The organism is Pseudomonas sp. NFACC16-2, assembly GCF_900119205.1.
Classification (GTDB): Bacteria; Pseudomonadota; Gammaproteobacteria; order Pseudomonadales; family Pseudomonadaceae; genus Aquipseudomonas; species Aquipseudomonas fluorescens_Q.
In genome coordinates this window covers 1-93,133 of record NZ_FPIX01000025.1, presented here as the reverse complement: position 1 = coordinate 93,133, position 93,133 = coordinate 1, and the positions used below count along the sequence as shown (strand labels likewise).

General features: G+C 61.2%; 88 protein-coding genes, 4 tRNA genes and 2 riboswitches. Of the genes, 30 read left to right on the top strand and 62 right to left on the bottom strand.

Going from position 1 to position 93,133, the window contains the following annotated elements; translation table 11 throughout:
• Positions 1-280, top strand: a 280-nt coding sequence (locus BT116_RS19785; RefSeq protein ID WP_139271897.1) for a transposase, incomplete at its 5' end; no start/stop codon positions are given.
• Positions 281-357: 77 nt separating this feature from the next.
• Here the strand turns inward: BT116_RS19785 and BT116_RS19780 are convergent.
• Genes BT116_RS19780 through cobO form a run of 10 tightly spaced genes read right to left on the bottom strand, consistent with a single transcriptional unit; the run spans position 358 to position 9,204 of the window.
• The gene (locus tag BT116_RS19780; protein ID WP_072346520.1) at positions 358-1,089 is read right to left on the bottom strand and encodes an adenosylcobinamide-GDP ribazoletransferase; all 732 of its coding nucleotides are present in this window, start codon (positions 1,087-1,089) and stop codon (positions 358-360) included.
• 2 nt (positions 1,090-1,091) lie between these two features.
• On the bottom strand, positions 1,092-1,667 hold the full coding sequence (cobC, locus tag BT116_RS19775; RefSeq protein WP_072346518.1) for an alpha-ribazole phosphatase family protein: 576 nt from the start codon (positions 1,665-1,667) through the stop codon (positions 1,092-1,094).
• Positions 1,664-2,719 carry a nicotinate-nucleotide--dimethylbenzimidazole phosphoribosyltransferase gene (gene cobT / locus BT116_RS19770; protein WP_072346516.1) on the bottom strand — a complete coding sequence of 352 codons (1,056 nt, stop codon included), beginning with the start codon at positions 2,717-2,719 and terminating at the stop codon, positions 1,664-1,666. Before cobT ends, cobC begins: the two co-directional genes overlap by 4 nt.
• Positions 2,716-3,237: a bifunctional adenosylcobinamide kinase/adenosylcobinamide-phosphate guanylyltransferase gene (gene cobU, locus BT116_RS19765; protein WP_072346514.1), complete on the bottom strand. Its 522-nt coding sequence runs from the start codon at positions 3,235-3,237 to the stop codon at positions 2,716-2,718. Before cobU ends, cobT begins: the two co-directional genes overlap by 4 nt.
• 42 nt (positions 3,238-3,279) lie before the next feature.
• Positions 3,280-4,731, bottom strand: coding sequence for a cobyric acid synthase (locus tag BT116_RS19760; RefSeq protein WP_072346512.1), 1,452 nt, complete (start codon positions 4,729-4,731; stop codon positions 3,280-3,282).
• Positions 4,728-5,720: a threonine-phosphate decarboxylase CobD gene (gene cobD / locus BT116_RS19755; RefSeq protein WP_072346511.1), complete on the bottom strand. Its 993-nt coding sequence runs from the start codon at positions 5,718-5,720 to the stop codon at positions 4,728-4,730. The genes BT116_RS19760 and cobD overlap by 4 nt, the downstream gene beginning before the upstream one ends.
• The gene (gene cbiB, locus BT116_RS19750) at positions 5,713-6,621 is read right to left on the bottom strand and encodes an adenosylcobinamide-phosphate synthase CbiB (RefSeq protein ID WP_072346509.1); all 909 of its coding nucleotides are present in this window, start codon (positions 6,619-6,621) and stop codon (positions 5,713-5,715) included. The genes cobD and cbiB overlap by 8 nt, the downstream gene beginning before the upstream one ends.
• Positions 6,618-7,268, bottom strand: coding sequence for a 5,6-dimethylbenzimidazole synthase (gene bluB, locus BT116_RS19745; RefSeq protein WP_072346507.1), 651 nt, complete (start codon positions 7,266-7,268; stop codon positions 6,618-6,620). The genes cbiB and bluB overlap by 4 nt, the downstream gene beginning before the upstream one ends.
• Positions 7,265-8,581 carry a cobyrinic acid a,c-diamide synthase CobB gene (locus BT116_RS19740; protein ID WP_072346522.1) on the bottom strand — a complete coding sequence of 439 codons (1,317 nt, stop codon included), beginning with the start codon at positions 8,579-8,581 and terminating at the stop codon, positions 7,265-7,267. Before BT116_RS19740 ends, bluB begins: the two co-directional genes overlap by 4 nt.
• Before the next feature lie 11 nt (positions 8,582-8,592).
• Positions 8,593-9,204 carry a cob(I)yrinic acid a,c-diamide adenosyltransferase gene (cobO, locus tag BT116_RS19735; RefSeq protein WP_072346504.1) on the bottom strand — a complete coding sequence of 204 codons (612 nt, stop codon included), beginning with the start codon at positions 9,202-9,204 and terminating at the stop codon, positions 8,593-8,595.
• A gap of 79 nt (positions 9,205-9,283) precedes the next feature.
• A riboswitch (cobalamin riboswitch) is annotated at positions 9,284-9,494 on the bottom strand.
• A gap of 158 nt (positions 9,495-9,652) precedes the next feature.
• Here cobO and BT116_RS19730 point away from each other — a divergent pair.
• Together BT116_RS19730 and BT116_RS19725 are read left to right on the top strand one after the other, a co-directional pair.
• Entirely contained in the window at positions 9,653-10,237 is a 585-nt protein-coding gene (locus BT116_RS19730; protein WP_072346502.1) for a hypothetical protein, read from the top strand.
• Positions 10,238-10,303: 66 nt separating this feature from the next.
• Positions 10,304-11,614, top strand: coding sequence for a PQQ-dependent sugar dehydrogenase (locus BT116_RS19725; RefSeq protein ID WP_072346500.1), 1,311 nt, complete (start codon positions 10,304-10,306; stop codon positions 11,612-11,614).
• 183 nt (positions 11,615-11,797) lie between these two features.
• Here the strand turns inward: BT116_RS19725 and BT116_RS19720 are convergent, their stop codons facing one another.
• From BT116_RS19720 to BT116_RS19700, 5 genes are all read right to left on the bottom strand, one after another.
• Positions 11,798-12,331, bottom strand: coding sequence for a C40 family peptidase (locus BT116_RS19720; RefSeq protein WP_063324756.1), 534 nt, complete (start codon positions 12,329-12,331; stop codon positions 11,798-11,800).
• Between the two features lie 165 nt (positions 12,332-12,496).
• Positions 12,497-13,123, bottom strand: a complete 627-nt coding sequence (locus tag BT116_RS19715) for a C40 family peptidase (protein WP_003204649.1) — start codon at positions 13,121-13,123, stop codon at positions 12,497-12,499.
• 212 nt (positions 13,124-13,335) lie between these two features.
• Positions 13,336-14,040: a DnaA regulatory inactivator Hda gene (hda, locus tag BT116_RS19710; protein WP_003178999.1), complete on the bottom strand. Its 705-nt coding sequence runs from the start codon at positions 14,038-14,040 to the stop codon at positions 13,336-13,338.
• Between the two features lie 169 nt (positions 14,041-14,209).
• A complete protein-coding gene (locus BT116_RS19705; RefSeq protein ID WP_072346498.1) occupies positions 14,210-15,283 on the bottom strand; it encodes an AI-2E family transporter in 1,074 nt (357 codons plus the stop codon).
• Positions 15,284-15,315: 32 nt separating this feature from the next.
• The gene (locus tag BT116_RS19700) at positions 15,316-16,374 is read right to left on the bottom strand and encodes a DUF2066 domain-containing protein (protein WP_072346496.1); all 1,059 of its coding nucleotides are present in this window, start codon (positions 16,372-16,374) and stop codon (positions 15,316-15,318) included.
• A gap of 364 nt (positions 16,375-16,738) precedes the next feature.
• Here BT116_RS19700 and purM point away from each other — a divergent pair, with 364 nt between their 5' ends.
• The 4 genes from purM (at position 16,739) to BT116_RS19680 (ending at position 19,744) form a co-directional block, all read left to right on the top strand.
• Entirely contained in the window at positions 16,739-17,797 is a 1,059-nt protein-coding gene (gene purM, locus BT116_RS19695; RefSeq protein WP_003204658.1) for a phosphoribosylformylglycinamidine cyclo-ligase, read from the top strand.
• Complete coding sequence (purN, locus tag BT116_RS19690) at positions 17,797-18,447, top strand: phosphoribosylglycinamide formyltransferase (RefSeq protein ID WP_072346494.1); 651 nt, start codon at positions 17,797-17,799, stop codon at positions 18,445-18,447. The genes purM and purN overlap by 1 nt, the downstream gene beginning before the upstream one ends.
• Before the next feature lie 8 nt (positions 18,448-18,455).
• On the top strand, positions 18,456-19,169 hold the full coding sequence (locus tag BT116_RS19685; RefSeq protein WP_014339751.1) for a DUF3108 domain-containing protein: 714 nt from the start codon (positions 18,456-18,458) through the stop codon (positions 19,167-19,169).
• A gap of 380 nt (positions 19,170-19,549) precedes the next feature.
• Positions 19,550-19,744, top strand: coding sequence for a hypothetical protein (locus tag BT116_RS19680; protein WP_025215049.1), 195 nt, complete (start codon positions 19,550-19,552; stop codon positions 19,742-19,744).
• 130 nt (positions 19,745-19,874) lie between these two features.
• Here the strand turns inward: BT116_RS19680 and BT116_RS19675 are convergent, their stop codons facing one another.
• The 6 genes from BT116_RS19675 to BT116_RS19650 all read right to left on the bottom strand — a co-directional run bounded on the left by BT116_RS19675 (position 19,875) and on the right by BT116_RS19650 (position 26,711).
• A complete protein-coding gene (locus tag BT116_RS19675; RefSeq protein WP_072346492.1) occupies positions 19,875-20,414 on the bottom strand; it encodes a DUF2058 domain-containing protein in 540 nt (179 codons plus the stop codon).
• A 26-nt stretch (positions 20,415-20,440) separates the two neighbouring features.
• A complete protein-coding gene (gene mazG / locus BT116_RS19670) occupies positions 20,441-21,274 on the bottom strand; it encodes a nucleoside triphosphate pyrophosphohydrolase (protein WP_072346490.1) in 834 nt (277 codons plus the stop codon).
• A gap of 129 nt (positions 21,275-21,403) precedes the next feature.
• Positions 21,404-23,650: a GTP diphosphokinase gene (gene relA, locus BT116_RS19665; RefSeq protein ID WP_072346488.1), complete on the bottom strand. Its 2,247-nt coding sequence runs from the start codon at positions 23,648-23,650 to the stop codon at positions 21,404-21,406.
• Between the two features lie 101 nt (positions 23,651-23,751).
• On the bottom strand, positions 23,752-25,122 hold the full coding sequence (gene rlmD, locus BT116_RS19660; RefSeq protein WP_072346486.1) for a 23S rRNA (uracil(1939)-C(5))-methyltransferase RlmD: 1,371 nt from the start codon (positions 25,120-25,122) through the stop codon (positions 23,752-23,754).
• Positions 25,122-26,024: a cysteine synthase CysM gene (gene cysM / locus BT116_RS19655; RefSeq protein WP_063324750.1), complete on the bottom strand. Its 903-nt coding sequence runs from the start codon at positions 26,022-26,024 to the stop codon at positions 25,122-25,124. The genes rlmD and cysM overlap by 1 nt, the downstream gene beginning before the upstream one ends.
• Before the next feature lie 294 nt (positions 26,025-26,318).
• The gene (locus BT116_RS19650; RefSeq protein ID WP_072346484.1) at positions 26,319-26,711 is read right to left on the bottom strand and encodes a hypothetical protein; all 393 of its coding nucleotides are present in this window, start codon (positions 26,709-26,711) and stop codon (positions 26,319-26,321) included.
• Between the two features lie 287 nt (positions 26,712-26,998).
• On the opposite strand from BT116_RS19650, the gene BT116_RS19645 reads away from it, so the two are divergent.
• From BT116_RS19645 to BT116_RS19630, 4 genes are all read left to right on the top strand, one after another.
• Entirely contained in the window at positions 26,999-29,749 is a 2,751-nt protein-coding gene (locus BT116_RS19645) for a response regulator (RefSeq protein ID WP_063325240.1), read from the top strand.
• A 66-nt stretch (positions 29,750-29,815) separates the two neighbouring features.
• Complete coding sequence (locus tag BT116_RS19640) at positions 29,816-30,805, top strand: 2-hydroxyacid dehydrogenase (RefSeq protein ID WP_063324748.1); 990 nt, start codon at positions 29,816-29,818, stop codon at positions 30,803-30,805.
• Positions 30,806-31,018: 213 nt separating this feature from the next.
• Complete coding sequence (locus BT116_RS19635; RefSeq protein ID WP_072346482.1) at positions 31,019-31,453, top strand: hypothetical protein; 435 nt, start codon at positions 31,019-31,021, stop codon at positions 31,451-31,453.
• The gene (locus tag BT116_RS19630; protein ID WP_072346480.1) at positions 31,453-31,857 is read left to right on the top strand and encodes an META domain-containing protein; all 405 of its coding nucleotides are present in this window, start codon (positions 31,453-31,455) and stop codon (positions 31,855-31,857) included. The genes BT116_RS19635 and BT116_RS19630 overlap by 1 nt, the downstream gene beginning before the upstream one ends.
• A gap of 190 nt (positions 31,858-32,047) precedes the next feature.
• Here the strand turns inward: BT116_RS19630 and BT116_RS19625 are convergent, their stop codons facing one another.
• Positions 32,048-32,515, bottom strand: a complete 468-nt coding sequence (locus tag BT116_RS19625; protein ID WP_063324746.1) for a TlpA disulfide reductase family protein — start codon at positions 32,513-32,515, stop codon at positions 32,048-32,050.
• 114 nt (positions 32,516-32,629) lie between these two features.
• On the opposite strand from BT116_RS19625, the gene arsC reads away from it, so the two are divergent.
• The 3 genes from arsC to BT116_RS19610 are packed head-to-tail and all read left to right on the top strand — an operon-like array spanning position 32,630 to position 34,003.
• Entirely contained in the window at positions 32,630-32,983 is a 354-nt protein-coding gene (gene arsC / locus BT116_RS19620; RefSeq protein ID WP_072346478.1) for an arsenate reductase (glutaredoxin), read from the top strand.
• Entirely contained in the window at positions 32,980-33,585 is a 606-nt protein-coding gene (wrbA, locus tag BT116_RS19615) for an NAD(P)H:quinone oxidoreductase (protein ID WP_072346476.1), read from the top strand. Before arsC ends, wrbA begins: the two co-directional genes overlap by 4 nt.
• Positions 33,578-34,003, top strand: a complete 426-nt coding sequence (locus BT116_RS19610; RefSeq protein ID WP_072346474.1) for a DUF2069 domain-containing protein — start codon at positions 33,578-33,580, stop codon at positions 34,001-34,003. The genes wrbA and BT116_RS19610 overlap by 8 nt, the downstream gene beginning before the upstream one ends.
• 87 nt (positions 34,004-34,090) lie before the next feature.
• Here the strand turns inward: BT116_RS19610 and BT116_RS19605 are convergent, their stop codons facing one another.
• Together BT116_RS19605 and ttcA are read right to left on the bottom strand one after the other, a co-directional pair.
• On the bottom strand, positions 34,091-34,765 hold the full coding sequence (locus tag BT116_RS19605) for a DNA-3-methyladenine glycosylase I (RefSeq protein ID WP_072346472.1): 675 nt from the start codon (positions 34,763-34,765) through the stop codon (positions 34,091-34,093).
• A gap of 66 nt (positions 34,766-34,831) precedes the next feature.
• Positions 34,832-35,656: a tRNA 2-thiocytidine(32) synthetase TtcA gene (ttcA, locus tag BT116_RS19600; RefSeq protein WP_063324743.1), complete on the bottom strand. Its 825-nt coding sequence runs from the start codon at positions 35,654-35,656 to the stop codon at positions 34,832-34,834.
• A gap of 392 nt (positions 35,657-36,048) precedes the next feature.
• Between ttcA and BT116_RS19595 the strand changes: the two genes are divergently transcribed.
• The gene (locus BT116_RS19595) at positions 36,049-36,651 is read left to right on the top strand and encodes a Yip1 family protein (protein ID WP_058542562.1); all 603 of its coding nucleotides are present in this window, start codon (positions 36,049-36,051) and stop codon (positions 36,649-36,651) included.
• A 172-nt stretch (positions 36,652-36,823) separates the two neighbouring features.
• Positions 36,824-37,318, top strand: a complete 495-nt coding sequence (locus tag BT116_RS19590) for a SprT family zinc-dependent metalloprotease (RefSeq protein ID WP_003204703.1) — start codon at positions 36,824-36,826, stop codon at positions 37,316-37,318.
• A gap of 49 nt (positions 37,319-37,367) precedes the next feature.
• On the opposite strand, the gene BT116_RS19585 is transcribed toward BT116_RS19590, so the two are convergent.
• Both BT116_RS19585 and BT116_RS19580 read right to left on the bottom strand, forming a co-directional pair.
• Positions 37,368-38,549 (bottom strand): CaiB/BaiF CoA transferase family protein, encoded by a 1,182-nt coding sequence (locus BT116_RS19585; RefSeq protein ID WP_072346470.1) that lies wholly within the window; start codon positions 38,547-38,549, stop codon positions 37,368-37,370.
• A gap of 312 nt (positions 38,550-38,861) precedes the next feature.
• Positions 38,862-40,214 carry a dicarboxylate/amino acid:cation symporter gene (locus tag BT116_RS19580; RefSeq protein WP_072346468.1) on the bottom strand — a complete coding sequence of 451 codons (1,353 nt, stop codon included), beginning with the start codon at positions 40,212-40,214 and terminating at the stop codon, positions 38,862-38,864.
• Between the two features lie 333 nt (positions 40,215-40,547).
• On the opposite strand from BT116_RS19580, the gene BT116_RS19575 reads away from it, so the two are divergent.
• Complete coding sequence (locus tag BT116_RS19575; protein ID WP_072346466.1) at positions 40,548-41,546, top strand: AraC family transcriptional regulator; 999 nt, start codon at positions 40,548-40,550, stop codon at positions 41,544-41,546.
• Positions 41,547-41,597: 51 nt separating this feature from the next.
• Here the strand turns inward: BT116_RS19575 and BT116_RS19570 are convergent, their stop codons facing one another.
• The 3 genes from BT116_RS19570 to BT116_RS19560 form a co-directional block, all read right to left on the bottom strand.
• Positions 41,598-42,944, bottom strand: coding sequence for an ATP-binding protein (locus BT116_RS19570; protein WP_072346464.1), 1,347 nt, complete (start codon positions 42,942-42,944; stop codon positions 41,598-41,600).
• Positions 42,941-43,618, bottom strand: coding sequence for a response regulator (locus BT116_RS19565; RefSeq protein WP_014339772.1), 678 nt, complete (start codon positions 43,616-43,618; stop codon positions 42,941-42,943). The genes BT116_RS19570 and BT116_RS19565 overlap by 4 nt, the downstream gene beginning before the upstream one ends.
• 105 nt (positions 43,619-43,723) lie before the next feature.
• The gene (locus BT116_RS19560) at positions 43,724-44,323 is read right to left on the bottom strand and encodes a hypothetical protein (protein WP_072346462.1); all 600 of its coding nucleotides are present in this window, start codon (positions 44,321-44,323) and stop codon (positions 43,724-43,726) included.
• Positions 44,324-44,470: 147 nt separating this feature from the next.
• On the opposite strand from BT116_RS19560, the gene BT116_RS19555 reads away from it, so the two are divergent.
• Both BT116_RS19555 and BT116_RS19550 read left to right on the top strand, forming a co-directional pair.
• Positions 44,471-45,262 (top strand): dienelactone hydrolase family protein, encoded by a 792-nt coding sequence (locus tag BT116_RS19555; protein WP_072346460.1) that lies wholly within the window; start codon positions 44,471-44,473, stop codon positions 45,260-45,262.
• Between the two features lie 221 nt (positions 45,263-45,483).
• Entirely contained in the window at positions 45,484-46,209 is a 726-nt protein-coding gene (locus BT116_RS19550; protein ID WP_072346458.1) for a 4'-phosphopantetheinyl transferase family protein, read from the top strand.
• Positions 46,210-46,324: 115 nt separating this feature from the next.
• Here BT116_RS19550 and BT116_RS19545 read toward each other — a convergent pair whose 3' ends face one another.
• Positions 46,325-47,935: an ATP-binding protein gene (locus BT116_RS19545; RefSeq protein WP_072346456.1), complete on the bottom strand. Its 1,611-nt coding sequence runs from the start codon at positions 47,933-47,935 to the stop codon at positions 46,325-46,327.
• Positions 47,932-48,654 carry a response regulator gene (locus BT116_RS19540; RefSeq protein WP_072346454.1) on the bottom strand — a complete coding sequence of 241 codons (723 nt, stop codon included), beginning with the start codon at positions 48,652-48,654 and terminating at the stop codon, positions 47,932-47,934. Before BT116_RS19540 ends, BT116_RS19545 begins: the two co-directional genes overlap by 4 nt.
• A gap of 886 nt (positions 48,655-49,540) precedes the next feature.
• On the opposite strand from BT116_RS19540, the gene BT116_RS19535 reads away from it, so the two are divergent.
• Positions 49,541-52,432: a ribonucleoside-diphosphate reductase subunit alpha gene (locus BT116_RS19535; RefSeq protein ID WP_063324733.1), complete on the top strand. Its 2,892-nt coding sequence runs from the start codon at positions 49,541-49,543 to the stop codon at positions 52,430-52,432.
• Between the two features lie 366 nt (positions 52,433-52,798).
• Here BT116_RS19535 and flgE read toward each other — a convergent pair whose 3' ends face one another.
• The 6 genes from flgE to BT116_RS19500 form a co-directional block, all read right to left on the bottom strand.
• Positions 52,799-54,124: a flagellar hook protein FlgE gene (flgE, locus tag BT116_RS19530; RefSeq protein ID WP_072346452.1), complete on the bottom strand. Its 1,326-nt coding sequence runs from the start codon at positions 54,122-54,124 to the stop codon at positions 52,799-52,801.
• Positions 54,125-54,152: 28 nt separating this feature from the next.
• The gene (gene flgD / locus BT116_RS19525) at positions 54,153-54,875 is read right to left on the bottom strand and encodes a flagellar hook assembly protein FlgD (RefSeq protein WP_072346450.1); all 723 of its coding nucleotides are present in this window, start codon (positions 54,873-54,875) and stop codon (positions 54,153-54,155) included.
• Between the two features lie 15 nt (positions 54,876-54,890).
• Positions 54,891-55,334 (bottom strand): flagellar basal body rod protein FlgC, encoded by a 444-nt coding sequence (gene flgC / locus BT116_RS19520; RefSeq protein ID WP_003204730.1) that lies wholly within the window; start codon positions 55,332-55,334, stop codon positions 54,891-54,893.
• A gap of 3 nt (positions 55,335-55,337) precedes the next feature.
• Positions 55,338-55,745: a flagellar basal body rod protein FlgB gene (gene flgB, locus BT116_RS19515; RefSeq protein ID WP_072346448.1), complete on the bottom strand. Its 408-nt coding sequence runs from the start codon at positions 55,743-55,745 to the stop codon at positions 55,338-55,340.
• Positions 55,746-56,046: 301 nt separating this feature from the next.
• On the bottom strand, positions 56,047-56,874 hold the full coding sequence (gene cheR / locus BT116_RS19505) for a protein-glutamate O-methyltransferase CheR (protein ID WP_063324730.1): 828 nt from the start codon (positions 56,872-56,874) through the stop codon (positions 56,047-56,049).
• A 58-nt stretch (positions 56,875-56,932) separates the two neighbouring features.
• On the bottom strand, positions 56,933-57,859 hold the full coding sequence (locus tag BT116_RS19500) for a chemotaxis protein CheV (RefSeq protein WP_072346438.1): 927 nt from the start codon (positions 57,857-57,859) through the stop codon (positions 56,933-56,935).
• 78 nt (positions 57,860-57,937) lie between these two features.
• Here BT116_RS19500 and flgA point away from each other — a divergent pair, with 78 nt between their 5' ends.
• From flgA to BT116_RS19480, 4 genes are all read left to right on the top strand, one after another.
• Positions 57,938-58,702, top strand: coding sequence for a flagellar basal body P-ring formation chaperone FlgA (gene flgA, locus BT116_RS19495; RefSeq protein WP_063324729.1), 765 nt, complete (start codon positions 57,938-57,940; stop codon positions 58,700-58,702).
• A gap of 172 nt (positions 58,703-58,874) precedes the next feature.
• Positions 58,875-59,192 carry a flagellar biosynthesis anti-sigma factor FlgM gene (gene flgM, locus BT116_RS19490; protein WP_063324728.1) on the top strand — a complete coding sequence of 106 codons (318 nt, stop codon included), beginning with the start codon at positions 58,875-58,877 and terminating at the stop codon, positions 59,190-59,192.
• A gap of 47 nt (positions 59,193-59,239) precedes the next feature.
• Entirely contained in the window at positions 59,240-59,707 is a 468-nt protein-coding gene (locus BT116_RS19485; protein WP_072346436.1) for a flagella synthesis protein FlgN, read from the top strand.
• 92 nt (positions 59,708-59,799) lie between these two features.
• On the top strand, positions 59,800-60,546 hold the full coding sequence (locus tag BT116_RS19480; protein WP_003204744.1) for a flagellar brake protein: 747 nt from the start codon (positions 59,800-59,802) through the stop codon (positions 60,544-60,546).
• A 62-nt stretch (positions 60,547-60,608) separates the two neighbouring features.
• Here BT116_RS19480 and BT116_RS19475 read toward each other — a convergent pair whose 3' ends face one another.
• The 5 genes from BT116_RS19475 to BT116_RS19455 all read right to left on the bottom strand — a co-directional run bounded on the left by BT116_RS19475 (position 60,609) and on the right by BT116_RS19455 (position 66,342).
• Complete coding sequence (locus tag BT116_RS19475; protein WP_063324725.1) at positions 60,609-61,976, bottom strand: MFS transporter; 1,368 nt, start codon at positions 61,974-61,976, stop codon at positions 60,609-60,611.
• A 70-nt stretch (positions 61,977-62,046) separates the two neighbouring features.
• Positions 62,047-63,288 carry a glutamine synthetase family protein gene (locus BT116_RS19470; RefSeq protein WP_162471107.1) on the bottom strand — a complete coding sequence of 414 codons (1,242 nt, stop codon included), beginning with the start codon at positions 63,286-63,288 and terminating at the stop codon, positions 62,047-62,049.
• A 261-nt stretch (positions 63,289-63,549) separates the two neighbouring features.
• Positions 63,550-64,242 (bottom strand): sensor histidine kinase, encoded by a 693-nt coding sequence (locus tag BT116_RS19465; RefSeq protein WP_072346434.1) that lies wholly within the window; start codon positions 64,240-64,242, stop codon positions 63,550-63,552.
• On the bottom strand, positions 64,235-65,842 hold the full coding sequence (locus BT116_RS19460; RefSeq protein ID WP_063324722.1) for a tetratricopeptide repeat-containing response regulator: 1,608 nt from the start codon (positions 65,840-65,842) through the stop codon (positions 64,235-64,237). The genes BT116_RS19465 and BT116_RS19460 overlap by 8 nt, the downstream gene beginning before the upstream one ends.
• Positions 65,843-66,265: 423 nt before the next feature.
• Positions 66,266-66,342 (bottom strand) — tRNA-Arg (locus BT116_RS19455).
• Between the two features lie 525 nt (positions 66,343-66,867).
• On the opposite strand from BT116_RS19455, the gene BT116_RS19450 reads away from it, so the two are divergent.
• From BT116_RS19450 to BT116_RS19440, 3 genes are all read left to right on the top strand, one after another.
• Positions 66,868-67,194 carry an Arc family DNA-binding protein gene (locus tag BT116_RS19450; protein WP_003204761.1) on the top strand — a complete coding sequence of 109 codons (327 nt, stop codon included), beginning with the start codon at positions 66,868-66,870 and terminating at the stop codon, positions 67,192-67,194.
• Positions 67,195-67,360: 166 nt separating this feature from the next.
• Positions 67,361-68,173, top strand: a complete 813-nt coding sequence (locus BT116_RS19445) for an AraC family transcriptional regulator (protein WP_083569166.1) — start codon at positions 67,361-67,363, stop codon at positions 68,171-68,173.
• A 79-nt stretch (positions 68,174-68,252) separates the two neighbouring features.
• A complete protein-coding gene (locus tag BT116_RS19440; protein WP_072346430.1) occupies positions 68,253-68,867 on the top strand; it encodes a LysE family translocator in 615 nt (204 codons plus the stop codon).
• A 113-nt stretch (positions 68,868-68,980) separates the two neighbouring features.
• Here the strand turns inward: BT116_RS19440 and mgtE are convergent, their stop codons facing one another.
• Complete coding sequence (gene mgtE / locus BT116_RS19435; RefSeq protein ID WP_072346428.1) at positions 68,981-70,423, bottom strand: magnesium transporter; 1,443 nt, start codon at positions 70,421-70,423, stop codon at positions 68,981-68,983.
• Between the two features lie 322 nt (positions 70,424-70,745).
• On the opposite strand from mgtE, the gene BT116_RS19430 reads away from it, so the two are divergent.
• The gene (locus BT116_RS19430) at positions 70,746-71,252 is read left to right on the top strand and encodes a cell envelope protein SmpA (RefSeq protein ID WP_072346426.1); all 507 of its coding nucleotides are present in this window, start codon (positions 70,746-70,748) and stop codon (positions 71,250-71,252) included.
• A gap of 40 nt (positions 71,253-71,292) precedes the next feature.
• On the opposite strand, the gene BT116_RS19425 is transcribed toward BT116_RS19430, so the two are convergent.
• The 7 genes from BT116_RS19425 to ltaE all read right to left on the bottom strand — a co-directional run bounded on the left by BT116_RS19425 (position 71,293) and on the right by ltaE (position 77,258).
• Positions 71,293-71,369 (bottom strand) — tRNA-Arg (locus tag BT116_RS19425).
• A gap of 72 nt (positions 71,370-71,441) precedes the next feature.
• A tRNA-Arg gene (locus BT116_RS19420) sits at positions 71,442-71,518 on the bottom strand.
• A 107-nt stretch (positions 71,519-71,625) separates the two neighbouring features.
• A tRNA-Ser gene (locus BT116_RS19415) sits at positions 71,626-71,716 on the bottom strand.
• A gap of 62 nt (positions 71,717-71,778) precedes the next feature.
• The gene (gene csrA, locus BT116_RS19410; protein WP_003178872.1) at positions 71,779-71,967 is read right to left on the bottom strand and encodes a carbon storage regulator CsrA; all 189 of its coding nucleotides are present in this window, start codon (positions 71,965-71,967) and stop codon (positions 71,779-71,781) included.
• Between the two features lie 184 nt (positions 71,968-72,151).
• On the bottom strand, positions 72,152-73,393 hold the full coding sequence (locus BT116_RS19405; protein WP_060741016.1) for an aspartate kinase: 1,242 nt from the start codon (positions 73,391-73,393) through the stop codon (positions 72,152-72,154).
• A 92-nt stretch (positions 73,394-73,485) separates the two neighbouring features.
• On the bottom strand, positions 73,486-76,107 hold the full coding sequence (gene alaS, locus BT116_RS19400; RefSeq protein ID WP_072346424.1) for an alanine--tRNA ligase: 2,622 nt from the start codon (positions 76,105-76,107) through the stop codon (positions 73,486-73,488).
• Between the two features lie 146 nt (positions 76,108-76,253).
• Positions 76,254-77,258: a low-specificity L-threonine aldolase gene (gene ltaE, locus BT116_RS19395; protein ID WP_072346422.1), complete on the bottom strand. Its 1,005-nt coding sequence runs from the start codon at positions 77,256-77,258 to the stop codon at positions 76,254-76,256.
• 253 nt (positions 77,259-77,511) lie between these two features.
• Positions 77,512-77,680, top strand: a riboswitch (FMN riboswitch).
• Positions 77,681-77,780: 100 nt separating this feature from the next.
• On the opposite strand from ltaE, the gene BT116_RS19390 reads away from it, so the two are divergent.
• Complete coding sequence (locus tag BT116_RS19390; RefSeq protein ID WP_024618891.1) at positions 77,781-78,290, top strand: 6,7-dimethyl-8-ribityllumazine synthase; 510 nt, start codon at positions 77,781-77,783, stop codon at positions 78,288-78,290.
• Positions 78,291-78,412: 122 nt separating this feature from the next.
• On the opposite strand, the gene astE is transcribed toward BT116_RS19390, so the two are convergent.
• From astE to BT116_RS19330, 12 genes are all read right to left on the bottom strand, one after another.
• Complete coding sequence (gene astE / locus BT116_RS19385; RefSeq protein ID WP_003204782.1) at positions 78,413-79,420, bottom strand: succinylglutamate desuccinylase; 1,008 nt, start codon at positions 79,418-79,420, stop codon at positions 78,413-78,415.
• Positions 79,421-79,432: 12 nt separating this feature from the next.
• Positions 79,433-79,720 (bottom strand): hypothetical protein, encoded by a 288-nt coding sequence (locus BT116_RS19380; RefSeq protein ID WP_003178862.1) that lies wholly within the window; start codon positions 79,718-79,720, stop codon positions 79,433-79,435.
• A 69-nt stretch (positions 79,721-79,789) separates the two neighbouring features.
• The gene (gene astB, locus BT116_RS19375) at positions 79,790-81,136 is read right to left on the bottom strand and encodes an N-succinylarginine dihydrolase (protein ID WP_072346419.1); all 1,347 of its coding nucleotides are present in this window, start codon (positions 81,134-81,136) and stop codon (positions 79,790-79,792) included.
• A gap of 103 nt (positions 81,137-81,239) precedes the next feature.
• Positions 81,240-82,709, bottom strand: coding sequence for a succinylglutamate-semialdehyde dehydrogenase (gene astD / locus BT116_RS19370; protein WP_170845964.1), 1,470 nt, complete (start codon positions 82,707-82,709; stop codon positions 81,240-81,242).
• Positions 82,706-83,731 (bottom strand): arginine N-succinyltransferase, encoded by a 1,026-nt coding sequence (gene astA / locus BT116_RS19365; RefSeq protein ID WP_003204788.1) that lies wholly within the window; start codon positions 83,729-83,731, stop codon positions 82,706-82,708. The genes astD and astA overlap by 4 nt, the downstream gene beginning before the upstream one ends.
• 54 nt (positions 83,732-83,785) lie before the next feature.
• A complete protein-coding gene (aruF, locus tag BT116_RS19360; protein ID WP_072346415.1) occupies positions 83,786-84,805 on the bottom strand; it encodes an arginine/ornithine succinyltransferase subunit alpha in 1,020 nt (339 codons plus the stop codon).
• Between the two features lie 251 nt (positions 84,806-85,056).
• Positions 85,057-86,277 carry an aspartate aminotransferase family protein gene (locus BT116_RS19355; RefSeq protein WP_072346413.1) on the bottom strand — a complete coding sequence of 407 codons (1,221 nt, stop codon included), beginning with the start codon at positions 86,275-86,277 and terminating at the stop codon, positions 85,057-85,059.
• A gap of 446 nt (positions 86,278-86,723) precedes the next feature.
• Positions 86,724-87,704 carry a transcriptional regulator ArgR gene (gene argR, locus BT116_RS19350; protein WP_072346412.1) on the bottom strand — a complete coding sequence of 327 codons (981 nt, stop codon included), beginning with the start codon at positions 87,702-87,704 and terminating at the stop codon, positions 86,724-86,726.
• A 113-nt stretch (positions 87,705-87,817) separates the two neighbouring features.
• Positions 87,818-88,582 carry an ABC transporter ATP-binding protein gene (locus tag BT116_RS19345; protein WP_063324708.1) on the bottom strand — a complete coding sequence of 255 codons (765 nt, stop codon included), beginning with the start codon at positions 88,580-88,582 and terminating at the stop codon, positions 87,818-87,820.
• Positions 88,583-88,638: 56 nt separating this feature from the next.
• The gene (locus BT116_RS19340) at positions 88,639-89,337 is read right to left on the bottom strand and encodes an ABC transporter permease (protein ID WP_072346411.1); all 699 of its coding nucleotides are present in this window, start codon (positions 89,335-89,337) and stop codon (positions 88,639-88,641) included.
• Complete coding sequence (locus BT116_RS19335; protein WP_003204800.1) at positions 89,334-90,023, bottom strand: ABC transporter permease; 690 nt, start codon at positions 90,021-90,023, stop codon at positions 89,334-89,336. The genes BT116_RS19340 and BT116_RS19335 overlap by 4 nt, the downstream gene beginning before the upstream one ends.
• A 90-nt stretch (positions 90,024-90,113) precedes the next feature.
• Positions 90,114-90,887, bottom strand: a complete 774-nt coding sequence (locus BT116_RS19330; protein ID WP_063324706.1) for an ABC transporter substrate-binding protein — start codon at positions 90,885-90,887, stop codon at positions 90,114-90,116.
• Positions 90,888-91,836: 949 nt separating this feature from the next.
• On the opposite strand from BT116_RS19330, the gene BT116_RS19325 reads away from it, so the two are divergent.
• On the top strand, positions 91,837-93,105 hold the full coding sequence (locus BT116_RS19325) for an IS110 family RNA-guided transposase (protein ID WP_072346410.1): 1,269 nt from the start codon (positions 91,837-91,839) through the stop codon (positions 93,103-93,105).
• Positions 93,106-93,133: the final 28 nt, after the last annotated feature.

Below are 93,133 nucleotides of genomic sequence, written 5' to 3'. Positions count from 1 at the left end.
GTCGTGGCGCAAAAACTGGGCGAGAGTCATCCCTCTGTTCGATTATCCACCGGAGATCCGGAGGGTGATTTACACCACCAACGCCATCGAGTCGATCAACATGAGTCTGCGCAAGGTCACCAAAAGCAGGGCCTCATTCCCGACCGATGATGCGGTAATGAAGCTCTTTTATCTGGCGCTGAATAACATCAGCAAGAAGTGGACGATGCCAATCAGGGACTGGGCGGGGGCTCTAAACAGGTTCAGCATCCAGTTCGAAGACAGGCTTTTGCAGGATTAACAGCAACCCCGTTTACACAAAATTCAGTACACCCCCCTCAAATCCCGAAACGGCCCACCATCGCGTTTCCCGTCAACTCAGACCCACCCCAACCCCACCAACACCGCTATTTCAAGCAACTCCAGCAACGCCCCGGCTGTATCCCCGGTGCAGCCCCCGAGCCTGCGCAGCATCATCCGCCGCAAGCCAACGAACACCGCGAAAGCAATGGCCAATGCCCAAACACCGGGCCACCCCGCCACCAGCACACAGCCCAACGCACACACCAACAACACCCATCCACCTGCGCGCCGGGGCAAATGATCGGCAAGCGCTTGGCCCAACCCGCCGGCGCGCACGTAAGGTGTGCTGAGAAACAGGCCAAGCAACGCCGCACGCCCCAGCACCGGCACGATGATCAAGACCAACGCTTGCCCCTGCTCGATCAACGCCAGCAGCGCGGCGAACTTGAGCAGCAGCACCAACACCAAGGTGATCACCGCAATGGGTCCGCTGCGCGGATCCTTCATGATCAGCAGCGTGCGTTCGCGGTCACCAAAACCGCCCAGCCAGGCGTCGGCGCTGTCGGCCAGGCCATCGAGGTGCAGGCCGCCGCTGAGCAACACCCAAGCGGTCAGCAACAGCGCGGCGTGCAGCAGCGGCGGCGCGCCTGTCAGCCACGCATTGAGCAGCCACAGCAAGCCGCCGAACAACAGGCCCACCAGCGGGTAGAACAACAGCGAACGGCCCAGTTGCCCGGGCTCGGGCATGCCCGGCAGGCGAACCGGCAGGCTGCTGAGAAATTGCAGGGCGATCCAGAATGGCAGCATCTTCAGCCAACCTCTGACAGCACGGCGTCGGACGACACTTGCAGAGAAAACAACGCGCCGTGGCCGACTTCGACATTGAGCAGTTGCTCCCGAGGCAGACCCCGGGCCTGGGCCAGCAGCAAGCGCATCACGCCGCCATGGCTGACCAGCAAGACCCGCTGGCCGGCATAGGCGCTATGCAGGCGTTCGACCGCCGCCAAAACCCGCTCGGAAAACGCCAGCACTGGCTCGCCATCGGGTGGCGTGAAGCTGTAGGGATCGGCCCAGAACCGCCCCAGTGCTTCAGCGTCAGTCTCCATCAACGCCGCCGCGCTGCGACCTTCCCAAGCGCCGAAATGCAGCTCTTGCAGATCCTTGTCCAAGTGCACCGGCAGGCCGAGTCGGGCGCCGAGTTGTTCGGCGAAACGGGCGCAACGCTGCAACGGCGAACTGACCAGCCGATCCCAGGGCCCGCCTTCTATGACTGCCGCGTGCATCTGCTCCCAGCCCTTGGCGGTCAAGGCGTCGTCGAGGCTGCCGCGCAGTCCGCCGCCCAGCTCGGTTTCGCCGTGACGCAGCAGGTCCAGGCGCAAGGTCATGCCGGGCGATCCGCCACGGCGGCTTCGGCAAACGTCGCCATCTGCCCGTGAAGGTCACAGGCCAGGCGCAACAGTGGCACCGCCAACGCCGCGCCACTGCCCTCGCCCAGGCGCAGGCCGAGGTCCAGCAGCGGTTCGGCGCCGAGGGTTTCCAGCACGTGACGATGGCCCGGTTCGGCGCCGCGATGGCCGAACAGCAACCATGGCCGGCATCCGGGATTGAGGCGCACCGCCACCAGGGCCGCGACGCTGCAGATGAACCCGTCCACCAGTACGGCGACGCCTTGCTGGGCACAGGCCAGGTACGCGCCGGCCAACGCGGCGATTTCAAAACCGCCGAAGTTGAACAGGGTCTGCAACGGGTCGTCGCGTTGGGCTGCGTGCAGCGCCAGGGCCCGTTCGATCACTTGGGCCTTGTGGCTGACACCCGCCGCGTCCAGGCCGGTGCCCGGGCCGACCAGATGCGCCACCGGGCAATCGAGCAAGGCACAGGCCAGGGCGCTGGCTGCCGTGGTGTTGCCGATGCCCATCTCGCCGCCGATGAACAAGTGCGTTCCGGTTGCAACGGCACGCAGCACACTGTCGCGGCCGGCTTGCAGGGCTTGCTCGCCCTGGGCCACGGTCATCGCCGGGCCGTGGACGAAATTCGCCGTGCCGGGGCCGACGCGCAGATGCCGCACGCCGGGCAGGTCCAGCGCAGGCGTCACGGTGCCCAGGTCCACCACTTCCAGCGAAGCGCCCAGTTGCCGCGCCAGGACGCTGATGGCCGCGCCGCCGCTGACGAAGTTGAGCAGCATCTGCCCGGTCACTTCCTGGGGAAAGGCTGAGACGCCCTCCGCCACCACGCCATGGTCGCCGGCAAAAATCGCGATCCAGACGTGATCCAGACTCGGCTTGACCTGCCCTTGCAGCCCCGCCAGTTGCACCGCCACCGACTCCAGCCGCCCGAGGGAGCCAGCCGGTTTGGTCAGTTGTTGCTGACGGGCCGTGGCCTGTTCGAGGGCCTGGGTATCGAGGGGCTTGCACAGGTCCAGCCACCAACGGTGATTCATAACGCAGTACCTTTGAGAGTCAGGGGCAGGCCGGCGACGGTCAGCACGACGCGCTGACACCGTTCGGCCAAGGCTTGATGCAGCCAACCGGCTTCATCGACATAACGGCGAGTCAACTCGCCCAGGGGCACGACACCCATGCCGGTCTCGTTGCTGACAAAAATGATCTCCCCGGGCAGCGCGGCGAGGCAGTCCAGCAGCGCTTCGCGTTCTGCTTTCAGCCGCTCGGGGTCGTCGAGCATCAGCAGGTTGGTCAGCCACAGGGTCAGGCAATCCACCAGCAGGCAGTGGCCGGGGGCGGCGTTTTCTTGCAGCACCCGGGCCAGGGCCAAGGGTTCTTCCACCAGCGCCCACTCGGCCGGGCGACGGGCGCGGTGCTGGGCGACCCGTGCGTTCATCTCGCCGTCCAGGGGTTGGCTGGTGGCGATGTAGGTCACGGGTAATTGAGTGTCCGTGGCGAGTTTTTCCGCCAGGCGACTCTTGCCGGAGCGGGCGCCGCCGAGGATCAGTTGCAGCATGTGTTTTACCTTTCAAATGGCGATGAGGCCATTACAGCCAACCTAAATCCCACAGAGTTCACGCAACAACCCAGTGTCCAAATGCCGCTCCACCAGATCCGCCAACCGCTCGATGTCCCGCTCGCGCAAGCCGTGGTAATCCACCGCCTGCACATCCTGCAACCCAGCCCAGCGCAACAACGCGCTGCTGCTCTGGGAAGATTCGAACAGCCCGTGCAGGTAGGTGCCGAAAATCTGCCCATCGAGACTTTGCGCGCCGTCGCAACGGCCGTCTTCCAAGTACACCGCTGCGTGTTCCAGTGCCGGGCCGGTGGTCACCCCGGCGTGAATCTCATAGCCGCTGACCTCAGCCTCTTCCAAGGCCAATCGCCCGCGGACATTGCGCAGTTGTTTCTCGTGTTCCAGCGTCGTTTCGAAATCCAGCAGGCCCAGGCCGGCACTGGAGCCCGCTGCGCCTTCCAGCCCCAGCGGGTCGTGGACCTGCTGGCCGAGCATCTGCAAGCCGCCGCAGATGCCCAGCAGCTTGCCGCCGTAGCGCAGGTGCCGTTGGAGGGCGCTTTCCCAACCGTTGGCACGCAGGTAGGCCAGGTCACTGCGCACGCTTTTCGAACCGGGCAGGATGATCAGATCGGCCGGTGGGATGGCCTGGCCGGGGCCGATGAATTGCAGGTCGACCTGCGGGTGCAGGCGCAACGGATCGAAATCGGTGTGGTTGCTGATGCGCGGCAGCACCGGCACCACCACCTTGAGCACCTGTTCGGCCTTGTCGGCCTGGCGCTGGTCGAGGCCGTCCTCGGCTTCCAGGTGCAGGTCCATCACGTAGGGCAACACGCCCACCACCGGTTTGCCGGTGCGCGCCTCCAGCCAATCCAGGCCCGGTTGCAACAAGGCGATGTCACCGCGAAAACGGTTGATGACGAAACCCTTGACCCGCGCCTGCTCACTGGGGGAAAGCAACTCCAGCGTACCGACCAGATGGGCGAATACTCCGCCGCGATTGATGTCGGCGATCAGCAGCACCGGGCAGTCCACCGCCTCGGCAAAGCCCATGTTGGCAATGTCGCCAGCACGCAGGTTGATCTCCGCTGGCGAGCCCGCGCCCTCCACCATCACTACCGGATAGGTCGCGCTCAAGCGCGCGTGGGAGGCCAGCACCGCTTGCATCGCGATGGCTTTGTAATCGTGATAGGCCACGGCGTTCATGGTGGTCACGGCGCGACCGTGGATGATCACCTGGGCGCCCGTGTCGCTGTTAGGCTTGAGCAGCACCGGGTTCATGTCGGTATGCGGTTCGAGGCCGGCGGCCTGGGCCTGCACCGCCTGGGCGCGGCCGATTTCGCCGCCGTCAGCGGTCACGGCGCTGTTGAGCGCCATGTTCTGCGGCTTGAACGGCACCACGCTGACACCCTGGCGGCGGACCCAGCGGCACAACGCCGTGACCAAGGTACTTTTGCCGGCATCGGACGTGGTGCCTTGCACCATCACAGTGGTCATCGAATGTCCTTGGTGTAGGCCTCGAAAGCCTGTTCGAGGCGCAGGAATTCGCTGTCGTCGGCTGGCAGTCCGAAGCGCAGGCTGCTGGTGTTGGTAAACAAGCGCAGGAGAATGCCGCGATGGGCCATGAAATCATGAAGCCCCAGGGCGTGTTCGGTGACCAGCCATTGGAACAACCCGCAGCCGCCCTGCGGCTTGAAGCCGTGGCGTTCGAGCATCAGCGCCAGGCGTTGGCTGGTGGCTTCGCAGCGTTGGCGCTGGTAGGCGTGGGCATCAGTGTCCAGCAAGCACGCCTGCCCCAGCACCCGGGTCGGCCCGCTGACCACCCACGGCCCGACCTGTTCGGCGAGCAACTTGAGCAAGCGGCGCTCGGCCAGTACAAACCCCAGGCGAACCCCGGCCAGGCCAAAGAACTTGCCAAACGAGCGCAGCACGATCAACCCGACCAGATGGGTGTGCGCTGCCAGACTCCGCGTCGGCGTGACGTCCATGAAGGCTTCATCCACCACCAGCCAGCCACCGCGCTGGGCCAGGCGCGCATGCCAGTCCAGCAAGCGCTCGGGTGCAAGGCTCCGGCCCGTGGGATTGTTCGGATTGACCACCACCAGCACGTCGAGGCTGTCGAGAAAGAAATCCACCTCCGACTCCAGCACTTCGCGCACGATGTAGCCGCTGCGGCGCCAGGCTTCGGCGTGCTCGGCGTAACACGGCGAGAGCACGCCGACCTTGCCGGCCCGGCGCAGGCGCGGCAACAGCTGGATGGCCATTTGCGAACCGGCCACCGGCAACACATCCAACGCACCGTAGTAGTCGCAGGCGGCCTGTTCCAGGCCGTCATCGGTTTCCGGCAGGCGCGCCCAGGCCCGCAGGGGAATCGCCGGAACTTCGAACGGCCAAGGCGCCAGGCCGCTGGACAAATCCAGCCAGTTAGCCTCGGCGATCCCGTATTGCCGGGCTGCGTTACGCAAGCGCCCACCGTGCTCAAGCATAAAACTCAGCTCCCAGGCAGAGAATCAGCAGCCATAACCATACCCCGCGCTGGACCAATTGCCAGCCGCGATCAATGGAATCCGCGCTCGCCGGCACGCCTTCGCCCAGCGGCGGACGTTGGTGCAGTTCACCGTGATAAACCGCCGCCCCGCCCAACTCCACACCCAGCGCACCGGCACCGGCGGCCATCACCGGCCCGGCATTGGGGCTGTCCCAGGTCGGGCCCTGGCTGCGCCAGCATTTGAGTGCCAGGCGGGTCTTGCCGAGCAGCGCGTAGGTCAACGCCACCAGGCGCGCCGGAATGTAGTTGAGTACATCGTCGATCTTTGCCGCCGCCCAGCCGAAGCGCTCGAAGCGCTCGTTGCGATAGCCCCACATGGCATCGAGGGTATTGCTCAGGCGGTACAACACCACGCCAGGCGCACCGGCCACGGCGAACCAGAACAGCGCGGCGAACACCGCGTCGCTGCCGTTCTCCAGCACCGACTCGGTGGCGGCGCGAGCCACGGCGGTTTCATCCAATTCCCGAGTTTCGCGGCTGACTAGGTAGCCCACCCGCTGGCGCGCGGCGTCCAGATCGCCACTGCGCAGCGCCTGGGCCACCGGCTCGACATGTTCGCCGAGGCTGCGCAGGCCGAGGGCGCAGTACAGCGCAAGGATGTCCACCAGCCAGCCAACCATGGGCGCCCAGGACAGGGCCGTGGCGAGCAAGGTCAAGGGCACCACGGCGATGATCCACGCCGTCACCCCATGGCTGCGCCAACCGCGCCCACCGGAGTTGAAACGTTGTTCGATCCGCGAGGCAAAACCGCCGAACGCCACCAGCGGATGCCAACGCCGGGGCTCGCCCAGCAGCGCATCCAGCGCCACCGCGGCGACCGTGAGCAAGGCCACGCTCATGGGCGCACGCCCCACTGGTTTTCATAGAGCAGTTCATTCAGCGAACGCGGTTGCGCCCAGCCTTCCAGGGCGAGCATCGGCGCCGGGTAAAAAGCCTCGACCGGCCCCAGGCAGAGTATCGCCAACGGCTTGGCGCCCGCTGGCAGGCCCAGCATATCGGCCAAAGCCTGGGGGTCGAACAACGACACCCAGCCCATCCCCAGGCCTTCGGCGCGGGCCGCCAGCCACAGGTTCTGGATCGCACAGGACAGCGAGGCCAGGTCCATTTCCGGCAAGGTCCGGCGACCGAAGATGTGCCGCTCGCGATCCTCCATCAACGCCGCCACCAGCACTTCGGCGCAGTCATTGATGCCTTCGACCTTGAGTTTCATGAACTCATCGCTGCGCTCGCCGAGGGCCTCGGCGGTGCGGATGCGTTCTTCTTCCACCAATTGCTGGATGTTCCCGCGCAAGGCGCGGTCGCTGATGCGGATGAACCGCCACGGCTGCATCAGGCCGACGCTGGGCGCCTGGTGCGCGGCTTCCAGTAGGCGGCGCAGCAAGGCCGGTTCGACCGTGCCGCCGCTGAAGTGGCGCATGTCACGGCGCTCGGCGATGGCGCGGTAGACCGCATCGCGTTCGGCCTGGGAGAAAGCGTTGTCGGTCATGGCCTTTTCGCGGCCTCAAGGTCAGGCGCAAACAGCGCGGCAATCGCCCTCGGATTCGACGGAAAATAAAAATGAACATAGGAAGCCGTCATCCGCCCTTGCCGGAACACCGCTTCTGCCCCACGCCCGCCGTTGGGGCTATGGCCACGGGCAATCGGTTCAAGTTCGGTGCTGGTCAGCGAATGATGATAGGTATGCCCACGCAAGATGCCTTCCGGCAAGTCTACTGATTGCAGCGCCAGGGCCGCCAGGCGCGTTTGCATCTGCGCCTCACCCGCCAGCAAACCCAGCAGCTCGGCGCGCACGCCTTCGACATCGGTCAATGAATCGAGCAGATACAACATGCCGCCACATTCGGCGAGCAACGGCTTACCAGCTGCGTGGTGGGCACGGATCGCCGCCAGCATCGGCGTATTCCGGGCCAACGCAACGTGGTGCAGCTCTGGATAACCGCCGGGCAGATACAGGCTGTCCGCCTCGGGCAATTCGCTGTCATGAATCGGCGAAAAAAAGCTCAACTGCGCGCCCATGGCCCGCAACAGATCCAGGCTCGCGCCATAGGTGAAGGCAAACGCTTCGTCCCGGGCCACGGCGATGCGCACACCGTCGAGCCATGGCTGCGGGTCGATCACCTCAGGCGCGGCGAACTCGACCGCCGGCGGCAGCGCCACTTCGCAACTTCCGGCCAAGGCCTCTGCTGCCGCGTCGAGGCGCAGGTCGAGGTCATTCAACTCGCTGGCCTGGACCAGCCCGAGGTGGCGGCTGGGCAACTCGATGCCGGTTTCCCGGGACAGCGCGCCGTACCAGCGCAGGCCTTCGGTCAGGCTGCCTTCGAGCAACTGCGCGTGGCGCAAGGTGCCAACCCGGTTAGCCAATACGCCAGCGAACGGCAAGTCCGCTTGATAACGCGCCAGGCCCAGGGCCAGGGCGCCGAAGGTCTGGGCCATGGCCGTGCCATCGATCACCGCCAGCACCGGTACACCAAAATGTCGCGCCAGGTCGGCGCTGGACGGGGTGCCGTCGAACAGCCCCATCACCCCTTCGATCAGGATCAGGTCCGCTTCGGCGGCGGCTTCCCACAACAACCGGCGACTTTCCTGCTCGCCGACCATCCACATGTCCAACTGATAGACCGGCGCGCCGCTGGCCCGCTCAAGGATCATCGGGTCGAGAAAGTCCGGACCACACTTGAAGACGCGCACCTTGCGCCCCTGGTTGCGATGCAAACGGGCCAGGGCAGCGGTGACGGTGGTCTTGCCTTGACCCGAAGCCGGAGCGGCGATCAGCACCGCCGGGCAATGGCGACTCGTCATGGACGTGTCACTCACAGCTCGACGCCTTTCTGCGCCTTGATGCCGGCCTGGAACGCGTGCTTGACCATGCCCATCTCGGTGACGGTGTCGGCCAGTTCGATCATTTCCGGCTTGGCGCCACGACCGGTCACCACCACGTGTTGCATCGGCGGGCGGGCCTGGAGGTCGCTGAGCACCTGATCGAGGTCGAGGTAACCGTGCTTGAGGGCGATGTTGAGTTCATCGAGCACCACCAGGCCAACGGAAGGATCGCCGAGCAACTGGCGCGATACCGCCCAGGCCGCTTCGGCGGCGGCGATGTCGCGCTGGCGGTCCTGGGTTTCCCAAGTGAAGCCTTCGCCCATGACATGAAAACGCACCTGCTCCGGGAAGCGGCGGAAAAACAATTCTTCGCCCGTGCTGTTGCGCCCCTTGATGAACTGCACCACGCCGCACTGCATGCCGTGGCCCATGGCCCGGGCGAGCATGCCGAACGCCGAACTGCTCTTGCCCTTGCCGTTGCCGGTCAGCACCAGCAGCAGGCCACACTCGTTCGGCGAATTGGCGATACGCTCGTCGATCACGGCTTTCTTGCGCAGCATGCGCGCCAGGTGGCGTTCGTCGCGATCCGGGGTGTCGGTCATGGGGGAGCTCTCCGTTGGGCTTGGATAACGGCGGGCGGGCACAAAAAAGACGGCAACAAGCCTGGCATCGCCCACCGTGATGCCGTTGGATGAATCAGGCCGGTCTCCGGGCTCATGAGCGGCGTGATGCCGGGCTGCGCGCCTTCCCATGTCCATGGACACAGTGGCCTGTAGGCAACCTTGACTCATTTACCGTTGCGGGGGCAGCGCCGGGTTCGTGTGCACTCACCGGCTTCCCTGTTTCACTCTGTCGGCCACGGCCACAGAGCACCTGAAACAAGCGGCGAAGGTTAGAGGGTTGGGGGTGGAGCGTCAATTAAAGCCGCCACGGGTCCAGCGCTGTTTATTGGCAGAGATCAAAGAAATGACGTCAATCTTGTGTCACGCCGAGGGAAGTGATATCAAAGCGGCATCACGACCCGATATCACAAGAACAAGAGGGCAATGTATGCAAGGCATGATCATCAGCAATCCAAAACTGGAATTCCTGCGTCCGGTGCTGGAACGTTGGTTTGACTGTATCGACCGCTACAACGCCGTGCGCGGCGATAACGACACGCCTTACTGGTTCGATGAACGGGCCAACCTGGGCCTGCTGTCGGCCGCGGCCTGGATGGCCGAGATGGTCACGCTGCAGAATGCCCCGACCCGCAAGCAGAATGAAGAAGGCGAACGCAATGTCAGCGCCGATCTGTTTATCGCCAGTACCGAGGAGCGCGCCTTCATCCAGGCCACCCAACGCTGGCCCAAGGTCAACAACCTGAACCTGACCCAGCCGCTGCAGGAGGCCGCCAGCGATGCCAAGCGCATCAGCTATGCCAGCGACCTGAAGTTGGGTTGCCTGTTCGTCTCGCCGCAAAAAGCCCAGCAGAGCGCCACGCCCGAAGAATTGCAGGACATGATCGACGACCTGCAAAAGGAAAACACCTGCGCCGTGGCCTGGTACTTCCCCTACGCCTACCGCAAGTTGCGCAATGAAGCCGGCTTCTATCACCCCGGCATCGCCGTGCTATTCAAACAGGCCCACGGCTGACCGGTTGAACCATCGCGCGTCTACGCTTCTCTATGAATAACCACATGCATTCATAGGGAAGCCAGCATGCTCAAGCCACCTCATCTCCTGATCGTCGCCCTTGCCGCCGGGCTTGTCGCTTGTGGCGAGTCGTCCACCCTGCAAGTGTCCGACGGCACCGGTCCCGCGCCGAAACTGCCTGAACCGAACAAGACCCTGGTGCCTACCGTCAACATCGCCGAAGCCGTCGGCTGGGCCAGCGGCGCCAAACCCACCCCGGCCCCAGGCCTGCAAGTGGTCGCCTTCGCCGAAGGACTGGACCATCCGCGCTGGCTCTATGTGTTGCCCAACGGCGATGTGCTGGTGGCCGAAACCAACGCCCCACCCAAACCGGACGATTCCAAGGGCATCCGCGGCTGGGTGATGAAAAAGGTCATGGGCCGCGCCGGTGCCGGCGTGCCCAGCCCCAATCGCATCACGCTGCTACGCGACGCCAATCACGACGGCGTTGCCGAAACCCGTACGGTGTTCCTGGAAAACCTCAACTCGCCGTTCGGCATGACCCTGGTGGGCAATGACCTGTACGTGGCCGACACCGACCGGCTGATCCGCTTCCCCTACAAGGACGGTGACACGCAGATCAAGGCACAACCGACCAAAGTCGTCGATTTGCCGGGCGGCACGCTCAATCATCACTGGACCAAAAACGTGATCGCCAGCCGGGACGGCAGCAAGCTGTACGTCACCACTGGCTCGAACAGCAACGTCGCGGAAAACGGCATGGAGGCCGAGGAAGGTCGCGCCGCCATCTGGGAAGTGGACCGAGCCAGCGGCAATCACCGCATATTTGCCTCGGGCCTGCGCAACCCCAACGGCCTGACCTGGGAACCCCGCAGCGGTGCCCTGTGGACGGCCGTGAACGAGCGGGATGAAATCGGCAGCGACCTGGTGCCGGACTACATCACTTCGGTCAAGGACGGCGCGTTCTATGGCTGGCCCTACAGCTATTACGGGCAGCATGTCGATACCCGGGTCGAACCGCAGAACCCGGACCTGGTGGCCAAGGCCATCGCCCCGGACTATGCCGTCGGCCCTCACACCGCATCGCTAGGCCTGACCTTCGCCGAAGGCAGCCGCTTGCCGGCACCGTTCACCGAAGGGGCGTTCATCGGGCAGCACGGTTCCTGGAACCGTAAGCCCCACAGTGGTTATAAAGTGATTTTTGTACCGTTCACTGGCGGCAAACCCGTGGGCCAACCCGTGGATGTGCTCACCGGTTTCCTGAACGCCGACGAAAAAGCCCAGGGCCGGCCGGTGGGCGTGGTGATCGATCAACAGGGCGGGTTGCTGGTGGCTGATGATGTGGGGAACAAGGTTTGGCGGGTGTCGAGTCAATAGTACCGGTCACACCCATATCCTTGTGGCGAGGGGATTTATCCCCGCTGGGCTGCGAAGCAGCCCCAAAAAGCGGTTTGGATGCGATCGGCCTGAAGATTCGGGATTTCAGGCTTTAGGGCTGCTGCGCAGCCCAGCGGGGATAAATCCCCTCGCCACAGATTTGCGCTGGCCTGAACCTTCGCATCAGGGATTGCGCGCCAGATGCTCCGACTGCAGCACCCGCTTGGCGCCCAGGTAAGCCTTCTGCCAATAGGCCTTGGACAAGCTGTCGAGCTTGACCGTGCCACCGGTGGCCGGTGCATGGACGAAACGGCCCTCGCCCACATAGATCCCGGCATGGCTGACCTGGGAGCCGCCGTTGGTGGCGAAGAAAATCAAATCACCTGTCTGCAAGGCCTCCTTGCCCACATCCGGAGCGCGCATGCCGATCATCTCGCGGGTAGAACGCGGTAGGGATATGCCGGCGGCATCGCGGTAGACGTAACCAATCAAGCCGCTGCAATCGAAACCCGAATCCGGCGTATTACCGCCCCAGCGATACGGCGTCCCCACCAAACCCAATGCCCGGAACAGCACATCTTCGGCAGCCGGGGAAAAGGTTTGCGAGGGGGCAAAGACCACTGGAGCCCGCACGGGAGCTGGCGGTGGAGTGCGGCTGGCGCAGGCGCTGAGTAGCGCGGCGAGGAACATGAGAGCGAGGCGGGCCGACGTCGACATATGCAGAACAATCCTGATCTGGATGCGGCTTTTCTGCCGTGGGCATGAAAACAAATCCGCCTGCGGAGTACGCAGGCGGATTGCCATCAATCAATGATCAAGGATTCTAGCGGCTATGCAGCAAACTTCAAGTAAGACTTTAAGTTTGCCTTACAAACTGTGTGCTTACTTGCGGGCAGTGACCACAGTCGGTGCCATGGCAAGGGCGCGCTTGGCTTCGATGAAGGTCTTGCTCCAGTAGCTGTCGCCCAGGCTGTCGATGCGCACGCCACCGCTGCGGCGGCTGCTGGAATGGATGAACTGGTTGTCGCCCAGGTAGATACCGGCGTGGCTGACGCGACCGCGGCGACCGTTGGTGCTGAAGAACAGCAGGTCACCGGGCTCCAGTTGGTTGCGCGCAACCAGTGGGGCATTCACGTTGATCATTTCGCGGGTGGAGCGCGGCAGGTTCATGCCGGCCTCTTCGCGGAACAGATAACCGATGAAACCGCTGCAATCGAAGCCAGCTTCAGAGGTGCCGCCAAAACGGTAGCGGGTACCGATCAACGACATCCCACGTTCCAGGATGCTGTCAGCCAATACTGGAAGCTGGTAAGGCTTGCTGCCGGCGAAAGCTGCGAGCTCTTTGTCGGAGGCCATTTCTTCCTGGAACGCAACGGAGGAAGACTGGGCGGTAACGGAGTTCTTGACCTGTGGTTGTTGCTCTTGCTGGGACACTGGGGAGTGGGCAGCGCAACCAAACAACAGGGTAACGAGTGCGAGAGGCACGAGGGGTGCGAAGCGATTTAGCATGGGCACGACCGTGGCTGAAGTAGTAAAGATGGCGAGACTATGCCTTCTATCAACCTCATTTGCAAATTCAATCGATGCAAATGTGACTTCTCGGTTTTACGTTTACATCTAAGCGCTTAAGCCCATTTTTAACGTCACGTGGCCTGCAGCCCAGCAGGACCGCGGGTTTCGCCGCGCCCAGAGCAGGCGAAGAGCCACTACTTGCAACGGTTCTACCAGCCCAAAGTTTCTTTCAAAAAAGGAATGGTCAGCTTGCGCTGGGCCTGGAGGGAGGCCTGGTCGAGGCGCTCGAGCAGTTCGAACAACGCGCTCATGCTGCGGGTGCCACGGGTGAGGATGAAATGCCCCACTTCGTCGGTCAGGTGCAGGCCACGCCGGGACGCGCGCAGCTGCAAGGCACGAAGTTTGTCTTCGTCGGAAAGCGGACGCATCTGGAAAATCAGCGCCAGGGTAAGACGGGACTTGAGGTCCGCCAGCTTCACCGGCAGCTCCCGTGGCGACGTCGACGCGGCGATCAACAAGCGCCGACCGCTGTCGCGCAACCGATTGAACAGATGAAACAGCGCCTCTTCCCAATCAGCCTTGCCAGCCACGGCCTGGAGATCGTCCAGGCAGACCAGTTCGTATTGCTCAAGGTTGTCGAGGATCTCAACACCGCGGTCAAGCAATTCGGCCAACGGCAGGTACACCGCAGGTTCGCCCAATTGTTCGAACCGCAGGCACGCGGCCTGCAACAGATGCGTGCGCCCTACCCCGTCCTTGCCCCACAGGTAGATCAGGCTTTCGGTCCAGCCGGCGTCGGCTTCGCAAAGCCGCTCGACATAGCCGAGTGCAGCGGCATTGGCGCCTGGGTAGTAATTGATAAAGGTGGCGTCATCACGCAGACGCACACCTAGGGGCAGCTGAATCGGTTTCATGCTGACTGAACAGTTCCAAAGGAACCGTTAGTGGCCTCTGTGTAAAGTTCGCAAAGTTTATACCCGTGACACGGACCGCACAATGCGCCGGACCACGAGCAAAATCAAAGGTTTGCAGCGGCAAGAGAACAGAGCGTCGGTTTCCCTGACGCTCCGCCAACGATTTGCCCTACAAGTCGGGGTCTTCAGCGCCGCTATAAATGTCCGAATCCTTGTACAAATCATGCATATGGCGCACCAGCACCATGATCACCGCTGCCACCGGCAGCGCCAACAGAATCCCGGTGAAGCCGAACAACTCTCCCCCAGCCAGGATCGCGAAGATCACCGCTACCGGATGCAGGCCAATACGATCGCCCACCAGCAGCGGCGTCAGCACCATGCCCTCCAGCGCCTGACCGACCATGAACACCGCGACGATGCCCACCATCGGGTACAGGTCGCCGCCGAACTGGAACAACCCGGCGATCAATGCCGCGCCAATACCAATCACAAACCCCATGTACGGCACGATGGCGGCCAGGCCGGCGATCAGGCCAATCAACAGGCCCAGTTCCAGTCCTACCAGCATCAGCCCTGCGGCATAGATGAAACCCAGGGCCACCATCACCAGCAGTTGCCCGCGCACGAACGCCCCCAGCACTTCGTGGCATTCGAAGGTCAAGGTCATGATGCGTTCTTCACGGTGACGCGGCAGCAGGCTGCGGATCTTGGCCATCATCAAGTCCCAATCCCGCAGCAGATAAAAGGCCACCACCGGAATCAGCACCAGGTTCGCCAGCCAGCCGATCAACGCCAGGCCCGAGGCCGTGGCCTGGCTCAACACCACGCCAACGATGTCGGTGGTCTGGCCCATGTGCTCGCTGATGGCCGCCTTGACCTTGTCGAACTTCCAGAAACCGTCCGCCAACCCCAGCTTCGATTGCACCCACGGCATCGCGCTGTGCTGCAACCAATCGAGCATCTGCGGCGCCAATTCGTACAGGCGCAACAGTTGCTTGGCGAGCATCGGTATCAGCACCAGCAACAACGCGCTCACAATCAAGGTGAACAGTGCAAATACCGCCACCACGCCCCATGTGCGCGACAGGCCGAGTTTTTCCAGGCGATCCACCACCGGATCGAACAGATAGGCCAGCAGCAGCGCAACCAGGAACGGCGTCAGGATCGGATGCAGCAAATAGATAAGGGCGAACAGCAGGGCAACCCCACCCAACCAGAACCAACGCCGCGTATCGCCCATGAACCACTCCTAGCTATATAAAGAAAGAAAACCTACCAGCGGAACCGCAGATTGGCTGCCGGCGCCGGCACAGGTGCTGCAACCGGGGCCGAGCCATCGGCGGCGGGAGGCGCCACTGGCACTGGCGCGACGGCCTCGCCGGACGGAATCTCCTGAAGTTTCGCCAGGGCCAGTTGCGCCTTCAATTGCTCGGCGCTGCCATTGACTCGATAGACGATCCGATCGCCCTCAACCTGCTGCAACTGCCCACCAAATGGTTCGAGCAAACGCCCAAGCGCCGCATACCGCTCAAGGTTCATGCCCTGCACCTCCAGCAACTGTTCAGTCGCCACGCCCGGCTTGGCGACGAAGCGCGGCGCCAGGCGCTGGTTCACCGCCAACATCACCGCGTCAGCCAATGCGGCCGGATCGGCGCCCTGGGCTGTGCCCTGCTCACGCTGATCGCCCAGCCACAGGCGCCAGGCCCCATGCCACTGCCCGCCCTCCTCCTTGGCGTGGACCGCCAGCAAGGCGTCTGTCGCGTAGCGCTCCGAGGCGTCGCGCAAAGGCGCCGGGTCGCTGCCTTCCAGGTTTGGTGCGGTGGCAACAATCTGCTCGCTCAAGTCCGCCAGCGGCAGGTGCAATGCCAGCCCCCGATGCTGGGCGGCACGTCGCAATGGCGTGGCGCTGGCCTGGCCATCGCCCACCAGGCTGGAGCCCTCGGCTGAATCGTTCAGCCACCAACCCAGGATCGACGGGCGATTGGCGCCCCACAACGACAAGCCTGCCGAGCGCAATGCCCGGTCGGTACTCGCCGGGTCGAAGTCCACCTTGAGGCTTTCCGGCGGGCCGGCGTCGTAGCCATATTGAAGAATGATCTGTTGCGGGTCCTTGCGGATCGCCGCCAGGCCAGGATTCTGGGCAGCCTTGGCGTCGCCGGTCAGGCGCAGCACCAACGTGTCCAGCGCACGCAGAGTCGCCTGGTTACGCTCTTCCGGGGTCTGGCTGCTAACCGGTTCGAGCACTTGATACAGGCCATTGACGGTTTCGGCATGGCTCGCCAGGCTGATCAGCGCCAGGCAGCCCATAGACAAGAATTTGAACAAACGCATGGAAGATTCCCGGACATAACGGCTGGAACAGGCCGTGTGAAGAAGATTGAGCATGGCTGTGACCACAACACCCGGCAAAACATTCACACGCCCGATGGAAGTTTCGCATGGTCATCACCATAGCCGGTTACCGCTACACCTTATACAGACGCGCTACGCAGTACCAATATAAGAAATATCGGTTTTTTTCCGTGGATATGTCCCTGCCCGTCGGCGCGAGGATGGCCGCTGCCCCTCAAGCCTGATAAAATCGCGCGCCTTCGCAGACCGGCAATGGCTGGGCTCCCGGAATAATTCGTACAACGGTTATTCGATGGCCCCGGCGTCGGTCGTTACCCAGAAATCCCCCCTAAAGGCCTGGATCATGAGCAAGCAACCCTCCCTGAGCTACAAGGACGCCGGTGTAGACATCGACGCCGGTGAAGCATTGGTCGAACGCATCAAGAGCGTCGCCAAGCGCACTGCGCGTCCGGAAGTCATGGGCGGCCTGGGCGGTTTCGGCGCCCTCTGCGAGATCCCGGCCGGCTACAAGCAACCGGTCCTGGTCTCGGGCACCGACGGTGTCGGCACCAAGCTGCGCCTGGCCCTGAACCTGAACAAGCACGACAGCATCGGCATCGACCTGGTGGCCATGTGCGTGAACGACCTGGTGGTCTGCGGCGCCGAGCCGCTGTTCTTCCTCGACTACTACGCCACCGGCAAACTGAACGTCGATACCGCCGCTCAGGTGGTGACCGGCATCGGTGCCGGCTGTGAACTGTCCGGCTGCTCCCTGGTCGGTGGCGAAACCGCTGAAATGCCTGGCATGTACGAAGGCGAAGACTACGACCTGGCCGGCTTCTGCGTCGGCGTGGTAGAGAAAGCCGAGATCATCGACGGCTCGAAAGTCGCCGCTGGCGATGCCCTGCTCGCCCTGCCGTCCTCCGGCCCGCACTCCAACGGCTACTCGCTGATCCGCAAGATCATCGAAGTCTCCGGTGCCGACATCGAAAACACCCAGCTCGACGGCAAGCCACTGGCCGACCTGCTGATGGCCCCGACTCGCATCTACGTCAAGCCACTGCTCAAGTTGATCAAGGACACCGGCGCCGTCAAGGCCATGGCCCACATCACCGGTGGTGGCTTGCTGGACAACATCCCGCGCGTGTTGCCAAAAGGCGCCCAGGCCGTGGTCGACGTGGCGAGCTGGACCCGCCCGGCGGTGTTCGACTGGCTGCAAGAGAAAGGCAATGTCGATGAAACCGAAATGCACCGCGTGCTGAACTGCGGCGTGGGCATGGTCATCTGCGTGGCCCAGGAGCACGTCGAGACAGCCCTGAACGTATTGCGTGAAGCTGGCGAGCAGCCTTGGGTCATCGGCCAGATCGCTACCGCGGCCGAAGGCGCTGCACAGGTCGAGCTGAAAAACCTTAAGGCGCATTGATGTCCGCAACCTGTGACGTGGTGGTGCTGCTGTCCGGCACCGGCAGTAATTTGCAGGCCCTGATCGACAGCACCCGGACCGGCGACAGCCCGGTCCGTATCCGCGCGGTAATCTCCAACCGCGCCGATGCCTATGGCCTGCAACGCGCCAAGGACGCGGGGATCGACACCCGCATCCTGGATCACAAGGCGTTCGAGGGCCGCGAAGCCTTCGACGCCGCGTTGATCGAACAGATCGACACCTTCAATCCGCAACTGGTGGTCCTCGCTGGCTTCATGCGCATCCTCAGCGCCGGCTTCGTGCGTCACTACCAGGGCCGCCTATTCAATATCCATCCTTCGCTGCTACCCAAATACAAAGGGTTACACACTCACCAGCGGGCGCTGGAGGCCGGAGACACGGAGCATGGCTGCTCGGTGCACTTTGTCACCGAGGAACTCGATGGCGGACCACTGGTCGTACAGGCAGTAATACCGGTAGAGTTGCACGACACGCCGCACAGCCTGGCGCAACGGGTTCACGCCCGCGAGCACCAGATCTACCCGATGGCCGTGCGTTGGTTTGCCGAAGGAAGGCTGACCCTCGACGATCGCGGAGCCTCACTGGACGGCCAGTTGCTCGCCGCCAGCGGCCATTTGATTCGATACTAGGAGATTTTATGCGTCGCGCCCTGCTCTTCGCTTGCGCTCTGCTTGCCCTGCCCCTGGCACAGGCTGCGGAACTACAACCGTTCTCCGCCAGCTATACCGCCGATTGGAAACAATTGCCCATGAGCGGCACCGCCGAGCGCAGCCTGACCAAGGAAGCCAACGGCACCTGGAAGCTGAGCTTCAAGGCTTCGATGATGATCGCCAGCCTGACCGAAGAAAGCACCCTGACCCTGGACAAGGACACGCTGCTGCCACAGTCCTACCACTTCGAACGCGGTGGCCTGGGCAAAGCCAAGAAGGCCGACCTGGACTTCGATTGGAACACCAAGATGGTCACCGGCACCGATCGCGGCGACGCGGTCAAGCTACCGCTCAACCGTGGCATGGTCGATAAATCCACCTATCAACTGGCCCTGCAGCACGACGTGGCGGCCGGCAAGAAAAGCATGAGCTATCAGGTCGTCGATGATGGCGAGGTCGATACTTATGACTTCCGCGTGCTGGGCTCGGAAAAAGTCGACACCAAGGCCGGCCAGATCGACGCGATCAAGGTCGAGCGCGTGCGCGACCCGACGCAAAGCAAGCGCATCACCGTGCTCTGGTTCGCCAAGGACTGGGACTACCTGCTGGTGCGCCTGCAACAGGTCGAGACCGACGGCAAGGAGTACAACATCATGCTCCTGGACGGTACGGTCAACGGCAAGGCTGTGAAAGGCAGCTGATCGAGGCGAACACCGAGAAGCCCCGCAAATGCGGGGCTTTTTAATACCCGGATTTCAAGCCCACCACATACCCTCTGTGGGAGCGAGCTTGCTCGCGATAGCGGTGTGTCAGTCAGCATTTTTATCGCGGATAAACCGCCATCGCGAGCAAGCTCGCTCCCACAAGGTTTGTGTTCATGGAGGATTACCACTGCAACATGAAATCTTCTTCATGAAAAACACCTGCGACCGAATGCCGCGCACCACCTGGCCTGCAGGATTATTGCGCTTTCCGTGAAAACTTCTTAACGAACCGGGGCATTTACTTAGCACGCTATCCAAATCTATAACAAAGTCCTGCACACGCCTTGCTGCAGATAACAGAGATTGGAGCTTGCAAGATGACTGTGAAAGTAACTGAACGCGACGACGCCCACATGTCCCACGAAGGCATTGCCGCCGGTATCCGGATCTGGGATGTGCATCAACAGGATTTGCTGGTGGGGATGTTCCATTCGGAGACGGACGCCCATAGCTACAAGGCTGAGCTGGAGCGCGAGGAACGGCTGCGCTCGCGAGAAATGGCGGAATCCTGAACGACACGGGGACCCTGTGGCGAGGGAGCTTGCTCCCGCTGGGCTGCGTAGCAGCCCTTTCTTGTGAGCGCTTCGCACTCAAGCGGGAGCAAGCGCCCTCGCCACGGGTCGTTTTTTCAGGTTGCCGGCTTTACCACATCAAATCATCCGGAATCTGATACGCCGCGTACGGATCATCGGCATCCACTTCTTCGGTCTGGGTGTTGAGCTGGACGATGCGCTTGGGATCGCGTTCCTGGATCTTCAGGGCCGCCTCGCGCGGGATCACTTCGTAGCTGCCGGCATGGTGGACGATCGCCAGCGAGCCACTGCTCAGCTTGTTGCGCATCAGGGTGTTGACCGAGATGCGCTTGACCTTCTTGTCGTCGACGAAGTTGTAGTAATCCTCGGTGGTCAGCTTCGGCAGGCGCGAGACTTCGATCAATTGCTTGATCTGCGCGGCCCGGGCCTTCTGCTCGGCCTTTTCCTGCTGCTGCCGGTTGAGTTCCTGGTCGCGCTTGACCTTCTCGGCCATGGCCTCCTGGGCGGCACGCTGCTGGGAATCATCCAGTTCGATCTGGCCTTTGTGGGCCAGGCGTTGCTGCTTCTGTTTCTCTTTGCCGACCTGCTTGGCCTGCTTTTGGTTGACCAGCCCTGCTTTGAGCAACTGGTCGCGAAGGGAAAGGCTCATGGTGCTTACTCACTTAGGCAACGGCCTCAGCCACAGCTGGGCAAATTCTTTTCCTGACGTTTGGCTTCGCCCCATAAGGCGTCCAACTCTTCGAGGGTGCAATCTTCCATGGGACGGTGGGTGTCGCGCAATGCCTGTTCGATAAATCGGAACCGCCGCTCGAACTTTCCATTGGCGCCACGCAGGGCGATTTCCGGGTCGACCTTGAGGTGGCGAGCCAGGTTCACCACGCTGAACAGCAGGTCGCCGATCTCGTCGCTGATAGCCACCGGATCGTTGTCGGCCATGGCTTCAAGCACTTCGTCCAGCTCCTCCCGGACTTTGTCGAGCACCGGCAACGGGCCTGGCCAGTCGAAACCGACCTGCGCCGCGCGCTTTTGCAACTTCGCCGAACGGGACAACGCCGGCAGCGCCCCCGGCACATCGTCGAGCAACGACAACTGTTCGGGCGCCGCTGCTTTCTCGGCCCTCTCCTCTGCCTTGATCTCTTCCCAGCGCTGCTTGACCTGCTCTTCACTCAGGCGCGGGATGTCCACTGGCGCGTAAAGGTCCCCGGTAGGAAACACATGGGGATGGCGGCGGATCAGCTTGCGGGTGATGCTGTCGACCACGCCGGCAAATTCGAAGCGGTTCTCTTCCCGAGCCAGTTGGCTGTAATACACCACTTGGAACAACAGATCGCCCAGCTCGCCCTGCAAATGATCGAAGTCGCCGCGCTCGATTGCATCGGCCACTTCGTAGGCTTCTTCCAGGGTATGGGGGACGATGGTCGCGTAGGTTTGCTGGATGTCCCACGGGCAGCCGTACTGCGGGTCCCGCAGGCGGTTCATCAGGTGGAGCAGGTCTTCGAGGCTATACATCAATCCATCTCATCACAAAATAACCCTGTGGGAGCGAGCTTGCTCGCGATTGCGGGACATCAATCAACATTTCTGTCACTGATAGACCGCTATCGCGAGCAAGCTTGCTCCCACATGTTTGGACTGCGCTTAACCCGGCGTCCGGTTACGCCGAGTCTCGATGATGTTCGGCAACTGGGAAATCCGCCCCAGCAACCGCCCCAGCGCATCCAGCCCCGGGATTTCGATGGTCAGCGACATCAGCGCGGTGTTGTCTTCCTTGTTCGAACGGGTGTTGACCGCCAGCACGTTGATCCGCTCGTTCAGCAACACCTGGGACACGTCGCGCAGCAGGCCGGAGCGGTCGTAGGCGCGGATGACGATGTCCACCGGGTAGGTGAGCACCGGCACCGGCCCCCAACTGACCTGGATGATCCGCTCCGGTTCGCGTCCGGCCAGTTGCAGCACCGAGGCGCAGTCCTGGCGGTGAATGCTCACGCCACGGCCCTGGGTGATGTAGCCGACGATCGCATCCCCCGGCAACGGCTGGCAGCAGCCGGCCATCTGGGTCATCAGGTTGCCCACGCCCTGGATCTGGATATCGCCGCGCTTGCCGGGCTTGTAGCCAGTGGCCTTGCGCGGGATCAGTTCCAGCTGTTCGTTGCCGCGTTCCGGCTCCACCAGTTGCTGGGCCAGGTTGACCAGTTGCGCCAAGCGCAGATCGCCGGCGCCGAGGGCGGCGAACATGTCCTCGGCGGTCTTCATGTTGGCCCGTTCGGCCAGCTTGTCGAAGTCCACCTGCGGCAGGCCCAGGCGACTAAGCTCGCGCTCGATCAAGGTCTTGCCAGCGGCGACGTTCTGGTCGCGGGCCTGCAACTTGAACCAGTGGACGATTTTCGCCCGCGCCCGCGACGTGGTGATGTAGCCCAGGTTCGGGTTCAACCAGTCGCGGCTCGGCGTACCGTGCTTGCTGGTGATGATCTCGACCTGTTCACCGGTCTGCAGGCTGTAGTTGAGCGGCACGATCCGCCCGTTGATCTTGGCGCCACGGCAGTTGTGGCCGATCTCGGTGTGGACCCGGTAGGCGAAGTCCAGCGGCGTCGCGCCCTTGGGCAGGTCGATGGCGTGGCCGTCGGGGGTGAAGATATAGACCCGGTCCGGCTCGATATCGACCCGCAGCTGTTCGGCCAGGCCGCCGATGTCACCCAGTTCCTCATGCCACTCGAGCACCTGACGCAGCCAGGAGATTTTCTCTTCGTAGTGATTAGACCCGGACTTGACGTCAGTGCCCTTGTATTTCCAGTGGGCGCAGACGCCCAGCTCGGCCTCCTCGTGCATCGCATGGGTGCGAATCTGCACTTCCAGTACCTTGCCCTCGGGGCCGATCACTGCGGTGTGCAACGAGCGATAGCCGTTTTCCTTGGGGTTGGCGATGTAGTCGTCGAACTCCTTCGGAATGTGCCGCCACAAGGTGTGGACGATCCCCAGCGCGGTGTAGCAGTCGCGCATTTCCGGGACCAGGACGCGAACGGCGCGAACGTCGTAGATCTGGCTGAATTCCAGGCCCTTGCGCTGCATTTTTCGCCAGATCGAATAGATGTGCTTGGCCCGACCACTGATGTCCGCTTCGACGCCGGTGGCCTGCAACTCTTCGCGCAACTGGGTCATCACATCGGTGATAAAACGCTCGCGATCCAGGCGCCGCTCATGCAACAGCTTGGCGATCTGTTTGTATTGATCCGGCTCCAGGTAGCGGAAGGACAGGTCCTCCAGCTCCCACTTGATGTGACCGATACCGAGACGATGGGCCAGGGGGGCATAGATGTCGAACACCTCCCGGGCGACGCGATTGCGTTTTTCGTCATCGGCGGACTTCACGGCGCGGATGGCGCAGGTACGTTCGGCCAGCTTGATCAGCGCGACGCGCACGTCGTCAACCATCGCCACCAGCATCTTGCGCAGGTTTTCCACCTGGCCCTGGGTGCCCAGCACCATGGACTGGCGCGGGCTGAGGCTGGCGCTGATAGCGGCCATGCGCAGCACGCCGTCGATCAGCTTGGCGACCACGGTGCCGAAGCGCTGGCTGACCACCGGTAGCTGGATCTGCCCTTCGCGCACGCCGCGGTACAACACCGCCGCCACCAGGGAGTCCTGGTCGAGCTTGAGATCAGCGAGAATTTCGGCGATCTCCAGGCCCGTCTGGAAACTCGAGGTGCCTTCGGACCACAGGTTCTTCGCTGCGTTATGTTGCTGCTCCGCCTCACGAGCGAACTCGCAGGCGGCCTTCAAGGCTTCGCGATCCAGAGCCATGTCGACGCTGACCGCATGATCGAGCCAAGCCTCGAGATTGATACTGCCGTCGGTGTTGATCGGCTGGTGTGCTCTCACCTGTACCATCTTTACTTACCTTCCCTACGACGCAGATTCAATGCGTCAACTTCGCTGACCTTCGCTGCCCGTGTTTCCGCCCAGGGCTGTGGCGGGTTGGCACGAACGGGTCAGTCGGACAAGCCATCCTGGCTCGCTTCAAATAACGCCATGGCCTCGACATGCGCCGTTTGAGGAAACATATCGAGAATCCCGGCACGTTTTAACCGGTAGCCCTGCTTGATCAGTTCGACCGTATCCCGGGCCAAAGTTGCCGGGTTGCACGATACATAGACCAACCGTTTGGCACCCAGGGACGACAGTTTGCGCACCACCTCGAAAGCACCGTCACGGGGTGGGTCCAAGAGTACCGCAGAAAAGCCTTCGCCGATCCATTGGGCATCAGCCAGAGGCTGGGATAAATCGGCCTGAAAAAAGGCCGTGTTATTCAAATTGTTACTGACGGCATTGGCCGCCGCACGATCCACCATGGTCTGCACGCCTTCGACAGCCACCACCTGGCGCACGCTTTTGGCCAGCGGCAAGGCAAAGTTACCCAGGCCGCAGAACAGATCCAGCACCCGTTCCTCGGCTCGCGGTGCCAGCCATTGCAGGGCCTGGGCGATCATCGCCTCGTTGACCCCGGCGTTCACCTGGATGAAATCCCCCGGTCGGTAAGCCAGCTCAAGGTCCCAGGCATCCAGGCGAAACCCTAGAGCTTGCCCGGGCTCGACCGGTTGCGGCTCACCTTCACCGTGCAGCCACAACTGGGCTTCATGGAACGCGCAGAAGTCCTTGAGGATCGTCAGGTCGGCCTCCGACAGCGGCGCCATGTGGCGCAGCAATACCGCGAGGGACGAACCGGCGAACAATTCCACATGCCCCAACGCCTGGGGTTTGCTCAAGCGACGCAGCATCTCCGGCAGGCGGCTCATGATCGGCTGCAAGGGCTGTACCAGCACCGGGCAATCACCGATGGCGACGATGTCCTGGCTGCCGACGGCGCGGAAACCGACTTCGAGTTTTTTCGCCTTCTGGTCCCAACGCACCGCCACGCGGGCGCGACGCCGGTAACCGAATTCCGGCCCGCTCAAGGGCGCGGCCCATTCCTCTGGCACCACCCCGGCCACCCGCGACAACTGCTCGGCGAGCATGCGCTGTTTCAGGGCGAGTTGTTCGTCATGGGGCAAATGTTGGACGCTGCAACCGCCGCAGCGACCAGCATGGACGCACGGCGCCGCACGTCGCAGTTCACTGGGCAGGAACACGCGCTCGGTACGGGCCTCGACCACTTTGCCATGGGCACCGAGCACCCGCGCCTCGACTTCTTCGCCGGCCAGGGCGCCTATGACAAACCAGGTGCGCCCTTCAATAAAGGCGATGCCCCGACCGTCGTTGGCCAGGCGCTCGATGGTCAAGCGCTGCTTCTTGCCGGTGGGCACTTGCGGGGCCCGGCTTCCGCCGCTGGGCTGGAAGCGCAGGCCTCTCTCTTGCTTGGCCATCAGTTGGGCGCGTCGAAAATGCCGGTCGACAGGTAACGGTCGCCACGGTCACAGATGATCGCGACGATCACCGCGTTTTCAACTTCCTTGGACAGGCGCAGCATCCCCGCCACGGCACCGCCCGAAGACACGCCGCAGAAGATGCCCTCCTCGCGCGCCAGGCGACGGGTGGTGTCCTCGGCTTCGCTCTGGGCCATGTCGATGATGCGATCAACGCGGTCGGCCTGGTAGATCTTCGGCAGATATTCCTCGGGCCAGCGACGAATGCCGGGGATGGCCGAGCCTTCCATCGGTTGCAGGCCAATGATCTGCACGTTCGGGTTCTGTTCTTTCAGGTAGCGCGAGGTGCCCATGATGGTGCCGGTGGTGCCCATCGAGCTGACGAAATGGGTGATGGTGCCGTCTGTCTGGCGCCAGATCTCAGGGCCGGTGGAGGTGTAGTGGGCCTCTGGATTGTCGCCGTTGGCGAACTGGTCCAGCACTTTGCCACGACCCTCGGCCTGCATGCGCTCGGCCAGGTCCCGGGCGCCTTCCATGCCCTGCTCCTGAGTCACCAGGATCAACTCGGCACCGTAGGCTGTCATCGCTGCCTTGCGCTCGGCGCTGGAGTTGTCGGGCATGATCAGGATCATCTTGTAGCCCTTGATCGCCGCCGCCATCGCCAGGGCAATACCGGTGTTGCCGGAGGTCGCCTCGATCAGCGTATCGCCAGGCCGGATCTGCCCGCGCAATTCGCCACGGGTGATCATCGACAGCGCCGGCCGGTCCTTGACCGAACCCGCCGGGTTATTCCCTTCGAGCTTGAGCAAAAGCGTATTAGTGGTCACGCCGGGCAAGCGTTGCAAACGGACCAGCGGAGTGTTGCCGACGCAATCGGCGATGGTTGGGTACTGCAGAGTCATGGCGTATTCGCAATCCGGACTGCGGGGGCGCCTATCATACCGGCAAACCTGGCGCGGCCATATCACGCAAAGTAAGGGGGTTATGGCTTATGGGAATAAGCGAGCCAAGATGTGACGAGTGAGCTTGCTTCCGCCTGCCGGCGTAGCGGCCTCAAGCTATTTTCTGAGTGGCAGGGGCGAGGAGGCTGCACATCGGCTGAAACTCATCGCTAACGTCGCGAACATGAACAGTGAACGAAGTCTGATGGGGGGACCTTACACATGGAGGCGCCCCCCTACCCTCAACATCCAAACCTATACCCTCTGGACGTCAAATATCCCATCGACTTTTTGGTGATCCGAGGTCTTCACATCAAAATGACCTCTGTACTTGCTTTTCGTCTCGATGGTGTCAAGGGTCAAGGCTCCGGTTGCCGCCTCCCCCTGGAAACCGTAGAACGACATATATATCCAGATACCATGTTCCTTGATCTCATAGGTACCAGGTGCTGTCAGTGAGCTGAACTGCACGATGACAATACCCTCCCCTATGAGCCCCACAATGGAGTGACCGGGTTGATCCAGGATATGAACATCCTCGGTTTTCGTAACCTGTCCATTAAGCGAGATAGTTATTGAGCCTTTCGCATCAAGTCGGGGTGCAATCTTTACAGCTTTCAATCTTTCTTCTGCATGCTTGGTATTCATGTTGTTCTCCCGTTGTTTCTATGCAGTTCAACGAGACCGAGCTTAAACAGAAGAACAAAAACAACACCTGTCAACGTTGACAGGCCCGACCGAAGGTCCGATGGGCGAGTCTGAGCGGACACAGGCCCGGAGGTTGCTTGCCAGGTCATTACAGGACTGGCAGTACGGATGCGCGGGCAGGCATGATTTTTACGAAGATTGCCCGCCCGCAAATCGCTACACTGCGCAGGTATTGCATGCCGGATGCGTGCAAGTTCAATCAAACCCGCTGGATGCAGGAGACAAGTGTGCTCAAGAAACTGGGAATCAAAGGCCGTGTGCTGTTGCTGACCCTGTTGCCGACCAGCCTGATGGCGCTGGTCCTGGGCGGCTATTTCACCTGGATGCAGCAATCGGAGCTGCATGCCCAGTTGTTGCAACGCGGTGAAATGATTGCCGAACAACTTGCTCCGCTGGTCGCCCCAGCCATGAGCCGCCAGGACATCGATCTACTGGAGCGCATCGCCACCCAGTCCCTCGAACAGGCGGACGTGCGCGCCGTCACCTTCCTCGCCCCCGACCGCGTACCACTGGCCCACGCCGGCCCGACCATGCTCAACCGGGCGCCGGAGGGCAACAGCACGCAGCTACTGCAACGCACTGGCAACGACGCCACGCGCTACTTGCTGCCGGTATTCGGCAAGCACCGCAACCTGGCGGGCGAACTGATTCCCGAAGAAGCCGACCGCCTGTTGGGCTGGGTCGAGTTGGAGTTGTCCCACAGCGGTATGTTGCTGCGCGGCTATCGCAGCCTGTTCGCCAGCCTGCTGCTGATCGCCGCAGGCCTGTGCCTGACCGGCTTGCTGGCCCTGCGCATGGGCCGCACGATCAACCGCCCACTGAGCCAGATCAAGCAGGCCGTGGCACAACTCAAGGACGGTCACCTGGAAACCCGCCTGCCGCCGCTGGGCAGCCAGGAGCTGGACGAACTGGCCTCGGGCATCAACCGCATGGCCAGTACCTTGCAGAACGCCCAGGAAGAATTGCAGCACAGCATCGACCAGGCCACCGAGGACGTGCGCCAGAACCTGGAAACCATCGAGATCCAGAACATCGAGCTGGACCTGGCCCGCAAGGAAGCCCTGGAAGCGAGCCGGATCAAATCCGAGTTCCTGGCGAACATGAGCCATGAAATCCGCACGCCGCTCAACGGTATCCTCGGCTTTACCCACCTGTTGCAGAAAAGCGAACTGACCCCGCGCCAGCTCGACTACCTGGGCACCATTGAAAAATCCGCCGACAGCCTGCTGGGGATCATCAACGAGATCCTCGACTTTTCGAAGATCGAGGCCGGCAAGCTGGTGCTCGACAGCATTCCGTTCAACTTGCGCGACCTGCTGCAGGACACCCTGACCATCCTCGCCCCCGCCGCCCATGCCAAGCAGTTGGAACTGGTGAGCCTGGTCTACCGGGACACGCCACTGTCGCTGGTGGGCGATCCACTGCGCCTCAAGCAGATCCTCACCAACCTGGTGAGCAACGCCATCAAGTTCACCCGCGAGGGCACCATCGTCGCCCGGGCCATGCTCGAAGACGAGCACGAAGACAGCGTGCAGTTGCGCATCAGCATCCAGGACACCGGCATCGGCCTGTCCAACCAGGATGTGCGGGCGCTGTTCCAGGCGTTCAGCCAGGCTGACAACTCGCTGTCGCGGCAACCGGGGGGCACCGGCTTGGGCCTGGTGATTTCCAAGCGCCTGGTGGAACAGATGGGCGGGGAAATCGGCGTCGACAGCACACCGGGCGAAGGCTCGGAGTTCTGGATCAGCCTGCGCCTGCCCAAGACCCGTGACGATGCCGAGGACCTGCCCGGCCCACCGCTGCTGGGCCGGCGTGTAGCGGTGCTGGAGAATCACGAACTGGCCCGCCAGGCCTTGCAGCACCAGCTCGAAGACTGTGGCCTGCAAGTGACGCCGTTCAACACCCTGGAAAGCTTGACCAACGGCATCACCATCGCCCACCAGACCGATCAGGCGATCGACCTGGCCGTGCTGGGCATCACCAGCAACGACATGCCACCGGAGCGCCTCAACCAACACATCTGGGACCTTGAGCACCTGGGCTGCAAAGTACTCGTGCTGTGCCCCACCACCGAACAGACCCTGTACCACCTCTCGGTGCCCAACCCTCACAGCCAGCTCCAGGCCAAGCCGGCCTGCACCCGCAAGTTGCGCCGCGCGCTTTCCGACCTGGTCAACCCGCGCCCGACCCGCAGCGACCCCCACGAACCGGTTTCCAGCCGCGCCCCGAAAGTGCTGTGCGTGGACGACAACCCGGCCAACCTGCTGCTGGTGCAGACCCTGCTCGAAGACATGGGCGCCAAGGTGCTGGCCGTGGAAAGCGGTTATGCGGCGGTCAAGGCCGTGCAGAAGGAAACCTTCGATCTGGTCTTGATGGACGTGCAGATGCCCGGCATGGACGGTCGCCAGAGCACCGAGGCGGTCCGCCAGTGGGAAAGCGAGCGGCACTGTACGCCGCTGCCGATCGTCGCCCTCACCGCCCACGCCATGGCCAACGAAAAGCGCGCCCTGCTGCAAAGTGGCATGGATGATTACCTGACCAAACCCATCAGCGAGCGGCAACTGGCCCAGGTGGTGCTCAAATGGACTGGCCTGGCCCTGCGCAACCAGTCACCGGAGCGCAGCGGCGATGCCCCGGGCGGCAGCGAACTGTTGGTGCTCGATCACGAAGAAGGCCTTCGCCTGGCCGCCGGCAAGGCTGACCTGGCGGCGGACATGCTGGCGATGCTGCTGGCCTCCCTGGAAGCCGACCGCGAAGCGATCCGCCAGGCCATCGAGGCCAACGATCACAACGCACTGATCGAACGCGTCCACCGCCTGCACGGCGCCACCCGCTACTGCGGCGTACCGCAATTGCGGGCGGCCTGCCAGCGCAGCGAAACCCTGCTCAAGCAACAGGATCCCAAGGCCGCCGACGCCCTGGAAGAATTGGAGCGGGCCATCAACCGCCTGGCCAGCGAGGCGCGTATCAGCGCCTGATCCAGGGCAATGGCGACCGGAGCGATGGCGGTTAAGCTGGGTCTATTCCAATGCCAGGAGGCCGCCATGCGCGTGATTTTTTTCAGCAGCCAGACCTACGACCGCGACAGTTTCACCAAGGCCCCGACGCCCGCGGGCCTTCAATTGCAATTCCAGCCCGCCCGCCTGAACCTCGACACCGTGGCCCTGGCCGAACGGCATGAAGTGGTGTGTGCCTTCATCAACGATGACCTCAGCGCCCCGGTGCTGGAGCAACTGGCCGAAGGCGGCACGCGGCTGATTGCCCTGCGCTCGGCCGGCTACAACCATGTCGACCTGCTCGCCGCCCAGCGCCTGGGCTTGAGCATCGTCCGGGTGCCGGCCTACTCGCCCCACGCCGTGGCCGAACATGCCGTGGCATTGATCATGGCCCTCAATCGCTGCCTGCACCGCGCTTACAACCGCACCCGGGACGGCAATTTCAGCCTTCATGGGCTGACCGGGTTCGATCTGGTGGGCAAGACCGTGGGCGTGATCGGCACCGGGCAGATCGGCGCGACGTTCGCACGGATCATGGCAGGCTTCGGCTGCCAGTTGCTGGCCTACGACCCCTACCCCAACCCGCAGGTCGAAGCCTTGGGCGCCCGCTACCTGCCCTTGGCCGAGCTGCTCGCGCAGGCGCAGATCATCAGCCTGCATTGCCCGCTCAATGAACAAAGCCGACACCTGATCAATGCCCAATCGCTTGCTGCGATGCAACGCGGCGCCATGCTGATCAATACCGGGCGCGGCGGCCTGGTGGACACACCGGCCTTGATCGAGGCGTTGAAAAGCGGCCAGTTGGGCTATCTGGGCCTGGATGTCTACGAGGAAGAAGCCCAGCTGTTTTTCAAGGACCGCTCCGACCTGCCCTTGCAGGACGACGTGCTGGCCCGGCTGTTGACCTTCCCCAACGTGATCGTCACCGCCCACCAGGCATTCCTGACCCATGAAGCCTTGGCGGCGATTGCCATGACCACCCTGGACAACATCGCCGCCTGGGCAGCCGGCACGCCGCAAAACCTGGTGGATGGCTGATCCGCTCTAGCCAGTCCCCCCCTGTAGGAGCTCGCTCCCACAGGGACTTTGGTCGAGCTCCAATTTCGGCTTCACACAAACCCAATGTGGGTTGTCTGGGCTGACGCCATCGCGAGCTCGCTCCCACAGGGATGGAGTTTCGTCGGTCAGATCCCTTATGGAGCATCCAAAGCCATGCCCCGTGCTAGCATGTCGCGCCTATTTGGAGGACCCATGGCCGAACACGATTTCCGCTACACCCTGATGAACCCGCAGCACACCTTGACCGAAGTCCGCGCACTGGCGCCGGGCCGCTACCAGGTCACCGGCAATGGCGGTTCGATCCAGGCCAACGATGTGTTGCTCGTCACGCTCAAGGGCAGCAAGGACTTGTCCATGCGCCTGACCGTGGACACCGTGCGGCACCTGCTCAAGCCCATGGGCCAATGGACCGCCATGACCACCGGCCCGGTGTTCGGTGAACTGGCGATCCACACCTGGCAGGTCAACTGCGACGGCTGCGCCAAGGAACTGAGCTTCGAATTCGCCGTCGATGCCAAGCTCGGCGTCAAGGCCGAAAAACCGGCCGCCACTGCACGGATCGCCGAACTGGGCTGGATCACCGTGGGTGAAAAACACCTGTGCCCGAAATGCCAGGAAGCCGCCTGATGAAACGTTTGGCCCTGTCCGCGTTGATCGGCATGAGCCTGATGGGCTGTGCCGCTGAACCTGTACAGCTGCAACATAACCGCAGCTACATCCTGGAGTGGATCGGCGAACGGCCATTGATGGACTACAGCCACCTAACCATCACCCTTGGGGATGACGGTCGCGCCTATGGCAATGGCGGCTGCAACCACTGGTTCGCGCCCTATACCCTGGAAGGCCATCGTCTGAGCTTCGGCAAGATCGGCAGCACGCGCAAACTCTGCGCCCCGGCACTGATGGAGCAGGAGAAGCGCTTCTTGCAGGCGCTGGAGAAGGTCGAACGCTGGGACATCTCGCCCATCGAGCAAATACGCTTCTGGCCGGCCCAGGGCAAGCCGCTGCGGTGGTGGTTGGAAGAGGGCTGAGGCCTCCAGGGAAAGATCCTGAATCTGGCATGGATCCCCTGTGGCGAGGGGATTCATCCCCGCTGGGCTGCGCAGCAGCCCCCTGCGTCCCGTCTGACAAACTGCAGCAGCAAATAGATCTGGGGCCGCTTCGCAGCCCAACGGGGATGAATCCCCTCGCCACAAGGGATCCCACCGGTCAAAACAAGGGTTATTTGAACGCCTGCAACGCTTCAAGCTTGGCCATCACCCCCGCCGCCGTCTGCTCCCCCAGCAACTGCTCGCGCACCTTGCCCTTGTTATCGATGATGTACGTCACCGGTAGCCCTTCGCTGCGAGGAAGGTCGAAGATCTCGGCTGGATCCCGGGCCAGCACCGTGAAGCGAATCCCCATCTTGTCGCTGGCGCTCTTGAGTTCTTCGCCCTGCACCTGGTCGAAGTTGACCCCGAATACACCGACGTTGCGCCCCTTGAGCTGTTCGGCCAAGGCATTGAATTCCGGGATTTCGGTACGGCACGGCGCACACCATTCGGCCCAGTAGTTGAGCACCACCCATTGTTTGTCCAGCCGCTGCGAGGCGATGGCCTGGCCGTTCTGGTCCACGCCGTAGTCGTTCCCGCAGCCGGCGAGCAACAAAATGCCGATAAATGTCAGTGCCGCCGTCAATCGCCTTGCCATGTGCCAATCCTTGTCTGAATGTGAACGCTGCTGCGACCCGTCGCCTCTCTCAGGTGCTAGGGGCTTCGCGGCACAGTAGAATAGCCGCCACCTTACGCAAGATGCGACCCACTCATGACCGATCTGACGCTTTATCACAACCCGCGCTGCTCGAAATCCCGCGGTGCGCTGGAACTGTTGGAGGCCCGTGGCCTGACGCCCACCGTGGTCCGCTACCTGGAAACCCCACTCGACGCCACCCAGCTTGAACGCCTGCTGGGCAAGCTCGGCACCACCGCCCGGCAATTGCTGCGCACCGGCGAGGACGAATACAAAGACTTGAACCTGGCCGACGAAAGCCTGAGCCAGGCCCAGTTGATCGCAGCCATCGCCGCGCACCCGAAACTCATGGAACGGCCGATTCTGGAAGCCGGGGAAAAGGCCGTGATCGGCCGTCCGCCGGAGAAGATCCTGGAGATCCTGCCGTGACCACGCCGTACATCCTGGTGTTGTATTACAGCCGCAGTGGCGCCACCAACGAAATGGCCCGGCAAATCGCCCGTGGTGTCGAGCAAGCCGGGCTGGAAGCCAGGCTGCGTACGGTGCCGGCCATTTCCGCCGAGTGCGAAGCGGTTTCGCCAGACATTCCAGAACAAGGCCCGCTCTACGCCAGCCTCGATGACCTGAAGAACTGCGCTGGCCTGGCCTTGGGCAGCCCGACCCGTTTCGGCAACATGGCCGCGCCGCTCAAGTACTTTCTCGACGGCACCAGCAACCTGTGGCTGACCGGCGCGCTGGTGGGCAAACCGGCCGGGGTGTTCACCTCCACCGCGAGCCTGCACGGTGGCCAGGAAACCACCCTGCTGTCGATGATGCTGCCGCTGCTGCACCACGGCATGCTGATCACCGGCCTGCCCTACAGCGAATCGGCCCTGATCGACACCCAGGGCGGTGGCACGCCCTACGGCCCGAGCCATCACGCCGGAGCCGACGGTAAAAGCGGCTTGAACGAACATGAGATTGCCCTGTGCCGCGCCTTGGGTTTGCGCCTGGCGAAAACCGCCCTGTTGCTGGAGAACGGCCGTGGCTAAGAAGCCGAAGATCCTGCCTTCGATCCAATGGCTGGAACCGCGCGTACGCCTGGCTCGCGTTCTCAGCCTGCTGTGCTTTTTCGTCCTGGTGGGGCTGCTCAGCGCCTACTACCTGCTGATCGCCGACCTGCACGGCGCGCGGCCCTGGGTGATTCTGCTGATCGAACTGGTACCGCTGCTGATACTCGCCCCCGGCATGCTCACTGGCAGCGCCCGCGGACACTCGTGGATGTGCTTCGTGGTGAACCTGTATTTCATCAAGGGCGCACTGGCAGCCTATGACCCGAACCGGCAACTGTTCGGCGTGCTGGAAATGGCGGCGAGCGTGGCGGTGTTCTGCTCGGCGTTGTTGTATGTGCGCTGGCGGTTCCAGTTGAACCGACGGTTGGCTGGCGAGGGAGATGTCTCCGTCGCCTGATAAACCGCTATCGCGAGCAAGCTCGCTCCCACAGGGTGCCATCGAGTCCCTGTGGGCGAGCTTGCTCGCGATGGCCGCAATACGGTCTCAATGATTCACGGTATACGCCAGCATCATCGATATCTGGCTCATGGGCCTTCCCCCGCTCTCTTCATGCCACTGGTTGAAGGCATTCTGCACCGTCGCCAGGTCCCGCTGGCTGGTGGGGACTTTGTCGATGATCTTCTGGGCATTGAGCGCCGCCACGACGTCATAACTGGACGTGAAGGTGTCCTTGCCCATCATCCGCAGGTAGCGCGGCGCTGAATGGCCGCCCAACTGATGGCCGTGTTTCTTCAGGTAGGTCCACAGCCCGACGATGTCAGTCACCGGCCAGTCGGCGACCAGCGCGCCGAAGCTGCCCTTTTCATGGGCCACATCCAAGATCATTTGCGCATTGCGTGGCACGCTCTTGAGCTTGCCCAGGTGGCGGATAATCCGCGTGTCCTGCATCAGTCGCTCCAGATGTTCTGCGCCCATCAGCACGACTTTTTCCGGGTCGAACTTGAAGAATACTTCCTCGAACGCTGGCCACTTGGCATCCACCAGGCTGTGCTTGAGCCCGGCGCGGAAGACTCGCAGCGCCATGGTCGAGAGGTAGCGGTCGTCGCTGATCTTGCGCAATTGCGCCGGGGTATTGGGAACCGGCAGATGGGCTTCCAGTTCAGCCGCCGAACCGAAGCGATTCAGACAGTACTCGTGCAGCCACTTGTAGTCGCGCATGCCCTCTCCTGGGGTTGGAACTGAAAACGGCGCCCGCGAGCGCCGTGAATAAAAACCCTGCCCTCGTCAGAGGTTCACCACATTGACGAACCGCGGCGTGGCGTTTTCATCGATACGCAGGTTGGTGAAGTCGAACAGGTTGCGGTCCGCCAGTTGCGACGGGATGACGTTCTGCAGGCCACGGAAAATGCTCTCGGTACGGCCCGGAGTCTTGCGTTCCCATTCCTGGAGCATCTCCTTGACCACCTGGCGTTGCAGGTTTTCCTGGGAGCCGCACAGGTTGCAGGGGATGATCGGGAATTGCTTGAAATCCGAATAGGCCTGGATGTCTTTCTCGCTGCAATAGGCCAATGGCCGGATCACCACGTTGCGCCCGTCATCGGCCCGCAGCTTGGGCGGCATGGCCTTGAGCGAGCCGTTGTAGAACATGTTCAGGAAAAAGGTCTCGACGATGTCGTCGCGGTGGTGCCCCAGGGCCATCTTGGTTGCGCCGATCTCGTCGGCGAAGGTGTAGAGCGTTCCGCGCCGCAGGCGTGAGCACAGCGAACAGGTGGTCTTGCCTTCGGGAATCAGTTCCTTGACCACCGAATAGGTGTCTTTCTCGACGATGTGATATTCCACACCCAGCGACTCAAGGTAGGCCGGCAGCACATGCTCGGGGAACCCGGGCTGCTTCTGGTCCATGTTTACCGCGACGATGTCGAACTTGATCGGCGCAACCTTCTGCAGATGCATCAGCACATCGAGCAAGGTATAGCTGTCCTTGCCGCCAGACAGGCAGACCATGACCTTGTCGCCGTCCTCGATCATGTTGAAATCGGCGACCGCCTCACCGGCCAGGCGGCGCAGGCGCTTTTGCAGTTTGTTCTGGTTGACCGTAAGAGTGCCCATGACGCGAAATCCGTGAGGTGTGACGAAAGGGCGGCATTTTACGCAAAAAACCCACTTTCGGCGAAGGCTCATGACGAACCCTATTGTGGCGAGGGGATTTATCCCCGTTGGGCTGCGCAGCAGCCCCTTCATCAGGGCTGACCTACTGGGAACCAATGGATTGGGGGCGCTTCGCGCCCCAACGGGGATAAATCCCCTCGCCACAGACTTATCGGCGATTAACGTTCCCTTCTACAGCGCGATTTGCTCTAAGCCCCCCATCCCCCTTGGGGTGACTCCTTTCTATACTGCGACATAAGGTCGCACACACTTACAGACCTTTACTTACCCGGCCATTTGGCCCGTAGGCGCTCCGTTGGGGGGCGATGGCAATAACAAAGGAGTGACTGACTATGATCCATCACGTCGTGGGGCTCTTTACCCACCCTGATCAAGAATGGAAAGAAATCCGTGGCGATCAGGAGGAAAGCATCAGCCACATGTACCTCACCCACACGCTGATCCTGGCGGCCATTCCCGCGGTATCGGCATTCATCGGCACCACGCAGGTGGGATGGGTCATCGGCAATCGTGCACCGGTCATGCTTACCCAGGAAAGTGCGCTGTGGATGACCGTCATGTCGTACCTGGCCATGTTGGGCGGTGTTGCAGTGATGGGCGCCTTCATCCACTGGATGGCCCGAACCTATGACGCCAACCCGAGCCTGGCCCGTTGCGTCGCGTTCGCCACCTACACCGCGACACCGTTGTTCATCGGCGGCCTGGCGGCGCTCTACCCGCACATGTGGCTGGGGATGATCGTCGGCACGGCGGCGATCTGCTACACGGTCTACCTGCTGTATGTGGGCTTGCCGACGTTCATGAACATTCCCCAGGACGAAGGTTTTCTGTTTTCCAGTTCGGTGCTTGCCGTAGGCCTGGTGGTGCTGGTAGCCATCATGGCGTTCACGGTGATTGTCTGGGGGCTCGGCGTCGGCCCGGTCTATACCAATTGAAGGATTGAAACGGTCCCGATAGTACCCTCCAATAAAAACAGGATCTGCCGACACAGGCCGCCGCAAGGCGGCCTTCCTGTGTTTGAGCCGCTCGAAACGACCGCTGGGCGCCTGGACGATTCGCAACGGTCGACGCTTGCGGCATACTCGGGCTTCTGGAGACCCGTAAAGCATGCTCGAGCAACTCAATACCCGCGTCGAAGAGTGTTACCAACAAGCCGAATCCTTTTTCAAACGTCCTTTCAAACGCCCGGTGGTCAGCTTCAAATTGCGTGGCCAGAAGGCCGGCGTTGCGCACCTGCATGAGAATCTGCTGCGCTTCAATCCACAGTTGTACCGGGAAAACGCCGAAGACTTCCTCAAGCAGACCGTCGCCCATGAAGTCGCGCACCTGATCGCCCATCAACTGTTTGGCGAACGCATCCAGCCCCATGGCGAAGAATGGCAACTGATCATGCGTGGGGTGTACGAACTGCCGCCCAACCGCTGCCACACCTACGAAATCAAACGCCGCAGCGTGACCCGCTACATCTACAAATGCCCCTGCGACGGCAGCGACTTCCCGTTCTCGGCCCAGCGCCACAGCCTGGTGCGCCAGGGGCGGCGGTATTTGTGCCGTAGCTGTCGCAATACCTTGGTGTTCAGTGGAGAAACCCGGGTCGAGTAGTCAAGCTTCGTGGTGTCTGGGCTTGCTCGCGAAGAGGCCCTAAAGGGCACTACAAAATCACCTTGGCATCTCGCAATTGAGCGATCCGCTGCGCACTAAACCCCAACTCCCCCAACACCTGATCCGTATGCGCCCCCAGCCTCGCGCCAATATGCCGAGGCTCGGGCAACCCTTCGGAAAATCTCAACGGACACGCCATCTGCGCCTGGCTCGAACCATCGCCCCGGGGCACCTGCATCACCAGCTCCCGAGCCTGTAACTGCGGATGCCGAACAGCTTCCTCCAGGCTCAGGACCGGCTCGACGCAGGCATCGATTCCTGCAAACAGGCTGCACAGTTCGGCAAAATCGTGTTTTTCAAACTCGGCTTGCAGCGCCTGCTTAAGAGCGTGTTGCTGTTCAGGCTTGGGCGACAACCCCAGGGCCGCCAGTTCCGGCCGTCCCAAGGCCTCGCACAACGCCTGCATGAACACCGGTTCCAGGCTACCCACCGACATCCAGCGACCATCGCGGGTGCGGTAATAGTCATAGAAGCTGCCGCCGTTGAGCATCTGTTTTTCCCGCCCCGGCTCGACACCGCAGGCCAGGTAACCGGCACCGGCCATGGCGTTGAGGCTGAACACACAGTCAGTCATGCTCACGTCAAGATGCTGCCCCTGACCGGTTTGCTGGCGGGCGATGACCGCCGCCAACAGCCCGATCACCCCATGCAACGAACCTCCGGCGATGTCCGCCGCCTGGATCCCCAGCGGCAACGGACCGCTGTCGGCGCGGCCGGTGTGGCTGGCGAGCCCCGCCAGGGCCAGGTAATTGATGTCGTGACCAGCGCGATCCTTATAAGGGCCGGTCTGGCCGTAGCCGGTGATCGACACGTAGATCAGCCGCGGATTGATGGCTTTCAAGGCGTCGTATCCCAGGCCCAGTCGCTCCATCACGCCGGGGCGGAACTGTTCCAGCAGGATGTCGTAGTCCTCCAGCAATTGCGTGACCACCGCCAACGCTTCCGGTTGTTTGAGGTCCAGGGCCAGGCTGCGCTTGTTGCGGTTGAGGTAGGCGTGGCTGGCCGAGGTGCCCTGATCGTGGGGCGGCAGCACCCGCAGCAGGTCCTGGCGGGTCGGCGACTCGATTCGCAACACCTCGGCCCCCATGTCCGCCAGCAACAGCGAGGCGAACGGGCCAGGCAGCAGGGTCGAGAAGTCCAGAACCTTGAGCGATGCCAATGGGCCTTGCATAGCGATCTCCGGTGGGTGATGGACTCAAGACTAGGCAGGGGTTGGTGGTAGGGCAATTACCGCAGGTGTCACTGGGGATGACCATTGCGCTCACGGCTGGCACTGATCCCTTTGTGGCGAGGGGATTTATCCCTGTGGGGCTGCGCGGCAACCCTCTTCGTCCCGCCCGAAAAACCCACAGGCAGATAATCCTGGAGGCTGCTGCGCAGCCTATCGGGGATAAATCCCCTCGCCACAAAAACAGATTCTTTCCTGAATAATTCAGCTCAATAAAAAACCCGCCGAAGCGGGTTTTTCATTACAGCCTGAAGATTACTTCACAGTGACTGGAGCAGAGGACTCAGCCGCTGCAATCTGCGCCGCCGCGATCTGCTCGTCATCTTCACGGACATCGGCGATACCACGACCACCGGAAGCCAGCTCGGTGTGCAACTGATCTTCGTCCAGTTCCTTGACCCACTTGGCCACCACGATGGTGGCGACGGCGTTGCCCACCAAGTTGGTCAGGGCGCGGGCTTCGGACATGAAGCGGTCGATGCCCAGGATCAGCGCCAGGCCGGCCACCGGCAGGTGACCTACGGCCGACAGGGTGGCCGCCAGTACGATGAAGCCGCTACCGGTCACGCCGGCCGCGCCTTTGGACGACAGCAACAGCACCAGCAGCAGGGTGATCTGGTGAGTCAGGTCCATCGGGGTATCGGTGGCCTGGGCGATGAACACCGCCGCCATGGTCAGGTAGATCGAAGTACCGTCGAGGTTGAACGAGTAGCCCGTCGGGATCACCAGGCCTACGACAGATTTCTTGGCGCCCAGGCGCTCCATCTTGATCAGCATGCGTGGCAGGGCCGATTCCGAGGAGGAAGTACCCAGCACGATCAGCAGTTCTTCACGGATGTAGCGGATCAGCTTGATCACGCTGAAGCCGTGGGCGCGGCAGATGGCGCCCAGCACCACCAGCACGAACACCACACAGGTGATGTAGAAGCAGATCATCAACTGGCCCAGTTGCACCAGCGAACCGACACCGTAGGCACCGATGGTGAAGGCCATGGCACCGAATGCACCCAGTGGAGCCAGCTTCATGATCATGTTGATGATGATGAACATGACGTGGGCGAAGCGATCGATGAAGTCCAGCACCGGCTTGCCGTAGGCACCCAGGCGATGCAGGGCGAAGCCGAAGAGCACCGAGAACATCAGCACTTGCAGGATGTCGCCGTTGGCGAACGCGCCGACGATGGTGTTCGGGATCACGTTGAGGATGAAGGCAATGATGCTCTGGTCTTTACCGGCCGAGATGAAACCGGCGATCTTGCTGGTGTCCAGGGTCGACACGTCGATGTGCATGCCGTTGCCCGGCTGCACGACGTTGACCACGACCAGGCCGATCAGCAGGGCGATGGTGGAGACGATTTCGAAGTACAGCAGCGCGTAACCGCCGGTCTTGCCGACCGACTTCATGTTCTGCATGCCCGCGATACCGCTGACGACAGTGCAGAAGATGATCGGGGCGATGACCATTTTGATCAGTTTGATGAACCCGTCACCGAACGGCTTGAGGGCAACACCAGTCTGCGGGTAGAAGTGGCCGAGCAAAATGCCGATGGCAATGGCTACGATCACCTGGAAATACAGGGATTTGTACAGTGGCTGACGAGTCGTCATGGCAAACCTTCCTCAAGAGTCCCGTTTGACGACTTCCACCTGTCGTCCACGGCACCTCAATTGCGAACCCTCCTGCACTGGAGGGATTTGTTTTTTGTCGGCTGCACACGGCAGACCTGTGTGCTGTATCGCAAGGCTCGTGCCATTTTTCAGAAAACCCCTACAAGCGCTGTAGCAGAAGGGTTCTGGAATTATTCACGAGTTAAACACGGGCGTTGAATGTGGCGGATTTCCGCCCACGGGACGTTTATCACTCCGGGATTTGGCGGATATCCGCCTTGTCGGGCCGCAGTGCCCTGCTACCATCGCCCGCTTAACGGACGGATTCCAGCCATGCGCCAACGCACGATCGCCAGCCACTTCGCCCGCGCAGCCTTGGGCGGCGCGCGCCGGCAAGGCTTCGACTATGTTCCTGTGCTGCAACAGCTGGGCATCAGCCCAGAACTGTTGGACGAGCCGCGCGCGCGGATTGCGCCTGAGCAGTTCGCGCGCCTGTTGCAGGCGCTGTGGCTGGCACTGGGGGACGAGTACCTGGGATTCGGTAGGGCTGCGAGTAAACCCGGGACGTTTGCCATGATGTGTCACGCGTTGATCCACTGTCGGACCCTGGGCAAGGCCCTTCAACGCGGCTTGCTGTTCTACAGCCTGTTCCCCGACGCGCCGAGCCTGACCCTGGAAGCCGAAGGTGAGCGAGTGCGGCTGGTGCTGGACGATTCGACGCTGTGGGACCCGGATCATTTCCTGACTGAAAGCTTGCTGGTAGTCTGGCATCGCCTGGCCAGTTGGCTGATCGGCCAGCGTATCGGCCTGGAACAGGCGACTTTCGGCTACACCAAACCCGCCCACGGTGCCGAATACGACTTACTTTTCCCCTGCCCGCTGGTGTTCGAAGCGCGCCGCAGCAGCCTGTTGTTCCACAGCCGTTACCTGGACATGCCACTGCTGCAGGACGAACGCACCCTCAAGCATTTCCTCGAACGCTCCCCCGCCGACCTGCTGTCGCGCCCGGATGATGGGCACAGCCTGAGCAGCCAACTGCGCCGCCTGCTCAGCCGCGACACCGCCCGCTGGCCCGACCTGGACACCGTCGCCGGCCATCTGCACATCAGCCCGCAGACCTTGCGCCGGCATTTGCGTGAGGAAGGCACCAGCTTTCAGGAACTCAAGGATCAGCTGCGGCGGGATATCGCCATCTATCACTTGGGGCGGGCGGACTTGTCGTTGCAGCAGATTGCCGAGCAGTTGGGGTTCTCAGAGCCATCGGCGTTTCACCGGGCGTTCAAGAAGTGGACAGGGCTGACGCCGGGGGCTTATCGGGAGCAGGAGAACTGAGTGGTGACATCCAAATCCTGTGGGGAGCCCGCCCCACCGAAAATATTCCAGTCAAGCCACCGAAAAATGAATCCTGAACGCCGCCCCGCCCAACTCTGAATCCCCCAGGGTCAACTTGGCGCCGTAGCTCTCGATGATGTCTTTCACCACCGCCAGTCCGATCCCCTGCCCCGGATGCTGGCGATCCAGTCGCTCGCCCCGCTGGAGAATCCGCGCACGTTGATCCGGTGGCACGCCCGGCCCGTCGTCCTCGACACTCAACTCCATACCGCCGAGGGTCTGGTGCACGCTGACGCGCACCTCGCCCAGGCACAGCCGATAGGCGTTTTCCAGCAGGTTGCCGAGCATCTCCAGCAAGGCGCCCTGTTCGATCGGCACCTGGCAGTGCTCCGGCAGATCGAAACTGACATTGACTCGTTTGTCGCGATAGACCTTGTCCAGGGTGTCACACAGGCTTTGCAGCACCGGGCGCAAGCGCACCTGATGGCGCACCAGTCCGCTTTTGCGCAGGCTGGCGCGCTGCAACTGGTAGCCGATCTGCTGGCTCATGCGCTCGATCTGGGATTGCAGCACCCAAGCCTGTCCACGGTCCTCCGGGCGTCGGGCCATGTCTTCGCTGACGCCCTGCAACACCGCCAACGGGGTCTTCAAGCTGTGGGCCAGGTCATCGAGGGAATCGCGATAACGGCTGCGTTGCTCCCGCTCGCTGTACAGCAGGCGGTTGAGGGAACCGGTCAGGCGCAACAGTTCCCGGGGATGTTCAGTACTGAGGCTTTCCCGGGCCCCGCTTTCGATTTCGTCCAGCTCCTGGCTCAGGCGCCGCAGCGCCCGGAGGCCCCAAGTCAGGCCGATCCACAACAGCGCCAGCAACACCAGCAGGGCCGCGCCAAAGCCCAGGTACAGATTATCCCGCAGCCCTTGCAGGGTCACTTCGTAATCACGCACCGGCTGCAGGGTGACGATGCTGAACGCCGCGTTCTGGCCGCCGAGCAGCTTGATCTCGACGTCATAGACAAAAAACTCCTGGCCGTCGTTCTCGCGAATGCGCGCGAACTGGTTGCCCTGGCCGTCATAGCGTGGCGTGTAATTGATGTTTTCTTCCTGGGTGGCCTTCGAGCGCCAGACCAACCGCCCCTCGCGATCATAGATGTAGCCCAGCAGGCGAGCATCGGCGAGGTTGAAGCGCTCATCGGGCAACTGCGCCGGCATCCTCAAGCGGTTGTTTTCCACTCGGGCGGCGGAAATCAGCGTGGTCACGTCCGAAGCCAGGCGTTGCTCGATGGATTCCTGCAGCGCCAGGCTGAACGCGCCTTGCATGGCCGGCAACAAGGCCAGCATGAACAGCACCGCCAGGGTCATGGCGGCCAGCATCAACCGCAGGCGAAGCGAACGAATCACTGGCAGCGCTCGTTGAACAGGTAGCCCAGGCCGCGCACGGTATCGATCGGCTTGAAGCCAGCCGGCGCTTCCAGCTTACGGCGCAGGCGCCCGACCAGCACTTCGATGACATTGGGATCACGCTCGTCGTCATCGGGGTAAAGCTGCTCCATCAAGCGGTCCTTGGCCACCACTTGCTGGTGATGGCGCATGAGGTATTCGAGGATGCGGTACTCGTAGGCAGTCAACGCCAGCGGCTCCTCATCGAGGGATGCCTGCTTGCGGTTGAGGTCGAGCAGCAACGGACCGGCGACGATGGTCGATTGGGTAAAACCACTGGAGCGGCGCAACAGGGCGTTCAGCCGGGCCTCCAGCTCTTCGAACTGAAACGGCTTGACCACGTAGTCGTCGGCGCCGGCGGCCAGGCCTTCGACCTTGTCCTGCCAGTTGCCGCGGGCGGTGAGGATCAGGATCGGAAACGTCTTGTCCTGCGAGCGCAGCCGACGGATCAGTTCCAGCCCGCTGATGCCCGGCAAGCCCAGGTCGATCACCGCCAGGTCATGGTTGAATTCCCGGACCTGGTACAAGGCCTCTTCGGCATTGGCCACGGCCTGCACCACATGGCCGCTGTCGGTGAGACGGGTCTGCAGGTGGTGACGCAACAGCGCTTCGTCTTCGACGACCAGTAATTTCATGGAGCCTCTCCCCAGGCAAATCAAACAATCCAGTGCGGCGCACTTCAACCAAAGGCGCCGGATCGTCTTCGACCGATCCGGCTGGATACGCTCACCATCAACCGCTTAGAACGTGTAGTTGGCGGACAGGTAGGTCTGGGCGCTGCTGGTCAGGTCCAGCGAACCGACCTTGTCACCACCGTGCGGGCTCATCTCGGTGCTGGCGTTGCTGCGCAGGTAACGGTAACCCAGTTCAACCGAGGTGTTTTGCGAAATTTGTTGCAGCACGCCCCCTTGCAAGCCCACTGCGTAGCCAATGTCGCTGTCGCGGCTGAAGCCGGGAGAATCCTGGGTCAGCTTGGTCAGGCCCGCCGTGCCGCCACCGAACAGCTTGGTGCTGCTGGTGACCGGATAGAACACATCGTAGCTGCCCAGCAGGTTTTCCTGGCGCAGCTTGATGCCGTTGTGGGTGCCCGAGACGTTGTCGTAGGTGGCGTAGTAGCGGCCCTGGTCGTTTTGCTTGCCCAGTCGCAAGCCATACGTGGTGTCCTTGCCGATGACGCCGTCGGCGTTCGGGTTGTTCAGGGCAGTGTCCAAGGCGTTGGATTTCTTCACCTTGTCGCTGGTCTGGCCGAGGGTCAGGCTGGCGAAGTTGTCATCGGCGTGGGCCAGGGCGCTGGCGCCCAGCACGGTGAAAGCCAACAGCAGTTTTTTCATAGCAGTCATGATCGAGTTCCTTTGCAGCGTGGGTGAATTGTGAAGTCGCCGTCACCTTAACCAGCGCTCCCTGAACACCCCTTGAACGTTCTCTGAACCTGCGCTGAATGAATCGGCTAGAGTGTCCTGTCTCAATACTTTTTAAGGAGATCCATCATGCGCAGGCTGCTTGCGGTTGTACTTCTGGCTTTTAGCGGTGCGAGCCACGCCGCCATCCAGACCCAGGAGCTCCCCTACACCAGTGCCGACGGCACCAAGCTGATCGGCTATTACGCGTATGACGACACCGTCAAGGGCCCGCGCCCAGGTGTGGTGGTGGTGCATGAATGGTGGGGGTTGAACGACTACGCCAAGCGCCGTGCCCGTGACCTCGCCGGCCTGGGCTATAGCGCCCTGGCCATCGACATGTACGGCGACGGCAAGAACACCGAGCACCCCAACGACGCCATGGCCTTCATGCAGGCGGCGCTCAAGGACGGCGCGGCGGCCAGTGCCCGCTTCCAGGCCGGTCTCGACCTGCTGAAGAAACAACCCCAGACCGATCCGGACAAACTCGCTGCCATCGGCTACTGCTTCGGCGGCAAGGTGGTACTCGATGCGGCGCGCCAGGGTGTGCCGCTGGCCGGCGTGGTGAGTTTCCACGGTGCGCTGGTGACCAACACCCCGGCAACACCTGGCAGCGTCAAGGCCAAGGTGCTGGTCGAGCATGGCGCCCTGGACAGCATGGTCACCCAGGACAACGTCACCGCGTTCAAGAGCGAGATGGACAAGGCCGGCGCCGACTATAAATTCGTCAGCCTCGAAGGCGCCAAGCACGGCTTCAGCAACCCCGATGCCGACCGCTTGAGCCACGGCGAACATGGCGGGCCGGACATTGGCTACAACAAGGAAGCCGATGAGAAGTCGTGGGCGGATATGCAGAAGTTTTTCAAGAAAGTTTTTGACTGACGCATAACCCTGTGGTGAGGGGATTTATCCCCGTTGGGGCGCGAAGCGGCCCTGAATTGGGGCTGCTTCGCAGCCCAGCGGGGATAAATCCCCTCGCCACAACAGTGTTCGCAACGCCAGACCAGCGGGAGCAAGCTCCCTCGCCACCAAAGCCCTCTCCCTTCTATCCATGAAGCGCGTCCCACTACCCAGCCTCCCGTCAACCCGGCAAAATGCCGGGCATGAAGACACTCCCCACCCTGCCCGCCTGTTGCTCGCCCCTGGATGAACACTGGCTTTTGCCCGGTGCGCTGCCCGATACGGTGCTGCTGAGCACCCGCTTCGACCCGTTGCTGCTGGTAGGCTCCGACTTCCCCAACAGCGCCATCGAACCACCGGCGAGCATCCAGCGATCGGTGGCCAAGCGTCAGGCTGAGTTCCTGGCCGGACGGATCTGCGCCCGAGCAGCCCTTCGCCAGCTGGACGGCCAGACCTGCGTGCCGGCCATTGGCGAGGACCGCGCGCCCGTGTGGCCGGCCCATGTCAGCGGCTCGATCACCCACAGCACCGGTCGGGCCGCGGCCATTGTCGCCAAGCGGGATCACTGGCAAGGCTTGGGCATGGACCTGGAAAACCTGCTCAACCCCGAACGCGCCGAGCGCCTGGCCGGTGAAATCCTCACCCCGCCGGAGCTGCAACGCATGACCAAGGTCGCCCGCGATGACCGGCCCTTGCTGGTCACCCTGACCTTTTCAGTGAAGGAAAGCCTGTTCAAGGCGCTGTACCCGATCGTTGGGCAACGCTTTTATTTCGAGCATGCCGAAGTGCTGGAATGGACACACGACGGACAGGTGCGACTGCGGTTGCTGACGGACCTGTCGGCCGAGTGGCGTCATGGCAGCGAACTGCAGGCGCAGTTTGGGGTGAAGGATGGGCAGTTGTTGAGCCTGGTGGGGATCAGCGCCTGAGGTTTTTGGTGTCTGGGCGGGCCTCATCGCGAGCAAGCTCGCTCCCACATGGGCATGCGTTCAACCTGTGGGAGCGAGCTTGCTCGCGATGAGGCCAGTACAGGCAGCCCTTCTATCAAGACCTGTCCTGATGCCTCGGCCAACTCAAACTGAAGCACGCCCCGCCCAGGCTCTTGCTCTTGCCGATCAGCGCCCGACCGTCATGCCAGTGGATAATCCGCCGCACGATCGACAGCCCCAGCCCATGGCCGCCCGACGCCCGGGCGCGGCTGTCATCCAGACGCAGGAAGGGCTTGAAGATCCGCTCCCATGCCGCCTCCGGCACACCAGGCCCGTCGTCCTCCACATCCACCCGACAGCGCAACTGGCCCACCTGATAGCTGACGGTGACCCGGGAACTGGCGTGACGCATGGCGTTGCCCACCAGATTCTGCAGGGCCCGATGCAGAAAGCGTGGCTCGGCCTCGACCCAGGCGCCGTCGCAATCGGCGGCTGACAGGCATAGACCGCGTTCGACCGTGATCCCGGCCCGCAACGGCCCCAGTTCATCGATCACTTGATTGACCAGCGCATCCAGGTCCACCCGCTGGAAATTCAGGGCCGGTGAGCCCTGTTCCAGCCGCGCATAGGTGAGCATTTCGTCCACCAGCCGATCCAGGTCTTCGATGTCGTGGTCCATGCCCGCCAGGTATTTGTCCCGCGCCTGGGGCGTGGTGGCGCTGCCGAGCATTTCCAGGCCGAAGCGCAGGCGCGCCACCGGGGTACGCAATTCGTGGGACACCGCCCGCACCAGCTCGCGCTGGATGGCCAACAATTGCTGCAAGTGCTCGGCCATGCCGTTGAACGCAGCGGCTAGCCGTCCCACCGAGTCGGCACCTCGGGCCGATACCCGGGTTTCCAAACTGCCCTGGGCGATCTGGGTCGCGGCCGACTCCAGGCCGCGCAAGCGCCGCTCCAACTGGCGCACCAACAGGTAGACGATCAAGCCGATCAGGCTCAAGCCCAGCGCGGCGATCAGCACCAGCCATTGCGGCGGATAGGGATTCATCTGGTACAGCGGGCCGATCTCCAACACCCACGGCGTGCCGACCATGCCGGCGAAGACCCGGATGGAGTCGCCGCCCTTGCCCAACGCCATCACCGTATCGCCCTCGGATACACGACGGCGCTGGTCTTCATCCATGTCCGCCTGCTCGGCGGTCATGAGTCGCAAATCGAAACCAAAACCTTTTTCCTGCCCCAGTTGCGCCAGCCGCTTGGGTTGCTCGGCCACCGGGTAACGCACCAGCTCGTCGGCCAACAGATAGATGGTCGCGCGGGCCAGTTGTTCGCTGATCTGCTGGACTTCACCCACCAGCATCAACTGTTCGCCATCGCTGACCAGCCGGTAGACCTTCGCCGCATGGGGTCCGGTCTGCTCCACCAATGCCTGGCCACGCAGTACGCGGGTGCGCTGGCCGAGGTCGAGGTCGGTCTGGGCAAAGGTCTGCAACGCCAGGGGAATGCCCAGCAGGCGCTCCCATACCAGCAGCGCCCGCCGCCGTTCGGTGTCGTTCATCGGCCGCAGGTTGTCGGCCATCAACGAAAACGTGCCGTGGGCCAGGCGCTCGCGGTATTGCTCGCTGCGGGTCTGGTTGAGCAGGTGCAGGGCCAGTACGCCGAGGACCGCCACCAGCACCAGTGCGGCACACATGCCGCCGTAAATGCGCAGGAAGATCGAGTTCACGGCGCGGCGTCTACACAAGCTTCGGGAACGAACAGGTAGCCTTTGCTGCGAATGGTCTTGATCAGTCGTGGATGGTCCGGGTCGTCGCCGATCTTGGGGCGGATACGCGAAATGCGCACGTCGATGGAACGGTCCTGGCCGTCATAACCGATGCCGCGCAAAGCGGTGAAGATTTCTTCCCGGGACAGGATGCGCCCGGCATTGGACACCAGCAGCCACAGCAGGTCGAATTCGGCGCTGGTCAGCTCGATACCGTTGCCCTGCAACCAGGCTTCGCGCAGGGCGTCGTCGACCACCAGCGGGCCGAATTGCAGGCGTCGCTGCTTCTGCGCGACGCTCGGCTCCGGTTCGCTGCGCCGCAGCAGGGCCTGGATACGCGCCAAGAGCAAACGCGGGCGAACCGGCTTGCAGACATAATCATCGGCGCCCAAGTCCAGGCCCTGGATCTGATCGGTGTCGTCGGTGCGGGCGGTGAGCATCAGAATCGGCCCGTCATAATGCCCGCGCACCTTGCGACAGATGCTCAGGCCGTCTTCGCCGGGCAGCATCAGGTCGAGGATCACCAGGTCCGGCTGCTCGGCAATGATCCGCGCCGCCGCCACCGCGCCGTCGCCTTCGATGGCGACACGCAACCCGTTGCTTTCGAGGTACTCCCGGGTCAGCTCGGCCAGACGCTGGTCATCCTCGACGATCAATACCTGCCAGGCTTCTTGTTCCACGGGGGCCTCGTCTTGCTGTGAATATAAAAGGAAGGATGGCCACAATCCTGTGGCGAGGGGATTTATCCCCGCTGGGCTGCGTAGCAGCCCCCAAAAATGCTCACTGTTGTAGTCAGACAGAATGCAGGGGCCGCTTCGCGCGCCAACGGGGATAAATCCCCTCGCCACAAGTAGCCGCTCACCCCGGGCATTCGAATACAGCCTCCTCTTTTTGTCATATCAAAGGAGGATAAACATGCCAGCACACCGGTCGATTGTATAAACGTCGCCCCCCTAGAAAACAAGCGGACAAATGCGTTCGGTCGAAGCAGGTTTTATGTGGTAACGTCCGCGCCCGCAAAAAACCATCGGGCAGTTTTCAGACCGTCGAAACCGATGAAAAAAGGTCCACTCCAGCTAGGTCGCGGCCTACAGAGCAGTTCCACGTTTCGCACACAAATTACGCACAGGCTTATCCACAGGTAGTACGTTGCATACCCCCCAAAAACGCATTATCTTGTAGCCCGCCGCGCAAAAAACCCTACATGTAGGGTTTCAGGCCAAAAACCAAACACAAGTCGGGCAGAGAATTCAAGCGCTTTTCTTGCTTCTGTCCAGCTGAAACACCGTATTTCCCCAAGCCCAGACCGCCCCTGCGGATGGCAACTGTTTCCAGGTCGAAAACGACCGAAACGGTACGGGTGTTGCAGTCAATTGCTGCCACCCCGGCAACCCGGTTTCGAGCCCCGCTCGCAACCTGAGAACTTCGGATGGAAGCGGCATTAAACGCCTGCTTCCTACTGTCCCGAAGTTGTTATGCCCGGCGCCAGTCGGTTGTAGTGCTTCAGGACGGAACGGTGGGCACCGTGATGGTGCCCAAACAAACATAGAGAACGTGGAGACACCCATGCACACCGACACAACTCGCGAGAACCCGCAGGGCACCGCGCCGCTGGCCGCCGATTCGAACCCGGATCTGTCCGCCACCGCGCCGGGCCAACTGCGTGTGATCAAGCGTAACGGCACTGTCGTTCCTTACACCGATGACAAGATCACCGTCGCCATCACCAAAGCGTTCCTCGCAGTTGAAGGCGGCACCGCTGCCGCTTCGTCGCGAATCCACGACACCGTGGCCCGCCTGACCGAACAGGTCACCGCGACCTTCAAGCGTCGCATGCCCTCGGGCGGCACCATCCACATCGAAGAAATCCAGGACCAGGTCGAACTGGCCCTGATGCGTGCCGGCGAGCAGAAAGTGGCGCGCGACTACGTGATCTACCGTGACTCCCGCGCCAAGGAACGTGCGACCCGCTCCCCGGCCGACGCACCGGTCCAGGCCCACCCTTCGATCCGCATCGCCCGCGCCGACGGCAGCCTGGCGCCGCTGGACATGGGCCGCCTGAACACCATCGTCACCGAGGCCTGCGAAGGCCTGGAAGAAGTCGATGGCGACTTGATCCAGCGCGAAACCCTGAAGAACCTCTATGACGGCGTTGCACTCAAGGACGTCAACACGGCCCTGGTGATGACCGCGCGGACCCTGGTGGAGCGCGAGCCGAACTACTCCTTCGTGACCGCCCGCCTGCTGATGGACACCCTGCGTGCCGAAGGCCTGAGCTTCCTGGAAGTCGCCGAGAGCGCGACCCACCACGAAATGGTCGACCTGTACGCCAAGGCGCTGCCAGCCTATGTGGCCAAGGGTATCGAGTTCGAATTGCTGAACCCGGTCCTGGCCGAATTCGATCTGGAAAAACTTGGCAAGGCGATCAACCACGAGCGCGACCAGCAGTTCACCTACCTGGGCCTGCAAACCCTGTATGACCGTTACTTCATCCACAAGGATGGCGTGCGTTTCGAACTGCCGCAGATCTTCTTCATGCGCGTGGCCATGGGCCTGGCGATCGAAGAGAAGCAGCGCGAAGACCGTGCGATCGAGTTCTACAACCTGTTGTCGTCCTTCGACTACATGGCCTCGACCCCGACCCTGTTCAACGCCGGTACCCTGCGTCCACAGCTGTCGAGCTGCTACCTGACCACCGTTCCGGATGACCTGTCGGGCATCTACGGCGCGATCCACGACAACGCCATGCTGTCGAAATTCGCCGGTGGCCTGGGCAACGACTGGACCCCGGTTCGCGCATTGGGCTCGTACATCAAGGGCACCAACGGCAAATCCCAGGGCGTGGTGCCGTTCCTCAAAGTGGTCAACGACACCGCGGTCGCGGTCAACCAGGGCGGCAAGCGCAAGGGCGCGGTCTGTGCCTACCTGGAAACCTGGCACATGGACATCGAAGAGTTCATCGAGCTGCGCAAGAACACCGGTGATGACCGTCGTCGTACCCACGACATGAACACCGCCAACTGGATCCCCGACCTGTTCATGAAGCGTGTCTTCGATGACGGCAAGTGGACCCTGTTCTCGCCGTCCGAAGTACCGGACCTGCACGACCTGACCGGCAAGGCTTTCGAAGAGCGCTACGAGTACTACGAAGCCCTGACCGAGTACAACAAGATCAAGCTGTTCAAAGTCGTCCAGGCCAAAGACCTGTGGCGCAAGATGCTGTCGATGCTGTTCGAAACCGGCCACCCATGGCTGACCTTCAAGGACCCGTGCAACCTGCGCAGCCCGCAGCAGCACGTGGGCGTGGTCCACAGCTCGAACCTGTGCACCGAGATCACCCTGAACACCAACAAGGATGAGATCGCGGTCTGCAACCTGGGCTCGATCAACCTGCCGAACCACATCGTCGACGGCAAGCTGGACACCGCCAAGCTGCAACGCACCGTGAACACTGCCGTGCGCATGCTCGACAACGTGATCGACATCAACTACTACTCGGTGCCACAGGCGAAGAACTCCAACTTCAAGCACCGTCCGGTCGGCCTGGGCATCATGGGCTTCCAGGACGCGCTGTACCTGCAGCACATCCCGTACGGTTCCGATGCCGCGGTCGAATTCGCCGACAAGTCCATGGAAGCGGTCAGCTACTACGCGATCCAGGCTTCCTGCGACCTGGCCGACGAGCGTGGCGCCTACGAGACGTTCCAGGGTTCGCTGTGGTCCCAGGGCATTCTGCCGCTGGACTCGCAACAGATCCTGATCGCCCAGCGCGGCCAGAAGTACATCGATGTCGACCTGAACGAATCCCTGGACTGGGCACCGGTTCGCGCCCGTGTGCAGAAAGGCATCCGTAACTCCAACATCATGGCCATCGCACCGACCGCCACCATCGCCAACATTACCGGCGTGTCGCAGTCGATCGAACCGACCTACCAGAACCTGTATGTGAAATCGAACCTCTCGGGCGAGTTCACCGTGATCAACCCGTACCTGGTTCGCGACCTCAAGGCCCGCGGCCTCTGGGACTCGGTCATGATCAACGACCTGAAGTACTACGACGGTTCGGTGCAGCAGATCGAACGCATCCCGCAAGAGCTCAAAGCGCTCTACGCCACCGCGTTCGAAGTGGACACCAAGTGGATCGTCGACGCCGCCAGCCGTCGCCAGAAGTGGATCGACCAGGCTCAATCGCTGAACCTGTACATCGCCGGCGCTTCGGGCAAGAAGCTGGACGTGACCTACCGCATGGCTTGGTACCGTGGCCTGAAAACCACTTACTACCTCCGTGCCCTGGCCGCGACCAGCACCGAGAAGTCAACCATCAACACCGGCAAGCTGAACGCTGTTTCCAGCGGCGGCAACCACGGTGACGATTCGGTCCTGGCTGCTCCAGCAGGCCCTGCGCCAGTGCCAAAGGCCTGCGCGATCGACGAGCCGGATTGCGAAGCTTGCCAATAAGCTGAGCCAGTGGGCATTGCGAAACGCCCACTGAAACAAGAAACCCCCGATAGACCCTTGGTTTATTGGGGGTTTTCTTTTGCCCTGGAAACGACGTTGCCTGGGCTGCCCTCATCCATATTCAGGGTGACATTCATTGTGGCGAGGGGATTTATCCCCGCTGGGGCGCGGAGCGGCCCTGAATGCCAGCGACCCGGTGAGTCAGGCAGGTCGTATTGACTGCTTGTGGAGGGGGCTGCTGCGCAGCCCAGCGGGGATAAATCCCCTCGCCACAAAGGGAAACCTGGCATGAGGACGGGCTCTAGCGGGTATGAAAAAGCCCCTCTTGCGAGGGGCTCCGTGTGCAGCGTCAAGCAACCATCGACATCAAGCCATCTGAATGATGGTCTGCATAATGGTGCTCTGGGTGGAGATGGTCTTGGCGTTCGCCTGATAGTTGCTCTGGGCCTTGATCAGCTCGACCAGTTCGTTGGTCAGGTTGACGTTGGACTCTTCCAGGGAGTTGGAGACGATCGAACCCAAAGTGCCGGTTTCCGGAGCATCGTAGCCCGGGATGCCCGACGCGAAGGTTTCTTTCCAGCTGGTGCCGCCTACCGGCTGCAGGCCTTGCTCGTTGGTGAAGCTGGCGAGTGCGAGCTGGCCGATCGGCTTGGTCTGGTTGTTGCTGAAGTTGGCCAGCAATACGCCGCTGCCGTCGATGGTCAGGTTGGTGATCTGGCCGGTGGCGTAGCCGTTCTGGGCTGGAATCGAGCGGGCGGTGTCGGCGTTGAATTGGGTGGTGTTGGCCATGGAGATCGTAATAGTCGACGAGCCCGCGCCATTAGCAGTCCATGTACCATTAGTCACAGTGCCTGGGACCCAGCCAACCAGGTTCAGATCATTGCTGATGGTTGGCGCAGGTGTCGGAACAGTCGGCGGAACGGTCGGCGGAACCGGAGTGCTGACCTGGGTTAGTCTGCCGTTCGAGTCGAACGTCATTGTGGAAGGAACCGGAGCGTTCGGAGCAACCGGCGCGCTGCCATTGAGGTTACGACCATCGATCAAGGTATAGACGTCCCAGGTATTACCGGCAGTCTTGACCATGTACTGGTCCATGGAGTGCTGGTTGCCCTGGGTATCATAGACCGGGGTAGTGAATTGCTTGGTGAATGTGGCCGTGTCGGTCGGGTTGAACGCAACGGTGATCGGCGTCGCCGTGGAGTTCAGGTTGATCGTCGAAGAAACCAGGCTAGTGGCTTGCGGCGGCAGGTTCGAGGTATCGATGCGCAGGTCGGTCAGGATCCCGTTCTGGATCTTGCCGTTGGCATCCACGCCATAGCCTTGCAGGCGCGAAGTGCCGTCACTGTTGGTGATGTAGCCTTCCTTGTCGGTCTTGAAGGTACCGGCACGGGTGTAGCTCAGGGAGCCGTCGTTGCTCAGGACAAAGAAGCCCTGGCCCTGGATACCCATGTCCAGCACGTTGCCGGTGTTGTTGACGTCACCCTGGCCGAACTGCTGGGAAACGTTGGCCAGGCGCACGCCGTTGCCGACAGTCTTGCTACCCGAGCCCAGCTTGGTGGCCGAGTAGACGTCTTCGAATTCCGCGCGGGACGATTTGAAACCGGTGGTCGCCACGTTGGCGATGTTGTTGCCGGTCACGTCCAGCTGTTTGTTGGCTGCATAGAGACCGCTAAGGCCGATGTTGAAAGACATGTTGACTCCTTTTGCCGGTTAGTCGGCTCTACATACCAATAGTTTGTACTTTGGACAGGGCAATGCTGCCCAGCCCGGCCAGGTTGAGCATCAGCTCACCGCCCGTCTGGCTGATCGTCACGCTGCTGACCGTGGCCGGCAGGTTGGTGATCAACGACGTGGCCTTGCCGTCGATGGTGGTCGAGGCCGCGAAGGTGTAAGTGCCCGATTCAACGACCGTGCCCGCATCGTTCTTGCCATCCCAGATGAACGCGGAATTGCCGGCGTTCTGGCTGCCCAAGTCGATGGTGCGAACGGTCTTGCCGTCCTTGTCCACGATCTTGACCGCGACGGAGGACACCGAGGTTGGCACCACCACCGTGCCGTTGAGACTCTTGGAGGTATCGACCACAGCCTTGTCGCCTGGAGCAATGACCGAGCGACCAACCAGTGACGAGGCCTGCAGGGCCTGGGACGAGTTGTAGTTGCCGGCGATGCCGCTGACGGTCTCGTTGAGGGTGGTGATGCCTTCCAGGCTGCTGAACTGCGCCAATTGGGCTACGAATTCACCGTTGTCCTGGGGCTCCAGCGGGTTCTGGTTCTTCAGCTGGGTAACGAGCAGTTGCAGGAACGCATCCTTGCCCAGTTCCTTCTTGCCGGTCGCCGCACCTGTCATTGCCCCGAGGGTATCGGAGGTGTTGTTGGTCTTGACCGAGGAATTGGCCAGAATCTCGTTCAGGCTCAAACCGCTGGTAGTGTTGGTAACGCTCATGTGACTCGCCCCTTATCACTGACCGAGGGTCAGGACCTTCTGCATCATGGTTTTGGCGGTGTTCATCATTTCGGCGTTGGTCTGGAACGAACGACTGGCGGAAATCATGTCGGCCATTTCTTCGACAACATTGACGTTCGGGTAGTAGACATAACCCTTGGCATCAGCGGCCGGATGGTTCGGCTCATAACGGGCTTCGAGGTTGCTCTGGTCTTCGACTACGCCAAGCACCTGTACGCCCTGCCCGGCCGCGTCCTGCTCCTGGAACAGCGAGTCGCTGCCGCCGGACTGGCCGCCCTGGAACATGGTGGCGAATACCGGGTGGCGGGCGCGGTAGGTCTGGTCGATGCTCGACGAAACGGTCTCGGCGTTGGCGATGTTACTGGCGACGGTGTTCAGGCGAGTGGTCTGGGCACTCATGGCACTGCCGGCAATGTTGAATACGCTCGCGATCGACATGGCTTACTCTCCACGCAGGGCCGATACCAGCCCTTTGAATTTGCTGTTGAGCAGGGTGAAGCTGGCCTGGAAGTTCACGGAGTTTTCCGCGTAGTTGGACTGTTCCAGTTGAGCGTCCACGGTGTTCTGGTCGATCGAAGGCTGCATCGGCGTGCGATACATCAGCGATTCGTCGCCATTGCCCAGGCCTTCGGCTTCGATATGACGGCTGTTGGTCATGTTCAAGGCAAAGTGGCCGTTCTTGGCCTTCTCGTTCTGCTCGGCGAGCACTTTGGAGAAGTCCAGGTCCCGAGCCTTGTAGTTCGGGGTGTCGGCGTTGGCGATGTTGTTGGCCAGGACTTCGGCACGCTGGGCGCGGAAGCTCAGGGCCTGTTCGTGGATACCGAGCGCTTTATCGAAGCTGATGCTCATGTCGGAAACCTTTGGGTGACCAGAATGTACGTACGCTGGCTATAGCAAGCGGCGTGCCACTTTCCAAAGCCCCATAAACCGGGGCTTTGCGGGCATCGGCAAGGCGGCAATGCCAGAAAAGCGGCAACTGGCTTCCGCAAGCTGCCGCTTTTCTGCCGCTTTCATCCAGGCAACAGAGGTTAAAAATGTGGGAGCGAGCTTGCTCGCTCCCACAGGGATAAGGGTGATAGGGAGCGAATTAGCGGGCATAAAAAAACGGGAGCCCATGGGGACTCCCGTTTTTTTTGACAACCCAAGCCAATCACTTCGCCTGGTAAATGATCCCCGGGCTGCACTGGACCATCTGGTAATGATCCGGCAAACCGTTCAACGCCTCGGAGGCGCCGAGGAACAGGTAGCCACCCGGCTTGAGCGTGCCGTGGATGCGCAGCAGGATGTCTTTCTTCACTTCGGCGGAGAAGTAGATCAGTACGTTGCGGCAGAACACGATGTCGAACTTGCCCAGGCTGGCATAGCTGTCCAGCAGGTTGAACGAGCGGAACTCCACCCGGCTCTTGATCGGCGCCTTGACCACCCACTTGCCCGGCCCTTTCGGGTCGAAGTAGCGTTGCAGGCGGTCCGGCGACAAACCACGGCCGATGGCCAGGCTGTCGTACTCGCCAGTCTTGCAGTTATTGAGCATGGTCCCGGACAGGTCGGTGGCGACGATCTGCACGCCGCCTTTCAACTGGCCGAGGTTGGAGCGTTCGAACTCATCGATGGACATCGACAGCGAATAGGGTTCCTGCCCCGACGAACAGGCCGCCGACCAGATCCGCAGGCGCTGGCCCGGGCTGGCCTTGATGGCGGCCGGCAGCACTTTGTTCTTCAGCACTTCGAACGGATAGGTGTCGCGAAACCACAGGGTTTCGTTGGTAGTCATCGCGTCCACCACCATCTCGCGCAAACCACTGCGCGGTTGGGTCTGGATACGCTGCACAAGCTCGCCCAATGACTTGAGGCCCTGTTGCTCCATCAATTTATTGAGACGGCTCGACACCAGGTATTGCTTGTTTTCACCAAGCAAGATGCCACAGGCTTTTTCCAGGAAGACCCGGAACTGTTCGAAATCCAAATTACCCGTAGACAAGATACCGCCTCTTTCATTGTGTTGACTTGCCGGGCGCACAACGCGCCCGACCTTTACTTTATTCTGCTGCCTTGATCCGCTCGACGACCCGGGACGCCAGGTCATCGGGACGGAATTTCGCCAGGAAATCGTCGGCACCGACCTTCTTGACCATCGCCTGGTTGAAAACACCGGACAACGAAGTATGCAAGATGATGTGCAGCTTTTGCATGCGCGGGTCGTTGCGAATTTCCGACGTCAGGGTGTACCCGTCCATCTCCGGCATTTCAATGTCGGAGATCATCATCAGGAATTCTTCCTCAGGCTTCTTGCCCTCGTCGACCAGCTTGCGCAGGTAATCCAGCGCCTGTCGCCCGTCGTTCAACGCCACCACCTCGACGCCAACCGTTTGCAGGCAACGGGTCACCTGCTTGCGGGCCACCGAAGAGTCATCGACGGTCAACACCCGCAACGAAATCGCCTTGTGCTGGGTTTCGGCATCCACCACTCCCACGGAGATCGCTTCCGGCGTGGGCGCTACTTCGGCGAGGATTTTTTCCACGTCGATGATTTCCACCAACTGGTTATCGACCCGGGTCACTGCCGTGAGGTAGTGATCGCGGCCGGTACCCTTGGGCGGCGGATGGATCTCTTCCCAGTTCATGTTGACGATGCGCTCCACCGAGCGGACCAGGAACCCCTGGGTCTTGGTGTTGTACTCGGTGATGATCACAAACGGATTGCTCTGGTCCAGCAGCCGACCGGAACCGGTCGCCATCGCCAGGTCGAGAATCGGGATGGTCGCTCCCCGAATATTGGCCACACCGCACACGACGGGGCTGGACTTGGGCATCAGGGTCAGCTTGGGGCATTGCAGCACCTCGCGGACCTTGAATACGTTGATCCCATACATTTGTTGGCCGTCGAGACGGAACAACAACAGCTCCAGGCGATTCTGACCGACCAGCTGAGTGCGCTGGTTCACCGAATCCATTACTCCCGCCATGCCCTGACTCCTACCTAACGCTAATGTGTCCGACGCGCATTCATCACTAAACGGCACGGGGCTTGCTATTGAACCGGCATGAACGCACAAACGACATTTTCTCGACGCCTGACCACTCACTGCCGCCACTGGCTCGGTGCACTGCTGGCTGTCTGCCTGTTCACTTCGGGCGGTCCTGCCCTTGCTGCTGTTCCGGTTACCTTGCCTGATCTCCTTATCGGCGTCACTCAGGGCTTTCTTGAATTCACCGTAGAAGACTATCTGGCTACCAGTCAAACCGAAGGTCGCTACGAAATCGAAGTCAACCAACTCGACCCGCGCCTGCGCATGCCAATGTGCGACAAGGAATTGACTGCTTCGCTGGAAAGTCCCGCTCGCCCTCTGGGCCGCGTCACGGTGAAGGTTCGTTGCGACAGCGCCGCGCCCTGGACGGTGTTCGTGCCCGCTCAAGTGCGCCTGTTTCGGGAAATTGTCACCACCACGCGTCCGCTCAAGCGGGCCGGGATCGTCGAGCCCCAGGACGTGATGCTGCGTGAACGGGACATCAGCCAGATCACCCAGGGCTTCCTGACCTCCGTCGATCAGGCCATCGGGCAGAAACTTGTCCGACCAATGGTCGCCGATCAGGTCGTGACGCTGGTGCACCTGGAGCAGGCCGAAGTGGTCCGCAAGGGCGACCAGGTGGTCATCACCGCCCGCAGCGGCTCCCTGGCCGTGCGGATGCCCGGCGAAGCCCTGTCCAACGGCGGCATGCGTGAACAGATACGGGTAAAAAACCTCAATTCCCAGCGCGTCATCAAGGCGCAAGTGATGGCTCCAGGCCAAGTGGAAGTGGCGATGTAATGACCCGGTAGAGGAGGTAGAAAGCTGGCGCTTGATCCCGGTGTTCCCTAGACTGTGCCTTACGCAAAGGCAAGCGCAGACGTGCGCACGTTCATTGAATAAATGAGCCTAAAGTTTTTTTGGGAATGGCCGAAAACATGGCAAGCGTCCAAATACCCAGAGGTTTTTTACCATGGTCATCGATTTCAATCGTTTAAACAGCTCTTCACCGCTGACAGGCACTACGCGTACCAGCGCTACCAAGGAAACCGCCGAAGCCGGCAAATCCGCGCCGCTGTCTACACCAGCCGACCAGGTCAGCAATGGGGAGTCGGTACACCTCAGCAATGAGGCTCAGCAGTTGCAGAAGGTCACTGACAAGCTGCGCGATCAACCTGTCGTCGACAACGCCCGCGTGGCCGAGTTGAAAGCAGCAATCGCCGATGGCAGCTACAAAGTCGACAGCAACCGCGTAGCCAGCAAACTGCTCAACTTCGAAGCCCAGCGCTAGGCCGCCGCCTGCGCCAGGCTTTTGGACGCTAAGACCCAAGGCCAGCCATGCACGACACTCATTTATTGCAATTGATCATCGACGACTTCGTTCCAGCGCAACAGCTACTGGAATTGTTGCAGGCCGAATCCGTGGCACTGCACGGTCGTGACATGCCTCTGCTGGAGAATATCCTGGCGCAGAAACAGGCATTGATCATCTTGCTTGACCAGCATGGCCGCAAACGCAGCGAGATCCTCGCCAGCCTCAACCTGCCTGCCAGCCATGACGGCCTCGAGCAACTGGCCAGCCAGTCGACGATCGGCGATCAGCTGCGCTCCCAGAGCAAAGTACTCAACGACCTGCTCGCCCAATGCCAGGCAACCAACGCCCGCAACGGCCAGTCGATCCTGATGCAGCAGGCCGCCACCGCCAACCAGTTGCGCATTCTCAACGGTGGCGAGATCCCGACGCTGTATGACGCTAGCGGTTCAACGGCCAGAATGGTCAAGCACCGCCCGCTCAGCCAGGCATGAAACGAACAATGCCTTCGCTCTATCAACGCGCGATACATGCTGGCAAAATGCCGGCCATTCGTAGTCGTATTTTGCCTGGAGATTGACTCACCGTGTTCAATGCATCAAACGCGGATGATGCTCCGCAGCCCCCCAAGGTCCTCACCACGCCCCTGGAAATCTCCGGCAACCTGCGGATGCTGCAAGAGAGCCACGACCCACTGATCATCACCTTCCACGAACGTAGCCAGCGCTTCCAGAGCTATCTGGTCAACGTCGATCGCGAGACCAACTCCATCGCCCTGGATGAAATGATCCCCCGGGACGGCGAGCGTTTCCTGCTGGCTGGCGAGCCGTTTCGTGTCGAGGGTTTTCATGACGGCGTGCGTATCGCCTGGGATGGCAAGGGTCCACTGACCATCGATGAATCCAGCGACGGTCGCTGCTATCGCGGCGCCCTGCCCGACGAAGTGGTCTACCACCAACGTCGCAACGCCTTCCGCGCCGCCCTGAAACTGGCACAACTGGTAAGCGTTGAACTGGGCGGCGACAAGCTCAAGTCCCCCGTAGATGGCAAGTTGCTGGACATCTCCGCCACCGGTTGCAAATTGCGCTTTGACGGCGACATCACGGAGCGTCTGCAATTGGGCCAGGTGTATGAGCGTTTCATCGCGGCCCTGCCTTTTGGCAACATGACCGCGCCAGTCGAGCTGCGTTACCTGCATTTCGAAGAAAGGATCAACACCACGTTCGCCGGTGTACGCTTCCATAACATCAGTGGCTTGGTGCAACGGCAGGTCGAGCGGTTCGTCTACCAGCTCCAACGAGAAGCCCGGCGCTTCGATAAAGACGACCTCTGATTTTTCGAGGCATGAAAAACGGGCAGTCCCTTACGGCGACTGCCCGTTTTTTTATGCCTGCTTCAAGGCCTGGCCTGGGTAAAACTCGGTGTCTCGGGCGCCTCGGTTTCAGTTTCAGCCTCGGCCGCAGCCTCAGTGGCCGGCTCGGGCTCCACGTCCGGATTGGCCGGCGCCTGCATCTGCTCCTGCACCACCTGCTCATCCACCCGCGGATCAAGACACGCCACCAAAGGCGAACTCGACATGCTGTCCGGCATCGCCACGTGATGCAGCGGTGCGTCATCGACCTGATGCAGGTTGGTCACCGCTTTCGGTCGGATCCGCCACACCAGTACCAAGGCGAAGAAAGCGAAAAAGCCGTAGAGCATCTGGCTGCCGAACATTTTCATCAACACGCCGGCCACCAGCGGCCCGATGCTGGCTCCCACGCCGTAGGTCACCAGCAGCATCGCGGTCAGGGACACCCTTCGATCAGCTTCGACGTGGTCGTTGGAGAACGCTACCGCCAGCGGATACAGGCAGAACTGCACCAGCGAACAGAAGAACCCCGCGACGAACAGCACCTCCAGCGGCACCGTCGGAAGAATCGCCAATGGCAGCGCACAGATCGTCAGGACCAGCGCAAAGCAGCGGATCAGCAGCGCCCGGTCATATCGATCGGACAGCCAGCCCAGGGGCCACTGCACCAGCAGTCCGGCGAAGATGCAGCTACCCATGAACAGACCGACCTGCTCGGTCGACAGACCCTGCTGAGAGGCATACAGCGGCGCCAGACCATAGAACGAGCCGACGATCAATCCGGAGCCCAGCACCGTACTCAATGACTGTGGCACACGCTTGATGAAGAAGCGCGGCTCCATGGGCGCCGGATGCAGCGCCGCCGGGTGAATCCGCCGGGTCAGTGTCACCGGCACCAGGCACAAGGCGAAGCACAGCGCCACCAGCATCAACAGCTCAGGCCCCAGGGCCGGGTGCATGACCAGGATCAACTGCCCCAGCACCAACCCCAGGTACGAGGCGATCATATAGCCACTGAACACCACCCCACGCTGCTTGGCATCGGCTTGCTCGTTGAGCCAGCTCTCGATGACCATGTACTGGCACATCATCCCGAGGCCGACAATCATCCGCAGCACGACCCAGGCCGGCAGCCAGTCCACCAAGCCATGACCCAGCACGGCCGCCCCGACAATCCCGGCGCAGGCCGAATAGGCGCGGATGTGCCCGACGCGGGCGATCAGCCGATGGCCGATCTTGCCCCCCAGCACCAGGCCGAAATAGTTGGCGGCCATCAGCGCACCGACCCAGAGACTGTCCACATGGTCGGCGGCCAGGCGCAAGGCCAGGTAAGTACTCAAGAGGCCCGAGCCGATCAACATCATCAGCGAAGCGAAATAAAGCGCTCGAAAAGGTTTCCAGATTTGGCGCATCGGCGTTCCGAGCGGCTCCTTGAGGTGAGTAAGGGCTACCTGTTGAAGATAGCCCGAATGCGACGGTTCGTTATGCCTGGGCCGCGAGGACACGTCGCTCCCAAGGCGTGATTTCATCGAAGAAGCTGGTCAGCTCCAGGGTCTTGGAGGCGATGTAGCCTTCGATGAACTCCGTACCAAACAGTTCCTTCGCCAGATGACTACGCTTCAGACGCTCCAAGGCGGCATGCAAGGTACATGGCAGCGACAGATTATCCGGCACTTCGAATTCACCCTGGATCGCCGCGCTCGGCTCCAGCCGATGTTCAATCCCATACAGCCCGGCGGCCAGGCTGGCGGCAATCGCCAGGTAGGGGTTGGCATCGGCTCCCGGCAAGCGGTTCTCGACCCGCCGGGCCACCGGCGAGCTGGCAGGAATCCGCAACCCGGCCGAACGGTTGTCATGGGACCAGCAGGCATTGTTCGGCGAGGCGAACGGGTGGCACAGGCGCTGGTAGGAATTCACGTTCGGCGCGAACAATGCGGTGAAATCCGCCAGGCACGCCTGTTGCCCACCGATGAAATGTCGGAAAGTCGCCGTCGGCTCGCCCGCTTCGTCGCTGAAGACGTTGCGGCCGCTGTCCGCCTCGACGACGCTCTGGTGGATGTGCATCGAACTGCCCGGTGTGTGGGCCAGAGGCTTGGCCATGCAGACCACGGTCAGGCCGTGCTTGAGGGCCACTTCCTTGAGCAGGTGCTTGAACAGGAACGTCTGGTCGGCCAGCAACAGCGGATCGCCGTGCAGCAGATTGATCTCGAACTGGCTTACGCCCATTTCATGCATGAAGGTGTCACGAGGCAGGCCCAGCGCCGCCATGCAGGCATAGACTTCACTGAAGAACGGGCGCAGGCCATTGTTGGAGCTGACGCTGAACGCCGAATGGCCGTCTTCGCGACGCCCATCCAGGCCCATCGGCGGCTGGAACGGCTGGGTCGGGTCCGGATTGGGGGCGAACACGAAAAATTCCAGTTCGGTGGCCACCACCGGCGCCAGGCCAAGGGCTGCATAGCGAGCGACAACGGCCTTGAGCTGGCCGCGCGTCGAGAGCCGGGAGCTTTCACCGGTCAACTCGTCGGCATCGCAGATCGCCAGGGCACGGGGCTGCTGGCTCCAAGGCAGGCGATGAATCTGTTTCGGATCGGCCACCAGCGCCAGGTCGCCGTCGTCGCTGCCGTAGAAACGCGACGGCGGATAACCGCCCATGATGCATTGCAGCAGCACGCCCCGCGCCAACTGCAACCGCCGGCCTTCGAGGAAACCCTCAGCGGTCATTACCTTGCCCCGCGGCACGCCATTCAAATCCGGCGTGACACATTCAATCTCATCAATGCCCGTCAGTCGCTGCGCGAGTGAACGCTGGCCATCGGTCGTCATGACGCAATCCTTGTTATGTGCGAGCCGCGAACGGCAACCCGTACAAAATAGGCTTCGGCTGTTCGGGATATCAAGCACCCACAGACAATAAACATCGAGCGCGGGGATGTGAGATTCAGTGTGGGGATTTGTGGGGGCTGCGTATTTATGAGCGCACGTTCAAGGCAAGTAAAGCCGGAACACCCCACCACCCAACACACCGCCATTGGCAATCTCGGTACGCCCGCTCACGCCGCCGCGCTGGTGCAGCCTGGCGATCCGCGCGGCGAAGTACAGACCCAGCCCGGTGCTGCCGCTGCTGTGGTTGATGCCCTGCACGTACTCGGCCTGACGCTCGATCATCTCAGGCGGGTAACCTTCGCCGTCGTCATTGAGGGTCAGCACCAACTGCCCGGCCTCGTCGCTCACACTGATCAGCAGCGCCTGGCGCGCATGACGAATGGCATTATTGATGCAATTGTCGAGCACCGAAGCAATCAGTTCACGGTCGAAAAAACCCAAGGGGCTGAGCGGATCGACTTCATAGGTGACCATGATCCCACGACTGCGGAACACATCCTGATGGCCGGCCAGTTGCGCCTCGATGAAATCGTCCAGCTCGTGGTAGGCCGGGTGCAGCGGCAACTGGTTGACACCGAGCTTGTACAGCCCCAACAGTTGCACCAGCAAACCATTGAGATGGGCGAATTCGAACTCGATGACGCCTTGCTCCGTGGTCTGGCGCTCGGCGTCGGGCAAGCGCTCGAGCCATTGCGCATGCGTCTGCATGAGCAAGGTCAGGGAGTTCTTCATGTCGTGCACGGTCGATGCGATCACCGTGGAAAAATCGAGGACCTGTTCGCTGTCATTCATCGCCAAATGCCTTGCTTCGCAGTTTTTGATAACGCGCAAAACGCGCATCGGTGTCGGGCATCATGCCCACCAGTTTCAGGCAGGCGCGACACTCCTGCAGCAGTTCCGACTCCACGCTGGTGTCGGTGCCATGCAGCAGCGATTGCGCCATGTTCAGGGCAATACTGATGTTCTTCGGTTGCATCTTCAGGGCGCGGCGGAACAGCTCCCGCGCCTCCGGCAACGCGCCGGTCTTGTAGACCCGCACGCCTTCGCGGTTCAGCTCGGCGGCGGCATTGCCTTGATTGAGGATGTTCGGGTCGTCGGTCAGCTTGGCGATGCCTTGCATCACCGTCGGGTCATCACCGTAGATTTCCGCGCAGTTCTTGAGCATCGACTCGCCGGCGCTGGCCTGGCCAAGCATTTGTAACTGCTTGGCCACCAGCAACGCGGCCTCGGCGCTCATGAATTGCTCCATGCCATCGAGGCGCTGCAAAGCCTGTTCGGTGAGCTTCTCGGCGGTTTCGGCATCGTTGAGCAACAGGCTGGTGGCCTTCATCAGCCGCGCCCGGACCTGCAACCCCGGGTCGTTGAGGTTCTCCTTCGCCACGGCGCTGAGGGTGGTGTTGATCTCCAGCCGGGTCCGGGTATCGAGGCCTTTTTCGCTGCCCTTGCTGATCAGCGCGTGGGCCAGGCCGAGGTTGCTTTCCGGATCCTTGAAGCGTGACTGCGCGCCCTGCCCGACCGCCTGGCGATAAGCCCGGGAAGCCGTGTCGTAGTCTTCGTTGGTCATCGCCAACTTGCCCAGCAACGACTGGCGGCGCACCGCCAGCGGCGACAGGCGCACCGCCTCTTCCAGCACATGCTGCGCCTGCTTGGTGTCACCTTCGGCCATCAACACTTCGGCCATGCCGTCGTACAACGCCGGCATCATTGGAAAGACTTTCAGGGCCTTTTCATAAACGGCCTTGGCCTGCCCCACCTGGCCACGCTTGAACATCAACTTGCCCAGCCCCGCGTAGGCCCACGGCAACGGGCGATCCGCGAGGATGGAGTTGTACAGTCGCTCCAGGGCCTCGTTCTGATTCAGGTCGCGCAACGCATCGGCCCGATAACGCAGGCACAACGGCCCGTAGCGCGGGTCCTGCTTGCACAGGGCGATGCAGGCATTGAGCACGTCCATCGGCTTGCCACGATCGAGGGCTTGCAGGATCGGCTTGAGCAGGGTCTTGCGCTGCTCGAGCCGCTCCAGCCGCTGGGCCAGGCCGGAGCGATTGAACGGTTTGGTCAGGTACGCATCGGGCTCATGCTCCAGGGCACTGAGCACCATCGCCTGGCTGGTCTCGGCGGTCACCATGAGAAACACACTTTCATGGCTGATCAGCTTTTCGACCATCAGGTCTTCAAGCACTTGCTGGCCATTCTTGCGCCCATCGCCCAGGTGATAGTCCTGCAAGATGAAGTCATAGCGCTTTTGCGAGCACATGCGCAGCGCCACTTCACCGGTGTCGGCGGTGTCCACGTCCTTGACGCCCAGCTCACGCAGCATGGACCGGATCGAACTGCGGAAATCCGAGAAATCATCGACGATCAGAAAACTTTTTTGGTGGTACGCCAGCATCGAGGATGTCCAGGCAAGTAAAAAAATAACCCAATGGCATAACAACGAAACGCCGTGTCACAAGCCCGAGGCGCGCAGATGATAGCCACCAGCCAGCAACGTTCAAGGGATTTCAGCAATCGCTTGGCCTGGCTGTGTCGTGACGCACATTGCGAGCCTAAACGCAGGGGACAACCGGGCTCATCGGGTTATCGGCAGCAGATGGCGTTCCGTTAAGGGGAAGCAGTAGGGAAAACCGAGTGCAGAAAATCAGACCGTGGCGAGGGAGCTTGCTCCCGCTGGGCCGCGCAGCGGACCCGTTTTTTGACGGCTGCTGCGCAACCGAGCGGGAGCAAGCTCCCTCGTCACAAAGAATGCATCAAGAAGTGAGGATCAGAAAAAAAACGAGACCCGGGCAAAAATTCGCTAAATCTTTGATTAATATGGTGTCCCAGGGCAGGTTCGAACTGCCAACCTTCCCCTTAGGAGGGGGATGCTCTATCCAATTGAGCTACTGAGACACGAGTCGACCACGAGAGATGCGGTGCGCAGGACGGCGTGCATGTTAACGACCTGCCCTGCGTTTGTCATGTCGCCCATGGCTTTTTAAGTGTAGGCAAATAGTACTCCCTGTAAGGCTGGCAGATTCTGGACGCCGAGCGCAGGCCGCCATTCATCTATCCTGGCTCGCTCACCCTAGTAAATCGGCCATTTGCCACTATCCTGTACAAGACAGGGATAGCACAGGTTTTTGTCCGTTTCCGTTATCCGCCAGACGGTATGGCACATAGACACAATTCGACGGTCACAAATGCGAACCTGTTGTTTTTTACCAACCAGTCCGCATTTTTTGATGAAGGATACTGGCAGAACGCCTTTACCCCGATCAGAATTTGTCACAGAATTGGCGCCAATGATCTGGCAATTTTGAGGCATGATGCGGGCCTCTTAACAATTCAGGTTGAACATTTGGCAATGGAGCTTGTCCTATCGACATCCTGCGGCCAATCCCGAGAACCGCTCCCCTGAACTAACCGGTTAAATATATGCGCCCATTGAAACAGGCAATTTATTCCAGCCGTACGGCTGACAAGTTCGTCGTACGTCTGCCAGACGGAATGCGGGAACGCATTGCCGAAGTGGCTCGCAATCATCACCGCAGCATGAACTCTGAAATCATCGCGCGTCTTGAGCAAAGCCTTATTCAGGAAGGCGCGTTGGGTGAAGAGTTGAGCATGCGCCTGGACAGTCCAGAGCTGTCATTGCATGAGCGCGAACTGCTTCAACGCTTCCGACAACTCTCCCATCGCCAGCAGAACGCCCTCGTTTCGCTGATTGCCCATGACGCAGAAATGGCCGCAGACGCGACCTGATAGCCCAAAAATACTCAAGCCAGCCTCGTGCTGGCTTTTTTTTTGCCTGGCGTTTGGCCTCAGCCTGCTTTTCAAGCACTCATAGAGCCATCGAACCAACACCACTGCTGATCCATGGCCGTAATGCTAAATTGATCCTCTAAAAAGTACGGGCATGGAGGCCTGCATGACAGGTCACGCATTCAAGATCCAAAGAATTCCAGGGCTGGGCGTGGAACTCGTCGAGGCCGATTCAGATCGAACGTTCGCCCGGCACATGCACGAACATTTTGGCATTGGCTTGCTTGTGCGCGGGGCGCAACGTTCAGCCAGCGGCCGAGGCCAGGTAGAAGCGACGGCTGGCGACCTTATATCGGTCAATCCGGCCGAAGTGCATGACGGCGCGCCCATCGGAAACGGAACGCGTCGTTGGCAGATGCTGTACTTCGACCCGCCGCTGATTGCGCAGGCATTCAAGGATATGAAGAGCGATGGGGGCATCTGTGCCCAGGAATTCGCTTATCCGGTGCTGCAAAGCCCCCGTGCGGCAGAATTGTTCCGCACTTTGTACCAAGCCCTCGCTCAAGCCGAGGAATTTGGCGCTCACCTGAAGATCGAAGAAACGCTCGTGCTTTTGCTCGAACATTTGCTGGATAGCTCCATGCCGATATCGTGTTTGCCGAAGGTCGCGGCAAACCGTGCAAAAGCCTTGATCGACGACGAACCGCAGTCGTCCATGTCGCTTGCCCTGCTCGCCAGGGAGGCCGATTTAAGCCGCTTTCAATTGGTACGCGCCTTCAGCCGCCAGACCGGTTTGACACCCCACGCCTATCTGCTGCAACGACGCATCCACCGAGCACGACAACTGATCGCTGCAGGCATGCCGCTGGCCGAGGCGTCCCTGGCCAGCGGTTTCGCCGATCAGAGCCATATGACTCGATGCTTCGTGCGCAGCTTTGGATTCTCACCGGGCATGTACGCCCGACAAGGACACCCATAGCAACCTGCAATTTCGTTCAAGACGCCCCTCCTCACAGCAGGCAGGCTGGAGACTTCACAACTGCCAAGGTCGGCGTCGCATGAACCTCGAATTTTTTATCACTTCCCTGATCGTGGCGGCCTCGCCTGGCACTGGCGTGGTCTATACGGTGGCAGCCGGCCTGGCCCGGGGTTGGCGCGCAAGCGTGGTAGCGGCATTGAGTTGTACCCTGGGGATCGTGCCGCACATGCTGGCAGCCATCACAGGCCTCGCTGCACTGCTGCACACAAGCCCACTGGCCTTCGAGATCATCAAGTACCTTGGCGTCGCTTACCTGCTGTGGATGGCATGGAGCACGCTCCAGAGCCATGGGGCATTGCATATTGATCCGCACAAGACCCCACGTTCGAACGGCGCGGTGATTTTTTCGGGCATCTTGGTCAATCTGCTGAATCCAAAACTGTCGATTTTTTTCCTGGCCTTTCTACCGCAATTTCTCGTGCCAGGCGAAACGGATGCCATGTGGCGCATGTTGCAACTGAGCCTCATCTTCATGGCGATCACCTTTGTCGTCTTCGTCACCTATGGCGTGCTCTGCGCATCGATGCGCCGCCATGTTCTGGAGCGTCCATCCGTGTTGCAGTGGATACGCCGGCTATTCTCGGCAGCCTTTGTGCTACTGGCTGCACGACTGGCGTTAGTCTTTGGTTCTTGACGCCCCGTAAACCAAAAGAAACGCAAAAAAAACGGCGCCCCCCATTTCTGAAAGAAGCGCCGTTTCTATGTGGACAGTATTACGCCAAACAGGCGGGTTTCTTGATGAGCGACTCAGAGCAGGAATATCGTCGCCAACCCCAGGAAAATGAAGAACCCGCCACTGTCAGTCACGGCCGTGATCATCACACTGGCGCCCATGGCAGGGTCACGGCCCATGCGGGCCAGGGTCATGGGGATCAGGACTCCCATCAATGCCGCCAACAACAGATTGAGCGTCATCGCGGCCGTCATGACCACCCCCAGCGACCAGCTGCCATAGAGCAGATAAGCCACCACGCCAATCACACCACCCCAAATCACGCCGTTGATCAAGGAAACCGCCAGTTCCTTGCGCATCAATCGCGAAGTATTGCCGGTGCTGACCTGGTCCAGTGCCATCGCACGGACGATCATAGTGATGGTCTGGTTGCCAGAGTTGCCACCGATACCGGCGACGATAGGCATCAGCGCCGCAAGCGCCACCAGCTTCTCGATGGAGCCTTCGAACAGGCCAATGACCCGGGAAGCGACAAACGCCGTGATCAGGTTGATCGCCAGCCAGGCCCAGCGGTTACGCAGGGACTTCCAGACCGAGGCGAAGATGTCTTCTTCTTCGCGCAGACCGGCCATGTTGAGGACTTCGCTTTCGCTTTCCTCACGAATCAAGTCGACCATTTCATCGATGGTCAAACGGCCGATCAGCTTGCCGTTCTTGTCGACCACCGGTGCCGAAATCAAGTCATAACGTTCGAACGCCTGGGCCGCATCATAGGCGTCTTCGTCCGGGTGAAAGCTCACCGGATCGCTGGCCATCACCTCGGCCACCTGTTTTTCCGGATCATTGACGAGCAGGCGCTTGATGGGCAGCACGCCCTTGAGCACGCCGTCGTAGTCGACCACGAAAAGCTTGTCGGTATGGCCGGGCAGTTCCTTGAGGCGACGCAGGTAGCGCAAGACCACTTCAAGGCTGACGTCCTCGCGGATCGTCACCATCTCGAAGTCCATCAGCGCACCGACCTGCTCCTCGTCATAGGACAACGCCGAGCGCACACGCTCGCGCTGCTGGCCGTCGAGGGCTTCCATCAGTTCGTGGACAACGTCCCGCGGCAGTTCGGGCGCAAGGTCGGCGAGTTCGTCGGCGTCCATTTCCTTGGCCGCCGCCAGCAACTCGTGATCATCCATGTCGGCGATCAGAGTTTCCCGAACCGAGTCCGACACTTCGAGCAGGATGTCACCGTCGCGATCAGCCTTGACCAACTGCCAGACCGTCAGACGCTCTTCCAGTGGCAAGGCTTCAAGAATGTAGGCGACGTCGGCGGAGTGCAGGTCATCTAGCTTGCGTTGCAGCTCGACGAGATTCTGCCGGTGGACCAGGTTCTCGACCCGGTCATGATGCGGGCCTTCCTGGCGATGCGTCAGGTCTTCGACGACCCGCTGGCGCTGCAGCAGCTCAACGACTTGAGCGAGACGATCCTGAAGGCTTTCCTGCGTTTTTTTTACTTCTACTTGGGTCATAGGCGAACTCCACTCCCAGCAGTGGAGCACGCCGGAAGCATCAATCAGTTAATTCATGATTGGCAAAACTTAATATTGAGTAACTACTGGGTAAGTCCATGGAGATATTCCAAAGCCCCGGCGGGGCTGACGGGCGCAATCATACACCGCTTGACGCTTTAAAACGCTAAAAAATCATGGCAAGAACAAGCGCTTGCGAGACAAACCTGAACACAGGCTGAACCTGTTCCTTTACGACGACTTATCCAGAAAAGAAAACACACGCCGTGGCAGAAATGCGGCGACTACTCTTCTCTTCTGCACCGTCAAGGAGGACGACCGGATGCACTTCAACCACTGCCTGTTCCTGTTCGCCTGTTTGCCTTTATGGGCTGCCGGGCAGACCGTGCATCGCTGCGAAAACATCGCAGGGCACGTGACATTCACCACCCTGAGCTGCGGCCCGGAAGAAGCTCTGTCGCTACAACAGATCCATCCGTACCGCCCAGGTTCGATCGAACCGACAATCAAACCGACGACCGAGGCGATGCTGCCTGAAGCGGAGCGCGGACTAACATCCAGCAACAAATCCACGCGCAAGGAACCGACCGTGATTGGCCAGTTCCAGGACCGCTGCGGGAACCTCATCGACGCCAGGCGACGCCGCGACGCCATCCTGGGACGACGCATCATCGCCGGCATGAGCCAGCAGGACGTAGAGAGCGCCCTGGGCAAGCCAGACTCGATCAAAGTTCGGAATTCGAGCACGCGCTATACCTACAAGGCGAAGAAAGGCCGCAGCGCAGAGGTCGTGTTCGATGAGAGGGGATGCGTGAAAGGCAAATCGTAGACAGCAAAAAGCCCGCATTAAACGCGGGCTTTTTGGTGTTTGGTGCACTCGACAGGATTCGAACCTGTGACCGCTCGGTTCGTAGCCGAGTACTCTATCCAGCTGAGCTACGAGTGCAAGTTGTGGTTTTATACCAGATCACAACTGGTTGAAGCCAAATTATTTGCATTGCTGCAAACAACTCTTAAATGGTGCACTCGACAGGATTCGAACCTGTGACCGCTCGGTTCGTAGCCGAGTACTCTATCCAGCTGAGCTACGAGTGCATTTGTTGCCGCGCATTATAGGTCGTCAATTCCTTTTGTAAAGCGCTTTTTTCAGTAATTTCAATCACTTACTGAGCAAGCCAGGTTTTGACGCACTAAACGAATAATGGCGGAGAACGGGGGATTCGAACCCCCGACACCCTTTTGAGGTGTACTCCCTTAGCAGGGGAGCGCCTTCGGCCACTCGGCCAGCTCTCCGCAACACGGGGCGTATATTAACCACCTTCATCCCCGTTTGCAAACATAAAAATCGATAAAAATTAATGGCTTGGTTCGTCGTCCTTCTCTTTCTTGATACGCAGGTAAATTTCCTCGCGGTGTACAGCAACCTCTTTCGGGGCATTGACGCCGATACGCACTTGGTTTCCTTTGACGCCGAGCACGGTCACGGTGATTTCGCCATCGCCAATAATCAGGCTTTCTGCACACCGACGGGTCAGAATCAGCATACCTTTCTCCTCACGCAATTCACTTAAGGGACAACAGTCTGCAAAAAAAAGGCATTGGACCTACAACCGAAACGGTCGAAGCCTACAGGCCTAGTATTGACCAGCGCGGGCAAAAGAACAGTTTTGGGACGCGCCATTCAGAAAAACAAAGGGCGCGGTCCAGCCGCGCCCTTTGGATAACGCTTTACTCGCCCTGCTGGGCAGCAGCGTCGAGCTCGAAAGCCGTGTGCAGGGCGCGCACGGCCAGTTCCAGGTACTTCTCTTCGATCACCACGGAAACCTTGATTTCCGAGGTAGAGATCATCTGGATGTTGATGCTTTCCTTGGCCAAGGATTCGAACATGCGGCTGGCCACGCCTGCGTGGGAACGCATGCCGACACCGACGATCGAGACCTTGGCGATCTTGGTATCACCCACCACTTCCCGGGCACCGATCTCGCCAGCGGTCTTTTTCAGGATCGCTTCGGCAGACTGGTAGTCGTTGCGGTGCACGGTGAAGGTGAAGTCAGTGGTGTTATCGTGCGAGACGTTCTGCACGATCATGTCGACTTCGATGTTCGCGGCACTGATCGGGCCGAGAATCTTGAACGCCACGCCGGGGGTGTCTGGCACGCCACGGATGGTCAGCTTGGCTTCATCGCGGTTGAAAGCGATGCCGGAAATGATCGGCTGTTCCATGGATTCCTCTTCATCAATAGTAATGAGGGTGCCCGGACCCTCTTTGAAGCTGTGCAGGACGCGCAGCGGAACGTTGTACTTGCCGGCGAATTCGACCGCCCGGATCTGCAACACCTTCGAACCGAGACTGGCCATTTCCAGCATTTCTTCGAACGTGATCTTGTCCAGCCGCTGGGCCACAGGCACCACCCGTGGGTCAGTGGTGTAGACACCGTCCACATCGGTGTAGATCTGGCATTCGTCAGCCTTGAGGGCCGCCGCCAGGGCAACCCCGGTGGTGTCGGAACCGCCACGGCCGAGGGTGGTGATATTGCCCTGCTCGTCCACGCCCTGGAAGCCGGCGACAACCACGACACGGCCAGCCTTCAGGTCGCCGCGAATCTTCTGATCGTCGATCTGCAGGATACGCGCTTTGTTGTGCGCGCTGTCCGTCAGGATACGCACCTGGTTGCCGGTGTAGGACACCGCCGGCACGCCACGCTTGATCAGCGCCATGGCCAGCAAGGCGATGGTCACCTGCTCGCCAGTGGAAACGATCACGTCCAGCTCACGGGGAACCGGTTGCTGGTCGCCGCTGATTTGCTTGGCCAGATCGATCAGACGGTTGGTCTCGCCGCTCATTGCCGACAGCACAACCACCAGGTCATCGCCCGCTTCACGGAATTTCTTAACCTTGTCGGCGACTTGTTCGATTCTCTCGACAGTGCCGACCGAGGTGCCTCCAAATTTCTGTACGATCAAAGCCATTTCAAAGCCGCCTCTGCCCATGAAGGGCGCCCAATAAATCACTCAAACAGCGGCCAGGCTCGTCACTAGACCACGAGCCCGGCGACGTTGCCTTAAATACCCTGCTCTACGAATGCAACGGTCTGGGCCAGTGCCGCGTCCAGGGCGCCGACGTCGGTACCACCGCCTTGCGCCATGTCCGGACGACCACCGCCCTTGCCGCCCACTGCCGCAGCGGCTTGCTTCATCAAATCACCGGCTTTGAGTTGGCCAGTCAGGTCTTTGGTCACGCCTGCGACGAGAACGACCTTTTCCTCATGGACACTGCCGAGCAGGATCACTGCGCGGCCGAGTTTGTTTTTCAGTTGATCGACCAGCGCCAGCAGCGCCTTGCCATCCTGGCCGTCCAGACGCACGGCCAGCACCTTCACGCCCTTGACGTCCACGGCCTGGGCCGACAGATCGTCGCCCGCGGCGCTGGCGGCCTTGGCCTGCAACTGCTCGAGTTGCTTTTCCAGCAGGCGGTTGCGCTCCAGCACAGCCGACAGCTTGTCGATCAGGTTGTCGCGGCTGCCCTTGATCAGGGTTGCCGCTTCCTTGAGTTGTTCTTCAGCCGCGTTGAGGTACGCCAGGGCCGCGGCGCCGGTGACCGCTTCGATCCGGCGCACGCCGGATGCCACGCCACCTTCGCTGATGATTTTCATCAGGCCGATGTCGCCGGTGCGGTTGGCGTGGATACCGCCGCACAGTTCAACGGAGAAATCGCCCATGCTCAGTACGCGCACGCTGTCGCCGTATTTCTCGCCGAACAACGCCATCGCGCCCTTGCGCTTGGCGGTCTCGATGTCGGTTTCTTCGGTTTCCACCGGGGAGTTCTTGCGAATCTCGGCGTTGACGATTTCTTCCAGCGCCTTGAGCTGCTCAGGCTTGATGGCCTCGAAATGGCTGAAGTCAAAGCGCAGGCGCTGACTGTCCACCAACGACCCCTTCTGCTGGACATGCTCGCCCAGCACCTGGCGCAACGCAGCGTGCAGCAAGTGCGTGGCGGAGTGGTTCAGCGACGTGGCATGCCGAACGTCGGCGTCGACATGGGCGGCCACCGGGGCGGCGATCATCAGGCTGCCCGACGCCAGCACGCCGTGGTGCAGGAACGCACCGCCGGTCTTGGTGGTGTCACGCACGTCGAAACGCGAGCTGCCGGCCTGCAGGTAACCGCTGTCGCCGATCTGGCCGCCGGATTCGGCGTAGAACGGAGTCTTGTCCAGCACGATCACGCCTTCCTGGCCTTCGCCCAGGATGTCGACCGATTGCCCATCCTTATAGATGGCGACGATCTTGGCCGAGCCGGTGGTGCCCGCATAACCGGTGAACTCGGTGGCCACGTCTACCTTGACCAGGCTGTTGTAATCCATGCCAAAGGAGCTGGCGGAACGCGCGCGCACCCGCTGGGCTTCCATCTCGCGCTCGAACCCTTCCTCGTCGAGGGTCAGGTTGCGTTCGCGGGCGATGTCGCCGGTCAGGTCCATCGGGAAGCCGTAGGTGTCGTACAGCTTGAACACCACATCGCCCGGGACCACGTTGCCCTTGAGTTCAGCCAGGTCCTGCTCGAGGATCTTCAGGCCTTGCTCCAGGGTCTTGGCGAATTGCTCTTCTTCAGCCTTGAGCACGCGCTCGATATGCGCCTGCTGGGACTTGAGCTCCGGGAAGGCGTCGCCCATCTCGGCTACCAATGCCGCGACGATCTGATAGAAGAAACTGCCCTTGGCGCCCAGCTTGTTACCGTGGCGGCAGGCACGACGGATGATCCGGCGCAGCACATAGCCACGACCTTCGTTGGAAGGCAGCACACCGTCGGCAATCAGGAAGCCGCAGGAACGGATGTGGTCGGCCACCACTTTGAGCGAGGCCTGGTTGTCGTTGGTGCAACCGATAGCCTGGGCCGACGCGCTCAGCAAGCTCTGGAACAGGTCGATTTCGTAGTTGGAGTGAACGTGCTGCAGCACCGCACTGATCCGCTCCAGGCCCATACCGGTGTCGACCGACGGCGCTGGCAGCGGATGCAACACGCCATCGGCGGTGCGGTTGAACTGCATGAACACGTTGTTCCAGATCTCGATGTAGCGGTCGCCGTCTTCTTCCGGCGAGCCGGGTGGGCCGCCCCAGATGTCAGCGCCGTGATCGTAGAAAATCTCGGTGCACGGACCGCACGGGCCGGTGTCGCCCATGGTCCAGAAGTTATCGGAGGCGTAAGGCGCGCCTTTGTTGTCGCCGATGCGCACCATGCGTTCAGCTGGGACACCGACTTCTTTGGTCCAGATGTCATAGGCTTCGTCATCGGTGGCGTAGACCGTGACCCAGAGCTTCTCCTTGGGCAGGTTCAGCCACTTGTCGGAGGTCAGGAAGGTCCAGGCGAAGGTGATGGCATCGCGCTTGAAATAGTCACCGAAGCTGAAGTTACCCAGCATTTCGAAGAAGGTGTGGTGACGAGCGGTATAACCGACGTTCTCCAGGTCGTTGTGCTTGCCGCCGGCACGCACGCACTTCTGGCTGCTTACCGCACGGGTGTAGGCACGTTTTTCCTGGCCCAGGAAGCAGTCCTTGAACTGGTTCATCCCCGCGTTGGTGAACAGCAGGGTCGGGTCGTTGCCCGGAATCAAAGAGCTGGAGGCTACTCGGGTGTGGCCTTGCTCTTCGAAGAAGCGAAGGAAGGCTTCACGGATTTCTGCGCTTTTCATTAGGTTCTTCCACGGAGGCTGCGGCCAAAGGCCTGTGCAAAACGTCAACAGACGAAGCAACGGCAAAGGGCCGCATTATATCGGCCCTGCGCGTGGGGTACAGCGTGTTTATGCGATAGAAACTGTCAATTGGCCCGGTTGACGGGTCAGTGGCGGGAAAATTCGACGAAAGTGGCGACCACCTGGTCGATTTGCGCCGCGCTCACGTCCATGTGCGTCACCATTCGCAGGCGTGGCGCAGCGCTGAGCTTGACGCCCCGTTCATCGGCAAATGCCTTGATCGCCTCGGCCCGCTCGCCCATTTGCACGTAGACCATGTTGGTCTGCACCGGCTCGACCTCGTAACCCGCCGCTCGCAAGCCCTCGGCGAGCCGCTGGGCATTGGCGTGGTCATCGGCCAGGCGCTGGACCTGATGTTCCAGGGCGTACAGCCCCGCCGCCGCGAGAATCCCGGCCTGGCGCATGCCGCCGCCGACCATCTTGCGCAGCCGGCGGGCCTTGCCGATCAGCTCGACACTGCCGCACAGGACCGAGCCCACCGGCGCGCCGAGGCCCTTGGACAAGCACACCGACACCGAATCGAAATATTGCGTGATCTGCCGGGCGTCGACATTCAGCTTGACCGCGGCGTTGTACAGCCGCGCCCCGTCCAAATGCAGGGCCAGGCCATGTTCCTGGGTGAAACGCCGGGCGCGGGCCAGGTATTCCAGTGGCAGCACCTTGCCCTGCATGGTGTTTTCCAGGGCCAGCAGGCGGGTGCGGGCAAAGTGGAAGTCATCGGGCTTGATTGCCGCAGCGACGTGCGCCAGGTCCAGGGAACCGTCCGCCTGCACCTCGAGGGGCTGGGGCTGGATCGAACCGAGCACCGCCGCACCGCCGCCCTCGTATTTGTAGGTGTGGGCCTGCTGGCCGACGATGTACTCATCGCCACGCTCGCAGTGAGCCATCAACCCCAGCAGATTACTCATGGTGCCCGACGGCACGAACAGCGCCGCCGCGAATCCCAGACGCCCGGCCAGTTCGGCTTCGAGGCGATTGACGGTCGGGTCTTCGCCATACACATCATCGCCGGTTGGCGCGCTGGCCATGGCATCCAGCATGCCGGCGGTAGGTTGGGTGACCGTGTCGCTGCGAAGATCGATAACACTCATGAATCTGGCCTCGAGTTCTGGCGGGGGAATTCCCTTTCGAAGGGCAATTACTGCGGGCATGGCGGGAAATAATCAAGGCTGGTCGACGGAAAGCCTGAAGATTATCCAGAACGCCTGTGGGAGCGAGCTTGCTCGCGATAGCGGTGGTTCAGCTTGCCCTGATGCTGGCTGCAATGGCGCCATCGCGAGCAAGCTCGCTCCCACAGTAGGTTATGTGTTAAAAATCCTCCGCCGCCAAAAGCCATGGTGGCAAAAACGTTCTCAGGGCGGGGTGCAATTCCCCACCGGCGGTAATTGCACGCAACGTGCATAGCCCGCGAGCGCTTGGCGGCGCACCGCGTTTTGGGGTGTAGCGACAAGGTCAGCAGACCCGGTGTGATTCCGGGGCCGACGGTCATAGTCCGGATGAAGAGAGAACGGGATTGATACCCAAGGGCCGACTGCGACTGTCCGTGCGCGGCGTACCCTCGAATCCCCTTCGATTCATGACGCCCTGTTTTTCACACAAACAGGAACCAGAACATGCAACCCACTGCAATCGACAGCAAAAGCAAAAGTCATCCGGGCGAGCGCGTCGCGTTCATCCAGGCCTGCTGGCACAAGGAAATCGTCGACCAGAGCCGTAAAGGCTTCGTCGCCGAAATGATCATCCAGGGTTACCAGGAAAGTGATATCGACTTCTTCGAAGTCGGTGGCGCCTTCGAGATTCCGCTGCACGCCAAGCTGCTGGCCAAGTCAGGCCGCTACGCCGGCATCGTCGCCGCCGGCCTGGTGGTGGACGGTGGCATCTATCGTCACGAATTCGTCGCCCAATCGGTGATCAGCGGCCTGATGCAGGTCCAGCTGGAAACCGAAGTGCCGGTGTTCTCGGTCGTGCTCACGCCGCATCACTTCCATGCCGGGGAAGAACATCAGAAGTTCTTCTTCGAGCATTTCGTGCACAAGGGCCAGGAAGCGGCGAAGACCTGCGCCGATACGTTGCACAAGACCCGGGCGTTGCGCCGTAGTGAGCAACGGGCGGTAGCGGTCTAAAGGCCGCTAAAAACCTGTGGGAGCGGGCTTGCTCGCGATGACCGGGTACCAGTCACCTGCAACATTGACTGGAACACCGCTATCGCGAGCAAGCTCGCTCCCACAATGGTTCGATGTGGGTTTTAGATCAGGTTTTCGTCGGTCGCCGGCACAATCAGGATGCCAGCCCGCAAGCCATTCTTGACCTTGGGGTTGGGAAAGATGATCCGGGCGCCCTCTTCTTCGATCACCCAGCGGGTCTGGGCGATGTCTTCGGCCAGCACGTAGCCTTTCCCCAATTCCGAGAAGTTCTCGATGTCCGCCGGCAGGTTCAGGCGGAAACTGTCGCTGTGCTTGATGATTTCCCGGGCCACGCTGAACAGCTGCAGGCCATCGAGCCCTTCATCCAGCTCTGGCTCGTTGCCCTCGATGATCTGTTGCAGGCGGGTTTCCAGCAGACTGACGTTGACCCCGTCGTTCTGTCCGAATGGCCGGGCCTTGCCCAGTTCCAGGGTGAAGGACTCGGCACCGAGCTGGTCGTAGGTGTAGGCGCTGAACACAATGGACGGCTTGTTCTGCAGCAACACCGCCTCCATGCCCCCGGCACGCAGGCGTGCCAGTTCACGGCGTGAATGCTGACGACCTTCTTTCCACGGGTAGAGGGCGAACTGCTCGATCTTCGAGCCGCGGATGGCGGTGTGCAGGTCGTAATGCAAGCGACTGCGTTCTGGCCGGCTGAAGAAACTGGCGGCCAAGCGCTCCAGCTCGCAGGCCCGTAGCGCCTCAGGACCGCCGCTCAGCTCATGGCGGCCATTGAACAGGCGGTTGACGTCCTGTTCGACGAAACGCTCACCGCGCCGTATGGCCTCGGGGTTGCCGAACAGGAACAGAATGCGTGCCCGCGGCTTCAAATGGCCACGGGCGATGTCATGCAGCAAGCGGTCGAGCAGCTCGATCGGCGCGGTTTCGTTGCCGTGGATACCGGCCGACAGCAGCAGGTCCAGACCGTTATCACGGGCTTCGGGCGGCTTGACCTCCAGCGCGCCCTCGCTCAACCAGCGCATTCGTACGCCTTCGACAGTCAGTTGAGTCTTCTCCGCCGGTTCACGGCCGGCGAGGGTCAGTTCAAGCAGTTTGCCGAGGGCGAGCATAGCGCGGTTTCCTTAATGGTCGTGGCCGCAATCCGGGCCATGGACATGGTCATCGTCGCCGACGTCCGCCGGTTCCATTTCCAGTTGCAGGCTGACCAGGTTGGTCGCCAATGGACGCAACAACAGGTTGGCGTATTCCTCGTCCCCTTCCTCGACATCGACGCCGATCAGCAACTGACCACGGCCATCCTGCTGGATCCACAACTCCTTGCCTTGCCACATCACCGCGACGCGCGTGCAGGAGGTTTCCAGTTGGGTGCCGTCGGTGTCTTCAAGGATCAGCTGCAAGGTATCGCTCATGTCTTTACATTCTCGTCTGGGGATAAGGCAACGCGCCCTGCTTTGACTGTAGTCAGGTCGCGCGCGCTTTCAATTGATCTGGAAAGGATAAACCGAGCCAAGTTTAAGGATTTGTGTCAGTTCATCCAGTGCCCCACGGCATTCGAGCAGCAACTGGGGGTCTGCCAGATCGTTTTCGGTCATGCGGTCGCGGTAGTGCCGCTCGACCCATTGGGTCAGCGAATCGTACAACGGCGCGGTCATGATAACCCCTGGATTGACGGCCGCCAGCTCGGTTTCGTTGAGGGCCACGCGCAACCTCAGGCAAGCCGGGCCACCACCGTTCTGCATGCTTTGCTTGAGGTCGAAGACCTTCACTTCGCGAATCACCCCGCCAGTGCCCGTCAGGCCCTGCAGGTATTGCCAGACGCGCTCGTTGCCACGGCACTCTTCCGGCACGATCAACAGCATCGAACCGTCGGGACGCGACAGCAACTGGCTATTGAACAGGTAGGAACGCACCGCATCATCCACCGTCACCGCCGAACGCGGCACGCACACCGACTGAAATTTCCCACCGACTTTGGCGAGTTTGCTGCTCAGCTCGGCCAACATCTTGTCGGTCTCGAGAAACGCGTCCTCGTGATAGAACAGCACTTCGCCATTGCCCACCGCGATCACGTCGTTGTGGAACACACCCTGGTCGATCACCGATGGGTTCTGTTGAGCGTACACCACGCCCTCCTCCCTCAGCCCGTGCAGGCGGGCAACAGCCTGGGAAGCTTCCAGGGTCTGGCGTGCCGGGTATTTCTGCGGCGCTGGATAACGGGTGTCAAAAGCGCTGCGGCCGAACACAAAGAACTCGACACCGGCCTCACCGTAGGCGCGGCAGAACCGGGTGTGGTTGGCCGCGCCTTCATCGCCGAACTGCGCCACCGCCGGCAACGCGGCGTGGTGGGTGAAGTGCTGCTGGTTGGCAAACATCGCCCCCAGCACGCGACTGGTGGTCGGATGTTCGATGCTGCGGTGGTATTTGCAATTCAGGTTGGCGGCGGTGAAATGCACGCGTCCATCGGCGGTGTCGGCACTCGGGCTGACAGTGGCGGCGTTGGCCACCCACATGCTGGAGGCCGAGCAACTAGCGACCAACAGCGGCATCGCTTCTTTCGCGGCCTGCTGGATGACCTGGGCATCGCTGCCGGCAAAGCCCAACCGGCGCAGGGCCGCCACGTCCGGGCGCTCCTGCGGCGCCAGCACACCTTGCTGGAAACCCATGTCCATCAGCGCTTTCATTTTCGCCAGGCCCTGCAACGCCGCTTCCTTGGGGTTGGAGGACTGCTGGCTATTGCTCTGGGAGGCGACGTTGCCGTACGAGAGCCCGCCATAGTTATGGGTCGGCCCCACTAGACCGTCAAAGTTGACTTCATAGGATTTCATCAGCGAGGCTCCACGAGAATCTGTTTTTTATAGGCATCAAGTAACGGCTCATCAAACACCGCGGCGCGGCTATCGCGGGCAAGCCTTGCCCGCGATGGCGGTCTCAAGACATGCGCACGCCAGGGGTCAGGGCAGCCGGCATGACGAGGCTCGGGGTTTCCAGGGAAGCCACCGGGTACGCGCAATAGTCAGCCGCGTAATATGCGCTGGCGCGATGGTTACCCGAGGCGCCGACACCGCCGAACGGCGCGCTGCTGGCAGCCCCCGTCAGTTGCTTGTTCCAGTTGACGATACCGGCACGACTCTCCAGCCAGAACTGCTGGTAACGCGCCTGGGAATCGGACAGCAACCCGGCGGCCAGGCCATATTGCGTATTGTTGGCCTCGGTGATTGCCGCTGCGAAATCTTTGTAGCGGATCACTTGCAGCAACGGCCCGAACAGTTCTTCATCAGGCCGCTCGGCCACGGCCGTCACGTCCAGGATACCCGGCGTCAGCAATGCCGCCTGAGGCTGCGGTTGGGTCATGCTCAACAGCGGCACGGCGCCTTTGCCCAGCAAATGGTTTTGCGCGTCCATCAGCGCCTTTGCCGCGCCCAGGGAAATCACCGCCCCCATGAAGGGTGCCGGTTGCTGGTCGAAGGCACCGACTTCAAGGGTCGAGCTGACGGCCACCAGGCGCGCCAGCAAGGCATCGCCCCAGGCCCCTTCCGGCACCAGCAGGCGGCGCGCACAAGTGCAGCGCTGCCCGGCGGAAATGAAAGCGGACTGAATAATGGTGTAGACCGCAGCGTCGACGTCGGCCACCTCATCCACCACCAGCGGGTTGTTGCCGCCCATTTCCAGCGCGAGGATCTTGTCTGGACGCCCGGAAAATTGTTGGTGCAACAGATTGCCAGTACGGCTGGAGCCGGTGAAGAACAGCCCGTCGATGCCTGGGTTCGCCGCCAGGGCGATACCGGTTTCCCGCGCGCCTTGCAGCAGGTTCAGTACGCCCGCCGGCAGACCAGCCTCGACCCAGCACTTGACCGTCAGTTCGGCGACTTTCGGCGTCAGCTCGCTCGGCTTGAACAGCACGCTGTTACCAGCCAGCAGCGCGGGCACGATGTGGCCGTTGGGCAAGTGACCGGGGAAGTTGTACGGGCCGAAAACCGCCACCACACCGTGGGGCTTGTGGCGCAGTACAGCGGTGGCGTCGCCCAGGAGGCCGCTCTTCTCGCCGGTCCGCTCGCGGTAGCTCTGCACCGAAATGGCGACTTTGTTGACCATGCTGGTCACTTCGGTCGCCGCTTCCCACAACGGCTTGCCGGTTTCTTCACCGATGCAACGGGCCAGTTCGTCCGCGTGATTTTTCAGGGCGGCGGCAAAGGCTTCCAACACCTGGATGCGTTCATCCAGCGAGCGCCGCGCCCAGTCCGGGAACGCCTGGCGCGCGGCCTGCACCGCCGACTCCACTTGCGCCGCCGTGGCGCCGTTACCTGACCACAATACTTGCTGGGTCACCGGGTTCAGCGACTCAAAGAGGTCACCCTGGCCTTCCAGCCAGCTTCCTGCGATGTACAGCGAGTTCATCATTTCGACTCCCGGGCAGCAGACAACGCGACGGCACGTACCTGGTCGCCAGCGTTGAGTTGAAGACGTTTGGCGGTCAGCGGATCGACCACCAGGGTGCCCGCGGCAAAACGCGCCGGCGCGGCCGTGATGCGGCAGTCTTCGCGTTTACGGTTATGTATGAGGAACGGCGTGGCGTCGTCGCCCGGCGTACCGATGGCCAGCACCAGCGCCTGGCTGTCGCGGATCGCGCGGATCTTGCCGGTTTCGCATTCCACCGCTGGGCCGGCGTCGAAGATGTCGACGTAACCCTGGTAGCTGAAGCCTTCGCTCTTGAGCATCGACAAGGCCGGTTCGGTGTCCGGATGAACCTGGCCGATCACGGCCCGGGCATCTTCGGACAAGAAACAGGTGTACAGCGGGAACTTGGGCATCAGCTCGGCGATGAACGCCTTGTTGCCCACGCCGGTGAGGTAATCGGCCTGGCTGAATTCCATCTTGAAGAAGTGCCGGCCCAGGCTTTCCCAGAACGGTGAACGCCCCTTGTCGTCGGACATGCCGCGCATCTCGGCGATGATCTTGTTGCCGAACAGCTGTGGGAATTCGGCAATGAACAACAGCCGCGCCTTGGCCAGCATGCGGCCATTGAGACCACTGCGGAAATCGGCATGCAGGAACAGCGAGCACAGCTCGGAATTACCGGTCAGGTCGTTGGCCAGGAACAGGGTCGGGATTTCCCGGTAGATGTTCAGCTCCTGGGAGGCGCTGACTGTCAGGCCGACCCGGAAGTTGTACCAGGGCTCACGCAACCCCACGGCACCGGCGATGGCGGAAATGCCCACCACGCGACCGTCATCATCTTCGAGCACGAACAGGTAGTCCGCGTCACCGCGCCCGGCTTCGCCGCGAAAGGTCTTCTCGGCCCAGCCGACCCGATGGGCCAGGCGCTCTTCGTTGGCCGGCAAGGTGGTCAGGCCGGTGCCCGTGCTGCGGGCCAGGGCGATCAGAGCGGGTAAATCGCTGCTGCGTACGGGACGAACGATCATGCTATCTCCTCAAACGGGCCGCTTGCGCCACCCGCGAAACTCAGCTGTAAGGCGTTAAACCGCCACCAGGCGCACGCTGGCACCTTCACCAACGCCCAAGGCCTCGGCCGCTTCCATGTCCAATGTCACAGGTTTGCCCGGCGCGTAGTCGAGCTCGAGCAGCACGGCGCGGTAGTCCTGCAACTGGGCATTGGCCACCAGGTATTGGCGGCCGACCCCCTTGACCGGTTCGCCGATCTTGACCGGCACCACGCGGCTCTGGGCAATCGAGCGGATCCCCGAGACACGGGCATGCAGGGTCGGGCCACCGTCAAAGATGTCGATGTAGTGATCGGTCTCGAAACCCTCGCGCATCAGAATGTCGAAGGTGATCTGCGCCCGCGGATGCACCTGGCCCATGGCTTCCTGGGCGGCATCCGGCAACAGCGGCACGTAGATCGGGTAATGGGGCATCAGCTCGGCGAGGAAGGTACGGCTCTTCAGCCCGCACAGGCGCTCGGCGGCGGCATAGTTGAGGTCGAAGAAGTTGCGACCGATGGCGTCCCAGAACGGCGAGTCGCCATTCTCATCGCTGTAGCCGACGATCTCGGTCACCACCGAATCGGCGAACCGCTCCGGATGGCTGGCGACGAACAGCAGGCGCCCGCGGGAATTGAGTTCCGACCATGGCGAACCCACCAGCTCCGGCACCACGTAGAAACTGGTCAGCAGGCTGTTGCCAGTCAGGTCGTGGCATTGGGAGAGCACGTGGATCTTGTTGTGGATCTTCAGCTCACGGGAGGCGTGAACGAAAGTCTCGTTGCGAAAGCTGTAGAACGGTTCGGAATAACCAGCCGAAGCGACGATGGCCGAACAGCCCACCAGCTTGCCGGTCGTGGTGTCTTCAAGGACGAAGAAATAGCTCTCTTCACCGTTGAAGCTGACTTCGGCGGCAAACGAGGCTTCGCTTGCGGCGATCTTGTCGCTCAGGCGTTCCACGTCATCCGGCAAGGAAGTGACACCGATCGGACTGTCCGCAGCCAGACGCTGTACCTCGCCCAGATCAGCCATTTGCGCGGGGCGCATCACCAGCATGGTGTCACTCCTTAACTTGAAATAAACGGTTCGACCATCAGGGTCGATACACAGAAAAAAACTAAACGAACACGCGGGTCCGCATTGCATCTGCGGCGGTCTTCGATTTTTCAGCCGCTGCAAGACTCCTGTGGGAGCGAGCTTGCTCGCGATAGCGGTGTGCCAGTCAACATCGATGCTGGCTAGTCCGACGCCATCGTCGGATCACCGCCCGGAGCAAGCTCGCTCCCACAAGGGGTCCGACTTCAGCCTTAAGCTTGCGTCAGCTTCGCCGCCGCCCGCTCGAAGCGGTCCAGGCCGGCATCGATATCGGCGTCTTCCACCACCAGGCTCGGAGCGAAGCGAATCACGTCCGGGCCGGCTTGCAGGATCATCAGGCCTTCCTGTTCGGCGGCGTTGAAGATGTCCTTGGCCTTGCCTTTCCAGGCGTCGTTCAGCACGCAGCCGATCAGCAGGCCCAGGCCGCGTACTTGGGTGAACAGGCCGTACTTCTCGCCGATCTGCTCCAGGCGCGCCTTGAACTTGGCGTGCTTGGTTTTGACACCACCGAGCACTTCAGGGGTATTGACCACATCGATCACCGCTTCGGCCACCGCGCAGGCCAGCGGGTTGCCGCCGTAGGTGGTGCCGTGGGTGCCGACCACCAGGTGCTTGGCCAGCGCTTCGGTGGTGAGCATCGCCGCGATCGGAAAACCGCCACCCAGGCTCTTGGCGCTGGTGAGGATGTCCGGGACCACGCCGTAATGCATGTAGGCGAACAGGTGGCCGCTGCGGCCCATGCCGGTCTGCACTTCATCGAACACCAGCAATGCGTCGTGGGCATCGCACAGGTCGCGGGCGCCTTGCAGGTAGGCCTGCTCGGCCGGCAGCACCCCGCCCTCGCCCTGGATCGGCTCCAGCACCACGGCGCAGGTCTTATCCGAAATGGCGGCTTTCAAAGCGGCCAGGTCGTTGTAAGGAACGTGGGTAATGCCAGTAATTTTAGGACCGAAGCCGTCGGAGTACTTCGACTGCCCGCCGACGTTGACGGTGAACAAGGTACGACCGTGGAAGCTATTGAGCGCGGCGATGATTTCGTACTTCTCGCTGCCGAAACGATCGAACGCGACGCGACGGGCCAGCTTGAAGGCGGCCTCGTTGGCTTCAGCGCCAGAGTTGCAGAAGAAAGCACGCTCGGCAAAGGTTGCGTTGACCAACTTATGGGCCAGGCGCAGGGCCGGCTCGTTGGTGAATACGTTGGACACGTGCCACAACTTGTTGGCCTGTTCGGTCAGTGCACCGACCAGCGCCGGGTGGGCATGGCCCAGTACGTTGACAGCAATACCGCCAGCAAAGTCGATCAACTCACGACCGGATTGGTCCCATACGCGGGAACCGGCACCACGCACAGGGATGAAGGCAGCAGGTGCATAGTTGGGAACCATAACCTGGTCGAAATCGGCGCGTTGTACCGCGGCTTGCTCAACGGACATCGGAGTCTCCTGATGAGGAACACCCGCCTGGAACTGGCGGGCTTGGTAAGGATTGTAAGGACAGTTTTCAGCCCGGCCTTGCCGCCAAGCGACAACTTCTTATAGCGCCAACCCACGTTTTTCGCGGGTTTACGGCAATGCGACAAATAGCGTCGCAAAGGCGCAGTTTAAACGTTGGCGCGGGGTTTGAGGCAGCGACAATCACATTTCCCCTACTTGCTGGAACACCCCTGTGGCGAGGGGATTTATCCCCGTTGGGCTGCGAAGCGGCCCCAAGACAGTCAATGCAATCTATCTGGCACACCGAGTTGCCTGGCTTTGGGGTCGCTTCGCAACCCAGCGGGGATAAATCCCCTCACCACAGAGTGTTGTGTCTGCCCCACAGATGTTGTGCCAGTCTAGCCACAGGGACTCGTGTCTGCCCTAGCCACAGATGTTATGCCAGCCTAGCCCCGCTCGGACGGCACCGACGACAGTTCGAACGGGCTGCTACTGCGTCGCTGGTTGCGGTCTTCCCGCGGTGTGGCGCCGAAGAAGTTGCGGTAGGCGCTGGAGAAGTGCGGCCCTGAGGAGAAACCGCAGGACAGGCCGATCTGGATGATGGATTTGCTGGTCTGCATCAGCATCTGCCGGGCCTTGTTCAGGCGCAATTCCAGGTAATACTGGCTGGGCACGCGATTGAGGTATTGCTTGAAGATCCGCTCCAGTTGCCGGCGGGATACACAGACATGCTGGGCGATTTCGTCGGTGGTCAGCGGTTCTTCGATGTTGGCTTCCATCAGCAGCACCGCCTGGGTGAGCTTTGGATGGCTGGAGCCAAGACGGTTCTGCAACGGGATGCGCTGACGCTCGCCGCCCTCGCGAATGCGCTCGACCACCAACTCTTCCGACACCGCACCGGCCAGTTCCGCGCCGTGATCGCGAGCCAGCACCGCCAGCAACAGGTCGAGCACCGACATGCCGCCGCAAGCACTCAGGCGATCGCGATCCCAGTCGAACAGATGGCTGGTGGCGATGACCTTGGGGAAGCGCTCGGAGAAATCGTCCTGCCAGCGCCAATGCACGGCGGCCCGGTAACCGTCGAGCAAACCCAGTTGGGCCAGGGGATAGACACCGGCAGACAAACCCCCAATCACACAACCGGCACGCACCAGTTGCTTGAGGGCGCTGCTCAGGGATGAGGCCAGCGCAGCCGGCGGCTCATCGGCCAGCAGGAAAAGCTTCTGCAAGCCTTCGAGCTTGCCAGCCCAGGGTTCGCCGGGGAGCTGCCAGGCGCCTTCGGCCGGCGGTTCGGCCTGCAAGAACGACAGTTCGTAAACCACATCCGGATGCACCCGCTGAGCAACACGCAAGGCCTCCTCGGCCAGCGCCAGCGTCAAGGCTTTAGTGCTGGGCCAAATCAGGAAACCTATTCGATGGGCAGTCATGGCGGGCGATCCGAAGCGAAAACAGTGTTAAAGCCAAAAGCGGCTGCAACCAAATTAGACCATCTGGCGCGCGGTGCGCAGCATGACCCAAATCAGGTGCGTAACGGGAGCGATTACTTGAGGCTGCCCGAAAGAAATTGTTGCAAGCGCTCGGATTGCGGATTGACCAGCACTTCGCGCGGGTTGCCGCTTTCTTCGACGATGCCTTTGTGCAAGAACACCAGTTGGTTCGACACTTCACGGGCAAAGCCCATTTCGTGGGTCACCACCACCATCGTCCGGCCTTCCAGGGCCAGGCCCTGCATCACCTTGAGCACATCGCCTACCAGTTCCGGGTCGAGGGCCGAGGTCGGCTCGTCGAACAGCATCACCTCCGGCTCCATCGCCAGCGCACGGGCGATCGCCACACGCTGCTGCTCGCCGCCGGACATGTGGCCCGGGTAGGCGTCCTTGCGATGGGCCACGCCGACCTTGTTCAGGTAGTGCTCGGCTTTCTCCCGCGCTTGAGCCTTGGTCACGCCCAGCACATGCACCGGCGCTTCCATGATGTTTTCCAGCGCGGTCATGTGGGACCACAGGTTGAAATGCTGGAACACCATCGACAGCCGCGAACGCATGCGCTGCAGTTGCTTGGGGTCTGCGGCCTTCAACGCGCCGTCCTTGCCGGCGACCAGCTTCAACTCTTCGTTGTTGAGCAGGATCTTGCCAGCATGGGGTTGCTCGAGCAGGTTGATGCAACGCAGGAAAGTACTCTTGCCGGAGCCACTGGAGCCGATGATGCTGATCACATCGCCAGCGGCGGCTTTCAGGGACACGCCCTTGAGCACTTCGTGACTGCCATAGCGTTTATGCAGGTCTTGGACTTCAAGCTTGTACATGCGGTCGGTTCTCACAAAACGTCAGTCGTTGAGCAGTCGATCGGATCGATGCGTTATCAGTGCTTGCGCGGGGCCAGGTAACCCAGCCAGCGGCGCTCGGCCAGCTTGAACAGGCGCACCAGGATGAAGGTCAGGCACAGGTAGAAAACGCCGGCCGTGATGTAGGCTTCGAACGGCAAGTAGTACTGCGCATTCACTGTGCGCGCGGCACCGGTGATGTCGATCAGGGTCACGATGGAGGCCAGACTGGTGGTCTGCAACATCATGATCACTTCGTTGCTGTATTGCGGCAGCGCCCGACGCAAGGCCGATGGCAGCAGGATCCGGCGATACAGCTTGTAGCGCGACATGCCCATGGCCTTGGCCGCTTCGATCTCGCCGTTGGACGTGGCCCGCAGGCTGCCGGCGATGATTTCGGCGGTGTAGGCGCTGGTGTTGATGGCGAACGCCAGGCACGCACAGAAGGTCGCACTGGACAGCCACGGCCAGAGGAAGCTTTCGCGAACGATCGCGAACTGCGCCAGCCCGTAGTAGATCAGGAACAGCTGGACCAGCATCGGCGTGCCGCGGATCACGTAGGTGTAGAGCCAGGCCGTCATGTTGACGACCGGCTGCTTGGACACCCGCATCAGGCCCAGGGGCAACGCCGCCAGCAGGCCGAAGAACAGCGACAGGGCCAGCAACTTCAGGGTGGTCAACAAGCCACTGAAATACAGCGGCAAGGCTTCATAGATGACGTTGTAGTCGAAGATCATAGATCAGCCGCCCTTACGCCTACCGAGTAGCGCTTCTCAAGGTGACGCAATGCCAGTAACGAGACACTGGTGATCACCAGGTACATCGCCGCCACTGCGAGGAAGAAGGTGAAAGGCTCGCGCGTGGCATCTGCCGCCTGCTTGGCCTTGAACATCATGTCTTGCAGGCCCACCACCGAAATCAGCGCGGTGGCCTTGGTCAGCACCAGCCAGTTGTTGGTGAAGCCCGGGATCGCCAAGCGAATCATCTGCGGCACCAGCACCCGGAAAAACACCTGGAACCCGTTCATGCCGTACGCCATGCCCGCCTCGGCCTGCCCCTTGGGGATCGCCATGAAGGCACCGCGGAAGGTTTCCGACAGGTAGGCACCGAAGATGAACCCCAGCGTGCCGATACCGGCCGCCAGCGGGTTCAGGTCGATGTAATCGTCGTAGCCGAGCATCGGCGCCACGCGGTTGAGCAAGTCCTGGCCGCCGTAGAAAATCAGCAGGATCAGCACCAGGTCGGGAATACCGCGAATGACCGTGGCATACAGGTCGCCCAGCCACGCCAGCCAGCGCACCGGAGAGAGGCGCAACGCAACGCCGATCAACCCCAGGACGATGGCCAGGGCCATGGACGACAAGGCGAGCTCAAGCGTCAACCATGCGCCATCGAGGATGACAGCCCCGTAGCCTTTCAACATGATTCAGGTCCTCGAAAGTGGGATGAAAAAATGGCGCAAACCGCAGAGATCCTGTTGCTTGCGCCATTTCGCACGAGTGGCGGGACGTCGTTACTTGCCGTAGATGTCGAAAGCGAAGTATTTGTCCTGGATTTGCTTGTATTTGCCATTCTCGCGGATGGCGGTAATCGCGCCATTGATCTTGTCTTTCAGCGCATCGCCCTTGCGAACCGCGATACCGATGCCGTCGCCGAAGTATTTCTCATCGGTGAAAGCTGGACCTACAAATGCGAAGCCCTTGCCGGCATCGGTCTTGAGGAAGCCGTCATCCAACAGCGTAGCGTCTGCCACGGTGCCGTCGAGGCGGCCGGCGGAGACGTCCAGGTAGATTTCGTTCTGCGAACCGTACGGCTTGATCTCGGCACCCAGCGGGGCCAGGACTTCTCGGGCGAAACGCTCGTGGATCGAACCGCGCTGCACGCCGATATTCTTGCCCTTGAGCTCGGCCAGGTTATCGCTGACCTGGGTTCCGGCCTTCATCACCAGACGAGCCGGGGTGTTGTAGTACTTGTTGGTGAAATCAACCGACTTCTTGCGATCTTCGGTGATCGACATCGACGACAGGATCGCGTCGATCTTGCGAACCTTGAGCGCCGGGATCAGACCATCGAACTCTTGCTCGACCCACACGCACTTGACCTTCATCTCTTCGCACAGCGCATTGCCGATGTCGTAGTCGAAACCGACGATGCTGCCATCCGGAGCTTTAGAAGCGAACGGAGGGTAAGCCGCTTCGATACCAATCTTCAGGGGCTTCTCATCAGCGAAGGTTGGCAGGGACAGCACGGACAGTGCCAGGGCGCCAAGCAGCACAAGTTTCTTCATCTTGGGACTCCATCGGTAAAGGGCAAAAACGGCAGAGTGAGCAACAGCCCAATATGCGAATGGGTGAAACGAACTTTGGTGCTGCGTCCTAGGAAGCTCACGGTTTATTCAACACGAGCCACGACGAGCGAGTGATCGGCATTCTAACGACAGGCCCGAAGCCGATATTTCTTCAATGCGACAACAAATTACAGAAGCACCGAGAAAGCGGTTCGAGCGCATTGACAGCCCCGCAAATTCATGCAAGAGCAAAAGAAGGGAAACCGATCTATGCTGCAAATAGCGGGCCCATTATTCGCAAACCCTTCTAATCCGGCAAGCACAGCGTGTCGGCTTATTTTTGCAGACGCCCGGAAGCGCCCTGTATCGGGGCTTGGCGTTTCACATCGCCCCGTTGTGGCGCCTTTGGTTACACATTTCGAAACACCGGTAACGCTCGGAAGCGTCTGACGACGAAGATCGATATTTATTCGCCGACCAGTCGGCCAAACACAAAACCCCCTGGCGAGGGAGCTTGCTCCCGCTGGGCTGCGCAGCAGCCCCAAAGCCAGGCACCGCGGTCATTCGAACACCCAACCTGTGGCGAGGGGATTTATCCCCGTTGGGCGGCGAAGCGGCCCCAAAGCCAAGCACCGCCATCATTCGAACACCCAACCTGTGGCGAGGGGATTTATCCCCGCTGGGCTGCGATATAGGTAGTCCGTTCCTTGCTCCCCCATACTGATACTCGCTGGAGTCCGGTTGTCGCGAGGAAGGAACATGCACCTGCGAGCTACGAATAGGGCTGCAACGCATTTCGATGATTACTGCTTCACCTTCGAGCCCAGCAGGTGCGCTTGCGCCCTCTAACGAACACTCAGGGAAAGCCGGGCACGGCTCTCTATATCGCCTTCGCTGGACGCAAGCATGCATGTTCCTGCATGTACTTTAGCGTCTATGGAGGTGTGCAATGCAAACGCTCTTGTCTCAGAAATTCACTGCTTATATCGGAATTGATTGGGCCGATACCAAACATGACGTCTGCTTGCAGGTTGCTGGGCAAGCCCAGCGGTGCTTCTCGGTCATCCGACACAACCCCGAAGCTATTGATCAATGGGCTCATGCGCTGTATCAGCGTTATGGCGGTCCTATCGCCATTGCCGTGGAGTTAGACAAAGGACCGTTGATAGCGGCCCTGCAAAAATATGATTTTTTTTGTTTGTTCCCAATCAACCCCGCCACCTTAGCCAAGCAGCGTAAGGCCTTTGTTCCCAGCGGTGCGAAGGACGATCCGAGCGATGCCCAGTGGGCACTTGAGCTATTGCTCAAGCATCCCGACAGATTTCCCCAGCAGGAGAAACAAAGTCCTGCCATACGCTCTCTGGCTAGCTTGACCGAACATCGGAGAACCTTGGTTGATGAGCGGGTAAGAACCAGTAATCGGTTGGTTTGCATGCTCAAGCAGTACTATCCGTTGGCGCTGGAGTTGTTCCACGACCATGACACGCAGGTGTTTTGTGATTTCCTGGAGCGCTGGTCGACGTTGGAAACACTTAAACGTGCTCGGCCTACAAGCGTTTTGAAGTTTCTTAACGCGCATAATGTTCGCCATGCAGAACTCAATCAGCAGCGTCTGGCCTTGATCCTCAAGGCCACGCCGCTGACAGAGGATCCGGGGATTGTTACCCCTTCAGCGCTGTATGTGCGGACCCTGGCATCGCAACTGAGTGGGATGCTGGTGGCGATCAAGCAGTTTGATGCGGCGATCGAAGAAACGGCCAATACCCTGGCCGATTACAGCCTCTTCAAATCCTTGCCTGGAGCCGGGCAACAGCTTGCACCACGGCTAATGGTAGCTTTTGGTGAGCAACGTGATCGCTTCAAGGATGCTGGTGCTATGCAGCGATATGCCGGGATCGCTCCGGTTACTGAGCGCAGTGGCAAGAAGAAAATCGTTCGCTGGCGCTATCAATGTTCAACCTTTTTGCGCCAGACATTTGTCGAGTGGGCTGCCCACAGCATCAATCAATCGGTATGGGCAGGGGCGTACTATCGCCAGCAGAAGGCCAAAGGCTGCTCTCATCAAGCAGCCCTGAGGGCACTGGCTTTTAAATGGATCAGGATCGTTTATCGGTGCTGGAATGCTGGATCCCAGTATGACGAGAGCGTCTATTTACAAGCCTTGGCCCGCCACGACTCGCCTTTGATAAGAGCGCCGGAGGCAACGAATGCATGTTGACGGAAGAGCTCAGGGCGTGAAGCAGCCC

Excerpts from the sequence above, each read along its gene's own strand:
- BT116_RS19780 (WP_072346520.1), bottom strand. The coding sequence starts at position 1,089 with ATGCTGCCATTCTGGATCGCCCTGCAATTTCTCAGCAGCCTGCCGGTT.
- cobC (WP_072346518.1), bottom strand. The coding sequence starts at position 1,667 with ATGACCTTGCGCCTGGACCTGCTGCGTCACGGCGAAACCGAGCTGGGC.
- cobT (WP_072346516.1), bottom strand. The coding sequence starts at position 2,719 with ATGAATCACCGTTGGTGGCTGGACCTGTGCAAGCCCCTCGATACCCAG.
- cobU (WP_072346514.1), bottom strand. The coding sequence starts at position 3,237 with ATGCTGCAACTGATCCTCGGCGGCGCCCGCTCCGGCAAGAGTCGCCTG.
- BT116_RS19760 (WP_072346512.1), bottom strand. The coding sequence starts at position 4,731 with ATGACCACTGTGATGGTGCAAGGCACCACGTCCGATGCCGGCAAAAGT.
- cobD (WP_072346511.1), bottom strand. The coding sequence starts at position 5,720 with ATGCTTGAGCACGGTGGGCGCTTGCGTAACGCAGCCCGGCAATACGGG.
- cbiB (WP_072346509.1), bottom strand. The coding sequence starts at position 6,621 with ATGAGCGTGGCCTTGCTCACGGTCGCCGCGGTGGCGCTGGATGCGCTG.
- bluB (WP_072346507.1), bottom strand. The coding sequence starts at position 7,268 with ATGACCGACAACGCTTTCTCCCAGGCCGAACGCGATGCGGTCTACCGC.
- BT116_RS19740 (WP_072346522.1), bottom strand. The coding sequence starts at position 8,581 with ATGACGAGTCGCCATTGCCCGGCGGTGCTGATCGCCGCTCCGGCTTCG.
- cobO (WP_072346504.1), bottom strand. The coding sequence starts at position 9,204 with ATGACCGACACCCCGGATCGCGACGAACGCCACCTGGCGCGCATGCTG.
- BT116_RS19730 (WP_072346502.1), top strand. The coding sequence starts at position 9,653 with ATGCAAGGCATGATCATCAGCAATCCAAAACTGGAATTCCTGCGTCCG.
- BT116_RS19725 (WP_072346500.1), top strand. The coding sequence starts at position 10,304 with ATGCTCAAGCCACCTCATCTCCTGATCGTCGCCCTTGCCGCCGGGCTT.
- BT116_RS19720 (WP_063324756.1), bottom strand. The coding sequence starts at position 12,331 with ATGTCGACGTCGGCCCGCCTCGCTCTCATGTTCCTCGCCGCGCTACTC.
- BT116_RS19715 (WP_003204649.1), bottom strand. The coding sequence starts at position 13,123 with ATGCTAAATCGCTTCGCACCCCTCGTGCCTCTCGCACTCGTTACCCTG.
- hda (WP_003178999.1), bottom strand. The coding sequence starts at position 14,040 with ATGAAACCGATTCAGCTGCCCCTAGGTGTGCGTCTGCGTGATGACGCC.
- BT116_RS19705 (WP_072346498.1), bottom strand. The coding sequence starts at position 15,283 with ATGGGCGATACGCGGCGTTGGTTCTGGTTGGGTGGGGTTGCCCTGCTG.
- BT116_RS19700 (WP_072346496.1), bottom strand. The coding sequence starts at position 16,374 with ATGCGTTTGTTCAAATTCTTGTCTATGGGCTGCCTGGCGCTGATCAGC.
- purM (WP_003204658.1), top strand. The coding sequence starts at position 16,739 with ATGAGCAAGCAACCCTCCCTGAGCTACAAGGACGCCGGTGTAGACATC.
- purN (WP_072346494.1), top strand. The coding sequence starts at position 17,797 with ATGTCCGCAACCTGTGACGTGGTGGTGCTGCTGTCCGGCACCGGCAGT.
- BT116_RS19685 (WP_014339751.1), top strand. The coding sequence starts at position 18,456 with ATGCGTCGCGCCCTGCTCTTCGCTTGCGCTCTGCTTGCCCTGCCCCTG.
- BT116_RS19680 (WP_025215049.1), top strand. The coding sequence starts at position 19,550 with ATGACTGTGAAAGTAACTGAACGCGACGACGCCCACATGTCCCACGAA.
- BT116_RS19675 (WP_072346492.1), bottom strand. The coding sequence starts at position 20,414 with ATGAGCCTTTCCCTTCGCGACCAGTTGCTCAAAGCAGGGCTGGTCAAC.
- mazG (WP_072346490.1), bottom strand. The coding sequence starts at position 21,274 with ATGTATAGCCTCGAAGACCTGCTCCACCTGATGAACCGCCTGCGGGAC.
- relA (WP_072346488.1), bottom strand. The coding sequence starts at position 23,650 with ATGGTACAGGTGAGAGCACACCAGCCGATCAACACCGACGGCAGTATC.
- rlmD (WP_072346486.1), bottom strand. The coding sequence starts at position 25,122 with ATGGCCAAGCAAGAGAGAGGCCTGCGCTTCCAGCCCAGCGGCGGAAGC.
- cysM (WP_063324750.1), bottom strand. The coding sequence starts at position 26,024 with ATGACTCTGCAGTACCCAACCATCGCCGATTGCGTCGGCAACACTCCG.
- BT116_RS19650 (WP_072346484.1), bottom strand. The coding sequence starts at position 26,711 with ATGAATACCAAGCATGCAGAAGAAAGATTGAAAGCTGTAAAGATTGCA.
- BT116_RS19640 (WP_063324748.1), top strand. The coding sequence starts at position 29,816 with ATGCGCGTGATTTTTTTCAGCAGCCAGACCTACGACCGCGACAGTTTC.
- BT116_RS19635 (WP_072346482.1), top strand. The coding sequence starts at position 31,019 with ATGGCCGAACACGATTTCCGCTACACCCTGATGAACCCGCAGCACACC.
- BT116_RS19630 (WP_072346480.1), top strand. The coding sequence starts at position 31,453 with ATGAAACGTTTGGCCCTGTCCGCGTTGATCGGCATGAGCCTGATGGGC.
- BT116_RS19625 (WP_063324746.1), bottom strand. The coding sequence starts at position 32,515 with ATGGCAAGGCGATTGACGGCGGCACTGACATTTATCGGCATTTTGTTG.
- arsC (WP_072346478.1), top strand. The coding sequence starts at position 32,630 with ATGACCGATCTGACGCTTTATCACAACCCGCGCTGCTCGAAATCCCGC.
- BT116_RS19605 (WP_072346472.1), bottom strand. The coding sequence starts at position 34,765 with ATGCGCGACTACAAGTGGCTGCACGAGTACTGTCTGAATCGCTTCGGT.
- ttcA (WP_063324743.1), bottom strand. The coding sequence starts at position 35,656 with ATGGGCACTCTTACGGTCAACCAGAACAAACTGCAAAAGCGCCTGCGC.
- BT116_RS19595 (WP_058542562.1), top strand. The coding sequence starts at position 36,049 with ATGATCCATCACGTCGTGGGGCTCTTTACCCACCCTGATCAAGAATGG.
- BT116_RS19590 (WP_003204703.1), top strand. The coding sequence starts at position 36,824 with ATGCTCGAGCAACTCAATACCCGCGTCGAAGAGTGTTACCAACAAGCC.
- BT116_RS19585 (WP_072346470.1), bottom strand. The coding sequence starts at position 38,549 with ATGCAAGGCCCATTGGCATCGCTCAAGGTTCTGGACTTCTCGACCCTG.
- BT116_RS19580 (WP_072346468.1), bottom strand. The coding sequence starts at position 40,214 with ATGACGACTCGTCAGCCACTGTACAAATCCCTGTATTTCCAGGTGATC.
- BT116_RS19575 (WP_072346466.1), top strand. The coding sequence starts at position 40,548 with ATGCGCCAACGCACGATCGCCAGCCACTTCGCCCGCGCAGCCTTGGGC.
- BT116_RS19565 (WP_014339772.1), bottom strand. The coding sequence starts at position 43,618 with ATGAAATTACTGGTCGTCGAAGACGAAGCGCTGTTGCGTCACCACCTG.
- BT116_RS19560 (WP_072346462.1), bottom strand. The coding sequence starts at position 44,323 with ATGACTGCTATGAAAAAACTGCTGTTGGCTTTCACCGTGCTGGGCGCC.
- BT116_RS19555 (WP_072346460.1), top strand. The coding sequence starts at position 44,471 with ATGCGCAGGCTGCTTGCGGTTGTACTTCTGGCTTTTAGCGGTGCGAGC.
- BT116_RS19550 (WP_072346458.1), top strand. The coding sequence starts at position 45,484 with ATGAAGACACTCCCCACCCTGCCCGCCTGTTGCTCGCCCCTGGATGAA.
- BT116_RS19535 (WP_063324733.1), top strand. The coding sequence starts at position 49,541 with ATGCACACCGACACAACTCGCGAGAACCCGCAGGGCACCGCGCCGCTG.
- flgE (WP_072346452.1), bottom strand. The coding sequence starts at position 54,124 with ATGTCTTTCAACATCGGCCTTAGCGGTCTCTATGCAGCCAACAAACAG.
- flgD (WP_072346450.1), bottom strand. The coding sequence starts at position 54,875 with ATGAGCGTTACCAACACTACCAGCGGTTTGAGCCTGAACGAGATTCTG.
- flgC (WP_003204730.1), bottom strand. The coding sequence starts at position 55,334 with ATGTCGATCGCGAGCGTATTCAACATTGCCGGCAGTGCCATGAGTGCC.
- flgB (WP_072346448.1), bottom strand. The coding sequence starts at position 55,745 with ATGAGCATCAGCTTCGATAAAGCGCTCGGTATCCACGAACAGGCCCTG.
- BT116_RS19500 (WP_072346438.1), bottom strand. The coding sequence starts at position 57,859 with ATGGCGGGAGTAATGGATTCGGTGAACCAGCGCACTCAGCTGGTCGGT.
- flgA (WP_063324729.1), top strand. The coding sequence starts at position 57,938 with ATGAACGCACAAACGACATTTTCTCGACGCCTGACCACTCACTGCCGC.
- flgM (WP_063324728.1), top strand. The coding sequence starts at position 58,875 with ATGGTCATCGATTTCAATCGTTTAAACAGCTCTTCACCGCTGACAGGC.
- BT116_RS19485 (WP_072346436.1), top strand. The coding sequence starts at position 59,240 with ATGCACGACACTCATTTATTGCAATTGATCATCGACGACTTCGTTCCA.
- BT116_RS19475 (WP_063324725.1), bottom strand. The coding sequence starts at position 61,976 with ATGCGCCAAATCTGGAAACCTTTTCGAGCGCTTTATTTCGCTTCGCTG.
- BT116_RS19470 (WP_162471107.1), bottom strand. The coding sequence starts at position 63,288 with ATGACCGCTGAGGGTTTCCTCGAAGGCCGGCGGTTGCAGTTGGCGCGG.
- BT116_RS19465 (WP_072346434.1), bottom strand. The coding sequence starts at position 64,242 with ATGAATGACAGCGAACAGGTCCTCGATTTTTCCACGGTGATCGCATCG.
- BT116_RS19460 (WP_063324722.1), bottom strand. The coding sequence starts at position 65,842 with ATGCTGGCGTACCACCAAAAAAGTTTTCTGATCGTCGATGATTTCTCG.
- BT116_RS19450 (WP_003204761.1), top strand. The coding sequence starts at position 66,868 with ATGCGCCCATTGAAACAGGCAATTTATTCCAGCCGTACGGCTGACAAG.
- BT116_RS19445 (WP_083569166.1), top strand. The coding sequence starts at position 67,361 with ATGACAGGTCACGCATTCAAGATCCAAAGAATTCCAGGGCTGGGCGTG.
- BT116_RS19440 (WP_072346430.1), top strand. The coding sequence starts at position 68,253 with ATGAACCTCGAATTTTTTATCACTTCCCTGATCGTGGCGGCCTCGCCT.
- mgtE (WP_072346428.1), bottom strand. The coding sequence starts at position 70,423 with ATGACCCAAGTAGAAGTAAAAAAAACGCAGGAAAGCCTTCAGGATCGT.
- BT116_RS19430 (WP_072346426.1), top strand. The coding sequence starts at position 70,746 with ATGCACTTCAACCACTGCCTGTTCCTGTTCGCCTGTTTGCCTTTATGG.
- csrA (WP_003178872.1), bottom strand. The coding sequence starts at position 71,967 with ATGCTGATTCTGACCCGTCGGTGTGCAGAAAGCCTGATTATTGGCGAT.
- BT116_RS19405 (WP_060741016.1), bottom strand. The coding sequence starts at position 73,393 with ATGGCTTTGATCGTACAGAAATTTGGAGGCACCTCGGTCGGCACTGTC.
- alaS (WP_072346424.1), bottom strand. The coding sequence starts at position 76,107 with ATGAAAAGCGCAGAAATCCGTGAAGCCTTCCTTCGCTTCTTCGAAGAG.
- ltaE (WP_072346422.1), bottom strand. The coding sequence starts at position 77,258 with ATGAGTGTTATCGATCTTCGCAGCGACACGGTCACCCAACCTACCGCC.
- BT116_RS19390 (WP_024618891.1), top strand. The coding sequence starts at position 77,781 with ATGCAACCCACTGCAATCGACAGCAAAAGCAAAAGTCATCCGGGCGAG.
- astE (WP_003204782.1), bottom strand. The coding sequence starts at position 79,420 with ATGCTCGCCCTCGGCAAACTGCTTGAACTGACCCTCGCCGGCCGTGAA.
- BT116_RS19380 (WP_003178862.1), bottom strand. The coding sequence starts at position 79,720 with ATGAGCGATACCTTGCAGCTGATCCTTGAAGACACCGACGGCACCCAA.
- astB (WP_072346419.1), bottom strand. The coding sequence starts at position 81,136 with ATGAAATCCTATGAAGTCAACTTTGACGGTCTAGTGGGGCCGACCCAT.
- astD (WP_170845964.1), bottom strand. The coding sequence starts at position 82,709 with ATGATGAACTCGCTGTACATCGCAGGAAGCTGGCTGGAAGGCCAGGGT.
- astA (WP_003204788.1), bottom strand. The coding sequence starts at position 83,731 with ATGATCGTTCGTCCCGTACGCAGCAGCGATTTACCCGCTCTGATCGCC.
- aruF (WP_072346415.1), bottom strand. The coding sequence starts at position 84,805 with ATGCTGGTGATGCGCCCCGCGCAAATGGCTGATCTGGGCGAGGTACAG.
- BT116_RS19355 (WP_072346413.1), bottom strand. The coding sequence starts at position 86,277 with ATGTCCGTTGAGCAAGCCGCGGTACAACGCGCCGATTTCGACCAGGTT.
- argR (WP_072346412.1), bottom strand. The coding sequence starts at position 87,704 with ATGACTGCCCATCGAATAGGTTTCCTGATTTGGCCCAGCACTAAAGCC.
- BT116_RS19345 (WP_063324708.1), bottom strand. The coding sequence starts at position 88,582 with ATGTACAAGCTTGAAGTCCAAGACCTGCATAAACGCTATGGCAGTCAC.
- BT116_RS19340 (WP_072346411.1), bottom strand. The coding sequence starts at position 89,337 with ATGATCTTCGACTACAACGTCATCTATGAAGCCTTGCCGCTGTATTTC.
- BT116_RS19335 (WP_003204800.1), bottom strand. The coding sequence starts at position 90,023 with ATGTTGAAAGGCTACGGGGCTGTCATCCTCGATGGCGCATGGTTGACG.
- BT116_RS19330 (WP_063324706.1), bottom strand. The coding sequence starts at position 90,887 with ATGAAGAAACTTGTGCTGCTTGGCGCCCTGGCACTGTCCGTGCTGTCC.
- BT116_RS19325 (WP_072346410.1), top strand. The coding sequence starts at position 91,837 with ATGCAAACGCTCTTGTCTCAGAAATTCACTGCTTATATCGGAATTGAT.